Raw genomic sequence first — 111,865 nt, 5'->3', positions numbered from 1 at the left:
GGCGCAGACCGGGAGCGGCAAGACAGCCGCTTTCGTACTGCCCATGCTCAACCGCCTGATCGGGCCAGCCAAGGTACGGGTCGACATTCGTGCCGTGATCCTGCTGCCGACCCGTGAGTTGGCGCAGCAGACCCTCAAGGAAGTGGAGCGGTTCTCTCAATTCACCTTCATCAAGGCCGGGTTGATCACCGGCGGCGAAGATTTCAAGGTGCAGGCGGCAATGCTGCGCAAGGTGCCGGATATCCTGATCGGCACGCCAGGGCGCCTGCTGGAGCATCTCAACGCAGGCAATCTGGACCTCAAGGAAGTCGAGTTGCTGGTGCTCGACGAAGCCGACCGCATGCTGGACATGGGCTTCGCCGAAGACGTCGAACGCCTGGCCAACGAATGCGCCAACCGTCAGCAGACGCTGCTGTTCTCCGCCACTACGGGCGGTTCCGGCCTGCGCGAGATGATCACCAAGGTGCTCAAGGACCCGCAGCACTTGCAGGTCAACAACGTGAGCGAATTGGCCGAAGGCGTCCGCCAGCAGATCGTGACGGCAGACCACAACGTCCATAAAGAGCAGGTCCTGCACTGGTTGCTCGCCAACGAGACGTATCAGAAAGCGATCATCTTCACCAACACTCGCGCAATGGCCGACCGGATCTACGGGCGTCTGGTGGCGCTGAATTACAAGACCTTCGTGCTTCATGGCGAAAAGGATCAGAAAGACCGCAAGCTGGCCATCGATCGCCTGAAGCAAGGCGCAGTGAAGATTCTGGTCGCCACCGATGTGGCGGCTCGCGGGCTGGATGTCGAAGGCCTGGACATGGTCATCAACTTCGATATGCCGCGCACGGGTGACGATTACGTCCACCGTATTGGCCGTACCGGGCGCGCGGGCGCCGAGGGACTGGCGGTCTCGCTGATTACCCACGGCGACTGGAATCTGATGTCGAGCATCGAGCGCTATCTGAAACAGAAGTTCGAGCGCCGCACCATCAAAGAGGTCAAGGGCAGCTATACCGGTCCGAAGAAGGTCAAGGCGTCGGGCAAGGCCGTTGGGGCGAAGAAGAAAAAGACCGACGGCAAGGGCGACAAGAAAAAGGCCCTTGCCAAAGCGCCGACCAAACGCAAGACGGTGAACCGGCCAAAGGCCGAGTCACTGGTCAGTCAGGACGGCATGGCGCCGTTGAAGAAGCGCGTGATCCGGCCACCGGTCTCGGAGTAACGCTTAAGGGGGGGCAGCCTTGGGCGCGGGATGCCGTCTTAGTGGACGCCTCCCATTACGTTGATGCCATGCTTGGCTTGGGGCGCGCGCTGTTTCGCCCCTTCTACCGTGAGCGAATGCGTCCAGTGCGCGCAGGCCGGAGTAGGCATCGATCCCAGGTGTCTACCCCAGGTGTCTACCCGTCGGCTTTCTTCCCCGCTTCATCCATCTCCTTCAATCGCTGATCGATCAACTGGCACTTGTCCGGCACTTCCCTGGCCGAGGTCTCCAGTTGCATGTCCTTGATTTCCTGATTCAATTCCTTGGCCTTTTCCGGACTTTGCTGGGTCAGCCGGTGGACTTCCTGCGCCAGTTGCTCGCGTTTGGCTTGCGCCTCCTCAGGCGTGCAGGCCCAGGCAGACGCCACCGTCAGCAGGGTCATCGCGCCAGCGATACTTGTCAGGGTTTTCATGACGGCCTCCGTCATTGGCGGGCTTACTGGAGTGGAGAGGGCCGTGTCAGCAAAAGTTCACCCTGTGACCGTTGGGCGCTTCGCTGGAACGGCCCTGAGCGCGTTGGGTCGCAATGCTGGATACCTGACCCGCTGACCGGACGTCACGGGCAACCACCGTTAGGAGGTTCAGACATGGCTGACACGTACGATTGGGACCTGATCGAGCGCTTGCTGCATGAAGTGCAAAACAGCGCTGGCAAGCCTTTTGCGCCGCGCAAATACGCCGAGGAACACGCTGCTGCCAGAGCGGCTGCCGGTCAGGACACTGGCGACCTGGATGCGTTGAAAATGCAGGCAGCCGACCTCGAAGCGTTGCTGTTGAAGCGAGAGTTCATAGAATCACGGCCTGAAGAGGAGGGCGGCAATGGGGAAAACTTTGTCCTCACTCCCCGTGGATCGAGCCTGTTGGCGATGATCGACAGCAGTATTCCCGGCAATGCGCCCCCACGTCAGTTGCTCGATGAACAAGCTGATGCGCTGGACCCTGAAACCTTTGACCGAGTGTCTTCCAAGCCGCAGGCCGCCCCCGGCGCCATCTAAGGTCGGGCCAGCGATTCGAGCCCCCTGGCAGGTCCGCGAGGCTGCCAGGGGGGCTAGATAGAGCAATCCTTCACGATGCTTTCCTGCTCCCTTTCAGGCAGCCCAAGTCGTTGAAATCCCCTCGCACGTCCGCCATTTTTTCCACCAGCTTCTGCCGTTGTGCCGGTGAGCTCTGGGCCATCAAGTCCGTGATCAAGGCAATCGCCGCTTGCTCGGTATGGTCATAGGCTGCCCGGTACTCAGGCGTCCAGAAGGTCTCACGGTCCTGCAGCAGTTTCGCGATTTTCTGATCGAAGCCCGGGGCGTTGCGCTGTTTGACCGCCGCAACCAGCAGCGCCTGCCAGTGTGCACGGTTGTCGATCCAGATGCGGTTCTGTTCGCCCAGCGATGCGGACCACTGCATCACGCGATCTCGCTGCGCTGTGCTGAGTTTGCCGATCCAGGGGCTCAGGCGCTTCTCCATGCGCTGTGCGCGTTCGCCGATCTGTTGAGCCAAAGGCTGATCGACGTAGTCCGCCTCGTGCTTGCGCAAGTCCTTGGCGAAAGCCGCTTGCATCTCGGCCACTTGCTGGTCGTTGAGTTGACGCAGCAGGTCAACGGCCGTTGGGGTGATTTCGCGGGAGATGGTTGCGATCGCCTCGCGCGCTTCGGCGGTGCGGGCGCGAAGTTGCTCTTCGTTGACCTGCCCGGTCTGCACCATCGTCTGCAAGCGATCCAACCAGCTCAGGTAGCCAGGGATTTGCGTGGTGCAGTGCCAGTTCAGGTGCTCCTTGAGGCGCTCATCCAGCCAGTCCTTCTGGGTGGCATTCATGTCCAGATAGTCATTGAGCGACCAGGGGATGATGAAATCCAGATGCCGGTAAGTCAGACCTATCTGACTGCATCCTGTAACGAGGAACAGGCTCAGCCACAACGAAACCCAGGTCTTGAAAACGATGCGCATGACAGCTCCTTGCCGGTTCGTCTCCCAGCTATAGAGCCGGTCAGGCGCCACCGGTTCAGCCGATCAGAACAGCGAGCGCACCAGCTTCAGCGTTACGGTGCTTTCGCACTGACTGTTGTGGCCGCTGTACGCGCTGCAGTCGGCGCCGGTCAGGCTCGAGCCGCTGTACATCAGGTTCATGTCCATTCCCAGCCACGGACGGGAAATGTTGAACGACCAGTCGTTGTAGGTGCTGATCAGGCCACCGCCGTCGATGGCGGTCGGCGTATCGAGTTGATGATTGCCGTACTGCATGCGCAGGTCTACGCCCAGCAGTGGCAGCCCACCCAGATCGAGAAACAGCGTGCTGTCCTGGCGCCCTGCATCGGTGCTGAAGGCCGTGCCGATGCGGCTGTCGAAGATCCGGAAACCGGCATACAGCTCATGACTGTCGATCTGGCTGGTGTTGGGGTAGCTGTAGCGAATAACGCCCAATTCGTAACCCAGCGTCTTGTCGAATGGCTTTTTGAAGCCCAGGTAGGAGTCGACTTCCAACGTCGTGTCAGGCGCCAAACCGGCACTCGGCGACCATTGGCCGACATAGAAACCGCTGTCATGCGTCAGGTCCAGCCCACCGTGAAACTTTGAATCACCGGTGCTGGGTGTGACTAGGCCCTGGGCCATGGTGCGACTGGGTGTGGTTCCGACCTTGAGGCTGAAATCCCCAAGCTGCCGCTCCAAGACCTGAGCATGGGCCGTCTGTTGCGCAAGCAGTGTGCAAACGAGCGCGGCACCGGTCCAGTGCGGAAAATAGCGAGCATAAGCCATGCTTCACTCCTTTTCAGGTTCAGAGGAGTGGATCGAAGGTGTCGTATCGAAATGCCTGACGGCTCGATAAGAACCGCGAGCTAGAGCCTCGCAAGCATACCGTTGAACGGGCCGGGGTTTCGACCGTTGGTCGATTGGGTGCAGAAAAATTGAACTTCGCGATCAGGGGTTCGGTGCGATCAGCCCGTTGACCACCACCAATGCCTGCTGAAATGACGGGTAACCGCTTTTGGCGACATCAAGCTTGTCGTATTGCGCACGGTAGCCGCGGGCCTTTTCCTGGTCCACGGAACCGGCCCGCTGCGCCAGCAGCGCGATGGCCAATGGGTATTGATGATCGGCTGAATCCTGCAGCTTTTCATGGACCTTCGTGTCTTCGGCCTTGGAGCGGATGAGCAGGATGGCTTGGTAGAACTCGGCCTCACCGGTCTTGTCCTGACGCGCTGCGCGGTTCAGCAGCGCGCTGGCCAACTCATAATTGGCTTGGCGCCGTTCGTTGATGATCCATTTCGCTTGCAGCATATCGTTCTGATACAGCAGATAGTCACTGCGGCACTCGCTACCTGCGGCGGACACGTCGCAGCGATGGCTTGCGCAACCGCCTAGCCCGATAAAGAGCACGGCGCCGAAAAACATCCATTTGTTCATATCCGGTTTCCGCAAAGGCATTCGGTGATCAGGACTCGTACAGACTGTCGATTCGTTCGCGACGTCGCTGCGTCAGGCCACGAAACGCAGGCCATGAAAAGGCAGTAAAGCAGAGCTTTTGTGCTCGGCGAGAGCGAATCGTTCAACCGGATGCAGCAGGATCGGGGAATCGCCACCTCCGCAAGCCTTCGCCAAAGTCAGGTAGAATGCCGGCCACGCAATGAGGGTATCGGGATATGGCTTTAGTCGGGCGCTACAACAGCTTGCAAGTGGTGAAACATACGAACTTCGGGTTGTACCTGGACGGGGGGCAGGACGGCGAGATCCTGCTGCCGAATCGGTACATTCCCAAGGACGTGCCCAGCGCAGACGAAGACTGGTTGAACGTCTTCGTGTACCTGGACAGCGATGACAAGCTGATTGCCACCACGGAAAAGCCCAAGGTCCAGGTTGGCCAGTTCGCGAGCCTCAAGGTGGTGGAGGTCAACAGCATCGGTATCTTCCTCGATTGGGGGTTGTCCAAGGACTTGCTGCTGCCTTATTCGGAGGAAAAGCGCCCGCTCAAGGCCGGTGACTACTGTGTGGTGCATGTTTACCTGGATCGACACAGCCGCCGGATCACCGCCACGACGCGCCTGGATCGTTACCTGGACAAGACCCCGCCCCCTTACACCGTTGGCCAGGAGGTCGACTTGCTGGTGGCGGAAGAAACCGCGATGGGCTTCAAGGCAATCATCAACCACGCGCATTGGGGCCTGATCCACAAGAACGAAGTGTTCAAGTTCCTGCGGCCTGGCAAGCAGGAAAAGGGTTACATCAAGGAACTGCGCAGCGACGGCAAGATCAGCCTGAGCCTGCAGCCGGTGGGCGAGCAACTGGCCAGTGGGCTGAGCGAGCAGATTCTCGCCAAATTGCGCGAGCACAACGGTGTGCTGCCCGTGAGCGACAAGAGTGATCCGACGGTGATCAGCAACCTGTTCGGCGTCAGCAAAGGCAACTTCAAGAAGGCCATCGGCGGGTTGTACAAGCAGGGCCGGATCGTGATTCACGCTGACCGGATCGAATTGGCCTGAACCCCGACAGGCCTGCTCGACTGACCGCGCGACGCCGTCGGAGGAAGGGGGGCAAGTCGCTTCGGGCAGGCGCGGCTGGCTGACCAGAGCGCCTGTACCAGCCCGATCAACGCCTTTTGGCGATCACTTCTGGACGAACGCCGCGAAACTCAGGTGCGCGCCGTTCGGACGCATGTCCTTGAGGAAGGAATCCTTGTCAGCCGACAGCTCCAGGCTGACCGTCGACTTGCGCTTGCCTTCGTTGCGGATGACTACGTCGTCCATGTGCTCGCGCAAGAAGCGGGTCGTGACTTTCAGGTGAATCAACTCATCGGTGCTTGGGGTGTGCAGCAGGAGGTGCAGCCATTCGTATTGACCAATGGCCAGACGGCTGACAGGCAGGTCAAACCACCAGATGTTGCGTTTGGGGTCCAGCGTCGCGAAATGGGTGTTGTTGGTGCCCAGTACCGCGCCGCCCAGTTCCTCGTTGCGGCGCGCGATGGCCTGCTGCTTGTCGATTTTCATAGCGTTCCTGTGAATCCTGTTTTCATGAGCCTGACGCGAGCCTGAACGGGATCCGCAAGAGGTTCAGGCCAGTCTCGGCCGCGCATTCTCCGGGGTTGCCGGGAAAACATAAAGTCCCATCGACGAAACGCGGTATTTCGCCAGCGAAGACCGTTCGTAAAAATATTTGAAACTCAGCGAAACGGCGAGTGGTCCATCGAATGTCGAGGTTATGACACCTTATTTCTGATCTGGAGACATCCCATGAGCAGCACCACCGATAAAGTCAAAGGCATGGCCAACGAAGCGGTCGGTAACGTCAAGCAAGGCGTGGGCAAGGCGACCGATAACGACAAGCTGCGTGCAGAAGGCAAGGCCCAAGAGTTGAAAGGCGAAGCCCAGCAAGCGGTCGGCAAAACCAAGGATGCCGTGAAGAAAGGCGTCGACAAGGCCTGAGTGCGATCTGCCCGGGCCTGTTGAAGGCCGGGCGATGATCTGAACCGACGATGACGGCCATCCAGCGATGGCCGTCATCGCGTCTGGTACCCGCGAATGGATCGGCCGAAACAATTCAGCCGTGGTCAACGTGCTTAACTCACTGTAAAACCCGCCGTTGTGCGGGCGTACGGAATTTAGAAGCCTTTGCCCGCTCGTATAAATGAATGTGTTTCAGATATGTCTATGTCGCGAAAGGAGACGCCATGATATTCCCGGATTTGCGCCAGTTACGTCTGACGACGGTGCTGGTCAGAACGGTCAAAGAATTTCTCGACGATGAGATGTCGACCTACGCCTCGGCGCTGGCCTACCAGATGCTGTTCTCGCTGTTCCCGTTTTTACTGTTTCTGATCGCACTGATCGGTTTCCTCCACCTCCCCGATTTTTTCAGTTGGCTGCGCCTGCAATCCGAGCTCGTGTTGCCGCCGGTTGCGCTCGATCAAGTCAACCCGGTCATCGACCAGTTGCAGCAGTCCAAGGGCGGATTGCTGTCCATCGGTATCGTCATCGCATTGTGGAGCGCCTCGGCCGGTGTACGGCTGATGATGAGCGCCATGAATGCCGCCTACGACGTGGTTGAAGCCCGTCCGATCTGGAAACGACTCCCGCTCTCGGTGCTGTATACCGTCGGCTTTGCCGGCATGTTGCTGGCCGCTGCAGCGCTGATGGTCACGGGACCGGTGGTGATGAATTGGCTCGCTGCCCAGATTGGCATGGAGGACTTCATCGTCACCCTGTGGACCATTCTGCGCTGGCCGGTGATTATCCTGCTGCTGATGGTTTCGGTGGCAATGATGTATTACGTCATGCCTGACGTGCAGCAGGAATTCCGCTTCATCACCCCAGGCTCGGTATTGGCGGTGGTGGTCTGGATCCTCGCCTCGCTGGGCTTCGCGTACTACGTGAAGACTTTCGCCAACTATGACGCGATGTACGGCAGCATCGGGGCGATCATTGTCTTGCTGCTGTACTTCTACATTTCGGCATCGGTGCTGCTGTTGGGCGCTGAGATGAATGCGGTGATCGAGCACATGTCCGCCGAAGGCAAGGACAAAGGCGAGAAAACGCCCGACGACGGGGGCCAGGATGCCGAACCGGAGGTCGCCTACGAGAAGAAACACGTCTCCGGGCTGGGCCGAGACCACACCCGCGACCATGACGATTATCAGCAGCCGATGCAGGTGCTGAAAACCGACGAGTCCTGACCGATCCTGTGGCAGGATGCGCGATACCCGGCGCATCCGCCCCTTAGAAAGGTTCTTCCATGATCCGTGACATTCTGAAAATGGGCGACGCGCGCTTGCTGCGCATCGCGCCACCGGTCCCTGAATCGATGTTCGGCTCTCGAGAGCTGGACGCGTTGATCGAAGACATGTTCGAAACCATGCGCAGCGTTGGCGGCGTTGGCCTGGCCGCGCCGCAGATTGGTGTCGACCTGCAGCTGGTGATCTTCGGCTTCGAGCGCAGCGAACGCTACCCCGATGCCGAGGCGGTGCCTCAGACGATCCTGCTCAACCCTCTGATCACGCCGCTCGAGCCCACGCTGGAAGAGGGGTGGGAAGGCTGCCTGTCGGTGCCTGGCCTGCGCGGCGTGGTGGAGCGCTACGAGCACATCCGCTACGAAGGTTTCGATCCTTCGGGCAAGGCGATTCAACGGGTCGCGCGTGGCTTCCATGCGCGCGTCGTGCAGCACGAGTGTGACCATCTGATCGGCCGCCTCTACCCCTCGCGGGTCAAGGACTTTACCCGTTTCGGGTTCACCGAAGTGCTGTTCCCTGACATGGACCCAAACGCCGATGATTGACGCGTCTTCGGCCGTCAAACCCCGCAACCTGCCGTGAAGCGGCGCGATGATCCATCGCTATCCGCTCGCGGCCGAGCCGACTGACCGACGCGGGGCAGGCCTGACCAGGGCCAGTAGAGGCTTGGTCTGCCGATAACGGGCCAGGCGATCGGCGAGTTCCTGAGGCAAGTCCCAAGCCTGGGCAAAGCCCGACCGCCGATAGAGCCCCAACCGATCCGGCTCGCAGAACAGCCACACCTCACCCTCCAATCCGCCGAGTGCTGCTTCGATCAGGGCATGGGCGAGTCCCAGCCCTCGCCGGACGGGCGCCACGAACATGCCGGTGAGCCAGTGACCGGTTCCGACAGGCGTCAGGCACAGCGCGGCGACGATATCCGGGTCTCTGGCCACCCACATCTGTGCACCGGCCCGGGGCTTCATCCCCGACCGATGCGCCTTATAGAACTTTTCCAGCAGCGGGCGCTGAATCGCAGGGAGGGGTTGAAATAGCATTGCGCGGCGCTCGCGTTCAGATTTGGATGTTTGTTCTACCGTCATAACCAATCGGTCTACAAGATTCGACGCCGTAGCGCCACAAGAGGGGTATCAGCCTTTTTGCAGGAGCGGCCATGGCCCATTACCTCGACACCGCCCAGCGCGAAGACATCGCCCGTCTGCGCGAACGCTTCACCGGCCGCACGGAGTGGCCGACGTGGTTGCTGTTGCTGGGCGTCTACGCTGCATGGCCGACCCTGGTGCTCGTCAGCCCGAGTCTGGGCGTATGGCCGACCACGAGTTTGATGATCCTGCTGACGGTGTTGTGGATGTCGTTGCAGCATGAGTTGATTCACGGCCACCCGACGCGTTGGTCGTGGCTCAACAAATGCCTGGGTTATGCGCCGCTGGCGGTCTGGTATCCGTACACGCTGTATCGGGACACCCATATGCAGCACCATCGCGACGAACACCTGACCGTTCCAGGTATGGACCCGGAAAGCCGTTACCTGAGTCAGTTGCGCTGGGCACAGACCGCCGCGCCAATGCGTCTGCTGCGATGGCTCGACAAGACACCGCCGGGGCGCCTGGTGTTCGGAGTGCCGCTGGCGCTGGGCAGCCTGCTCATCGGGGAATCGAGGCGCTTGTGGCACGGTGAGCGTCAAGCCTGGGCGATGTGGGCGACTCACGGTTTTTTCCTGGTCTTGATGTTCGCTTTCATCGAGCACTACAGCGCCTTCTCCAGTGTGCATTACCTGCTGCTGGTGAGTGTGCCCGCGCTCGCGATCTCCATGGTGCGTTCCTATTACGAACACCGTCCGGCCGAGCATTCGCACCAGCGCACGGTGATCAACGAGGCATCGTGGCCGTGGCGCTGGCTGTTTCTCAACCTGAACCTGCATCTGGTGCACCACGACCTCCCTGGCCTGGCCTGGTATCACATCCCGATCGTGTACCGCGAGCGTCGCGCTCAGTGGGTGGCGCGCAGTGGTGGTTTTCTGGTGCCGGGGTATGGTGAACTGTTCCGGCGTCACAGCTTTTCCCCGATCGACAGCCCTCAACATCCCCACGTCTAGGATCTGCACATGGCTCAGGGTCTCGCCGAATTACGGATGTATGTCGCGCCCGAACGGGTTCAGACGGCCCAGCATCACTGGTTGAACCGGGTGTTGACGCTGTTGGCGGCAGAGCGCCTGGAGGCCGGGGACCTGACGCTCGATCAGGTCTGGCGCTCGCCGCAACTGCTGGTGGCGCAGACCTGCGGCTATCCGCTGATGACGCAATTGCGGGGTGAGGTGCGAGTCGTGGGGCGTCCGGTCTACGCGTTGCCCAACAGTTCGGCAGGTCGCCATTGCAGTTTGATCGTTGCGCGCGCCGACGATCCCCGGCGCGGGCTTGAAGCGTTTCGCGGCAGCCACGGGCTGCTCAATTCGGTGGACTCCAATTCCGGCATGAACCTTTTCCGTCACGCCCTGGCGCCATTGCAGCGAGACGGAACATTTTTCCGCCAGGTCTCCTTGACCGGTGGGCATCGCAACAGCCTGGCGGCGATCAAGGCGGGGCAGGGCGATCTGGCGGCCGTCGACAGCGTGACCTTCGACTATCTGGCGCGGGATCACAGCGAGGAAGTGGCGGGCATCAAGGTCATCGGGCGTACCGCGTTTGGGCCTTGCCTGCCTTACATCACGCGCCGGGGAGAGGATGGCGCAGCGATTCGGCGGGCCATGAACCAAGCGCTGCTGGACCTGCCGGACGTGGCACGCGTGCTCGCGATCACCGACATTTTGCCTGCCGATGAGGCGGAATATGAGGTGCTGCTGGATTATGAGCGTCAAGCAGCCGCCCAAGGCTTGCGCCACCTCTAGCACCGGGCGGACGGTCCATGTGAAGCGTTTTATGTATGCCTTTTCGATCTATAACCATCGCTTTTAAATATTATTAATGCATATGAGCCCTTGCTAGCATGGCCTGGCGCACACTTACTACGTGCTCAGGGAAGCGATATGTCAGGCGTCGATGGGCCTTATGCCAATTACGTGAGCGAACTCTTTCAACGCCATCACCGCTGGTTGTGCGAGCGCCTGCACCGGCAGGTGGAAAATGTTGAAGCCGCCGAGGACATTGCCTCTGAAACGTTCCTGCAACTGCTGACCTCGCCCAATGTGGTGGCGATCCGCGAACCGCGGGCACTGTTGACCACCACCGCTCAACGTTTGGTCTACCAGCGCTGGCGGCGACGCGGACTTGAACGCAAGCACCTCGACGCACTGGGCGATGAACACCCCTTATCGTTGGTTTCGCCCGAGCATCTGGCGGCGACCTGGCAGACGCTGGATCGTATCGATCAGCGTCTGAATCGCCTCCCGTCGAAGATCAGAACCACATTCCTGCTCTCACGCAGCGTCGGTTTGACCTACCCTGAAATCGCCACCCGGCTGGGTATTTCCCCTCGTTCGGTCAGCGATTACATGGAAACGGCTGAAACCTGTTGCCTCCGCGCGTGTCTGGAATGAAGCGTGTTCTGAACCGAACCTGTTCTGCCCCCTTTGAGCCACGAGAGATCTTCATGACATCGATAAAAAAACTGCTCGGCGGCTCGCTGCTGGCACTGACAGTACTGACGCAGCCCGCCCACAGCGCGGAACAGACGGCGCCCATTCATTTTGGTGACATCACCTGGGAAAGCGGCAGCCTGATCACGGAAATCCTGAGGACCATCGTCGAGAAAGGGTATGGCTACAAGACGGACAAACTGCCGGGCAGTACCGTCAGCCTCGAAGCGGCGCTGGCCAAGAATGACATTCAGGTGATCGGCGAAGAGTGGGCCGGTCGAAGCCCAGCGTGGGTCAAGGCGGAAGCCGAAGGGAAGGTCTACGGGCTGGGCGATATCGTCAAAGGCGCGACCGAGGGCTGGTGGGTGCCGGAGTTCGTGATCAAGGGTGACCCGGAGAAGGGCATCAAACCCTTGGCTCCGGACCTGAAATCGGTCGCCGATCTGCCCAAGTACAAAGACGTGTTCAAGGACCCTGAATCGCCGGACAAGGGACGATTCCTCAACAGCCCGACCGGTTGGACCTCGGAAATCGTCAACACCCAGAAGCTCAAGGCATACAAACTCAACGACAGCTACGTCAACTTCCGCACCGGTTCAGGCGCGGCGCTGGATGCGGAAATCGCTTCGTCGATCCGGCGCAACAAGCCCGTGCTGTTCTACTACTGGTCGCCCACGCCACTGTTGGGACGTTTCAAATTGATCAAGCTGCAAGAGCCACCCTTCAACGAAGCGGCGTGGAAGACCCTGGCCGACGCCAGCAACCCAAACCCGATCGGCTCAAGCTCCCTGGCCGCGCATCTGGCCATTGGCGTGTCGGAGCCGTTTCACAAGCAATACCCGGAGCTGGTCAGCTTCTTCGAAAAGGTTGACCTGCCCATCGACCTGCTCAATCAAACCCTGGGGGACATGAGCGAAAAACGCCTGGAGCCGGATGCGGTGGCCAAAACCTTCCTCAAACAACACCCGGAAGTCTGGAACGCGTGGGTGCCCGCGGACGTGGCCCACAAGGTCACCGCCGGGCTCTAGTCGTAGTGCCTCAGGCGCCGTGCGCCCCAGTCGGAGCGAGTGCTTTCACTCGCGCTGATTGGGGCGTCGTTGTTTGGCGGTCAACCTTGATCGATCCCCGCGGTCAGATTTCCGTATGCGACAGGATCGTGGCCAATCACGCCCTGTCCAGTCCGGTGAGCTGGCAAAGGAACGTTCACCTGCTAGTTTCACCCGGGCAGTCAGTGCGTTGATCACTGATAAGAAGTCGCCGGGGAGAGGACATGGGATATAGCAGATCGACTGCGTTGACGGCGCTGAATGGGGCGGTACTCAGCCTTTTGCTGTCGCTTCCGGTGTTGGCAGAAGGGGAGAAAACGGCATCATCGCCCGCTGTCCCCGCCAATGCGCTGGCCTTCGTGCAGGACCGGCACCTGGGCGAAAGCCTAGGCTGGTTGGGGTATCAGGTGGCCTCCCGCACTGTGACCTTCGCCACCATCGTCGAAACGGTCGGGCGGACCAAAGCGCAGGAAATCGTCCAGGACGAGCTGCAATACTTGCAGCCCCAGTATCAGCAGGAATGGGATCGAAATCTGGCCGCGTCCTACGCCGCCTCCTTCACCCCTGAAGAACTGACCGCGCTCGATATCGGTGATCCGCCGCCGGAGATCGCCAATAAATTCCGCACCAAACAGCGTGACGTCGGCATGGACATGAAGAACCGCTCCAGTGAACTGCTCAAGGTTTATGTCTCGACAGCACTGGACAACGCGCTGAAAAAAGCCAAGCCTTGACGGGTCCGGGCTGTCTGGACGAGGCGCTTTCGTTTTGATTCACAGGAAGGAGACACCATGGACCCATTCATGCAGGCCGCCATTGACGAGGCGCAAAAAGGGCTGGACGAGGGGGGCATTCCGATCGGTTCGGTGATCGTCCATGACGGCAGGATCATCGGCCGTGGCCACAACCGACGGGTTCAGGAGGGCAGTGCGATCAAGCACGGGGAAATGGACGCGCTGGAAAACGCCGGGCGTCAGCCTGCAAAAATCTATCGTGAAGCCACCCTCTACACCACCCTTTCGCCCTGTGCGATGTGCAGCGGCGCGATTCTGCTCTACGGCATCCGCAAGGTCATCGTCGGGGAAAACGAAACCTTCATGGGCGAGGAAGCGCTCCTGCGTGCACGTGGGGTACAGGTCGACGTGGTGCATGACGCGACCTGCGTTGCGCTGATGAAGCAATTCATCGCCGACAAGCCTGAGTTGTGGAATGAGGACATCGGTGAGTAGCCGACCCTGATCCCGACGCCGCGGGGTGGCGCGCCCGCCGCGAAACATTGGCCGTCTCCTCCGGGGGCGACGGCCATCCGCTAGGCCTTGACGCCAGTCACTGGCCATTGGCCCATTGCCCTGGGCCGCGCGTCAGTCAGTGATCCCGGCCGAGTGGCGACAAGCGGAGAGGCGTCGCGCTTGCCTGCGGCAATCAGTCCAGTCGCAACGTCGAGTTGAACTGGCTGATGGCATCCACCACATGCCTTGATCCCTGCTGGATCTCCAGGATGACTTCGCCAGCCTCATTGGCCAGCTCGACGCCGGTGCTGGTTCGACTGAGGCTCGATTGCATGCTGGAGACGGCACTCCTGGCCAGTTCATTGTTCTGCCGGACCACATCGACGATCTCGACCGTGGCCTTGCTGGTACGCGCGGCCAAACCTCGCACTTCGTCGGCCACCACGGCAAAGCCGCGGCCATGCACGCCAGCCCGCGCCGCTTCGATGGCAGCATTCAGCGCCAGCAGGTTGGTCTGATCGGCAATGCTGCGGATGGTCTGAACGATGGTCGCGATGATTTCCGACTGTCTGTTCACCGCATCGATACTGCGGGCGGCTTCGTTTAGGTCGCTGGAAATCTGTTCGATCACCTCGACGGTCTGCTGCACCACACTGGACCCCTTCTGCGCGCAGGCGTCGGTACGCACGGATGTGTCATGGGCCGTGATGGCGGCGTTGCGCTGGACCGTCACTTGTTCGGTGATGTCACTGGCGAACTTCACCACTTTATAAAGGCGCCCTTTGACGTCGAACAGCGGGTTATAGGTCGCTTCCAGGTACACGGTCTGGCCGAGTTTGTTGACCCGTGCAAACCGGTGAGCGTGATACTCGCCCCGGTTGAGCGAGGCCCAAAAGGCTTTGTACGCCGGGGATTCCACCTCTTCCCGTGGGCAGAACATGCTGTGGTGCTGGCCTACCACTTCTTCGAGCGAATAGTGCAGGGTGCGCAGGAAGTTTTCGTTGGCGGTGATCACTCGGCCGTCTGGGGAGAACTCGATCATCGCCATCGAGCGGCCGATTGCATCGATCATGCTCTGGTTTTCATGGCCCTTGTAGGCGCGGGCGGTGATGTCCGAGGCGACCTTGATCACGCTTTGCACCCCGCCGTCGCTGTCGAACACGGGCATGTAGCTCGCCTCCAGCCAGACCTCACGACCGGACTTATCCAGGCGCATGAACTCGCCACTCAATGGCTCGCCTCGGGCCAGATCGCGCCACAGCGCGCGGTAGGCATCGCTGTCGCAAAACGTCTTTTCACAGAAGATCCGATGATGCTTGCCCACCAGCTCACCGGGCTGATACCCCATGGTCCGACAGAAGTTTTCGTTAGCGTCGAGAATGATGCCGTCCGGGGTGAATTCGATCATGGCCATGGATTGGCTGATCGCTGCCAGCTTGGCCTTGGACTGGCACAGGGCGGCGGTGGATACCTGTAATTCGTATTCAACGGCTTTGCGGTGTGAATTGAACATCTGCCACCCTACCTCGCGTCCTTGGTCGATGAGTGCTGCCACGCGCGCAGGCCCTGATGCCAGGGCGCTTAAACGCGATCGTTGAGAGAATAGACAAGGGCAAGCGGGATGCAATCTGAATAGTGGCAATTTGGCAGATGCGAGGAATGGGCCGTCGGCCCGCCGTGATCAGGCGGGGCTGGCTGTTGATCGATATCCACGTAGGCCACGGCCAGGCGGTGTATTCGCTGGCTGAGCGTTGGGGGTGTTTATTGCTGTAGTTTCGCCGTGCCAAACAAATGAACCTGCCGCAATAACCCTTCCTCTGCGAGCAAACGCACGGGAGCGGTGCCGCCGGGCATGACCACCTCAACCAGGCCGGCGCTTACCCAGCCAACCCGCCACGCCGCGCATGCCACTGCGCTGGCGCTGGTGCCCGAGGACGCCGTGGGCCCTTCGCCGCGCTCGAACACGCGGGCCACGATGCGGTTCGCACCGACGTTCGCCGCCCATTGCAGGTTGATCCCGGCAGGGCAGGGCTCCCCGTCACCGAATTCACCTCGGGCAAAGGCAATGCGCGTCAGCGCCTCATTGAGGGGGGCGTTGTGCAGTGCTTCAAACGTCGGCAATGACCCGATGCCCACCACCAACGTGACGCAATGAGGATTGCCCACCCTGACGAACGCGCTGCTGTGCCAGTCGGGCTGAAGGCGTGCCAGGCGATCGACACGATGAACGACGGCATCGCCGAGCCGGGCCTCGCTGAGGCCCGATCCCACAGCGCCCACGGCAGCCGGGCCGAAATCTGGGGTGCCGATGTCCAGCCAGAAGCCTGGGACGCCTTCGACGGTGGCTGCGAACACGTCGATCGAGGACGGGTTGATTGCTCCGCCATGGTCGTGATGCACGTGCAGCGTGAACCCCTCGTCGTTCGCAAGTCGGCCCGAATCGGCCAGCGATTGGGAGAAGATGGTCAACCCGTTGCCGCTGCGCTCGGCCAGCGTGCCGTCGGTATTGACGATCAGTATGTCAAAGGGGGCGGCCTGCTGAAATGGCCCGACCAGCAGCCCGTCCGAGCGATGAGCCTTGCTGCCCTGTGGACGTTCGCCCGTCGGCCAGTCGCACACGGTGGCGACCGCGCGTGTTGTCCAGCATTGCCGAGAGAGCGCCGCTTGTGCCGCAGAGGCGGGTAGGTCGATGCCCATCGCGCGCAATGCATCGGGAGAAATCACGGCGTAAACGTTACCGCGTGCATCGTAGAAGGTGGCCATGGCGGGTCCGGCGTCGGTCACAAAAAACGCATTAAATCATGCGGGGCCCCCCGACGAATTCGCTTCCGTGACGCGCTCGCCGCTCACATCACCAATGTCAACCACGCTGACGCCAATAACGGCAACGCCATGACTTGATTGAAGCGTTTCATGCTGCGGGCCGAACGGCAGAATTTCGCGGCGCTGACACCCAGATACGCCCAGGCGCTCATGCAGGGGATGGCCACCAGAAAGAACACCAATGACAGCCATACGATCCGCCACAGGCGGTCGGCGTCGCTCCCCGCGAACACACTGACCACCGCCAGCGCCATCATCCAGGTCTTGGGGTTGACCAGTTGCAGGCTGGCGGCGCTCCACAGGCCCAGTCGCGGCCCTCGCGCTGCAGTGTCGGGGTCAACGGCTTCGGCCGGCGCGCTGAAGATCTGCCACGCCAGCCAGGTCAGCCAGGCGATGCCAACCCAGGTCATGACCCGTTGCACCTGGCGGTGGTGTGCCAGCAGGTCGCCGAGACCGGTGCCGACGATCAGTACCATCAGGGCAGCCCCGGCACAGCCCCCCAGCATGAGCGGCAACGTGCGCAGCAGGCCATGCCGTGAACTGTTGGTCAGCACCAGGATGTTGGTCGGACCTGGCGTGATGGAGGCGACGAAGGCGAACAGGACGAAGGGCAAAAAGGTTTCCATTGGGGCAACTCGGCAGCCAGTGATCTGAACCTGATCATCGCGACGAGAAGGGCATCAGTCTGGAAGATTTGAGCAACGCCTGCGGTAGTCGGCAGGGGTCATGCGATAGGCGCGCTGGAACCAGCGACCCAAATGACTCTGATCGGCGAAGCCCAGGGCCACTGCGACGTTGACCGGCAATTCGCCACGCGCCAGTAGGCGTCGGGCACGGGTCAAGCGCAGTTGAATCAGGTAGGCGTGCGGTGCCAGCCCGAAAGCGGCCTTGAAGGCACGGGTCAGGCGGAAGCGGTCGACGCCGGCCACCTTGGCCAGGTCGTCCAGGCCGATGTCCTGATGCAGATGGCTGTGCAGGTAATCCCGCGCGCGTTGGGCCACCAGCGGCAAGCGTGGGTCGGGGTTGATCAGCGTCTGCCAGCGCAGGTGGCTGGTCAGGCTCGACAGCAGATGGTCCAGCGCGGTCTGCCGCACGATACGCAGCTCCTGCGTGTGCATGGCTTCGAACGCGTGCGCGGTGGCGACGGCCAGCCGAGGATCATCGGCCAGCGTTTTGCCGAAGCTCAGTTGGGCATGGGCAGGCGCTTCGTCGAACTGGGCGCGCAATTCCCGATCCAGCCAGTGCGGGTCAATGTACAGGGTGCGATAGGTGAAGCCGCCCGCTTCCGGGGCATGGCCGTCGTGTATGTCCCCCGGCTCAAGCATGAACACCTTGCCGGGGGTGCTGTTGTATTGCTGGCGGCGACAGTTGAATTGCTGCACCCCCTGCTCGGTGATGCCCACCAGATAGGTGTCATGCCAGTGGGGGTCATAGGCATGGCCTTCGAAATGCGCGCGTATCGTCTCGATGCCGGACATCGCGTCCTGCTTGAGATCGATCCAGTTGCGTTCGGGCATAAGGGTCCTGGTCCGGCGGTAGGAGGTCAACGGGATGGCGAGCGTTCCACGCTGCCGCGTAAGGTGACGGTGAATAAGAAAGCCGCATCGCCCATCTCGGTGCCGCGAGCTTCAGGTGAATGTATCGCTAGGCTAACCGCAGGTCTGGAAGATTTGTGCAACTTCCGACGGTTAGCCTACTGACTATCCTTGTTACAAACTGAATCTTCCTACACGTTGCCCATCCGCCGCTCCAGGGCGAACCTACGTCCTCGATGGCTATCAAAGACCGCAGTCTTCACGCATTCCTGCTCAATCCCAATGAGGTCAACGATGAACAGCTTCTCGCGACACCTCGCGCTGGTCATTCTCGGCGGATTCCTGAGTCTTGGCGCGGTTCAGGCCGATGAACACGTGGCAGCCGACCCCATGCGTCTGGCCTCGGCCAGCTACCCCAACCGCAGCAGCCAACCTGACAACGGCGCCATTCGCCGGGCCAATCCGAACAGCCGCCAAGGCACCCAATCCATCTCGCCGAGCACCCGAGCGCCCAACCTCAGCCCGGCGCCGTCGCGCCCGCCGACCCTTGAAAATGGCGGCATCGGTAACGGCTACCCTTCCAGGCAAAACGCCCCGCGCCCTGCCGGTACTCCTCAACGCAGCGACCACTGACCTGACGTCGTGTGTCGACCGATCTCGCCTCATCCCAGCAAAAGGAATCGCCCATGTTGCGTAGCACATTGATCCGCCAGACCTTGATTGCCAGCCTGTGCGCCACTGCACTGCTTCATCTGCCGCTGCAGGCGGCGACCTACAAAAGCGAGGAGGGCACCTTGACGGTGGACGAGGTCGTGGGCGGTCTGCAGCACCCCTGGGCCGTGGCGTTTCTGCCTGACAACAAGGGCATGCTAGTGACCGAACGCACCGGCAGCCTGCGAGTGGTCAGCCCGGACGGCAAATTGTCTGCGCCTGTGTCAGGGGTGCCTGCCGTTTGGGTTCAGGGGCAAGGTGGCTTGCTCGACGTGGTGTTATCCCCGGATTTCGCCAAGGACCGAATGGTTTATCTGAGCTACGCCGAGGTCGCCGCCGACGGCAAGACCGGCGGCACGGCAGCCGGCCGTGGGCGGCTCTCGGACGATCTGACCCGACTGGAGGGTTTCACTCGCATCTTCCAGCAACAACCCAAGCTGTCGGTGGGCAACCATTTCGGTTCGCGGATGGTGTTCGACCGCGATGGCTACCTGTTCATCGCGCTGGGTGAAAACAACAACCGCCCAACGGCCCAGGATCTGGACAAGCTGCAAGGCAAGATCGTGCGTCTCTACCCCGATGGCTCCATCCCCCAGGACAATCCATTCGTCGGTCAGAAAAATGTGCGCCCCGAGATCTGGAGCTACGGCCACCGCAATCAGCAGGGCGCTGCGCTCAATCCATGGACGGGCACACTGTGGACGCACGAACATGGCCCGATGGGCGGCGATGAAGTCAATATCATCGAGCGCGGGGCCAACTACGGCTGGCCGATCTCCACGTTCGGAATCGACTATTCCGGCCAACCGATTCCCGAGTCCAAGGGCAAGATCGTCGAAGGGGTCAAGAATCCGTTCCACATCTGGGAGAAGTCACCCGGCATCAGTGGGATGGCGTTCTATGACTCGGATCGCTTCAAACAGTGGGATCACGACTTGTTCGTCGGGGCACTGGCGGCCCAGACCCTGATTCGCCTCGAACTCAAGGACGACAAAGTGGTGCACGAAGAACGTCTGCTCGGTGAATTGAATTCCCGTATTCGCGACGTGCGACAGGGTCCTGACGGCTATCTCTATGTGTTGACGGATGAAGACAGCGGCAAGCTGTTGAAGGTCGGGCTGGCACAGTAAGCCGAGGAGCCGCGGGGAGGGCGACGGATCGCCCGCCCCCCGCGGATGGCATCACAGGCTCGAATTCTTCGCGAACTGCTCCTTCAAGAAGGCTTTCATGTCCGCCCATGAACTCATGTCGGCGGTCTGGTTATAGCCAATGTCAGGCCCGCCATGATCCCCGTGGCTCAGCTTGTCGGCGTCCGGGTTGGTGAAGCCGTGCTTGGCGCCGTCGATGCCGACGAATTTGTAGTCGACCTTCGCGGCGTCCATTTCTTTTTTGAAATCGGCAACGTTCTGCGCGGTGACCATGGTGTCGCCATTGCCGTGTTCGACCAGGATTGGCGTTTTCGTCACCCCTTCCTTCGCTGGGGTTTTGGTGGCCAACGCGCCATGGAAACTGACCACCGCGGCCAGCGGCTCACCTCGGCGCGCGGCATCCAGCACGACGCCCCCTCCGAAACAGTAGCCGATGGCAGCGATTTTCTGCGGATTGGTCTGTGGCTGCTTTTTCAGTTGCTCGACCCCGGCATCTAAGCGTTTGGCCGAGGCGGCGGCGTCTGCGGTGGCCGCTTGCATGAACGCCATGGCGTCCTTGGGGTGCTCCGTGTTCTTGCCGTCGCCGTACATGTCGATGGCCATCGCGCTGTAACCCAGCACGGCCAGGTCTCGGGCGCGGCGCTTGGCATAATCATTCATGCCCCACCACTCGTGAACCACCACCACGCCCGGGCGCGGCCCCTTGATGGCGTCGTCGTAGGCGTAATAACCCACCAGGCGGGTCCCGTCGGCACTTTGGTAGTCGATGGTGCGGGTCTGGACTTCGGCCTGTGCCAGGCCGGCCAAGCAGGTGAGGGTAAGGGCGAGCAGATAACGCATGTTCATCTCCTTTGGTCGAGGGCGTGTTCGGCCTTGAGCCTAGACGATTGTGTCTAAAGGGGGCGCGACCCCACTTTGGCATGAAGGCCGCACGCAATGAACAGACGGCCCTTCCTTGGTCTGGACCCCTCTTGCACGACGATGTTCAGCCCAGGTTCAGAACGCGTTCAGGAGGGGTTCAGCGCTTGCTGCGTATGCTCGATCCCGTACCCAACAAGGCGCCTGGCGCCGGAGGACCTGCACATGGTGACGATCAACAAGTTTTTCCTGGCTCTGGCTTTTCTGGGGGGCAGCGCTGCCGCGCAGGCCGCTGAAGGCAATCCCGATGCGGTGCGCGTGGACCTGGCGCGCAACAGCAAAAAACTGTCGGGAATCATGATGGCCAACACGGTTAGACTCTCCGATGCCACGTCGGCGATGAGCGGTGCCTACGCGCCACAATCGTCTAGCCTCAGCCAGGGCCCCGACAACTATTTGCCCGTCTATCATCGGCTGTAAGCCATCATGGTCAAAGGGTCACCCACCGAGAGGTATGTCTGTGCCTGGGAGAGCGTCATGAAACTGCTGGTTGTCGAAGATGAAGCCCTGTTGCGCCATCACTTGCAGACCCGGCTGACCGAAAGCGGTCATGTGGTCGAAGCGGTGGGCAATGCCGATGAGGCGTTGTATCAGGTCGGCCAGTTCAATCACGATCTGGCGGTGATCGATCTGGGGTTGCCGGGCATCGGCGGGCTGGACCTGATTCGTCAACTGAGGGCGCAGAACAAAGGGTTTCCCATCCTTATTCTCACCGCTCGCGGCAATTGGCAGGACAAGGTCGAAGGGTTGGCGGCCGGCGCGGACGATTACGTGGTCAAACCCTTCCAGTTCGAAGAGCTGGAAGCCCGAATGAATGCGTTGTTGCGCCGCTCCAGTGGCTTTACCCAGTCCACCATCGTCGCCGGGCCGTTGACCTTGGACATCAACCGCAAACAGGCTTCGCTCGACGAGCAGCCGTTGGCGTTGACGGCCTATGAATACCGGATCCTGGAATACCTCATGCGTCACCATCAGCAAGTGGTGCCCAAGGAGCGCCTGATGGAGCAGTTGTACCCGGACGATGACGAGCGCGATCCGAACGTGATCGAGGTGCTCGTCGGTCGCCTGCGCCGCAAGCTGGAAGGCCCGAGCGGGTTCAAGCCCATCGATACCGTGCGCGGGTTGGGGTATCTGTTCACTGAGCGTTGTCGATGATTCGATCGCTTCGCGTCCGTTTGATGCTGGCCGCCGCGACACTGGCGGTCATTTTCATGTTGCTCATGCTGCCTGCGCTGCAGAGCGCATTCAGCCTGGCGCTAGAAAGCTCGATCGAAAAGCGCCTCGCTTCGGACGTGACCACCCTCATCTCGGCCGCCCGCGTGGAAGAAGACCGGCTGCTGATGCCCACACTGCTGCCCGGCGAGCAGTTCAGCCTGCCCGACAGCCGCTTGCTGGGTTACATCTACGACCGTGCGGGCAAACTGGTCTGGCGGTCACGGGCCACCGAAGACGAGAACATCAATTACCAGCCTCGCTATGATGGGCTCGGCACCGAGTTCGCCAAGATCCGCCAACCCACCGGCGAAGAGTTTTTCGTCTACGACGTGGAAATCAAGCTGCTGGGCGGGCGCAATGCGGCCTACAGCATCGTGGCCGTGCAGCCGGTGCGCGAGTATCAGGAAACCATCTCCGGCCTGCGCAAAAAACTCTATCTGGGCTTTGGCGGCGCGTTGTTGGTGCTGTTGATCCTGCTTTGGGGAGGGCTGACCTGGGGCCTGCGCTCATTGCGCGGCATGAGCCAGGAGCTCGACCAAGTGGAGGCGGGTTCCCGGGAAAGCCTCAGCGAACAACACCCCAGTGAACTGTTGCGTCTGACCGATTCACTCAACCGGCTGCTGCGCAGCGAGCGCGAGCAACGCACCCGTTACCGTGACTCGCTGGGCGATCTGGCCCACAGCCTGAAGACGCCGCTGGCGGTGCTGCAGGGCGTCAGTGAGAACTTCGCCAAACGCCCCGAGGACCTCGAACAGGCGCGCATCCTGCAATCCCAGATCGAACGCATGAGCCAGCAGATCGGCTACCAATTGCAGCGCGCCAGCTTGCGCAAAAGCGGGCTGGTGCGCCATCAGGTCGCCTTGAAGCCGGTGGTCGAGAGCCTGTGTAACACGCTGGAAAAGGTCTATCGCGACAAACGCGTCGGTGTCACGCTGGATCTGCCGGACGACTGTCAGGTGCAAATGGAGGAGGGTGCCTTGCTTGAAATGCTCGGCAACCTGCTGGAGAACGCCTACCGGCTGTGCCTCGGCGAGGTCCGGGTCAGTTGGCGTCCCTCGATCATGGGCAACGAGCTGTGCATCGAGGATGACGGCCCTGGTGTGCCCCAGGGTCAGAGAGCGCGGATTCTGGAGCGCGGCGAACGGCTGGATCGACATCATCCGGGGCAGGGCATCGGGCTGGCGGTGGTCAAGGACATCATCGAAAGCTACGGTGCGCAATTGACCCTGGAGGATTCGGTACTGGGCGGCGCAGCGTTCCGTGTGAGGTTTGCGATTTAAGTGCCCTCGGTTTGCCGGGCCTCCAGTCCCCTACAAGCGCCGTAGCGTTCTTTCTACTGCCACCCATGAGTTCTGGAATGGGCGGATACCCGCCACTGCACAGGCTTTTTCATCGTGAATGGGCGGAAAACCGCCACCAAGGATGGCACTTTTCCACGAGTGTTAACCAGACAGTCTATGCCGTACGGGGCCTGCAGCGATTTGTTGAATCATGGCACGGTGCTTGCGATACACAGCGCAGAGGTCTGCCCCGTGCAACTCGACAAAAACAAATCCCTCCTGGCAGGAGGGTTCGCACTTTAGGCTCCGGCGTATCAGGCACGATGCCGCCGAGGCTCTTGAGGACACTGCAATGACGACTCGTCAGCCTATCTACAAATCCCTGTATTTCCAGGTGATCGTTGCCATCATCATCGGCATCGCCATCGGTCACTGGTACCCCGATGCCGGTAAAGCGCTCAAACCCCTGGGCGACGGCTTCATCAAACTGATCAAAATGGTCATCGCCCCCATCATCTTCTGCACCGTGGTCAGCGGCATCGCTGGCATGCAGAGCATGAAATCCGTAGGCAAGACCGGCGGCTACGCCCTGCTGTACTTCGAAATCGTCTCCACCATCTCGCTGATCATCGGCCTGGTCGTGGTCAACGTCGTGCAGCCTGGCGCTGGCATGAACGTCGACGTGTCGACGCTCGACGCTTCGAAGATTGCAGCCTATGTGACTGCAGGTCAGGACCAGAGCGTGATCGGCTTCATCCTGAACGTCATCCCTAACACCATCGTCGGCGCCTTCGCCAACGGCGATATCCTGCAAGTGCTGATGTTCTCGGTGATCTTCGGCTTCGCGCTGCACCGTCTGGGCGCGTATGGCAAGCCGATTCTGGATTTCATCGACCGCTTCGCCCATGTCATGTTCAACATCATCAACATGATCATGAAACTCGCTCCCCTGGGTGCGCTGGGCGCAATGGCGTTCACCATCGGTGCGTACGGCGTAAGCACCCTGGTGCAACTGGGCCAGTTGATGCTCTGCTTCTACATCACCTGCCTCCTGTTCGTGCTGGTGGTGCTGGGCGGTATCGCTCGCGCTCACGGCTTCAGCATTCTGAAGCTGATCAAGTACATCCGCGAAGAGCTGCTGATCGTGCTCGGCACCTCGTCGTCCGAGTCGGCCTTGCCACGCATGCTGATCAAGATGGAACGTCTGGGCGCGAAGAAATCCGTAGTGGGTCTGGTGATCCCGACCGGTTACTCGTTCAACCTGGACGGCACTTCGATCTACCTGACCATGGCTGCCGTGTTCATCGCTCAAGCGACCAACACCCACATGGACATCACCCATCAGATCACGCTGCTGCTGGTGTTGCTGCTGTCTTCCAAAGGCGCTGCGGGCGTGACCGGTTCGGGCTTCATCGTTCTGGCGGCCACCCTGTCCGCTGTCGGCCACCTGCCGGTTGCCGGTCTGGCGCTGATTCTGGGTATCGACCGCTTCATGTCCGAGGCACGCGCGCTGACCAACCTGGTCGGTAACGCCGTTGCCACTCTGGTTGTCGCCAAGTGGGTCAAAGAGTTGGACGTGCCGCAGATGAATGCCGAACTGGCGTCTGGCGGACGTGCTATCGAAGAGAACCGTCCACATGACGACCTGGGCGTCGCCGAAGGCCAGCCACAGGTGAGCCGTTCGTAATCGCTTCGCGTCACGCTGAATTGAAAAAGCCCGCCCCGGCGCACTCCGGGGCGGGCTTTTTCGTGGGCTGAGGGCACGTACTGCTCTTGCGTCTGCCCGACGGGCGCCATCGGGCATTGCCGCCTGGGTGACCCGCATCTACGCTGTCCGCATCACCGATGCCCAGGGATGCCCGCGCATGCAAGGCCCGTTGTCTTCGCTCAAAGTGCTCGATTTCTCCACGCTCTTACCGGGCCCGTTCGCCTCGCTGCTGCTGGCCGACATGGGCGCACAGGTGCTGCGCATCGAGTCACCGACCCGGCCGGATTTGCTGCGCACGATGCCGCCCCACGATCAGGGGATATCGGCCAGCCATGCCTACCTCAATCGCAACAAACGCAGCCTGACGCTGGACCTCAAGCGCCCCGAAGCGGTGGACGTGGTAAAACGGCTCGTGGCCGATCACGACATTGTGCTGGAGCAGTTTCGGCCCGGCGTCATGGATCGCCTGGGCCTGGGTTACAGCGCACTCAAGGCGATCAACCCCCGGCTGATCTACGTCGCGATTACCGGCTACGGCCAGACCGGGCCCTACCGCGCTCGAGCCGGGCATGACATCAACTACCTGGCGTTGGCGGGGCTGGCGAGCCAGACCGGTCGTGAGGGCAGCGGACCGTTGCCGTTGAGCGTGCAAGTGGCGGATGTCGCCGGCGGTTCGTTGCATGGGGTCATCGGGCTATTGGCCGCGGTGGTGGCTCGCCAGCAGACCGGCCACGGCCAATTCGTGGACATCAGCATGACCGATTGCGCCTTCAGTCTGAATGGGCTGGCCGGCGCTGGTGCGCTGGCCGCCGGCCTTGAACCGGAGCCGGAAGGCCACTTTCTCAACGGTGGCAGCTATTACGACTATTACCGCAGCCGCGAGGGCCGGTGGTTTTCCGTGGGCAGCCTGGAGCCGGTGTTCATGAAGACACTGTGTGAGGCGCTGGGCCGGCCTGAGCTGGCCAAGCGTGGCCTTTCCCCCGAACGCAGCGATCAGCAGGCCCTCAAGGCAGAGTTGCAGATCGAATTCGAGCGGCGCAGCTTTGAAGAACTCGAAGCCCTGTTCGCTGGCGTCGACGCCTGTGTCGAACCGGTGTTGCGCTTCTCCGAAGCGGTTGACCACCCACAGTTGCAGGCTCGTCAGGTCGTCATGCCGGTGCCGCGCGGCGACGGCTCTTCGCAGTTGCAGATGGCCTGCCCGATCAAGTTCGAAGACGGCTTGCCCGAAGCCCGGCACATTGGCGTCGCTTTGGGCGCACACAATGATGAGGTACTGAAAACGCTCCAGTTCAGTGACGCCGAGATCGAAACGCTGCGCCGCACAGGGGTCCTTGGCTAAGCGTCGGGGCCGGTGGCGGGCATGTTCGTGAGCCTGCTCACGGACGGCGAGGCTCGAGCAACGCTTTGCCGCCTCATTCCACCCGCGTTTCGCCGCTGAATACAAGGATCTCCCGGCAGCGACGGCACAAATAGCGACGCCCCTTGCGCACCAAGCGGTGACGCTGCACCGAGAACGGAAAATCGCTTTCCGGGCATGGGCAGCGGTAGATGTAGCGGGTCACGCGGCGTCGTTTCACCTCGTAGTTATGGCAACGGTTGGGCGGCAGTTCGTACACCCCGCGCATGATCAGCTGCCATTCTTCGCCGTGGGGCTGGATGGTGTCGCCGAACAGTTGGTGGGCGACCAGATGCGCCACTTCATGGGCGACGGTCTGGCGCAGGAAGTCTTCGGTGTTTTCCCGGTACAGCTGAGGATTGAAGCGCAGCATATTTTCGTGCAGATGCGCGACACCGGCCTTCTGGCCGCGCAACTTGAGGCTGACCACCGGGCGTTTGAAAGGGCGTTTGAAAAATTCTTCAGCGAGTTGGTAGCAGGATTCGACGCGGGTGTTGAGTGGTTCGAGCATGCTTCATCGGTCTCCAGAAGAGACGAGTATGCCGCAAAGCACGCCTTGCCCGAAAACTGAAGCTGCCGAATGGTCGTGAAGGCACCGCACAACCCTGTGGGCGCGGGGCAAGCCACGCGTCCACAGCGTTTACAGTCGTCAGTTCGTGTACTCGGGGCCTACCCCAACCCCCCACAGCACCACGGTGAACGCCATGATTGCCACGAGCACCACCAGGCCCACCGCCAGAACCGAGCTTGAGAACATAAAGCCTTCGTCCGGATGGATGTTCATGAACACCGGCAGCCCAACGTACAGCAGGTACACGGTGTGGCAAACCGCCGCCATACCGACCATCATGCCCAGCCACATGTGAGGGTACAGCGCAGCCAGGCCGCCAAGGAACAATGGCGTCGCCGTGTAGGTGGCGAATGCCACACAGCGTGCCAGGCTGGGACTGGCATCGTAAGTGCGCGCCATCCAGTGGATGAACGCGCCCATTACGGCGACCCCGGCAAGCATCGCCAGGTAGGACATGATCGTCATCCAGACGGCGCTCTCGCTGGTCAGCATCACCGGCGCCCGACCGCCGATGACCCAGCCGACCTGCGTGGTGCCGATGTAAGCCGACACCGCCGGAATCGCGGCCATTATCAGCGTGTGGGTGAGGTACATGTGGCCGATGGTCTCATCTTCGCCACGTATCTGTTGCCATTCCTGATCGGGGTGGGTGAACAGCCCCAAAACGTGATGGATCATGCCTTGGACTCCTCCGCTGAAACCGTCGCGCCTGGCTGCCCGATGCGGTCAGGGCAAGGCCACGTGCTGCAAAGGGAGAGCGGCTGCGACCTCATTGCAAGTATAGGAAGCTGCATCTCGCGAAAAACGGGCGCTTTAGAGTAAATCGTGCCTTCAGCGTCGAGGGTAATAGCCAGAGATGATCATGAGGCAGTACGTAGCCACGCCCTGATGTATCCACGACCCACCGCGCGCCGGATCCCAGGTCTACAGGCACCGCTTGGCGAGACGATCAGCAGGCATTACCACCTGGAACGTTTATGCGTAAAATACCGCCCCTTTCCAGAGTCACAGCGAGCGAAACCAGCGCCATGGGCACCCTTTCAGTCAACCAGAACAAACTGCAGAAGCGTCTGCGTCGGCTTGCGGGCGAAGCGGTGGCCGATTTCAACATGATTGAAGAGGGCGACAAGGTGATGGTCTGCCTGTCCGGCGGCAAGGACAGCTACACGATGCTGGATGTGCTGATGCACTTGCAGAAGGTCGCGCCGATCAAGTTCGACATCGTCGCGGTGAACATGGATCAGAAACAGCCGGGTTTCCCGGAGCATGTGCTGCCTGCCTACCTTGAAGCGCTGGGGGTGGAATACCACATCGTCGAAAAAGACACTTACTCGGTGGTGAAGGAGCTGGTACCTGAAGGGAAGACCACCTGCTCACTGTGTTCGCGCCTGCGTCGTGGCACGCTGTACACCTTCGCGGACGAGATCGGGGCGACCAAAATGGCCCTGGGGCACCACCGTGATGACATCGTCGAGACCTTCTTCCTCAACATGTTCTTCAACGGCACGCTCAAGGCCATGCCACCCAAGCTGCGCGCCGACGATGGCCGCAACGTGGTGATCCGCCCGCTGGCGTATTGCGCCGAGAAGGACATCCAGGCGTACTCGGACATGAAGCAGTTCCCGATCATCCCGTGCAACCTCTGCGGGTCGCAGGAAAACCTGCAGCGTCAGGTGGTCAAGGAGATGCTCCAGGACTGGGATCGCAAGACCCCGGGCCGTTCGGAAATGATTTTCCGTAGCTTGCAGAACGTGGTGCCTTCGCAGTTGGCGGACCGTAATCTGTTCGACTTCGCCAGCCTGAAGATCGACGAGACGGCCGCTTCGCGGTTTGTCAATGTCGTGAATCTTTGAGGTTTGACGAGCGTTTCCTAGCTGCTAGCGTTCATGGCGTTGTGATTTGAGAGCGGGGCAGATCCGTTTGCGCGTAGGCCGGGAACTGGGGTTTCGCCCCTTGACGGGCGACTCCATTCTGGAGTGGCAGACGGAGGAAAACCGATTGCTATAGACCCGAGAATGCTCAACAGGGCAATAGTGTTAGCCATCAATCAACCTCAGCTCATCAACCGCGTTGCTCGACCGACGGCCGAGCTGCTCCGCGAACATGCCCGCTTTTGTTGAAAGCGGCCCTCCATTTAATAACCCGAAAATGCAGCGTGGCGGTTAGTCGGCGGTAAGTGAGGCCATATCAATGACAAACCGGTAACGCACGTCTCCCTGTTCCATTCGTTCGAAAGCGCGGTTGATATCCTGGATCTTGATCTGCTCGCAGTCTGGCACCACGCCCTGCTTGGCGCAAAAATTGAGCATCTCTTGTGTTTGCGCGATACCTCCCGAGGGAGATCCAGTGATGCGGCGACGTCCTGAGATTAGAGGAAGGGTGGTAAAACCTTCCATCTCTCCCAAATTGCCGACAATCACGAGCACTCCGGATACATCCAGCAGCCCAAGGTAAGGCGAGACGTCGTGTTTGACGGGGATGGTGTCGATGATGACGTCGAATGATGAGGCGGCCTTGGACATTGCGTCCTCAGAGGTGGAGAGCAGCACGTTGTCGGCGCCTAGCGAAAATGCTTCCTCGGCCTTTGCGGAGGTGCGGGTTATAACCGTAACTTGGGCACCGAGTGCCGCGGCGAAGCGCACGGCCAGATGGCCCAAACCGCCAATGCCAATGACGCCGACTCGGCTTCCTGGGCCTACGTTCCAAGTCCGCAGAGGGGAGTACACAGTAATGCCGGCGCATAGCAATGGGCCTGCTAACGCTGGGTCGAGGCCATCAGGCAATGCCAGCACAAATGTTTCCTTCACCACGATGTGCTTGGAGTATCCCCCATACGTTACTTCACCGGAAATTCGGTCACGTCCGTTATAAGTGACAATGGGGTATTCACGGCACATTTGCTCTTCGCCAAGATGGCATTGATCGCAGTGCGAGCAGCTGTCGACAATCGTCCCTACTGCGACTTGGTCGCCAACTGCATAGCGGCTGACTTTGCTTCCTACCTCGATCACCTTGCCGATGATTTCGTGACCGGGAATGCAGGGATAAACAGTCGGGTTAAATGCATTCCAGTCGTCGCGCGTTTGGTGGAGGTCTGAGTGGCAGACCCCGCAGTAAAGTATTTCGATCGCCACATCGTCTGGACGCAATTCGCGACGGTCAAAAGACAATTTAGCCATTGGACTTTTTGGATCGTGGGACGCATATCCGACAGTCTTCATCAGCGAGATCTCCTCAATCAATGGAGCCTCAACCTTATGCTGGGATCTCATCATGCGGTCAGCCCAATGCTTCCGCGTGGTTGCCTAATCCTCTGATCGCATTGAAGCTGATTTTTGGCGTAGCACGTGCTCCATGGCGCTTAGGCGACAGCGCCATGATGAAGGGAGGCTTGTGATTATTGGTTGTACGACCCGTACCTTCCAATATGCAACGTGCCAAGTGGCGCACACCCTCTGCGCTAGGCAGCTATGGGCCAATTCACCAGCTATCGCCATTTGGTAGGTACACAGGAGCGAGCTCGATACAGCGTCGGCAGTAGTGCTCGAAACACGGACTCGTCGTGAATTGATCATGAATGGGGCTTGCTCGAGACTTTGGGGGCTAGGGTTGTCTCAGGCTATTGCCATCAAGACAATCAGGCAATCTGAGGGTAGAAATAGGCTAACCCACTCGCTGACGGTGACCATACAGTCGTGACATCTATGCATGAAAAATTGAGGACGTTCGATGAGTCAAGACCGTCAAGTGACCCTAAGGGTGAAGATTTATCGGATGTAAATTCAGGGCAGTAGGTCGGTTGCGGGCCTCCGAAAGGCCGCGGCTGACCTAGCTTCAATGACAGGGCACAGCATGATTTTTGAACTGAACGCAGACGATGAAGCTCGGCGCGCTGAAACAGCGACGATTCGAGAGCATCTGGCAAAACGGATTGAGGAATATCTTGGTGACGACACTGAGCGGATGACGTCGCTACCAGGGTTGAGTTTCGCCAAGGTCAAGAAGCCCACGCCGCCTGGTTCGTACTTGTACGAGCCCTGCATCTCTATGATTATTCGAGGCCGTAAGCGAGTGAGGCTCGGCACAACTACCTACATCTACAACGAGTCAAGATTCCTGCTGACTGCTGTCAACCTTCCCACCGTGACTGAGGTGCTAGACGCTAGCCCAGATGCGCCATATGTGTCACTGCTGATGAGACTTGACCTTCAGACTGCCAGGCAAGTGATGGCCGACGTTGATTCAAACGGGATAGCGAGCGGGCCGGTAACCGGTGTCGCAATGGCAACCGGACCTGCAACGCTTGAGCTCTTTGACGCCGTGGACAGACTGATCAGCCTGACAGACAAGCCGCAAGATTTGGCCCATGTGGGGCCGTTGATCCAGCGTGAAATCATCTACCGCATCCTAGTAAGCTCAGCTGGACTTCGTTTCAGGGAAACAATCATTGCGGGAACACAAAGCCAGCGAACGGCAAAAGCGATCGTATGGCTACGGGACAATTACATGCATCCGTTTCGAATCGAAGACCTTGCTGCGATCGCGAACATGGGAGTCTCGACGCTTCATCATCATTTCCGTGCTATGACATCAATGAGCCCTCTTCAATATCAGAAGCATCTGCGCCTGCACGAAGCACGTAGGATCTTGCTGACCGAGGCTGTCGATGCTGCGACAGCTGCTATACGCGTAGGATATGAGAGCGCTACCCAGTTCAACCGCGAGTACAAGAGAAGCTTCGGTGCGCCCCCGATGCGCGACATCAGTCAGTGTCTTGCCATAGGTGAAAAAACTAACTGAGGCCGATGGGACACCAGGAATTCCGATGCAGCCAGTCATGTCAGGGCATTTCAGATGCTGTATGTCCTTGGTGCCAGAGATTTAGGCAATGACCAAGCAGGATAGGGCTAACGCTCTTACTCACTGTGATTCATAACTAAGCTCTACTCATTCAGAGAGGGCAACATCGTGGCAAACCGACTAGATGGCAAAGTGGCAATTATTACTGGTGCTGCGCGTGGCATTGGTGAAGGAATCGCCGAAAAGTTTGCAGGTGAAGGTGCAAGTGTCGTCATCGCAGATCTTCTTGAGCGCGAAGGTAAAGAGGTAGCAGAGCGGCTCCGGAAGCAAGGTGGCAAAGCAGTCTTTTTCAATTTGGACGTGAGCAGTGAGCAGGCATGGGCCGATGTAGTTGCCAACACGGTTGCAGAGTTTGGCGCACTGACGACCCTTGTCAATAATGCTGCGATTTTCAACGACGCTGGCTTGCTGAAAACGACTCTTGAGGATTGGAATAAGTTGATCGCTGTTAATCTTACCGGTCAGTTCCTCGGTATGAAGATTGCGATGCCCCAGCTATTGAAAACAGGAAATGGTGCGGTGGTGAACATCAGCTCGCTCTATGGCCTGATTGCTACGGAGGGTTACACAGCTTACCACGCATCGAAAGGAGGCTCGCGGATGCTGAGTAAAGCTACTGCCCTTGAATATGCAAAGCAGGGCGTAAGAATTAACACTATATTCCCGGGAGACACCGAAACCCCGGCAATGGATAACTTAACAGAAGAGCAGAACGCTGCAGTATTGGCAAAAGTGCCTATGGGCGTTGCTGGAAAACCAGCCGACATTGCGTACGGGGCCGTGTACCTCGCCTCAGACGAGGCCCGCTACTTGACTGGCTCAGAGCTTGTCATAGACGGCGGTTGGAGCCTTCCGTAATTCGAATAGATTTATGTGTTTCAGGGCGACACTGCTGGGAGCGCCCTTAAGTGTCTGATGACGGAGCTACAAAGATTCCATTTTTCAGCGGTTTTTACGAGATGTCCGAGTCGCCGGGCAGCATGTGATGATTTGGGATGGAGTTTATGATCTTTCTGGCAGATACTTTCTCAACCTCTCTGGCGACACTCAAATACTATGATAAGCAACACGCGCCCTGGTCTATAACCCTCACGCTAGTGTCCTTAACCAGCGATACGTTATGTGTCAGGGTCTGACGAAGCAATTTACTCCAGACAATTAGGCAATGATTGAACAGATTTGGGGTAATTAAGAAAGCACCCGGAATCGATAATTGGGAAGTACCGGGCAGTTGAGGGGAGGAATTTTGCCCAGCGTTATGGGGGATTTCAGGACAAACTATGTTGTCGGGATCTGCCCATCCCTCCGGCGCCGTTCCGTGGGCACGCCGCGGACGGCCATCCATGGCCGCGCGGCTTTCGCGGCTCCCGGCCGCTCAACCCACTCCACGCCACCTCCGCTCAGCCTGCACCCAAGTCGCGTTCGGCGGTGGCTGGCCTGTTTGTGTAGGAAGAGCAAGAGCAAAGAGCAAAGAGCAAAGAGCAAAGAGCAAAGTGTCGTTGGATTCAGGCATGGGTTGATCGGGTTTTTCCGATCACAACCCCACATCCGGCAGCACCGGCTTGCTCGCCAGCGCTGCCTTCATCAGCGCCTCCACATAAACCCGGTCACTGTCTGGCAGCGCCAGGCGCGGTGGACGGGTGAGGGCGCTGCCGCGCTGCATGATGGCCTCGCAGAGTTTGATGCACTGCACCAGATCCGGACGCGCATCCAGGTGCAACAGCGGCATGAACCACTCATAGAGCGCCATCGCCTCCGCAAACCGTCCTGCCTTGGCCAGCCGGAAAAGCGTTTCACCCTCTTTCGGGAAGGCGTTGGACATCCCCGAGACCCAGCCCACCGCCCCTACGGCCACGCTTTCGACCAATACGTCGTCCAGACCGGCGAACAACACGAAACGGTCGCCGACTTCATTGCGTACGTCGATGAAACGGTTGGTGTTGCCCGACGAATCCTTGAAGCAGACCACGTTGTCGCAGTCGGCCAAGGAGATCAGGATGTCTGGCGTGACGTCGTTCTTATAAATGGGCGGATTGTTGTAAACCATCATGGGCAGATCGCAGGCCGAGGCCACCGTCCGAAAATGCGCGGCGGTTTCGAAGGGTTTCGAGGAATACACCAGCGCAGGCATCAACATAATGCCGTCCGCCCCTGCTTTCTTGACCTCATTGGCCACGGCGCAGGCATGGGCGCTGGTGAATTCCGCGATGCCGGAAATCACCGGCACACGGCCTGCGGCTGCATCTTTGGCGGCTTCGACGAGGCTGATTTTCTCGGCCACGCTGAGCGAGGTGTTTTCGCCCACCGTGCCGCAGATAACCAACCCCGACACACCATCGCGTACCAGATTAGAGATGACCGTGTGCGTGGCTTCCACATCCACTGAAAAGTCTTCGCGAAACTGCGTGGTGACGGCCGGAAAAACGCCGCTCCAGGATACGGATTGATTCATGAGTGACTCCTGTTTGGATTAAATGTATTTCGTATACGTTCTGGTTTGGGCAAATGTCGCCCGGTGAAACGTGCTCCTTGTCGCAAGGCTGCTAGCCCTTGGTCCGCTGCGCAGCAGCGTGGACTCCGCCACCGCGATGCAGCAGGCGGGGCGCAGGTCGCGGGTCGCCGCTGCGCGCCCGATCGTGAGCCAGCCACCCTCCGACAGGCATGGCGTCGCCCTTCGGTTACAACTCCAACCCTACCGGCCAGGTATCCGTGAGCTTGTAGCCCTCAGGCCAAGGGTCGCTCGGATCGAGCATGTGCTGATGCGTACCGGTGATCCACGCACGCCCTGACAGGCTCGGCACGATGGCTGGCCGCCCCGCGACGTCCGTTATGCGCTCAATCTTGCAATGAAATTCCGAGCCGATGATCGAGCGGCCAATAAAGGGTTCGCCGACTTGCAGTTGGCCCTTGGCGTGAAGCACCGCCAGGCGCGCCGAACACCCGGTGCCACAGGGCGAGCGGTCGATCTTGCCGGGACGAATCACCACCGCATTGGCGGCATGAGCGATGCCACCGGCTCGGCTCACCGGCGCGGCGATCTGGCAGAAGGAAATGTGGTTCCAGTCCGGGTTGAGTGGATGGGTGAAGCCCAACTGTTCGTTGGCCGCCAGGGTTATCTTCAAGCCCGTTTCGACCAGATCCTTCGCTTCGTCGGCGGTCAGCGAGAAGCCCAGTGTCGTGGCGTCGACGATGGCAAAGCTGTCTCCGCCGTAGGCGGTGTCGACCTGAATCGACCCAAGGCCCGGCACTTCGATCCAGGCATCCAGGCGGTCGGCGAAGGAGGGGTGATTGTGCACTTCGACGCGCTCCACCTTGCCGTCGCGGCATTGGGCAATGGCCTCGATCAGGCCCCCCGGCGCTTCCAGGACCAGTCGGGTCTGCGGCTCGGTCATCGCCAGGATGCCGCTCTCGAGCAGCACGGTGGCGACGCACAGCGAGTTCGAGCCGGACATCGGCGGGACATCCGCCGGTTCCATGATGATCCAGCCCATCTGCGCCTGGGGATGTTTGGGCGGTACCAGCAGGTTGACGTGCCGGAACACCCCGCCGCGAGGCTCGTTGAGCATGAAATTGCGCAGGACATTGTCCTTCTCGATCCAGCGCGACTGCGCCCAAATCGTGTCGCCCGGCGGTGGTGCGACGCCACCGACGATCACGTCGCCGACCTCTCCCTCCGCGTGACAACTGACCACGTGAATCACTTTCGATGAGCGCATGCTTCAAAGCCCTCCTGTCAAAGATGTCGTTGGGGGAATACACAAACACTGAACATTCAAACGACACACCCCCGCATGAAACTGCCTGGCTTGCACGGCGCCCGGCTCCTTCAATTGATCGACTTCAGAAAATCCGCCGTCTCCGGCCGCTGCGGATGGCCGATCACCTGATCCGGTGTACCGATTTCATGCACCAGTCCGTTGCGGAAAAAGGCCACACGGTCGGACACGTCCCGGGCAAAGCGGATTTCGTGGGTCACCAGGATCATGGTCATGCCGTCTTCGGCGAGCATGCGCATGGTGTCCAGCACCTCGCCCACCAATTGCGGATCCAGGGCCGATGTCGCTTCGTCGAAGAGCATGTAATCGGGCGACATGGCCAGCGCCCGGGCAATGGCCATGCGCTGTTGCTGGCCGCCTGAAAGCTTGCCGGGAAACACTTTGAGCTTATCGCCCAGCCCTACATGGCGAAGCTGGCTGACCGCCAGCGCCTCGGCTTCCTCTTTGCTCCTGCCCAGCACGGTGCGCGGCGCCAGCATCACGTTCTCCAGCACCGTCAGGTGGGGAAACGCGTTCCATTGCTGAAACACGATGCCGATCTTCTGGCGCAGCTTGTTCAGATCGGTCCCCTTGGCGTGCACTTCGGTGCCGTCGACGCGGATGCTGCCGCTCTTGATCGACTCCAGACCGTTGATGCACATCAGCAAGGTCGATTTGCCCGAACCCGAGCCGCCGATGATCGACACCACTTCGCCTTTTTCCACTTGCAGGCTCACGCCTTTGATGACTTCCAGGGTGCCGAAGGATTTGTGAACGTTGTCGATCTCAATCATGTTCTTGCCACCTTGCTTCCAGCCGGGCGCCGAGCCGGGCAATCACCAGGCTCATGACGTAATAAATGAGACCCGCGATGCACAGCACCAGCAGGGGTTCTTGAATACGCGTGACGATGGTCTGCGACGCGCGCAGCAGTTCGACGATGCCGATCCACATCACCAGGGCGGTGTCTTTCATTACTGAGAGCAGCAGGTTGACCCAGCCGGGAAAGGCGACCCGGGTCGCCATGGGCATGACGATCCGGCGCAGGTCCTGCCAGTAACTCAAGCCGAGCGAGCGGCTGGCGCGGCGCAGGCTGAGCGGTACCGACAACACACCGCTGCGGACGATCTCGGTGCAGTACGCTGTGACGTAAAGGCCCAATACGATGCAGGCCACCGTGAAGGCACTCCAGTTGAGCCCGGCGATGCTTTTCAGCGCGTTGAATAGAACGAACTGGATCAGCAGGGGCACGCTGCGAAACACATCGAGCACCCAGGCCAACGCAATGGTGCTGCGTGGCAACAGCGCACGGGCCATGCCGCACACCACGCCGGCGAGGGTGCCGATGATCATCGACACGATCGTCAGCGCCAGGGTGACCCATGCCCCCTGAAGCATGAACTGCAAGTCGTTCCAGCTGAATGTGCTGTTGAACATGGCCACTCCTCAGTACCGGAACAGACGCCACGACAGCAGCCGCGCAACGGCCACGATCAGTTTGGCGATCAGGTAATAAAGCACGGCGGCAATGGCGAAGAACTCGAAGGTGCGGAACGTCTTGACGTTGTAGTCCTGGGTGACGCCCGTGAGGTCATTGTTCAAGCCGACGATGACCCCCATGGACGTCATCAGCACCGCCCAGACCATCTGGTTGGTCAACGGGTAGAACACCACGCGCAGCAGTTGTGGAATCACGACCAGCCGATACGCCTGCCAGGCGTTCATCCCCAGCGAGCGGGCGGCACGCAGTTGGGTGTCAGGCACGGCCTTGAGACCGCCTCGGAAGTTTTCCGCCAGGTAGCCCGCGTTATTCAGGGTGATCCCGGCGAGCAGAGCGACCCACGAGCTGACGTGCACGCCGAACGAGCCCAGGCCGAAGTAGAGGATGTACACCTGAAACAGCGACGGGGTATTGCGCGCAATGGAGATCCAGGCCGCCGCGAACCCGCGCAGCACAGGGTTGCTGCCTTGGCGCATGAAGACCAGAAACAGCGCGATGGTCACCCCGAGGATCATCGACAGCGCAGCCGTCTGGAAGGTCACCAGCGCGCCGTTGAGCATGTCAGGCAGCGCTTTGAATGCGGCACGCCAGTGAAAGGTGTAGTCAAACATGCGGCGTCGCCTCCGCGCGTTCGGCGCCCCGCAGCCATGGCGGCAGCTTCGCGCTGGCAAAGCCGGTGCAGGCGCTGTCGACGCATTCGGCCAGGCTGGCGAAATGCACGCGACGCCCCACGAGCCCCGGAGCGTAATGGGCGTATTTCCCCGAGTTGGTCATCAGGTTGCGTGCGGTCGGCGGAATGACCGGCTCGCCCAGCATGCACCAGCAGGTATCGGTCACGAACTGCACGCCGAAATCTTCCAGCGTCTCGACGTGCCCGGCCAACAGCGCCGCCTCCAACGTGGCGCGACCACAGGTGATGACCACCGTCACGTCATCGTGCTTGCGCCGTCCCTGGCAAAGATCGGCCAGGGTCGCGCATTCGCTCAGGGAAAAATGCGGATTGCCCAGCGTGACGGCATCGACTTCAGGGCTCTGCGCGCTGTTCAGCTCCCTCCAACTGTGCAGCAACGCCAGCGCGCTGATCACCAGCCTTTTTTCGGGAGAATGCCCCCCGAGGGCCAGTTCAGCGGTGGTTGCTTCCGGGGTGACACCGGCGATATGAAACATCGGGGCGGCGGACGTGGTCGCGAAGGCCGCACCGAAGGCCTTCAGGTCATCGAGCGTCGGCGCTTGGTTTTCCAGGCCGCAGACCACGGGGATGGCTGCGCCGCTGAGCAGCCCGACGTGGTAGCCGAGCAGCGGATAAAAACTATCGTCCAGCACACCGACCTCGGGCACATCGATGCGCAGGGTGGCCAGGCGTTGCTCGGTCAGGTGACAACCGACCTTTGGCGCCCGTCCCGTCAGGGCAATGCAGATGTCCAGGTAATCGGGGTATTTCAAGGTGCGCGCGCCGATCACGCTGTTGGCGTAGACCACCGCGTTGGACTCGGCCCAGACAATCTGCTCGCCCAGCTCTGGCGCGCTGTCCAGCAAATACGGCGCGCAGGTGAAACTGACCCGCGCGCCCATGTCCAGATAGGCATCGCCCAACTGACTGGCTGGCTCGCCCAAGGCCGGATCGACGCCGAGTGCCCGCCAGCGTCGCTTGTCCACGGAGATCGAATTGAGGGTGGTCGGGACCCGCACCCTGGCGTTCCAATCCACCAGTTGCCGGGCGAAGCGCAAGCTAGCCGGGCCGGTGTAGATGCAGCCGTCGATATGCGCCTGCGTGATGTCGAGCAACTGCGTGGCGCCTTGCAGTTCGGCCATGCGCAGGATGATGCCCATTGCCACTTGCGCAGCCTTGCCATACGCGCCATCCAGAAACGCCCGATCCATTTCGGTGAGGGTGATGGCAGGAGATGACGCGGTGTTCTGGACCCGTCGGGTTGGCGGCAGCGCCGGAGGCGGCGCATCGAACGCGGTCACCCGACTGTGCTCGATCCGCACGAAGCTGGCCTCGCGCAGCGCCGTGAAGCCTGCCTCGCCGAGGCTGACCACCGGGATCGATTGACCAAACATCTGCTCGGCCACCATGACGCCTAGCGTGAGTATGTCCTCGACGCGCTCGAACACCAGAGCGGCCGGGGCGTGCCCGTTGAGGATCAATTCCAGCAGCACGCTGCTGCCCGTGCACGACCCGCGCCCGCTGGGAATCGCCAGCACCTTGCCCGTGATGAACTGGCCGCTGAGGGGGTGGTGGCGGTCGATCACCTCACCGGTGAAGGGCTCGACGCCGCCCCAGAAGCTCAAGGCGACATCGGCATACAACAGCTCGCCCTGGGCGCTGCCTGAGACCAGACAACGCCCGTTCAAAGACACTTCAGACATCGTGGATTCCTGAATGAGAGCTTCATGCGTCACGCCGACAGGCGACATCGGCCCGGCTGATCGACGCCAGGGTTTAACGGGACTCAGTAATACACACCTGGCACCGTCAGGTTTGCGGGCTTGATGTCATCGCCCACCCACTTCTTCCACAATTCTTCGTAGCGGCCGGTGCGCACTTGCTGGTTGACGAACAGGTTCAGGTAATGGATCAAGCCGTACTCGTTGCGCTTGGCGGCCAGGGACACGTAATCGATGACGTAAGGCGCGTTACCGGCGACTTTCAGCCCCTTGTACTTGCCGGATTTGAGTGTCGCGGCCGCAACGGTGTTGGTCACGACCGTCGCATCGATATGGCCTTGCGCAACCGCCAGTATGGTGTCGTTCTGGGTCTGATAAGCGCGGAAGCTGCCGGTGCCCCAGGCCTTCTGGTCCTTCTCCAGGGCGATCGCCTCGTAAGTGCCACTGGTGTTGCCGACGTTTTTGCCTTTAAGGTCCTCGTATTTACCGATGCCGGTGTTGTCGCGGGTCAGCACGACCATCTGAAAGGCGAAGTAAGGGATCGTCATGGCTACCGTTTTGGCCCGCTCCAGGGTGTCGGAGGTGGAGGCGACGATGACATCGGCACGCCCGGAGACCAGGGCCGGAATCCGGTCAGGGAACGGTGTCTCCACCACTTCGGCGGTGACGCCCAGCACTTTCGCCAGGTCGTTGCAGTAATCGACGTCGAATCCGACCGGGTTGTTCTTGTCATCCCGCGAGCCCATCGGCGGAAAATCCAGTGTCACGGCGCAGCGGAGTTTGCCGGAGTCGATGATGTCATCGAGCTTGTCGGCCAAGGCTGCATTGATGAAGGACGAACTCATGACGGCGAGGAGGGCTACTGCAACAGCATGCTTTTTCATAGATGCCTCGGTGGATGCACGTAAGGAAACAGCCGGATAAGTGATTTCGTATACGATATTTTCTATGCATGGGGCGTGCCTCTTTGGCCCTCGTCGCAATTCAGTCGGAGGATCAGTGGGTTACGGGACGCGGGCGTCCGGCGGATCGGGTGGCGGTGTTACATAAGGGAGCAAAAAAGCAGGGCGATGCTCTATCGAGGCACGGCCCGGACGGTTCTGCTGATGAGGGCCGACGCCAGGGCGGGGGGGAGCAGCAGGCCTAGCCGTTACTGTTGGGACTCGCGGTATTGGCTCGGTGAAACGCCGGTCAGAGCCCGGAACTGGCGACTGAAGGCGCTGTGGTCCGTATAGCCGCAACGTAACGCCACCTCAGTGATCGAGAGGTGTTCACGCAGCAGCCGAGAGGCTTCACCCAAGCGCGCTTTGTGGATCATCTGCCGAGGGGTGAGCTGAAAAATTTTCTTGCAGTAGCGCTCCAGTTGCGCGACGGAAAGCCCGGCGATTGCCGTCAGTTCTTCCAGGGTGATCGGGCGGGCGAAATGCTCGCGAATGTAGCCATCGACTTCGGCCAGTTTCTGGTAGGCGGGGTGTGAGTGCAGGGTCTGCAAGTCGCGCGATATGCCCGCCAGGCCGATGATAGTGCCCCGGCTGTCGCGCAGGGCAATCTTGTGCGTCAAGCACCAGACAGGCCGGTTGCCGTAATAAAGGTGCAGTTCCAGTTGGTCGCTCAGTTGCCTGCCGTCAGCCAGGACGCGTCGGTCCTGGGCGGTGTACAGCGGCCCGAATCTGGCCGGGAATACGTCCTCTGCGGTGCGCCCGACCAGTTGGCGCTTCTCCTTGCAGCCGCAGCGTTGCACCAGCGTCTGATTGACCAGCGCGTACCGCGCCTGCGTGTCTTTGACGAAGAACACCACGCCGGGGATCGCGTCGAACAGCGGTGCAACCCGTTCCAGGCTGCTCAGCAACTGGTCGAGGCTGTCGAGGGGGGAAGTGGGAATCAAGTCGAGCATTTAGGCGCCGCAGGGCATCGAGAGACATCGCCGATGATGCCGGATTCTAGCCCCGCGCGTCTGCTCCGAATCAGCCGATACAGGAAGGCGCAGCGCTGGAACCGTCGGCGTCGTCGAGACACGCCAATGTCGCGATGCGCGCCGGGCTGAAGGGCGGCCGTGGGCATGGGGCTTCCCAGCCGAATAACGTCTGGGCAGCCGTGGCGCAGATTCGGCCTTGGCACGCGCCCATGCCGCAGCGGGTGTTCAGCTTAGCGCTCGTCCAGTCGCCGTGAGGCGCCAGGGCCAAGTAGGGCACGTCTTCGCAGCGACAGACCAGTGTGTCCGCCGCGGCCAGGTGTCTCACGGCTGGCGTGAGTGAAAATGCGCGGTTCAAGGTGTCGGCGAAGCGTTGCCAACGCTGACGCTGCGACCAGCAGGCCTGCGCTTCGTCCTTCTGGCCGCTGGCGACCAACCCTGCGATCCGCCCCTCGATCAGGGCCAGCTCACTGCCGCCGAAACCGGTGCATTCTCCTGCTGCGTACAGGCCTGCGACGCTGGTGGTCTGCCAGGCGTCCACCGCGACCGCCTGCTGTTCGATGCGACAGCCCAGGGCGGCAGCGATCTCAACGTTGGGCACCAGCCCGAAGCCGCAGGCCAGGCGGTCGCAGCGGATTTCCTGGACGCTGGTTCCCGCCTGGATTCGCACCGACTCAAGCCGGTCCGAGCCCACGGCGGCAATGACATAGGCGGACGTCCGGTAGCGGGTACTGCTCAGCGTCAAGGCTTGAGCCGCCTTGTTCGGCCATCGCCACAGACCTGCCGCGAATCGGCTGACCGCGCTCAGAGCCGCCTGTTCGGCGATGCGCACGACCACGGCGCCGTGCTGGCTGGCGGTGGCTGCCGTGGCCAACAATAACGGACCACTTCCCGCGATGACGACGCGCTCGCCCGCCACCGGCAAGCCACCCTTGATCAAGGCTTGCAGGCCGCCTGCGCCGGTGACGCCGGGCAGCGTCCAGCCCGGAAAGGGCAGCAGCCGCTCGCGGGCGCCGGTGCACAGGATCAACGCATCGTATTTCAACACCCAGCCACGTTCGGCGTTTTCCAGCAGCACCTGCCTGGGGCCCGTCAGCGCCACGACCCGGGTGCTACTGTGCACCTGAACATGGGGGTACCGAGCCAGCGCGGCGCGCATCGCAATGGCCTGCGCCGGTAGCCGCGCCTGCGAGCCGTCTCGCCATATCTGCCCGCCGGGCTGTGAGTTGTCGTCGAGGATCGCGATGCGCATGCCGCTGGGGGCCGCTGCCAGGGCTGCAGCCATTCCGGCGGGGCCGGCGCCGACGATCAGCAGGTCGACGCTGTCACTCATGAGCGTGTCTCCACCTGCATGCCCTCACGGCACAGCGTCTGGCAGGCCAACCGGCGCAGGCCGTCGATGTTGACACGGCATTCCTGACAGATGCCCATCCCGCACAGCGGCGCACGCCGCAGCCCGCTCACCGATGTACGGGCGCAACGGTCGCCACTGGACATCAAGGCGGCCGCCACCGTAGTGCCGGGGCTGAAACGAACCGGCTGACCATCGATATTCAGCTCAGGCATGGGCGGAGGCTCCAATGAAGCGTTGCGGCAAAAAGGCGTTCAGGTGCGCCTGAAGGGGTTCGGGCAGCGGCGCGCGCAGCAATTGCGCAGCCAGCAGACGGGCCGTCCCCGTGGCGGTGGTCACCCCCAGCCCTTCATGCCCCACGGCCAGCCACAGGCCGGGTTGCGCGGGATGTTCCCCGATCAGGGGCTGCCCGTCCGGGCTGGCAGCACGCAAGCCCGTCCAACTGCGGATGCCGTTCAGGGTTCCCAGGTCCGGCAGAAATTCCATGGCACGCCGCAGCATCCGGCCCAACATCGCGGCATCGATGGCCGCGTCATCTTGATCGAACTGCCGGGATGAGCCGACGAACAGTTGCCCGGTGGGACGCTGCTGGACGTTGAACGCCACCGACGGGCCCTTGCCTTGATGCGCGCTGGTGACATAGCCCAGTTCGACGAGGGTGTGGGTGATCCGGGCCGGGTAGCGGTCAGTGATCAACAGATGACCTTTTTTCGGTTCCAGTGGCAACTCAGGGCACAGCGTCCTGGCGTGGATGCCGTTGGCCAGCACCACGGCGTCGGCTTGCAGCCATTGGCCGTCCGCCAGCCGTACGCGAGGCCCCTGGACGTCCACCACCTCCGCCCGCTGCTGTCGCACCTGACGGGGCTGGCGTTGCAACAGCCAGCGCGCCGCATTCGGTGCGTAGAGTATCCCGTCGCCCGCGACCCTCAGCGCGCCCGCAAGTCCTGGACGCAGCGCGGGCTCAGCGTCCGCCACCTCGGCGCCGGTCAGCAACTCGCACGCCATGCCGTATTCGTTCAACGCCGCGTGTTTACGCTCGGCCTCGACCATTTCCTGATCGTTGCAGGCCAGCCATAACGTACCGTTGGTGCGCAGGGCGCAGTCATCGGGCATGTGCGGCGCCAGCTCGCGCCACAGCCCGACGGAGTAATTCCCCAAGGCCAGTTCGGCCGGGCTGTGGTCCAGCACTACCAGATGGCCCATCCCCGCCGCCGTCGCGGCCGGGCGCTGGCAATCGAGCACCAGCACGTTGACGCCGTGGCGAGCCAGTTCGTCCGCGCAAGCGGCCCCGATGATCCCGCCGCCGATCACGATCACGTCGGCCGCCTTGCCCTCGATCAAAGGCGAATGCCCCAGGCGAACGGGTCGGCATCGTCCAACAGCAAGGTCGCTTCAGCGCTGATGTAGGCTCGCCCGCGGATCGTAGGGACGATGCGGTCGCCCAACTGCCGTTCGCCATGTTGCCACTTGAAACTGCCCTCGAACTGGCTGCCGATGACGCTTGCCTGTTGCCAGACGGCGCCCGGCTCCAGCTTGCCGTCTGCGGCCAGGCAAGCCAGTTTGGCGCTGGTGCCGGTGCCGCAGGGTGAGCGGTCGTAGGCTTTGCCGGGGCACAGGACGAAGTTGCGGCTGTCAGCCTGATCGTCATCGGCGAACAGTTCGATGTGATCGATAATGCCGCCGTCTTCACCCCGAACGCCCTGGCTCTCCAGCGCCTGACGGACTTTCCAGGTGTAGTCGGTCAGTGCGTCGAGGTGATCGCTCGACACGCTCAGGCCATGGTCGGCAATGAGGAAGAACCAGTTGCCGCCCCAGGCAATGTCGCCGGTCACGCTGCCCACGCCCGGCACGTCAACGATGAAGCTCTTGCGATAGCGATAGGACGGGACGTTGTCGACGCTGACCGAACGGTCTTCATGCAGGGTCGCCTGGACGGTACCCACCGGAGTTTCGATGCGGTGGACCCCTGGTCCGATCCTGCCCAGATGTGCCAGTGACACCACCAGGCCGATCGTGCCGTGGCCGCACATGCCCAGATACCCCGAGTTATTGAAGAAGATCACCCCGGCACAGCACTGGGGATCGACAGGCTCGCACAACAGCGCACCCACCAGCACGTCGCTGCCGCGAGGCTCGAGGACCGTGGCCGCGCGCCAGTCGTCATAGGCATCGGCCAACAGCTGTCGCCGCTCCGCCATGCTGCCGTGGCCGAGGTCGGGAAAGCCATCCAGCACCAGACGAGTGGGTTCGCCGCCGGTGTGGGAGTCGAGGATCTGGATGCGTTTCATGTGCTACCCCCTGCCAGTGAGTTGCGCGAATCGCTGCGCGCCCCGGATACGGACAATGCGCTGGATCGGCGACAGTCGTTGACGACCGGCAACAGATTGGCGGGAACGGGATAACGGGTCTTGACCGATTTCGCCCTCGGCGATGACGAAATCGGCACAGTGCCCGAGCGGTCAGATTTCGCTGATCTCGGCGTGGGGCAGATGCGCATAGAGCGCTCGGCAGACGCCGATGATGTGATGTTCGATGAGTTCGGCGGCGGTCTCCACGTCACGATCGGCACAGGCCTTGAGGATTTCACGGTGCTCTTGGTCGGCGCGTTCCTTGCCCTCGTCAAAACTCATCTGCACCCGCAGATAGCGTTCCACCTTGTCGTGAATCGAGCGGATCATGTTCAGCAGAAACGGGCGCTGCGCGGCTTCGTAGAGGCACGTATGGAAAGCCCAGTTCAGCTCAGCCCAGCGGCCGATGTCGTCATCGCCGACGAACTCGTCACAGATGGCCCTGGCTCGGTCAAGCTGGGCCTGGGTCAAGCGCGGCACGGCCAAGCGAATCGCCTGGACCTCCAACAGCACCCGTACTTCGAAAATCTGCGCCAGCTCCGGCTCGGAAATGCGCGTGACCACCGCGCCCTTGTTGCGCTGGAATTGCACCAGGCCCTCGGCTTCCAGCCGTTTCAAGGCTTCGCGCACCGGAATCTTGCTTACATTGAACACGCGTGCAATGTCGTCCTGCCGAATGGGTTCGTCTTCGGCGAACTGGCCGGAAATGATCGACTCGCGGAGAAATTTGGCAATGACCTCGGACGCCGACGGGGCGACGCCGAGGTTGGGTGCGTCAGGGAGGAGAAAGGGCACGCGCAGGACTCGGGCTGTGGGCGGATGCCGGATATTGTATACGACCTCCAATTTGTTACGCGCCGTGCCAATGCGGTCGGGTGAAAAAAAGATCAGTGGTTGGTCGTGTAGGCCAGCATCATCGACAACTGGCAAAGCGGTCGGCCGCTTTCGGCGTGCCATTGGTTGAACGCTGCCTGCACCGCTGCCTGATCGCGCTGGCTGGTCGGCACCTTGTCGACGATGTTTTGCGCGTTGAGCGCGGCCACTACGTCGTCGCTGGGGATGAACGTGTCCTTGCCCACCATTCTCAGAAAGCGCGGTGCCGACAGCCCACCCAACTGATTGCCGTGCTTGGCCAGGTAGCGCCACAGGCCGACGATATCGGTCACTGGCCAATCGGCGATGAACTGGCCAAAGCTGCCGTGTGCCTGGGTGATATCGAGGATCATCTGGGCATTGCGCGGCACGCTTTTCAATTTGCCCAGATGGCGGATGATGCGTTCATCCTGCATGAGGCGCTCGATATGGTCCGCGCCCATCAGCGTGACCTTCTGCGGGTCGAAGCCGAAGAACACCTGCTCGAACGCCGGCCATTTGGCGTCGACGACGCTGTGCTTCAAGCCCGCGCGGAACACCCGCAGTGCCAGCGTCGACAAGTAACGGTCGTCGCTGAGCGCTTTGAGCTGTGTGGGGGTGGCGGGTTCAGGCAGGTGGGCGTCGAGCGCGGCGGCGGAGCCGAAACGGTTGAGGCAGTATTCATGGAGCCATTTGTAGTCTTGCATGCCCTCTCCAGGGAGAATCTTGATAGGGGTTTGAAGTGCGAGGTTGTACAGGCGCGCGCAAGCTCACGCCTGCCGTTCCGATCGTGTGCGCTGGTACTGAAACCGCCAGCGCGCATACAGCAGGGCGCTCACGAACACAGCCAGGCTCGCCAGCATTTCCAGCACGCCGAACAGGGCGCGGCCCGGGTCGAACGCGGCCAGTGCGCCCTTGATGAAATACAGGTTCACCACGAAACACATCCAGGCGTGCCCACGCGCGCTGGCGGTCAGCATGCCCGGTGCGAGCAGCAGCAAAGGCACCAGTTCGATCGACAGAATGACCCACGGCCGGGCGCCGTGAAGGTCGGCGAAACCCAGATAGTACAGGCACAGCAGCGCAATCAACGCAAAAAAACACAGCAAGGCAGCTGCCCGGCTCCAGCGCAGCCGGGGTTCCAACCATTCCAGTGGGGGCCGTCGCCCGGGCTTTTCAGCCACGCGATGGGGCCAACAACTGCGCGGTTTTCGCCAGACGCTGGCCGAGTGCACGACACAAGGTGGTCTCGTGCTGATCCAGCGGCCGTTTGCCGTCAGCACCGGCGTGATGGCTGGCCCCATAGGGCGTGCCGCCGCCACGGGTTTCGACCAGTGCCGCCTCGCTGTAGGGCAGGCCGGTGATCAGCATGCCGTGGTGCAACAGCGGCAGGAGCATGGACATCAAGGTGGTTTCCTGACCTCCGTGCAAACTGGCGGTGGAGGTGAATACGCTGGCGGGCTTGCCTACCAATGCGCCGGTCAGCCACAGGTTGCTGGTGCCGTCGAGAAAGTATTTCAACGGCGCGGCCATGTTGCCAAAACGGGTCGGGCTGCCCAGAGCCAGGCCTGAACAGTTCTTCAAGTCATCCAGGGTCGCGTACGGCGCACCGGTGTCAGGAATGCTTGGGGCCACCGCCTCACAGTCACTCGAAACCGCCGGGACCGTGCGCAGACGCGCTTCCATGCCCGCCATTTCCACGCCACGGGCGATCTGTCGGGCCATCTCGCCGGTCGAGCCGTTGCGGCTGTAGAACAACACCAGAATATAAGGCGCGCTCACGGCAGAATCTCCAGGATTCTTTCGGGCGGCCGGCCGATCACTGCCTTGTCACCGACGATCAGGATCGGGCGCTCGATCAGCTTGGGGTGGCTTACCATGGCCTCGATCAGTGCGGCCTCGTCGAGACCCGCATCGGCCAGGTTGAGCGTCTTGTACTCGTCTTCGCCGGTGCGCAGCAGATCGCGGGCAGCGATACCGAGCTTGCCGAGCAGATTCGACAGCTCGGCGGCGCTCGGTGGGGTTTCCAGGTAGCGGACGATGGTCGGAGCCAGCCCGCGCGCTTCGAGCAATTCCAGCGCGCCACGTGACTTGGAGCAGCGCGGGTTGTGATAAAGCGTCAGATCGGTCATTTGCAGGTCGCATCTTTCATGAGGTGGCGGCTATTCTACAGCGGTGACGGTAAAGGCCAAGCGAGCGCCTGCATCGGGTTTTCTTCGAAAGGAACATGCATCATGGCAAGGCGGTTGGCAGCAGCGGTAGTGCTTTTCGGCAGTATGTTGCTCAGTGGGTGCGGGGTGGATCTGGGCACCGACCAGAACGGTCAGAAGGTCGCCAGCGACCGGGTGGACAAACACTGGCTGGTCATCAACTACTGGGCGGAATGGTGCGGGCCCTGCCGAACGGAAATCCCCGAATTGAATGCGTTGGCCGAGCAGACGCAAGGGCAGAACGTCAGCGTGTTCGGGGTCAATTTCGATAACCTGCAGGGCGAAGACCTGAAAAGCGCTGCCAACGCGCTGGGCATCAAGTTCACCGTGTTGGCCCAGGACCCCGCCGAGCAATACGACCTGCCCAAGAGCGAAGCATTGCCCGTGACTTACATCATCGACGACAAGGGCAAGGTGCGTGAACAACTGATGGGGGAGCAGACCGCAGCAGGCGTGGCGCAGAAACTGGCTGAGCTCAAAGGCAAGGGTTGAGTCCCTCGCTCAGCCACGGCAGGTTGTCGGCAGGCGGATGATTCAGTCTTCTTCAAGCCACAACCGCAGCGGCAACCCCTCGGCGGGCCAGAGTTGCAGTTGCTGGACGTTCGACAGGTCCCAACGCTGCACGTGGCCCAGGGCGTCGAAGAATCGACGCTCCTGTTCCATCAGCGCCGGGGCGCAGAGCCTGCGGGTGCTGCCAACCGGGCCGAAGCTGATCGCATCACCCTCCAGCCGGTACGCCGCGAACCAGTGGTTGCAGCCACCACTGCCGTAGGCTCGGCCATCCTCGCCCAAGGTCATGGTCAAGTGACTGCTGTCGATCAAGGGGCGTTCGCCGATCCATTCCAGCACATACCCGTGGTCACGCCTGAGCGCCTCGCTGTCATGGGCACAACCGCTGAGCAGCGAGATGGCCAGGGTTACCAGCAGCCGTTTCATGCGGCGTCTTTTGCGCAGGCGGGGCACAGGTGCCGTTCCCCAGACGTCACCCAGCCCAGTTCGGCAATGCGTGCCGTGGCCGCGGGCTTCAGGGCTTTCTTGCCTTCCTTGCCGTCGACCATGAACTCGACGTCCTGCACTTTCCCGCAGCCGTTGCAGGTGACTTTCCATTGGTGGATCGCCAGTTCCGTGAAGGCCGGCCCATTGGCCACCGCCACCCATTGACCCGGCGGATTGATGAGGTGACGAACCTTTTCGACGTTCAGGCGCATGTACAGGTCCTTGCTGCCTTTGACCGTCACCAGCAAGACGTCATCGTGCTTGATCGAGCCGCCGTTGCCAGTGACTTGGTAACGTCCCACCGCCAGGCTGCGGCATTCGATCAGGGTATGTTGCGGGGTGAGCATGCTGTAACGAAAATCGTGTTCGGCCATGAGGGTCTCCAAATAGGCGCGCATGCTAACACTTTAGTGGGTGTTGTCTGGCTGCCGCAGGGCAGTCGCTCACACCAAATTCCGAGGTGTGCCCGCTGCCCATTGCCTGATGTTCTCCAGCGTCGTCTGGGCAATTGCGCCCAGCGCTTCGTGGGTCAGAAACGCCTGATGCGCCGTGATCACTACGTTGGGAAACGTGAGCAGCCGTGCGAGCACGTCGTCCTGCAGGGGCAAGTCCGAACGGTCTTCGAAGAACAACTGCGCCTCTTCCTCGTACACGTCCAGCCCCAGATAGCCCAGTTGCCCGGTTTTCAACGCATCCACCAATGCGGGGGTGTCCACCAGGGCACCGCGACCGGTGTTGATGAGCATTGCCCCGCGCGGCATTCGGGACAGTGAGTCGGCGTTGATCAGGTGGCGCGTGTCGTCGTTGAGCGGGCAATGCAGGCTGACAATCTGCGCCTGTGACAACACCTGCTCCAGCGGCAGATAGCGCCCGCCCAAGGCCAGGACGTCGGGATTCGGGTAGGGATCGTAGGCGAGTAATCGGCAGCCGAACCCGGCCATGATCCGGGCGAACGCCGCCCCGATCTGTCCGGTGCCCACCACGCCGACGGTCTTGCCCACCAAGTCGAACCCGGTCAGGCCATGCAACGTGAAGTCGCCATCGCGGGTGCGGTTGTAGGCGCGATGCAGGTGCCGATTGAGCGAAAGGATTAGCGCCACCGCGTGTTCGGCGACGGCATGGGGCGAGTATGCGGGGACCCGCACCACCGTCAGCCCCAGCCGCCGGGCGGCGGGCAGGTCGACATGGTTGAAACCTGCCGACCGCAGGGCGACCAGGCGTGTGCCGCCGGCCGCGAGACGCTCCAGCACCGGCGTGCTCAAGTCATCGTTGATGAATGCGCAAATCACCGGATAGCCGTCAGCCAGCGCGACCGTATCCAGCGTCAGCCGTGCAGGCTGAAAATTCAGCTCGATGCCACCGTCATTGGGCGTGGCGAGGAAGCTGTCGCGATCGTAGGCCTGGCTGCTATAGAGAAGGGTGCGCATGGGGGCTCCTCACGACTTGAATGCGGATCGATCCGTTGGAACGGGGGGCGCCACGCGCCTACCCAAGAACATGGCAGGGTTGGTTTCGATGGTATTGACCTACATCAAGCACTCACTCGCGCCTCGGTCTCGAGCCGGGTAATGGCTTTCTCCAGGTCGTCCAGTGCCTGACCGCTGTCCGGCGACGCTTGCTTGAGCAGGGTTTCGCTGCGCTGACAGGCTGCGCGAAGCTGTGGCACGCCGCAGTAACGGGTTGCGCCATGGAGGCGATGAACCCGCTCGATCAGCGCCACGTGGTCGTTTTCTTCACGGGCAGCCCTGATTGCCTGACGGTCAGTGTCCAGCGAGGCAAGCAGCATCGCCAGCATGTCTGCGGCAAGATCCGCCTTTCCGGCGGCCAGGCGCAAGCCTTCTTCATGATCGAGCACTTGCAGGTTGATGCCGCCGTGGCTGATCTCGTGGTGACGTTCGGGGGCTTGATTGCGCAAGGCCAGACCCGTCCACTTCAGCACCACCTGCGCCAGTTGTCGTTCGCTGATCGGCTTGGTCAGGTAATCGTCCATGCCGCTTTGCAAAAGGGCACGCTTTTCATTGGCCATGGCGTGGGCGGTGAGGGCAACGATCGGCAGCGACGTAATCTGCCGTTCGGTTTCCCAACTGCGAATCGCCTCGGTGGCCTGGCGGCCATCCATGCCGGGCATCTGGACGTCCATCAGCACCAGATCGAAGGGTTCTTCCTGCACGGCCTGAACCGCCGCATAGCCGCTGTCCACGGCCATCACCCTGGCGCCCATGTCTTCGAGCAGGGTCTGGACCAGCAACAGGTTGGCCGGGTTGTCGTCCACGCACAGGATCCGCGCAGGCCTGCTGGAAACCGGCTCGGGTGCTTCGTTGCGCAATTGCTTGGGGTTGATCAATTCGGACAACGCCCGGCGCAGCTTGCGGGTGCACGCCGGTTTGGCCTGCAATTGGGTATAGGCATCGGGCACCGAGGCCTGATACAGCGCCTGTTCGGTGGTCGGGCATAGTACCAGCACTTTGCAGTCGAGGTTTTCCAGGTCCCAGATCTGCTGACGCAAGCGCTCTGGCGGCAGTTCGTGCGCAGTGACGCCGAGCACAGCCATGTCGATGGCGTGCGGCGTCTGGTGCACCACCGTCACCCCGTTGATGAGGTTTTCCACGTTGTTGAAGACCATCGGCTGCAAGCCGCAGTCTTCCAGTTGGTGCTCCAATGCCTGACGCGCCAAGTCGTGGTGCTCGAGGACCGCGACGCGGCGACCCAGCAGCGGCGGGGCGGGCAGGTCTTCAATGTCATTGCGGGTTTTTGGCAATGTCAGGGTGATCCAGAATTCCGAGCCTTCGCCGGGCGTGCTTTCCACGCCGATTTCACCGCCCATCTGCTCGATCAGCCGCTTGGAGATCACCAACCCCAACCCGGTGCCGCCAGAATGGCGTGACAAGGAGTTGTCGGCCTGGCTGAACGCCTGGAACAGCGCGCGAACATCCTGACTGGACAGACCGATGCCGGTGTCCTGCACGCTGATGCGCAGTTGCACAGCGTCTTCATGTTCTTCCTCCAGCATCGCCCGAGCGACAATGGTGCCTTCGCGGGTGAACTTGATGGCATTGCTGACGAGGTTGGTCAGGATCTGTTTGAGCCGCAGCGGATCGCCCACCAGCGACAGGGGCGTGTCGCGGTACACCAGACTCACCAGCTCCAGTTGTTTGGCGTGGGCCGCCGGGGCGAGGATCGTCAGCGTGTCCTGCAACAGGTCCCGCAGGTTGAAGGGGATGGTGTCGAGCACCAGCTTGCCTGCTTCGATCTTCGAGAAGTCCAGAATCTCGTTGATGATGCTCAGCAGGCTGTCGGCCGACTTTTCGATGGTGCCTAAATAATCATGCTGACGCGGTGTGAGCTCGCTTTTCTGCAGCAGGTGGGTGAACCCCAGGATGCCGTTGAGCGGCGTGCGGATCTCGTGGCTCATGTTGGCCAGGAATTCCGACTTGATCCGGCTGGCCTCCAGGGCCTCCTTGCGCGCCAGGTCCAGTTCGATGTTCTGGATTTCGATGGTTTCCAGGTTCTGGCGCACGTCCTCGGTGGCCTGCTCGATGTTGTGCTGCAGCTCTTCCTGAGCGTTTTGCAGGGTCGCCGCCATGCGGTTGATCCCTGACCCGAGTTCGTCCAGCTCATGACTGCCCATCGGAGGCAGTCGTGCTTCGAGGTTGCCTTCTTTCAACTGGGCGACGACATGTTTGATCTGACTGATTGGCCCGTTGATGGTGCGGCTCATGCGCAGCGCGAGGATTGCGGTCAGGCCCAGCCCGGCGGCAATCAGCATCAGACTGGCGAACAGGCTGCGGTAACCGCGCAACAGGGTGCCGCTGTGGGACAGTTCCAGTTCGACCCAACCCAACAGCCGGTCGGCTTCTGCCGGGACCACATCACCGGTGAGATGACGATTGCGACCGAATACCGGCATGAGGTAACGCGTGGCGTCGTTCTCGGAGCGCTGCAACAGGTGGGTGCCGCTGCCGATCGGTGGCTGGTTGATCATGGTCGGCCCGGCGTGGGCGAGCACGTTGCGCTCGGCGTCCAGGAACGACACCGCGCGCACGTCCGCCTGTTCCAGCACCTGCCCGGCGATGCGGTCGAGCATCGGTTTGTCGGCACTGGCCAGCGCCGCCGCCGATAGCGGAGCCAGTTCGTTGGCGATCATCTCGCCGCGCTTGACCAACTGGGTCTGCAACTCGGAAAGCTGCATCCAGGTGAAATAGCCTCCCAGCAGCCCCGCCATCAGGCAGGTCGGCAGCAGAGTCAGGAGCAGCACGCGGCCTTTTATGCCCAGTCTGTTCAGCACATTGTGTTCTCCGGCACGCGCGGTCATCCGTCGTTGCATGGCAAGTCCTGCGCCAGCGTGCCCTGATGTTCGGCATACAGCCCTATGGTCGTCTGCGCAGTGTAGCCAGTTGCGCGCAAGGATTGGCGGCTAAATGGCGATCGGCGAAGCGTCCTACCGGCTTTGGCGATCAGTCACCATTGCTCGGCACAGGGCAATCTTGAATAATCACGGCCTTGAGAATCAATCGCAGACGCCAATGAATCCCGCCACCATTCACCGCCCCAGCATCCTCGCCATCGAGGACGATCCCGTGCTCGGCGCGTTCGTTCATGAGCAACTGGACCGCTGTGGCTTCCATGTCACTTGGTGTCGCAACGGCGTGGAAGGGCTCGAAAGGGCGCAGTCCCAGCCTTTCGACGTGGTATTGATGGACATTCTGCTGCCGGGCATGAACGGCCTCGACATCCTCGTGAACCTGCGCCGTCACCACACCGTGCCCATCATCCTGATGTCGGCCCTCGGCGCCGAAGCGGACCGCATCAGTGGCTTCCGCAACGGCGCCGATGATTACCTGCCCAAGCCTTTCAGCGTCGATGAACTGAGGGTTCGCATCGAGGCCATCCTGCGGCGCGTGGCGCTGGACCGCAGTGGCCACGCGCGCCTAGGCATGCCTCCTCCGGCCGACCTGCCGAAGCCTGGGGCGCTGGCCTTCGACGAAGGGGTGTGCGACGTGACGTTCGCGGGCAGGGCTGCGCAGTTGACCCCTACCGAGTACCGGCTGCTGGAGACCTTGTGGCGCAGCCCCGAGGAAGTGCTCAGTAAACCTTTCCTTTATCAGCATGTGCTGCAAAGGGGCTATTCGCAGCATGACCGTAGCCTGGACATGCACGTCAGTCAGATCCGCCGCAAGCTCAAGGCCGTCGGCTATGAAGAGGGCCACGTCCGCACGGTGTGGGGCAAGGGCTATGTGCTGACGACGGCAGTTGTCGATGGCTGAAGGCAATCCTGGCCTGCCTGGCAGGCATTCGCTGTTCTGGAAACTGGTGGTTCTGCTGGTGGGCTTCTGCCTGCTGATGATCTGGCTCAGTTGGTACTGGGGGCGTTACCTGGAAACGCAGAATGCCTATCTGTCTGCTGAATCCCGCAGCGTGCTCAACGGCTACGCTGCCGAGGCCGAGCAGGCGTGGAAGGTTGGGCGACAGCAGGGGGTCGATGTGTGGCTGCGCGAGGTCCGCCGCCATGAGAAGGGCTGGGTGGGCGTGATCGGGCGTGATCTGCAATCCCTGGGCAGCGTGCCGCTGGACGATGTTCAAATGCAGCGCCTGACCTTCATGCGGGGGGTGGACTGGCCGATGAGCAGGCGCCAGAAGTCCGCGCCCTGGCTGAAGATTCCGTTTCCCCAGCACCCGGCCGTCGGCAGCCTGGTCATCGAACTGCCCGAGCGCTTCACCCCCGGCCGCCACGCCTTGCTGTGGCAGATATTGACCAACGCCGTGATTCCGGCCTTGTTCACCCTGCTGTTGTGCGTCGGTTTGTACCGGCTGTTGATTCGCCCCCTCAATCAGTTGCGGGAACAGGCCAATGCCTGGCGCGCCGATCGCCTCTCCAGCCGGCTCTCGCCTCAGATGACTTCTCGACAGGACGAGCTGGGAGAGCTCAACCGGGCGTTCGACCACATGGCCGCGCGGCTGCAATCCACCGTGCAGATCCAGCAACAATTGCTGCGCGATCTTTCCCATGAGCTGCGCACACCGCTGAGCCGCTTGCGCGTGGCCTGCGACAGCGAGCAGAGCCTGCCGGAACTGCGCGAGCGCCTGAGCCGCGAGGTCGAAGGGATGCGGCGACTGGTGGACGACACCCTGCACCTGGCCTGGCTGGACGCCGAGCGGGAGAAACTGCCGGACGAGGACATTCAACTGCTGGCGCTGTGGGACATGCTGGTCGACGACGCCTGCTTCGAGAGCTTTTGGTCGCCCCGACAGTTGAGCTGCGACTTGGGCAGCGAATGCTGGGTCCGTGGGCATTTGAACACCCTGGCACAGGCGCTGGAAAACATTCTGCGCAACGCGATCCGACATTCGCCGCCCGGTGGACTGGTGCGGCTGGGTGGGCGTCGTGATGGCGCCGATTGGTTGATCTGGCTGGACGACCAGGGCGGCGGGGTGGATGACGGTGACCTGGAGCGGATCTTCGCACCGTTCATTCGTCTCGATGGCGCACGCCCTGGCGACGGCGGGTTCGGTCTGGGGCTGAGTATCGCCCGCAACTCCTTGCGGCTGCAGGGCGGCGACATGTGGGCGGAAAACACTCTGGAAGGTTTGCGTATCATCATGCGACTACCGGCCGCGGACAGGGAAACGGTCGAGTAAGTCGCCCGGCGGGCCGGTCTGCGCAGCAGGCCGGTTCATCGACGACCAAGGGATTGGAAGCATGTCGAGGGGCGCCTTATTCCATTTGGTCCTAGCGAACTCACTTTGCGTGATATGGGCTGGCCTCGATTGCCGGTATGATAGGCGACCCCCGCATGTCTGGACCGCGAACACGCCATGACCCTGCAGTATCAAACCATCGCCGACTGCGTCGGCAACACCCCGCTGGTGCGTCTGCAACGCATGGCCGGGAACACCAGCAATACCTTGCTGCTCAAGCTCGAAGGCAACAATCCGGCCGGTTCCGTGAAGGACCGCCCGGCGCTGTCGATGATTACCCGCGCCGAACTGCGCGGCCAGATCCATCAGGGCGATACCCTGATCGAAGCGACCTCCGGCAACACCGGCATTGCGCTGGCAATGGCTGCTGCCATCAAAGGCTATCGCATGATCCTGATCATGCCCGACAACTCCAGTGCCGAGCGCAAGGCTGCGATGACTGCTTACGGTGCCAAGCTGATTCTGGTCAGCAAGGAGGAAGGCATGGAGGGCGCCCGGGACTTGGCCGAACGCATGCAGGCCGAAGGCCGTGGCAAGGTTCTCGACCAGTTCGCCAACGGCGACAACCCGGAGGCGCATTACGTGGGAACCGGGCCGGAAATCTGGCGACAGACCGGTGGCACCATCACCCATTTCGTGAGTTCCATGGGGACCACCGGGACCATCATGGGCACCTCGCGTTACCTCAAGGAACAGAACCCGAACATCCAGATCGTCGGCCTTCAGCCTATGGACGGCTCGGCGATTCCCGGGATCCGCCGTTGGCCACAGGAATACCTGCCGAAAATCTATCAGGCTGACCGTGTCGACCGGATCATGGACATGGCCCAAAGCGAGGCCGAGGACGTGATGCGTCGGTTGGCCCGCGAAGAGGGTATTTTCTGTGGCGTGTCGTCGGGCGGTGCTGTGGCGGGCATGCTGCGTTTGTCTCGGGAAGTCGAGAACGCGGTCATGGTCGCGATCATTTGTGACCGAGGCGACCGATACCTGTCGACCGGCGTCTACGATGCGCCCAACTGATGGCCCGGCGTGATTCGGGCCTGCGTTTCCAGCCCAGTGGCGGCACACGGGCAACGCAGGTCCCTACCGGTAAAAAACAGCGCTTGAACATCGAGCGGCTGGCGAACGACGGCCGCGGTGTCGGCTTCGTCGACGGTCGCACCTGGTTCGTGTCCGGCAGTCTGGCGGGGGAGGACGTCGAAGCCAGGGTACTGGGCGCCCATGGCAAAGTCGTGGAAGCGCGCACCGAGCGAGTCTTTGAAACCAGCGCCTTGCGCCGCACGGCGGCTTGTCCGCACTTCGGCCACTGTGGCGGCTGTAGCCTCCAGCACATGCCCCATGACGAGCAGCTTGCCCTGAAACAGCGCATGCTGGCCGATCAGTTGATTCGGGTGTCGGGTATCGAACCTGAAGAGTGGGCTGCCCCTCTGACCGGTGATGAGTACGCCTACCGCCGTCGCGCGCGTGTCGCGGTCCGCTGGGATGCGAAAGCCAAGCGGCTGGATGTTGGATTCCGCGCCGCGTCCAGTCAGGACATCGTCGCCATCGACCAATGCCCGGTGCTGGTACAGGCCTTGCAGCCGATCATCACAGCGTTACCGGCCATGCTGAAAAGCTTGAGTAAGCCCCAGGCGCTGGGCCACGTGGAATTGTTCAGCGGGTCGGCCAATGCCGTGCTTGTGCGTCACACGGCTCCATTGGTCGACGCCGACCTGCACATTCTCGACGCTTTTTGCCAGGCCCATGCCGCGCAGCTCTGGTTGCACGGCGAGGGCGAGCCGCAGCCGGTGGATGCCGGTGCGCAACTGGGGTATACCCTTGAGCCGTGGAACCTGATGCTGGCGTATCGCCCTGGTGACTTCGTGCAAGTCAACGCGCAGGTCAATACTGCGATGATCCAGCAGGCGCTTTCGTGGCTTGCACCCCGTTCGGACGAACGAGTGCTGGACTTGTTCTGCGGGCTTGGTAACTTCGCTCTACCACTGGCACGGATCGCCCGCGAAGTGGTAGCGGTGGAGGGGGTCGATGCCATGGTGCGTCGGGCTGCCGATAACGCAGTCAGTAACGATTTGCATAATGTACGGTTTCATCAGGCGGATCTGTCGCAGCCGCTGGACAAGGCAACCTGGGCCGTGGAAGGTTTCTCAGCCGTGTTGCTCGATCCCCCGCGTGACGGGGCGTTCGAAGTGGTAAGCAGGCTACGCAAGCTCGGCGCCGAGCGGCTGGTTTACGTGTCCTGCAACCCGGCCACGCTGGCGCGCGACACGGTCGAACTGATCCGGCAGGGCTACCGATTAAAACGTGCCGGAATCCTCGATATGTTTCCACAGACAGCGCATGTCGAGGCGATGGCGTTATTTGAAGCGAGTAAGTGAGGCAAGCAGGGCTCGAGGAACTGAGCCAGCGTCTTACAAGGAGTCTCGTTTAATCCGACTGGCCCGCGTATGCCAGTCCTTGCAAGGCCCGCAAGGAGCATGCGCCGAGAAGGCCAGCGACTGATGGCGCATTTCATCGCGCCGTAGGGAAGGTAAGCAACATGGTACAGGTGAGAGCACACCAGCCGATAAACACCGACGGCAGTATCAACCTCGACGCATGGCTCGATCATGTGGTCAGCGTCGACCTCGCAGTGGACCGACAGGCGCTAAAGGAGGCCTGCGAGTTCGCGCGGTTGGCCGAGCAGCAGGACAACGCCGCCAAGAACCTCTGGGCAGAAGGCACGTCGAGCTTTCAGACGGGGCTGGAAATCGCGGAAATTCTGGCCGACCTCAAGCTCGATCAGGATTCGCTCATCGCGGCGGTGATCTACCGCGGCGTGCGTGAGAACAAGATTTCGCTGCCCGATGTCAGTCAGCGTTTCGGCCCGACGGTCACCAAACTGATCGATGGAGTGCTGCGCATGGCGGCGATCAGCGCCAGCCTCAGCCCGCGTCAGTCCCTGGTGCTGGGTAGCCAGGTGCAGGTCGAGAACCTGCGCAAGATGCTGGTGGCCATGGTCGACGACGTGCGCGTCGCTTTGATCAAGCTTGCCGAGCGGACCTGCGCCATCCGTGCGGTGAAAAACGCCAGCGACGAAAAGCGCAATCGTGTCGCTCGCGAAGTCTTCGACATCTACGCGCCCCTTGCCCATCGTCTCGGGATCGGTCACATCAAATGGGAACTGGAAGACCTGTCCTTCCGGTACCTCGAACCCGAACAGTACAAGCAGATCGCCAAGTTGCTCCACGAGCGTCGCCTCGATCGGGAGCGTTTCATTACCGACGTGATGTCTCAGCTGGAAAACGAGCTGCTGGCGACCGGTGTCAAGGCGGATATCAGCGGTCGGGCCAAACACATTTACTCGATCTGGCGCAAAATGCAGCGCAAAGGGCTGGAATTCAGCCAAATCTACGATGTGCGGGCAGTGCGGGTGCTGGTGCCGGAGATGCGCGACTGCTACACCGCGTTGGGTATCGTCCACACGCTGTGGCGGCACATTCCCAAGGAATTCGACGACTACATCGCCAACCCCAAGGAGAACGGCTACCGTTCGCTGCACACCGCAGTGATCGGCCCTGAAGGCAAGGTGCTGGAAGTGCAGATCCGCACCCACGCCATGCATGAGGAAGCCGAACTGGGGGTTTGTGCTCACTGGCGGTACAAGGGCACGGACGTCAAATCCAGTTCCAACCATTACGAAGAAAAGATCTCCTGGCTGCGTCAGGTGCTGGAATGGCACGAAGAACTGGGGGACATCGGGGGGCTGGCCGAGCAGCTGCGGGTCGACATCGAGCCGGACCGGGTCTACGTCTTTACCCCGGACGGGCATGCCATCGACCTGCCCAAGGGGGCGACGCCGCTGGACTTCGCCTATCGCGTGCACACCGAAATCGGCCACAACTGCCGGGGCGCCAAGATCAATGGCCGCATCGTGCCGCTGAACTACAGCCTGCAGACCGGTGAACAGGTCGAAATCATCACCAGCAAGCACGGTACGCCGAGCCGCGACTGGCTGAACTCGAACCTGGGGTACATCACCACCTCGCGGGCGAGGGCCAAGATCGTCCACTGGTTCAAGCTGCAGGCGCGCGACCAGAACGTGGCGGCGGGCAAGGTGCTGCTGGAGCGCGAGTTGCTTCGCCTGGCGTTGCCACAGGTGGACTTCGAACGGTTGGCGGAAAAGGCCAACATGAAAACCGCCGAAGACATGTTCGCCTCTCTGGGGGCGGGGGATCTACGCCTGGCGCAGTTGGTGAACCTGGCGCAACAGTTGGTCGAGCCAGAGCGGGGCAACGAGCAGTTGGAGCTGATCCCGCGCAAGGCCTCGGGTTACAAACCCGGCAAGCGCGGCGACATCCAGATCCAGGGCGTGGGCAATCTGATGACCCAGATGGCGGGCTGCTGCCAGCCGCTGCCGGGCGATGCCATCGTCGGTTACATCACTCAAGGGCGTGGCGTGAGCATTCACCGCCAGGACTGCGCGTCGGTGCTGCAACTGGCCGGACGCGAGCCGGAGCGCATCATCCAGGTCAGTTGGGGGCCGGTGCCGGTGCTCACCTATCCGGTGGATATCATCATTCGGGCGTACGACCGCTCGGGGCTGCTGCGTGACGTGTCTCAGGTGTTGCTCAACGAGCGCATCAACGTGCTGGCGGTCAATACCCGTTCGAACAAGGAAGACAACACCGCATTGATGTCGCTGACCATCGAGATTCCCGGGCTGGATGCGCTGGGACGCTTGCTGGGGCGCATCTCGCAGTTGCCGAACATCATCGAGACGCGGCGTAACCGTACGCCCTGACAGCAACGAGAGCGGCACACCACAGGCCTCAAGGCGTCCACAGACTGCCTGAAGGTTGTGGTGTGTCGCTTGCCGCTCTGATCCAAGGAAATCCATGTACAAGCTAGATGATCTGCTGCACCTCATGGCCCGCCTGCGCGATCCGCAATATGGCTGCCCATGGGATGTGAAGCAGCGTTACGCGACCATCGTCCCGCACACCCTCGAAGAGGCCTATGAAGTGGCCGACGCCATCGAGCGCGAGGATTACGATGACTTGCGAGGTGAGCTGGGCGACCTGTTGTTTCAGGTGGTGTATTACTGCCAGTTGGCTCGGGAAGAGGGCCGTTTCGCCTTCGATGGTGTGGTCGACGGCATTACCCGCAAGCTGATCCGTCGCCATCCCCATGTCTTTCCCACGGGCGATCTCTACGCCCCGCTGGAAACGCCGCGCTTGAGCGAGGATCAGGTCAAGCATCGCTGGGAGGAAATCAAGGCCGAAGAGCGAGCCGGGAAAGCGCATGTGCCGGAGCAGCTCTCCCTGCTCGACGATGTGCCGAATGTCCTGCCTGCGCTGTCGAGGGCCGCCAAATTGCAGAAGCGCGCGGCTCAGGTCGGCTTTGACTGGCCCGAAGCGCTGCCGGTGATCGACAAAGTGCGTGAGGAGCTCGACGAAGTACTTCAGGCCATGGCCGACAACGACAGCGAAGCCATCGAGGAGGAGGTGGGTGACCTGCTGTTCGTCGTGGTCAACCTGGCACGTCATCTCAAGGTCGATCCGGAACAGTCATTGCGCGCCGCCAACGGCAAATTCGAGCGGCGCTTTCGTTTTATCGAAACAGCCTTGCGCGAGGCGGGGCGTCCCATCGAAGATTGCAGTCTCGAAGAAATGGACGCGCTCTGGGGTCAAGCCAAGCGTCAGGAAAAGAACACGCCCGACTGCGGTTGAGTCGTCGGTTTAGCAAGAAGTCAGAGAGAGAACATCAATGGCGGGTATATCCCTTCGTGACCAACTGCTCAAAGCCGGTCTGGTCAATGAGAAGCAGGCCAAACAGGTCGCCAAGAGCAAGCAGAAAGAGCAGCGCCTCGTACACAAGGGTCAGGCAGTGGCGGATGACACTCATCAGCGCGCAGCCCAGGAAGCCATGGCTGAGAAAGCCAAGCGCGATCAGGAACTGAACCGTCAGCAGCAGGAAAAAGCCGAGCAGAAAGCCCGTGCCGCTCAGGTCAAGCAATTGATCGAGGCCACCCGGCTACCGAAGCTGACCACCGAGGATTACTTCAACTTTGCCGACGACAAGAAGGTCAAGCGTATTTCCGTCAACGCTCTGATGCGCAGCAAGCTCAGCAACGGCTCGCTGGCGATCGTGCACCACGGTGGCACCTATGAGGTCATCCCGCGTGAGGCGGCGTTGAAGGTTCAGGAGCGTGATCCTCGGCGTATCGTGCTGCTCAGCGAGACCACCGAAGAGCCGGATGCCGACGATCCGTACGCGGCTTACAAGATCCCCGACGATCTGATGTGGTAATCCGCTACCCCTGAATGACAAAACCCGCCAAGGCGGGTTTTGTTTTGCTGCGATTCCGTTATTGCATGCTTTCGGCCTTCTTGGCCTCTAGAGCCGCGAGTTCTGCGGCATAGCTCTGCGCGTCCGATTCTTGATGGAACATCCCAACCAGCTCACCCTGCTGTCGCACATCCCAGATCTGAATGCCGTCGGCAATGCTTTCGTGTGATTTGTGGGCTTCGTCGCGTTCAGTAACCGTTACCGTCATATCGAAAACTCCTGACTCTTTGATATCTGCGGCAGGACGTCGCAGTGACTTCTTTATAAATTTCCGTAGCTTGCTAAGTAAACGTTCGTTTTCTGTAAAGGTTTTTTGCGAAATTCGTAAGAGTGGGTAAATCGCTGTTTTGCAAGGTGCTGTGGCGATTTGTCGCACACGGAAGGCGGGATGAAGAATGTTTCATTTTTTGCTGGCCAGGACCACAGGCGAACCGCTACGAAGGCTTCAGCCCTTCGACCGCGGATTGGGCAGGTCCCGAGCGCGTTATTTCGAAGGGTCAGGGCACAAAAAACCCCGCCGTAGCGGGGTTCAGAGGCGTCTACAGGCGCTGCGATCAGCTGCCTTTCACCGACTTACCGTTCACGGTGCCGTCTTGCAGCATGATGTTGTATTCCTTACCGTCGGTCTCGACCTGTTGCAGGCGGACCAGCAGGTAGTCGTAGTTCTTGGCGAACCACATCACCGTAATACGCTTGGTCTGAGTCGGGTCGCGCACGCGCTCGACCTTGATGGCATCGACCGAACCCACCTTGGTGTCGACTTTTTCGGTGCCCAGGACGCGGAAATCATAGGTGTCCGTTTCGTCACCGTCGACCACTTGGTAGCTCATGGTCTTCTTGCCCGCGGCGACATCGTTCTGCAGCGCCAACTGGTACGTGGACTTGTCAAGAATCCCGGTATTCAGTGGGATCTTGATCGGGTCTTTGCGATCGGTGCCCGTGACGAACTTGGTGGACCAGTCGAACACCAGATCGACAGTCTTGCTCTTGCCCAGGCCGCCACGTTCGAAGTGGTAGGTCTGCGGCAACAGCGTGCCCTTGTCAGCCTTGAAGGTGCTGACTTCGGTCAGGCTGGCAATCATCATTGACGCCTGGAAGTTCAAGGTCCAGGTGCCGTCGGCGTTCTTTTCCAGGCTGCGGGTGGCGCTGCCGCCCCCTACAGGTAGTTGTTTGAAATCGGCGGTGTAGCTCGCGGAGAACGGTTGAGGGTCTGCCGCGTGAACCGTAGGAAGTGCGAGCAGAGCGAAAGCGAAGAGCAAAGCACGACGCATGGTATCTCCTGTCTTTGAATGGAAGGGCCGACTTAGACGGCCCGAATCACATGACCGCTTGGCCCCAGGGGCTGCCCGTCCAGTGAAGCACCCGATACGTCCAAGGCCAGGCGGCCCTCGGCGAACCAGCGGATGGCCAGCGGGTAAATCAGGTGTTCCTGGGTGTGAACCCGTTGCGCCAGCGTGGCAAGCGTGTCGTGCAACTGTACCGAAATAACAGCTTGTACGACCAGAGGCCCACCATCGAGTTCCTCGGTGACGAAGTGCACGCTGCACCCATGCTCGGTGTCGCCAGCCTCCAGCACCCGCTGGTGGGTGTGCAAGCCTTTGTAACGCGGAAGCAATGACGGATGTATGTTCAGCAGGCGTCCGTGGTAATGGCGCACGAAGCCCGGAGTGAGGATGCGCATGAAGCCAGCAAGGACCACCAGCTTCGGCGCAAACGAGTCGATCAGTTCGACCAGCGCGGTGTCGAAGGCCTCGCGACCCTCATAGGCGGTGTGCTCCAGAACGCGGGTCGCGATGCCTGCGTTTCGAGCCCGCTCCAGGCCGAAGGCATCGGCGCGGTTGGAAATCACCGCGCAGATGCGAGCCGGGCTCGAACTGTCCTGAAAGCTGTCGATCATCGCTTGCAGGTTACCGCCGGTGCCGGACAGCAGCACCACTACATCACAGGGTTGGGGCATGTCGGGCATCAATGCGCCTTGACGTTTTTCAGCTCGACCTGTGGAGCACCATCGGCCGCAACGCCGATCTGCCCGATCACCCATGGCTGCTCGCCCGCGTCACGCAGCGCGTTCAGCGACGCTTCGACGTGTTCCTGTGCAACGCAGATGACCATACCCACGCCGCAATTCAGGACGCGGTGCATTTCGTGCTCGTCGACGTTGCCTTTCTCTTGCAGCCAATCGAACACCGCAGGGCGGGTCCAGCTCGCCACGTCGATGACCGCCTGGGCGCCCTCGGGCAGCACGCGCGGGATGTTGTCCAGCAGACCGCCACCGGTGATGTGGGCCATGGCCTTCACGGCACCGGTATCCTTGATCAGCTTGAGCAACGGCTTGACGTAGATGCGAGTCGGCGCCATCAGCAGGTCGGTCAGAGGTTTGCCGTCCAGTTGAATGTTTTCGATGTCGGCACCCGCGACTTCGATGATCTTGCGAATCAGCGAATAGCCGTTGGAGTGTGGGCCGGACGATGGCAGCGCAATCAACGCGTCTCCGCTGGCGACTTTCGAGCCATCGATGATTTCGGCCTTTTCAACCACGCCGACACAGAAGCCGGCCAGGTCGTAGTCTTCGCCTTCGTACATGCCAGGCATTTCAGCGGTCTCACCGCCGACCAGCGAGCAACCCGCCAGTTCGCAGCCTGCACCGATGCCGGTCACGACCTGAGCCGCGGTGTCGACGTTCAGTTTGCCGGTGGCGTAGTAATCCAGGAAGAACAGAGGCTCGGCGCCGCACACCACCAGATCGTTCACGCACATGGCGACCAGATCGATGCCGATGCTGTCGTGCTTGTTGAGGTTCAGGGCCAGGCGCAGCTTGGTGCCGACGCCGTCGGTGCCGGACACCAGCACCGGTTGTTTGTAGCCGGCAGGAATTTCGCACAGCGCGCCGAACCCGCCCAGGCCGCCCATCACTTCCGGGCGCTTGGTGCGCTTGGCCACGCCCTTGATGCGTTCGACCAATGCTTCACCGGCGTCGATGTCTACACCGGCGTCTTTGTAGCTCAGGGAGGGTTGCTTGCTCATTATCCAGGCCTTTAGGGGGATTCGGGGTAACGACCGGGGTGGAGACGGCTCGTGGCTGTGTCATCGCCGGTCTGCGAAGGCGCGCGATTTTATCAGGGTTGGACTCCACCGGCCATCCTTGGCCCGACAGGCAGGGCCTCGATCAGAAAAAATAACGCGGTCGTTCAGGCTTCAGCCGTTCGTCGGCCGCGATAAAAGGTGTAAGTTCATCCCCAGAGTGAGCGATTCGGGCGGCGTTGCGGTCTGAGTCGAGCGAGTCATTTTTCACGCAGCTATTTATAGGCTGCACCTTTTGCTTCGTGGGAATTTTTATGCGCCTGAAGAACTGCCTGTTGATAGGTTGTCTGTCCCTCATCAGCCTCCCGGCCCTGGCCGAGACGGTGAACAATCTGTACCAGGTGCGTGAGCCGGTCAGCGGTCAGACCCCCGATGAAAAAGCCCGCGCCACCCAGGCTGCGCTGGAAACCCTGGTCATTCGTCTGACGGGGGATGCGAAGGCCGCCCAGGGCGCAGGTCTGGCCGATGTACGCAAGGATCCGCAGCAGATCATCAGCCAGTTCGGTTACGACGCCGGTCCCCCTGAGTCGCTGCAGGTGGATTTTGACCCGGCCAGCACCGACCGCGCCCTACGCCAGGCAGGGCTTGCCCTGTGGGGCTCCAACCGCCCGGTGATCATGGCCTGGTGGCTGAACGATGCAACCGATGGCGCGAACCTGGTGGGCGATGGTCAGGCGACTGCCGAACCTCTGCGCCGCGCGGCCCAGCACCGTGGCTTGCCGCTGCGTTTGCCGCTGGCTGATCTGGGCGAGCAGGGCATTGGCAATGCCAAGACCCTCGATGGCAACGACGTGACGCCGTTGAAACAGGCCTCCGAGCGTTACGGCTCCGATGCGATCCTTGCTGTTCATGCTCAGCAAAATGGGGAACAGTGGCAGGGCAAATGGCACCTGTGGCTGGGCGACAAGATGGAGCAAGGCAGCGCATCGGCTGCGTCCTCTGCCGACTTGGCGGATGCGGTGTTGCTGGCGGTGAGTCAGCGGCTGGCCCCCCGTTTCGTGGTCAAGCCAGGGACTTCGTCGGGCATGGCGCTGGAAGTGCAGGGTATGACGCTGGAGCGTTACGCCCAGTTGGGTCGCTTGCTGGAGCCCTTCGGCGGGCGTCTGAAGTCGGCGGAAGGCGACAAGGTCGTGTTCGATGTCAGCGGCAGCGCGGACCAACTGCGTTCGCAACTGGCGTTGGCCAAATTGCAGGAAGTCCCCGCGGGCGAGCTGAGCCCGACCCCCGTCGATGCAGGGCAAGTCCCTGCGGGCGGAGCCGCGCCGGTGCCCGTCCCGACCGCAGCGCAAACGCTGCATTTTCGTTGGTAAGTGAATGAGACGATGCACCATGAATGGATCGAGGGTCGGTAATGATTGATACGCGTCGTTGGTTCTGGCTGGGCGGGGTGGTCCTGCTGTGCCTGTTCGTCTGGCTGTTGCATGCCATTCTTTCGCCGTTTCTGGTGGCGCTGCTGTTGGCTTACATGGGCGACCCTCTGGCCGATCGGCTGGAAAAACTCAAGATGTCCCGGACATGGGCGGTGGTGACGGTTTTCGTCCTGTTCACACTGATCTTCATGGGCTTGCTGCTGGTGTTGGTGCCAATGCTCGCCAAGCAGCTCTACCGGCTCTACGAGCTGGCGCCGCAGATACTGGACTGGCTGCAACACACGGCATTGCCCTGGGTGCAGGCCAAGCTGGGACTGGCGGAAGGGTTCTGGAAGTTCGACAAGGTCAAGGCGGCGATTTCCGAGCACATGGGGCAGACCGGTGACATCGTCGGAATCGTCCTGGCCCAGGCCACCACATCGACGCTTGCGCTGATTGGCTGGTTGACCAACCTGGTGCTGATCCCGGTGGTCTGCTTCTACCTCTTGCGGGACTGGGATGTGATGATGGCCAAGGTTCGCAGCCTGCTGCCGCGTCATCGTGAGAAGAAGATCGTAGCCCTGGCTGACGAATGCCACGAAGTGCTAGGCGCGTTCATTCGCGGGCAGTTGCTGGTGATGGTCGCACTGGGGGTCATTTACGCGGCCGGCCTGATGCTGGTCGGTCTCGAGCTGGGCCTGCTGATCGGCGTGATCGCAGGGCTGGCCGCCATCGTGCCTTATATGGGGTTCGTGATCGGTATCGGGTCGGCGATCCTGGCGGGCTTCTTTCAGTTCGGCGGCGACCTGTATCCGATGCTGGGCATCGTGGCCGTGTTCATGGTGGGGCAGGCGCTCGAAGGCATGGTCCTCACACCGCTGCTGGTGGGCGACCGTATCGGTCTGCACCCTGTGGCGGTCATTTTCGCGATTCTGGCGGGCGGAGAGTTGTTCGGTTTCACCGGCATTCTCCTCGCGCTGCCTGTTGCCGCGGTGATCATGGTTCTGGTACGGCACGTACACGACCTGTACAAGGATTCGGACATCTACGGTGGCATGGAGGATCCTGAGCTATAAGGGACCGATGCTCGCTTGCAGTGAAATGAGAGGGCTAAAGGGCGGGGCGGGTCGATCACAAGCCTGTGGCAACGAGGCCGCATGCCGGACTCGACCTGCCCCCTTTCGTGATCTGACCGTGAACCGTAACAGCAGGCGCATTGGGTCACCTGTCATGGCGCCGAATCCGGCGTCTTGCCGGGAGCGGATGCAACTCGTTGATTTTGCAGGCCGACTGGCGGATTGTGCGGCTGGCCTCTCGGGTATAAACTTTGCACACTTTACACAGAGGCCCCTTGGCGGTTCGTCATCGAACCGGTCAGCCAGCATGAAACCAGTTCAGCTGCCCCTGAGTGTGCGTCTGCGTGATGACGCCACCTTCATCAATTACTACCCAGGCGCCAATGCCGCTGCACTCGGCTACGTCGAGCGCCTGTGCGAGGCCGATGCCGGGTGGACCGAGAGCCTCATCTATCTGTGGGGCAAGAACGGGGTAGGGCGCACACACCTGCTGCAGGCTGCCTGCCTGCGCTTCAAGCAATTGGGCGAACCGGCCGTCTACCTGCCGATGGCCGAGCTGCTGGAAGAGGGCGTCGAGCTGTTCGATCACCTTGAGCAGTACGAACTGGTCTGTCTTGACGATCTTCAGGTCGTGGCGGGCAAGCCCGAATGGGAGGAAGCCCTTTTCCACCTGTTCAATCGCCTGCGCGACAGTGGTCGACGCCTGCTGATCGCGGCGTCCTGTTCGCCACGGGAGCTGCCGGTCAAATTGGCAGACCTCAAATCGCGCCTGACGATGGCACTGGTCTTTCAAATGCGGCTGCTGTCCGACGAAGAGAAGCTTCGTGCGCTGCAATTGCGCGCGTCTCGCCGCGGTTTGCACCTGACGGATGAAGTCGGGCATTTCATTCTGACTCGAGGCAAGCGCAGCATGAGCGCGTTGTTCGATCTCCTCGAGCAACTCGATCAGGCCTCGCTGCAGGCTCAGCGGAAGCTGACCATCCCCTTCCTTAAAGAAACGCTCGGCTGGTGACGCTGCCAGAGGTGGACCCGGCGGTGGTGCAGCAGACGGTCGCCGCCCTGCGCCGCGCGGACCGCATCCTGATCATCACGGGCGCCGGGTTGTCGGCGGATTCGGGTCTGCCGACCTATCGTGGTGTTGGCGGCTTGTACAACGGCCAGACCGACGATGGGCTGCCGATCGAAAGGGCGCTTTCCGGGCCGATGCTGCGACGTGATCCTGCCCTGTGCTGGAAATACATTGCCCAATTAGGTAGCGCTTGCCTGGGTGGACAGCCCAATGCGGCGCATTTTGCGATCGCACAACTGCAGCGATATAAGCCGGAATGCTGGGTGCTGACTCAGAACGTTGACGGTTACCATCGGGCGGCGGGCAGCCCGCCCGAACGGTTGATCGAGATTCATGGGCAGATCGCACCGCTCTACTGTCAGTCCTGCGGCGCGCAGGACCCGGAGCTGAGCGCTCACTTGCAACGTGCGCTGCCGCCGTTGTGCGCGCATTGTGAGGGTGTCCTCAGACCGCCGGTCGTCTTGTTCGAGGAGATGTTGCCGGAGCTGGCATTGAATGTGCTGTATGCAGAGATGGCAAAAGGCTTTGACGCTGTACTCAGTGTTGGAACCACGGCCAGTTTCCCGTACATTCACGAGCCGCTGGTGCGAACGCGAATTACGGGAGGCTTTACCGCTGAGATCAACCCTTCGCCGACCGATCACTCCAGGCACATGGACGCTGTTATGAGGTGCCGAGCCTTAGATGTGATGGGGACACTGGCAAGTCACATTTGTTTCGATTGAATTTGCAAATGACGACGATTGAAGGCATAGTCTCGGCTTCTTTACACCTTAGCCACGGTCGTGCCCATGCTGAATCGCTTCGCACCCCTCGTGCCTCTCGCACTCGTGACCCTGCTGTTCGGCTGCGCGGCCCAGATGCCAGCATCGCAACAGCAGGCGCAGATTCCACCGTTCAAGGACTCTGCCACCGCTCAAACCGCCAACCGCGCTGGGTATTCGGCATCCGCCCTGGATGACGAAATCGCCACCGAAGACGAGCTGGCGCAGTTTGCCGACAACAAACCTTATCAATTGCCCCTGCTGGCCGACAGTATTCTGGAACGTGGCAAGTCGCTGATCGGCACCCGTTACCGGTTCGGCGGCACCTCGACCGCCTCCGGCTTCGATTGCAGCGGCTTCATCGGTTATCTGTTCCGTGAAGAAGCAGGCATGAGCCTGCCACGCTCTTCCCGCGAGATGATCAACATCGATGCCCCTCTGGTCAAACGCAACGACCTCAAGCCTGGTGATCTGCTGTTCTTCAGCACCGCTGGCCGTGGTCGTGTGAGCCACGCGGGTATCTACCTGGGTGATGACCAATTCATTCATTCCAGCAGCCGTCGCAGTGGCGGTGTACGCGTCGACAGCCTCGACGATGCGTACTGGGCTCGGACGTTCATCGAAGCCAAGCGTGCGTTGGCCATGGCACCTTCCCATGTGCCTGAAACGACGACTGCGATGACCTCGACTACAATCAAGCGCCAACATCGTAAATAACCGTTGTTACCGGGTTTGGCCCGGACTGTGAAACGTCGCGATACGGGTTTGGCAAGGCAAGACAGGCGAAAGGGCCGGGTTTGGATGTTCGGCCCCGGTTTTTTTGCTGTTTTACCGGGCTGGCACCGAACGCAGCCGATTCTGCGCAGTCTTGAATGAACCCGGCTCCCGGCAGAGCAAGCCGCATCCTATGAAGGTTGTTGTGTTTATGTCGTATACGGTTCGTCTGGCTGTAGCTTCTTTGGCGGTATTACTGGCAGCGTGCTCCAGCCATCCTCCGCCCTCTCCACCGAAGGTCGTTTCCCGGCCTGTGGTTTCCGCTCCCTCTCAATTTTCTTCGCCTGTCGCTGATGACGTCTTGTTGCGCGCCATTGGGCTGGTGGGGACACCGTACCGCTGGGGTGGCAACACGCCTGATTCCGGCTTCGATTGCAGCGGCCTGATTGGCTATGTCTACCGCGATGCCGCGGGGATCCTGTTGCCGAGGTCGACGCGCGAGATGATCAGCCTGCGGGGCCCAGACATCGATCGCAGCCAGCTACAAACAGGGGATCTGGTATTTTTCGCCACCAACGGCGGGTCGAACGTGAGCCACGCCGGTATCTATGTCGGTGAGGGGCGGTTCGTTCATGCGCCGGCCACCGGTGGCACGGTCAAGCTCGACAGCCTCGACAAGCCGTATTGGCAGAAGGCCTGGCTGAACGCCAAACGGGTGATCCAGCCTTCGAACCTGGCGCGCAGTAACTGACCTGCTCAAGTGCTCTGTGTCGGTTTGCTGTTGCGCCAGCAGCAGGCCGGCCTGGTGCCGACAGGGGATGCCCAAGCCAGCGGCTTTCAGCGACAGACGCACGACGCTTTGATTGACGCTCCGTAGTCAACCCTCTAACCTTCGCCGATTGTTTCAGGTGCCCGAGAACACGGGTGAAACAGGGAAGCCGGTGCGAACGCTCTGCGATCCATCCCGGCACTGCCTCCGCAACGGTAAATGAGCCAAGGCCCGCACAATGCCACTGTGTCCGAAGGACATGGGAAGGCGCGTGGTTTTTCATGAGTCCGGAGACCGGCCTGATCCATTCCACAGCATCACGGAGGGCGATGCTCTGCGCAGGCTCGATTCGTTTCGATGCCTGCCGTCAGTCATTGCGCGTGTTCTCCGTTTGCCACACCTGCCCTCAAGCGGAGAGCTGAGATGAGCGAATCCCCCGAACGTGACGAACGCCACCTGGCGCGCATGCAGCGCAAAAAGGCGGTGATGGACGAACGCATTGCCAGTGCGCCCAATGAGTGTGGCCTGGTACTGGTACTGACCGGTAACGGCAAAGGCAAGAGCAGCTCGGCGTTCGGCATGCTGGCGCGTGCCATGGGCCACGGGATGCAATGCGGGGTCGTGCAATTCATCAAGGGTCGCAACGCCACCGGGGAAGAGCTGTTCTTCCGCCGCTTTCCCGAACAAGTGCACTACCACGTCATGGGCGAAGGCTTCACCTGGGAAACGCAGGATCGCCAGCGTGATATCGCCGCTGCGCAGGCCGCCTGGGCGGTGAGCCAGACGCTGCTGCGGGACCCCGCGATCGGCCTGGTGATTCTCGACGAATTGAACATTGCCCTCAAACACGGCTACCTCGAACTGGACCAGGTACTCAGTGACGTGCAGGCCCGTCCGCCCATGCAGCACGTGATCATCACGGGCCGAGGTGCCAAGCAGGAGCTGATCGATCTGTCCGACACCGTGTCCGAGATCGGCGTGATGAAGCATGCCTTCCAGGCCGGAATCAAGGCGCAGAAGGGTATCGAGTGGTGACAGAGCCCCGTCAGTGCCCCGCTGTTCTGATCGCCGCACCCGCTTCTGGCCAGGGCAAGACCACCGTCACCGCAGCGCTCGCTCGCCTTCATCGCAACCAGGGCCGCGACGTGCGCGTGTTCAAGTGCGGGCCGGACTTTCTCGATCCGATGATTCTCGAACGCGCCAGCGGTCATCCCGTGTATCAACTGGACATGTGGATGGTGGGCGAAGCCGAGAGCCGCCGTTTGCTGTGGGAAGCTGCCGCCGAAGCGGATCTGATTCTGATCGAGGGCGTGATGGGGCTTTTTGACGGCACGCCCTCCAGTGCCGATCTGGCCAGGCGTTTCGGCGTGCCGGTGCTGGCGGTCATCGACGGCACGGCCATGGCTCAAACCTTCGGTGCACTGGCATTGGGGCTGGCGCGCTATCAACCGGACCTGCCATTCGCAGGCGTGCTGGCCAACCGCGTCGGCACGGTGCGTCATGCTCAGTTGCTCGAAGGCAGCCTGACCGAAGGGCTGCGCTGGTACGGGGCGCTGTCTCGCGAGACCGCGATTGAGCTGCCGAGTCGTCATCTCGGGCTGGTTCAAGCCAGCGAACTCAACGATCTGGACATGCGGCTGGATGCTGCTGCAGCAGCACTGGCCGAAACCTGTGATGCAACCCTGCCGCCCGCCGTCACTTTCGATGCCCCTGAGTTCGTCGCGGCAGCGCCGTTGTTGACGGGCGTGCGGATCGCCGTCGCCCGTGACGAGGCCTTTGCGTTCATTTACGGTGCCAGCCTCGATCTGCTGCGGGCAATGGGCGCCGAATTGTCGTTTTTCTCGCCGATCCATGATTCGCAGTTGCCGGAGGCCGACAGCCTGTACCTGCCTGGGGGCTACCCCGAACTGCACCATCTTGCATTGGGGCAGAACCGGCCGATGCTTCAGGCCATTCGTGCCCATCATGCTGCGGGCAAACCGTTGTTGGCCGAGTGCGGTGGCATGTTGTATCTGCTCAACGCACTGACCGACGTGCAAGGGCTGCGTGCCGAACTCGTCGGCTTGCTCGATGGCGAGGCGGTGATGCAAAAGCGTCTTGCAGCCTTGGCGCTGCAGTCGGTAGAGCTACCGGAAGGCGTATTGCGCGGGCACACCTATCACCACTCGCTGACCAGCACCGAGCAGGTGCCGATCGCCCGTGGCATCAGCCCCAATGGTGGGCGCGGCGCGGAAGCGGTGTACCGCGATGGACGGATGACCGCGTCGTACGTGCATTTCTATTTCCCTTCCAACCCACAGGCGATGGCGGCGCTGTTCTTGCCATGACGGTCCATCCACCACGCCCGCTTGAGGGCGCCATGACTGACCCGGCTTTCAGCGAGCAGGAGCGCGCGGCGGTCTACCGGGCCATCGCCGAGCGTCGCGACATGCGTCACTTCAGCGGCGGCGAGGTCGCGCCGGCGCTGTTGGCCCGCTTGCTTGAAGCGGCCCACCACGCGCCCAGTGTCGGCCTGATGCAGCCTTGGCGTTTTATCCGCATCAGTGATCGCGCGTTGCGTGGGCAGATTCAAGCACTCGTCGAAGAGGAACGGCTGCGCACGGCGGAAGCGCTGGGCGAACGTTCCGATGATTTCATGAAGCTCAAGGTCGAGGGCATCAACGACTGCGCCGAAGTGCTCGTCGCAGCCCTGATGGACGACCGCGAGAAGCACATTTTCGGCCGTCGTACCTTGCCGGAAATGGACATGGCTTCGCTGTCCTGCGCCATCCAGAACCTGTGGCTGGCGGCTCGCGCCGAAGGGCTGGGCATGGGCTGGGTATCGTTGTTTGACCCGGCGGCGCTGGCCGACCTGTTGCACATGCCGACCGGATCGAAACCGTTGGCCATTCTCTGTCTGGGGCCGGTCGAGGCGTTTTACCCGGCGCCTATGCTGGTATTGGAAGGCTGGGCGCAAGCGCGTCCGCTGCAGGAATTGGTTTTTGATAACACCTGGGGGGTGAAGTCATGAGCGTGGCCCTGTTGAGTGTCGCCGGGGTGGCACTGGACGCGTTGCTGGGCGAGCCGAAACGCAATCACCCGCTGGTTGCGTTTGGTCGATACGCCGAGCGCCTCGAGCAACGCTTCAATTCCGGCGGTCGTGGTTGGCGCAGCCACGGCGTCACCGCCTGGGTTCTAGCGGTTGTGCCATTCACCCTCTTGGCGACGCTGCTCAGCGCGCTGCCGTACGTTGGCTGGCTGGTCGAGGTGGCGGCATTGTACTGCGCCCTTGGCCTGCGTAGCCTCGGCGAACATGTCGAACCCGTGGCACAGGCGCTGCGAGGCGACGACATCGAAGCGGCCCGCCAACGCGTGGGTTACCTGGTCAGCCGTCAGACGTCAGAGTTGGACGCCACCGAAGTGGCCCGCGCAGCCACTGAGTCGGTATTGGAAAATGGCAGTGATGCGGTGTTCGCGGCGATCTTCTGGTTCGCGGTGCTCGGTGCGCCTGGGGTGGTCCTGTACCGGTTGAGCAATACCCTGGATGCCATGTGGGGCTATCGCAACGAGCGCTTCGAACGGTTTGGCTGGGCGGCGGCAAAAATCGACGACCTCCTCAACTACCTTCCCGCGCGCTTGGTGGCCCTGACTTACGCGTTGTTGGGCAAGACCCGTCTGGCGCTGCGCTGCTGGCGCGCTCAGGCGCCAAAATGGGACAGCCCCAATGCCGGTCCGGTGATGGCGGCGGGGGCCGGTGCATTGGGCGTCGAATTGGGAGGGGCTGCGATTTATCATGGCGAGCTGCATCAGCGGCCAACATTGGGCGAAGGCGCTGCCGCCGATGCGGATGCCATCGATCGTGGCTGGAGCCTGGTCCAACGTGGGGTCTGGTTGTGGTTACTGGTGCTGTGTCTGGGAGCTGAATTCTATGCTTGAGCACGGTGGGCGCTTGCGCGGCGCAGTCGCGAAGTACGGGATCGATCAAGCGGACTGGCTCGATCTGTCCAGTGGCATCTCCCCATGGTCATGGCCGATTCCGCCGATTCCGGCCGCGGCGTGGGCGCGTTTGCCGGAAACCGAGGACGGTCTGGAAGACGCGGCTCGCGCTTATTATGGCGCACCTGACGTGCTGCCCGTGGCCGGCTCCCAAGCCGCGATCCAGGCGCTGCCGCGTCTGCGTCAGGCAGGCAAGGTTGGCGTTCTCTCGCCGTGCTATGCCGAACACGCCGAGGCGTGGCGCAGCACCGGATTTCTGGTGCGTGAAGTGCTGGAGCACGAGGTCGACCGCTTCATCGACGTCCTTGACGTGCTGGTGGTGGTGAACCCCAACAACCCCACTGGCCTGAGCGTGCCCCCGGCGCGTCTGCTGGAGTGGCACGCGCGTCTGGCACAGCGCGGTGGGTGGCTGGTGGTCGACGAAGCCTTCATCGATAACACGCCGGGGCTGAGCCTGGCGGCAGAGACGCAGCGTCCGGGCTTGATCGTCCTACGTTCGTTCGGCAAGTTCTTCGGGCTGGCCGGTGTTCGTCTGGGGTTCGTGCTCGCCGAATCGCGCTTTCTCAAAACACTCGCCCGGCAGATCGGGCCCTGGTCGGTCAGTGGCCCTGCGAGGGTGCTGGGGCAGGCATGCCTTGAGGACCTCGACGGGCATCGTGTGCAGCGCGAGCGCACCGAGTTCGCTTCCCGACGGCTGGTGGCGCTGCTGACGCACTTTGGCTGGGCGCCTCAAGGGGGGTGCGCACTGTTCCAATGGCTGGTTACTGCACGGGCGACCGAGCTCTATGAGTTCTGTGCCCAGCGGGGCATTCTCTTGCGCATTTTCTTGAATGATGGCCCGCACAACAGCAGCCTGCGATTCGGTCTGCCGCGGGACGAGTCCGATTGGACACGCCTGGAACAAGCGCTGTGCGAATTTACCCAGGAGCGTGCATGACTATTTCCCGCACTGGGCGAACGTTGATGGTGCAAGGCACCACATCGGACGCTGGAAAGAGCACGCTGGTGACCGCGTTGTGCCGCTGGTTGACCCGTCAAGGCGTTCGGACCGTGCCCTTCAAGCCGCAAAACATGGCACTCAACAGTGCCGTCACCGCCGACGGCGGCGAAATCGGCCGCGCGCAAGCCGTCCAGGCCCAGGCCTGTGGCCTGGAACCTCACACCGACATGAACCCGGTGCTGCTCAAACCCAACAGCGACACTGGCGCGCAGGTGATCATCCACGGTCGCGCCGTCACCACCATGAACGCGGTGGCGTATCACGATTACAAGGTCATCGCGATGCAGGCGGTGCTCGCTTCACATCGGCGCTTGAGCGAAACCGGCGCGGTGGTGATGGTGGAAGGCGCCGGGTCGCCAGCGGAAATCAACCTGCGCGCAGGCGACATTGCCAACATGGGTTTCGCCGAAGCCGTCGATTGCCCGGTGTTGCTGGTGGCCGACATCAACCGCGGCGGTGTTTTCGCGCATTTGGTGGGCACGCTGGAATTGCTGTCGCCGAGCGAGCAGGCTCGGGTCAAGGGTTTCGTCATCAACCGTTTTCGAGGGGACATCGCCTTGCTGCAACCGGGCCTCGATTGGCTGGAAGCGCGCACCGGCAAACCGGTGGTAGGCGTGTTGCCTTATGTCATGGATTTGCATCTGGAGGCTGAGGATGGCCTCGATCGACGCCAGATCGACAAGGCCGAACGTGTGCTCAATGTCGTGGTGCCGGTCCTTCCGCGCATCAGCAACCACACTGATTTCGACCCGTTGCGCCTGCATCCGCAGGTGAACCTGCAGTTCGTTGGCCCCGGCCAGCCCATTCCCGCCGCCGACCTGATCATCCTGCCGGGCTCCAAGAGCGTGCGCAGCGACCTGACCTATCTGCGCCTTAACGGCTGGGACACCGCCATTCAACGCCACCTGCGTTATGGCGGCAAAGTATTGGGCATCTGCGGCGGGCTGCAAATGCTGGGTGAACACCTGCACGATCCGTTGGGGTTGGAGGGCCCGGCCGGATCGAGCCCCGGGCTGGGGTTGCTGGCCCTCAGTACCGTGCTGGAAAAGGAAAAGCAGCTATGCAACGTCAAGGGGCGTTTGCTCCTCGAGGGAGCGGACGTCGTGGGTTACGAGATTCACGCGGGCGTGACACAGGGGCCAGCGCTGGAGGCCCCCTTGGTGCAACTCAGCGATGGCCGCTGCGACGGCGCGATGAGTGCCGATGGCCAGGTGCTTGGAACCTATCTGCATGGGCTGTTCGAACACGCGGCGTCCAGCAGCGCCTTGTTACGTTGGGCGGGCCTGCAGGACGTGCAGCCGGTCGATTATCACGGCCTGCGCGAGCGTGACATCGAGCGCCTGGCGGATCTGGTGGACAAGCACCTGGATGGCACATTGCTGCGTGAACTCTGCGGTGTGGAGGCGGCATGGTGCAGGAGCTGATCCTCGGGGGTGCACGTTCCGGCAAGAGTCGACTGGCGGAAAAACTGGCCGTCGATAGCGGGCTTGACGTCGTGTACATCGCTACCAGCCAGCCGCTGGACGGTGAAATGAATGCACGAGTGGCGCTGCACCGTCAGCGCCGCCCCGCGAACTGGGGGCTGGTGGAGGAGCCGCTCGAACTGGCCCGCGTATTGAAGGAGAACGCTAGACCAGAGCGTTGCCTGCTGGTGGACTGCCTGACGCTGTGGCTCACCAACCTGCTGATGCTGGACGATCCGCAGCGACTGGCGCAGGAGCGCGACGCATTACTGAAGGGCCTGGCCGCGTTGCCGGGCCACATCATTTTCGTCAGCAACGAAACCGGGCTTGGCGTGGTGCCGCTTGGTGAGCTGACCCGTCGTTACGTCGATGAGGCCGGGTGGTTGCATCAGGCGCTGGCCGAACGTTGCCAGCGCGTGGTGTTCACTGTCGCAGGGCTGCCCATGACCTTGAAAGGATCCGCACTATGAGTAAAGCCTGGTGGCTCGTACCCGCTCCCCAACCCGATCAGGCCATTCGCGAGGAGGCGTTGGCCCGACAGCAGCAGTTGACCAAGCCCGCCGGGTCATTGGGCCAACTTGAAGTCCTCGCCGTGCAACTGGCCGCCATTCAGGGCAGGGCAAAGCCCAAGGTCGATCACGTATGGATCGGCATTTTTGCAGGGGACCACGGTGTGGTCGCAGAAGGCGTTTCGGCCTATCCGCAAGAAGTCACCGGGCAGATGCTGCATAACTTCATCACGGGCGGCGCCGCGATCAGCGTACTGGCCCGGCATCTGTCGGCGCAATTGGATGTCGTGGATCTGGGCACGGTTTCCAGCGTGAGTCTGCCGGGGGTACTGCACTTGAACCTGGGGCCTGGAACGGCCAATTTTGTCCAGCGCGAAGCGTTGACCCCTACCCAGTTGGAGAGCGCCCTGAGTGCCGGCCGTGACAGTGTGTTGCGGGCCAAGGCCGCCGGTGCCGAACTGTTCATCGGCGGCGAAATGGGCATCGGCAACACCACGTCCGCCAGCGCAGTGGCCTGCTCATTGCTGAACTGCCCGGCCTCGGCGCTGGTAGGCCCTGGTACCGGGCTCGACAGCGAAGGCGTGCTGCATAAGGCGCAGGTGATCGAGCGAGCGCTGCAGGTCCATGCCGCCGAAGCGGGCAACGCCTTGGGCAGCCTGCGTGCGCTCGGCGGGTTCGAAATCGCTGCGCTGGTCGGCGCTTACCTGGCCTGTGCACAGGAAGGCGTTGCAGCATTGGTGGACGGCTTCATTTGCTCGGTCGCGGCATTGGTGGCCGTGCGGTTGAATCCGACAGCTCGGCACGCCCTGGTTTTCGGTCATCGCGGCGCAGAGCCCGGGCATCGCCATGTGCTGGAGGCCTTGCAAGCCGAGCCGCTGCTGGAACTGGGCCTGCGATTGGGCGAGGGCAGTGGGGCCGCGCTGGCAGCGCCTCTATTGCGCATGGCGTGTGAGCTGCACAACGGCATGGCAACTTTCGCTGAGGCAGCCGTGGCGGATCGACCGGCATGACGCTGCACCTGGACCTGTTGCGTCATGGTGAGACCGAGCACGGTGGCGGGCTGCGGGGCAGTCTGGACGACGCACTGACACCGCTGGGTTGGCAGCAAATGCAGGATGCCGTGAGTGTGGGCCGCGATTGGGATCGGATCGTCAGCTCGCCGCTGCAACGCTGCGCGCGCTTCGCAGAGGACCTGGCCGCAAAACTCGGTGTGCCGTTGCATCTGGAGGCGGATGTAAAGGAGCTGCATTTCGGGGATTGGGAAGGGCTGAGCACGGCCCAGTTGATGGCCACCGACGCCGAAGGTCTTGGCCTTTTTTGGGAAAATCCTTACACCTTCACGCCGCCGAATGGCGAGCCGGTAAAAGCTTTTTCCGAACGTGTGACCGAAGCTATCCAACGGCTTTACGCGGCGCACCAGGGCGAACGGGTGCTGCTCATCTGTCATGGAGGTGTCATGCGCTTGCTGTTGGCGTTGGCCCGCGGCGTGCCGCGGGAGCAGTTATTGCAGGTGGTGGTGAGTCACGGCGAGCGCTTTTCTCTTCAGGTCGACGCTCAGGGCACACTGAAGGAGGTGTGAATGTTGCCGTTCTGGATCGCCCTGCAGTTTTTGAGCAGCCTGCCCATTCGCCTGCCTGGCATGCCGACGCCCCAGCAGTTGGGGCGCTCACTGTTGTTCTATCCCGCGGTGGGTGTCCTGTTCGGCCTGATATTGATGGGACTGAATCTGTTATTGACCGGGGCACCGCTGTTGCTGCATGCCGCCCTGCTGTTGTCCGCTTGGGTGCTGCTCAGTGGCGCATTGCACCTGGATGGCCTGGCGGACAGCGCCGATGCCTGGCTAGGCGGGTTCGGTGACCGTGAGCGAACCCTGGCGATCATGAAGGACCCGCGCAGCGGCCCGGTTGCAGTGGTGACGCTGGTGGTGGTGCTGCTGTTGAAGTTCACGGCGATCCTGGCGTTGATCGACGCGCATCGGTCGATAGGGTTGTTGCTCGCGCCGGTGCTTGGGCGGGCGGCGATGCTGGGGTTGTTCCTCAATACGCCTTATGTCCGTTCTGGAGGATTGGGGCAGGCGCTGGCGGATCATTTGCCACGTCCGCTCGGCGCCAAGGTCCTCATCGCCACCCTGGTCGGCTGCGTCGCGGTGGCGGGTGTCGCAGGGGGGTTGGCCGTCTTGGTCGCCACGGCCGGCTTTTTCGGATTGCGCCGGCTGATGATTCAGCGCCTGGGGGGCAGCACGGGGGACACAGCCGGTGCGCTGCTGGAGTTGCTGGAAGTCTTGGTGCTGGTCACCTTGGCGCTAAGCTGATCCATTGGACCGAGCCGCGCCAGGCGGGCCCAATGCGAAGCGCCCATGCTCATCTCCGCCCCGTCGATTGACACCCCTTCCGCCTTGGGCGTAGCTTCGCTGACGCCTTTTGTGGGCCTATACATCTAGTGAGTTGCCCTTGGTCTCGGGAGGACGGGAATGACATCGGTCTGGCGTGCCAGTGGCTGGGTTCTATTGGGCAGCGCGCTGATTCTGGCCCTGTCGCTGGGGACACGTCACGGTTTCGGGCTCTTTCTGCCACCGATGAGTGCGCAATTCGGCTGGGGGCGTGAAGTCTTCGCGTTCGCCATTGCCTTGCAGAACCTGATCTGGGGCCTTGCGCAACCGTTCACGGGCGCGCTGGCAGACCGCTTCGGCGCGGCGCGAGTGGTGTTCATCGGCGGCATTCTCTATGCCGTAGGGTTGGCACTGATGAGCATGGCCGATTCGCCCGCCTCATTGTCGCTGAGCGCCGGTTTGTTGATTGGCATCGGTTTGTCCGGCACGACTTTCTCGATCATCCTCGGCGTCGTCGGCCGTGCGCTGCCTCCCGAGAAGCGCAGCATGGGCATGGGGCTGGCCAGTGCAGCCGGCTCCTTTGGCCAGTTCGCCATGCTGCCTGGCACCCTCGGGCTGATTGGCTGGCTGGGCTGGTCCATGGCGCTGGTGGCGCTGGGCTTGCTGGTGGCTTTCATCCTGCCGCTGGTGGCCATGCTCAAGGACAAACCCGCCCCCGCCGCAGTGGGCGAGCAGACATTACGCGAAGCGCTGAAGGAGGCCTGCAGCCATACCGGCTTTTGGTTGCTGGCATTCGGCTTTTTCGTCTGCGGTTTTCAGGTGGTGTTCATCGGCGTTCACCTTCCCGCCTATCTGGTCGACCAACACCTGCCCGCCACGGTCGGTACCACCGTGCTGGCGCTGATCGGCCTGTTCAACGTCTTTGGCACCTACATCGCGGGGTGGCTGGGCGGGCGGATGTCCAAACCTCGTCTGCTGACCGGCCTCTATTTATTACGCGCGGTGGTGATCGTCCTGTTCCTGTGGGCGCCTTTGACGCAAACCACGGCCTACCTGTTCGGGATTGCCATGGGCCTGCTCTGGCTATCGACCGTCCCGCTGACCAATGGCACCGTGGCCACGTTGTTTGGGGTGCGCAATTTGTCGATGCTGGGCGGGATCGTCTTTCTTTTCCATCAACTGGGGGCCTTCCTCGGCGGTTGGCTGGGCGGGGTGGTGTATGACCACACAGGCAGTTACGACATCATCTGGCAGGTCTCGATAGCCCTTAGTCTGATCGCGGCCGCCCTCAACTGGCCCGTACGCGAGCGGCCAGTAGCGCGTCTGAGCGTTCAACCGGTGACGCTGTGACGCGGCTGATTCCCTGGCTGGCGGGCGTCATTCTGATTGCGACGCTGATGGCAGTGGCCTGGTGGGGGTGGCACCGCGTCGGCCTTGGGGCCTTGCAACTGGGCATGACCTGCTGAAGGCTGGCGTCTAGGCATTCGGGGGCGCAGAGAGTAGCGTGTGTCGCAGACGCCGAATGTCTACTTCGAAGGGATGCCTCCATGAACACTCGCTGGTCCTTACTGCCTATTCTGCTGTTGGCCATGAGCGGTGCCGTCGCCGCAGCGGATTGTCCTCCTTTATTGCAGGGCGAATTGCCCAAGCTGCGCGCCCGGCAAACGATCGACCTGTGCCAGCAATTCGCAGGCAAGCCGATGGTGGTGGTCAATACCGCAAGTTTTTGTGGCTTTGCGCCTCAATTCAAAGGCCTGGAAGCGTTGAACCAACGTTTCAAGGGGCAGGGGCTTGAGGTGCTGGGAGTGCCTTCGGACGACTTCAAGCAAGAGTCCAATGACACGGCAGAAACGGCCAAGGTCTGTTACGTCAATTACGGCGTGACCTTCACCATGACCGAGCCTCAGCCGGTTCGAGGTGCCGATGCCATTCCGCTGTTCAAGGCGCTGGCTGAACAGAGCGGCGCACCACGCTGGAATTTCTATAAATACGTGGTGGACCGCAAGGGCAACGTCGTCGCCAGTTTTTCCAGCACCACAGCGCCGGATGACCCCGAGCTGATTTCCGCCGTGGAAAAGGCCATCGCGTCCAAGCCTTGAGACACTCCTCGGGTCGCATGCCCTGAACGAAAAACCCCGCATCCATCGCTGGCTACGGGGTTTTCTGTATGGCGGACCGGTGTCGGCCGGTCCCGCCAACGTCATCAGAAGCGGTAGGTCAGGCCGAGGCCGAAACCGTTCGCGCTGTTGTCGTACTTGGACGAGTAGCGCTGGCCGAGGGCGTTGGTGCGGTTCACCTTGACGGTTTCCTCATCCAGGTAGGAGTAGGCCACGTCAATGGTGATGTCGTCGGTTGGGCTGTAACCAGCGCCGACGCTGAAGATGGTCCGGTCACCGGTCGGGATGCGTGGCGAGCGATCAGTGTTGTTGGTTGGCGACTGATCGAACGTCAGGCCCGTGCGCAGGACCCACTGTTTGTTCAAATGATAGGACGTGCCGATGGCATACGCCCAGGTGTCGTGCCAATTCTGTTCTTCGGTGATGGTCCCGACCAATGCCGGGGCCGCCACGCCGCCAGCGCGGGTCACGCCCGAGTTGCGGACGGTGATGTCTTGCAGGCGACTCCAGCGCGTCCAGGTAGCACCGGCGTAGACTTTCCAGGCATCGTCCAGCTTCTGAGTGATGGAGAAGTCAACCGACTCCGGCGTATCCAGGCTGAGTTTGGCATCGTAGCGACCGCTTCCCAGAATCTGGGGAGGAACGCCTGCACCGGTGCGGACTTCGGTATGGCCGTCGAGCTTGTAAGTCACTTTCGAGTGGTAGGTCAGGCCCAGGCTGGTGCTGTCGGTGGCTTGTACCAGAATACCCGCGTTGAAGCCGTAACCGACGTCGTCGCCCTTCACCTGGATGCGGCCATCCCCGGATGGACGACCTGTGGCAGGAAGCGTGAGGCCGCTTACATTGAGGGTCGACTCCAGTGCGCCGGAAATGCGGTTGATGGTCGGACCGAAACCGATCGAAACCTTGTCATTGAACGCGTAGCTGATCGTCGGCTGGAAGGTGACGACCTTCACGATGCTCTTGCTGCCGAAATTCTGGCCCTGGAAGCTGCTCTCGTAGTCGGTGATCAGACCATAAGGAGCGTAGACGCCCAGACCGAAGGCCCAATGATCGTCGACCGGGTTGACATAGAAACCCATGGGAACGGCAGTGAATGGAACCATGTCGCCTTTGTTGGTGCCGGCGCGGCTACCACTGGCGTCGCTGATGTCGGTCTTGGCATCGATCGCGGCCACGCCCACAGTCACTTGTTGGCGTTTGAGGCGCGACATGCCTGCCGGGTTGCCATACACAATGCTCGCATCGTCAACGGAGGAGGAACGCCCGGCGAAACCGGTGCCCATGCCGCTGATGCTTTGTTCGTTGAGGGCAAAACCGGATGCGAAGAGTTGAGTGGAGGCAAGGGTAACGGCAAGACTGAGGCTGGATTTGATCATTGTTTTTTTCATTGTTAGAACTCCTTGTTGATCACCGCGCGGAAATTACCAACATTTTCCACAACGCGCTATAGGCTGGATCACCCGAGTTAGAGCAGTTTTTGTAGGACAATCTTGCGAAAATTGCTGCCTTATTCAGCGAAACCGTCAAGTCACAAAATGGCCGCTTCGCCTTGAAGCACGGGGACTACAGAAGCCTGCCAAGCGGTCGCGAAATCCATCAGTCGGCCCTGGGGCTGAAATACCTCGCGCCAAATGCGTGCCATGCCGATGACGTCGTCGAGGTTGGGGAGTGAGAGGCGACTCGCTTCGACCATCATCCAGGCAATGGCAGTGGCGTAGCGCAGATTGACAGTCAGTTCCAGGTCCGGCCCGGTCAGGAAGGCGTGCTGGCTGGCCAGCCCTCTGACACGGCTGGCCAGATCGGGGTCTTTGGCCAGGTAGCTGTCCCACAATGAGTAGTGCAGCGTGTCGGAAATCCCGTACAGCCCATGGCCGCGTTGACTGTCGAGGGCGAAACCTAGCGCGGACTGGCTGGCGGCAACGGCCAGGAGGAAAGCTTCAGCCCGGGGATGGTGTCGATCCAGGTAGATCAGCGTAGGGCGGATCACGTATCGACGCAGTTCACTGGCAGCGATTCCCATAACACCCTCAGGAAGTGAATGAGCCGGTGGACCCTGACGCTTGGCAGCGGGATGGAATTCGGGTCCGCCGGAAGCGGCTAAGACCGCTTGAGTTGAAGCGTAGTCTCATATTTGCTGCGTAAAGGGCTGTTTTTAAAATATTTCCCCATGTGTCTCGGCGCCGATATTTCGCTCCGGAATTAACCCGAAGGTTTTTTCATAGCAAAAACAGGCACAAAAAAAGCCTCGCCGTTTGAGGGCGAGGCTTGATGAGGACTGATTTTGCCGACGAACGGTTACGCGGCCAGCGCTTGGCGCGTTCGCTCGATCACAGCCTGCAGCGGCACAGGGCTGGAATACTGGTCGGGGTACAAACGCTCGCTGTGGCGGGCGATGCCGTGCTCATTGACAAGCGTGAAGCTGAAGCAGCCTTTGCGGGCAGCCATGATCAGACAGTCCATGGGTGCGAAGGCATGGGTAAGGGTACGAATGGCTTCTTGAGCCTGGATTTGGGTAGTCATGTAAGGTGTTTCCTGAATCGACACGCTATATGAAGCGCGCCAGCTAAAATCGTTCCAGTAAACGCGGACCAATGCTCGATCGAGAGCCAGGGGCAGAGCGCAGAACCTGTCTGGAACAGGGCAGCCAGGGAAGCGCGGTTATCGATTGGCGCTGGGCTGACTGGTAGGTACTTCGGAGGGCAGGCGACACAACAGGAGCAAAGGTTCGGTGCTCCGGGTGAAGATCCTGATCAATTTGCAGGGTGGTTCGAGCAGGCCATGTGGGCTTCATCTCGTCTGCGGTAACGGGCAGATCGGGAAGGCATGACAGGTCAACCAACGAGGTGATCGGTTCCTGGAGGGCCTGAGCGTTAAGGGTTCAGGTCAAGGATATCGTCGATCAGAATTGATTTCAGCTTGGTACTAACGGCGCGGATGTTAACTGATCCAGTTGGAATTGGGAAGTGCCTTTTGCATAGCGCCGTTTAGGGCCGTAAATCCGTCACCTCGCTGGCAATGAATCGAGGTGCTTAGCGTTTGACGCCCTTGGCAAAAGATGGCCTTTGGCCTTTTTGCCCTCTATCAAGCACGTTTTGGCACTTTCCAAACGGCGCTTTATAGCGATTGGAAATTGACTTGTGCACATTAAAACCTTTAGCTGCCATCCCACTGTCACATTCGCGCGTAAGAGGTTGATTTCCGGTAACGAATTATTAAGTCAATGAAAATCTTCGCTTTTTTGGGTTGGTGAAAAAATCGTCAGTTTGAACGCAGGCCGCGTTCTGCCTGCGTTTGCGGGGGTTGGACGGTCGTTGTCCACTGAGTTATCCACAGGATCTGTGGATTGTCCCTGCCCCCTGCTCTAGGACGCGCCTTTGCGCGGGTGCTCAACGCGAATCCGCCCATTCATCGCCGATCGGCCTCTGACGTGGGCGCCGCTTCTGCGCATAATGCCGCCAGCACGATTGTGGAGTAGGGAAATGTTTATGGCTTTTGACCTCACCAGCCTCCTGCTGGGATTGGGGATAGCGGGGGTGCCGTTGCTGGCATTGGCGTGGCAGCTGCAACGTAAAGTTGCGCGGCGCGAAGCGGATTTGCTTCTGCTCGACGAGCGTCTGGTCAATGCCCAGATGGCGCAGGACGGCCTCGCGGCGCAGTTGGACGCGGGGCGCGACGAAATCAGCGACCTGAGTCAGGCCAATGCCGTCAAGCAGGCTGACCTCGCAGCCCTGCGTCGGGAAGTCGAGCTGCTTCGGCAGCAACAGGAGGCAGCGCGGCAGGCGCAGGGGGACTGGAACCAGGAGCGCGAAGATAAAGAGAACGAGCTGCGGCGCCTGAGCGCCCAATGCGCGTCGCTAGGTGCCGAACTTCGTGAGCAGCAGGAGAGCCACCAGCAGCGCTTGAGTGACCTGCAAAGCTCGCGCGATGAGTTGCGTGCTCAATTCGCAGAGTTGGCCGGGAAGATTTTTGATGAGCGCGAGCAGCGCTTTGCCGAGACCAGTCAACTGCAACTGGGGCAGTTGCTCAACCCGCTCAAGGAGCGCATCCAGTCGTTTGAAAAGCGTGTCGAGGAGAGCTACCAGCAAGAGGCGCGGGAACGTTTTTCGCTGGGCAAAGAGCTGGAGCGGCTACAACAGCTCAACCAGCGACTGAGCGATGAAGCCACCAACCTGACCCAAGCCCTGAAAGGGCAGAAGACCCAGGGCAATTGGGGCGAGCTGATCCTGGAGCGGGTGCTTGAACATGCCGGGCTGGAAAAAGGACGTGAATACCAGACGCAGGTCAATCTCAAGGGACCTGACGGCGAGCGCTTCCAGCCCGATGTCCTGATCATGCTGCCGGGAAACAAACAGGTGGTGGTGGACGCCAAGGTCAGCCTTACGGCGTACCAACAGTTCGTTTCAGCGCAGGACGAGGTGATTGCCCAAGCGGCGCTCAAGCAGCATGTGCAGTCGCTGCGGAACCATGTAAAGGGGCTGTCCGGCAAGGATTACAAGCGGCTCGACGGTTTGCACAGTCTGGACTTCGTATTGCTGTTCGTGCCTATCGAGGCAGCATTTTCGGCCGCGTTGCAAGCCGAGCCGAACATGTTTCAGGACGCTTTCGACCGCAACATCGTGATCGTCAGTCCGACCACTTTGCTGGCGACGCTTCGGGTCATCGACAGCCTGTGGAAACAGGAGCGTCAAAGCCAGAACGCCAGGGAGATCGCCGAACGCGCAGGATGGCTCTACGACAAGTTCGTGCTGTTCATTCAGGACCTGGACGAGGTAGGCAGTCGCTTGCAACAGCTGGAAAAGGCCTACGGCGCCGCACGCAACAAGTTGGTGGAGGGGCGGGGTAACCTGGTCAGCCGCAGCGAGCAGCTGAAGTTGCTGGGCGCTCGGGCCAGCAAGCATCTGCCAGCGGACCTGTTGGAGCGTGCCATGACCGATGAAGATGGGCTGGTGCAGTTGCCTGAATAGGTAGACCAGCGTCATGGAGCGCGGGGCCGAAAGAGCGCTGCGCTTCTGTTTGACGAGAAAATTGTATACAGGATTTCGACGGTCAACTGCTCCCTTAGCCTCCCTCGAATGCACCGTGATCAAGCATACCTGCACTGCGAGCGCGCATTGATCGGGCGTTGTCGCACCGTGATTCTCCGTTCGCCTCTTCACTCGCGCTTTGCAGCGTACCGTCTATTCCGCGTTTGGTTGCCCCAGGTATACGGTATGGCACGCATTCTGCGTGTCAACGCGTATACAACCCATGCTTGCTCCCGTACGCAGTGTGGTTAGCGGCATGCCTCGGGAGCCTGTTCATCCTTTCAGGGAGACCCGTGATGACCGAGCCAATGCCCAAGGGCTACAGCCCCCGCCTCTATAATCAGGACTTGGGGCCACTGCCGCAGAAGTGGACCTGGTACAACATTTTTGCATTCTGGATGAGCGATGTGCACAGCGTCGGCGGCTATGTCTTCGCCGCGAGCCTCTTTGCGCTGGGCCTGGCAAGTTGGCAGGTATTGATCGCATTGCTGGCCGGCATTTGCATCATCCAAGTCGTCGCCAATCTGCTGGCCAAACCCAGCCAGCAAGCCGCCGTGCCTTACCCGGTGGTCTGCCGCCTGGCGTTTGGCGTATTCGGTGCGAACATCCCGGCCGTCATTCGCGGCCTCATCGCCGTGGCCTGGTACGGTGTGCAAACCTATCTGGCCTCCAGCGCGCTGATCATCGTGGTTCTGCGATTCTTCCCGCAGATGTCGGTCTACGCCGAACCTCATTTCGCTGGCTTGTCCTACCTGGGCTGGTTCGGTTTCCTGGTGCTGTGGTTGGTACAGGCCGCCGTGTTCTGGACCGGGATGGATTCGATTCGTCGGTTCATCGACTGGGCCGGTCCTGTGGTATACGCCGTCATGTTTCTGCTGGCAGGCTGGATCGTCTGGAAGGCTGGTTGGGCGAACATCAGTTTCACTCTGTCAGAAAAATCGTTGAGCGGTTGGGAGGCGGTGTCCCAAGTGATCATGGCCACGGCTCTGGTGGTGTCGTACTTTTCCGGGCCCACGCTCAATTTCGGTGACTTCAGCCGCTATTGCCGCAGCATGGCTGAAGTGCGCCGTGGCAACTTCTGGGGCTTGCCGGTCAACTTCCTGGCTTTTTCGCTGGTGACGGTCGTGATCGTCTCCGGAACCCTGCCGGTGTTCGGCGAAATGCTGCATGACCCGATCGCGACAGTGGCGCGCATCGACAACGATGTGGCGGTATTGCTGGGGGCATTCGCGTTCGTCACGGCGACTATCGGCATCAACATCGTGGCCAATTTCGTTTCTCCGGCGTTCGATTTCGCCAACGTCGCACCAAGCAAGATCAGTTGGCGCGTGGGGGGCATGATTGCCGCCGTGGCCTCGATCTTCATCACGCCCTGGAACCTGTTCAACAACCCGCAGGTGATCCACTACACCCTCGATGTACTGGCCGCGTTCATCGGTCCGCTGTTCGGCATCCTGCTGGTGGACTATTACTTGATCAAGAAACAGCAGATCGATGTCGATGCCCTGTTCAACGATGGTCCTTCGGGACGGTACTGGTACAACGGCGGTGTCAATTACACGGCCGTCAAGGCGCTGATCCTCGCGACGTTGGCGGGCATTGCGATTACCTTCATCCCCGCTCTGCAACCGATGGCGAATTTCGCATGGTTTACAGGATGTTTCCCGGGCGGCGTGCTGTTTTTCCTCTTTGCGCGACGCAGTCAGGCCCACGAAGGGACCGCGCTAAGCCCAGTGGCCGCAGGCTAGAGCTGGACGACCAGTGGCACTGCCGCTGGTCGAGCGCCACTCAGGGTTTGCGGGATGGCGACGTTAAAACGTAAGGGGAGGGAAAATTTCCTGCCGCGACACTTCGTAGCAGGCGTAAAGTGTCATTGAGCACTATGATCTGCTTTATGCGGACCCGGGTTTTACGAACAGTCAGCTGCCAGCATTCCCTGAAGGGGGGCGTACACATGAACAGCAAATTGCAAGAGTGGCTTCACGATGTCGGCGTTGCACTGGGCCTGATCGAGCGCCCGAAACTGCAACCCATTCCCGTCAGGACCGACGATGACGAGCGCCGTCGCCCTCGCCGCTGAATCCTGATCTGGGGTCAATCATCACAGCGGCGCTATCGTCCGATAGCCCGCCCGTGCCTTCGCACGACGCATTGCGTGCGCCCTTCGCCGCAACCGCATCACTCACCCTGTACTGTCATCTGCGAAACGCTGTCCCGTGTGCCGTCACTACGGGCGTGTGCGGTCGCTCATCTGCACAAGAATGAGGTCAACCAAACCCTGCAGTGTCAGTTGGCGGTAAGGTGAATGCTCTGGCAGGTGGGCGATTTGCGATTTCACCTTGATCGGCATGACGATGCCGAAATCGGCCTGCAAGTGGCTGAAGAACTCCGCGAAGTCTTCTTCGTCCAGCTCCAGGTCGGCGAGCAAGGCATCGTCCTGGATCGGGTCTTTGTCGACCAGAATGATCCCGAGGGTGTCGAAGACGTGCTGCTGGATTTCGCGTCGGTCCATGGGAAGCCTCTGCATTGACGTGCCCAAAATTCCCCCGACTCCATGAACAGAGGCTGTCGCTGGACAGCCATGACCGCTATGCGCGATGAGTGTTCATCTATGCGGTGCGCTGTCATGGTTAAGGCTAGTTCAACTTCGCCGCCTCAGCGGAACACACGGCAGCGGACGAAGTGTTACCGCGAATGAAAAAGAGCGCCCGAAGGCGCTCTCTGTGAAGGGCAGCACAGGTGCGGTTCAGGCGGTGCGTGCAACCGCGACCTGCCGGGGCGATGCCAGGCTGACGACCACAAAACTCACCAAGCCTACGGCCAAGCTGTAGTAAATCGGCGTATTTGCGTCCAGACCGTCCTTGAGCATGAACACCAAGGCGGTGACGAAGCCCAGGCCCATGCTGGTGAGGGCCCCGGCAGTGGTCGCTCGCTTCCAGAAGATGGCGCCTATCAGCGGGACGAGCATCCCACCCACCAACAGGTTGTAGGCCAAGGTCAAGGCGCTGAGCACGTCATTGACCACCAGGGCGATACCCAACACCAGCAGGCCGGTCAGCGCGGTGAACAGTCGATTGATCGCCAGGCTCGATTGTCTGCCGCCACGCAATTTCGGCAGCAGGTCCTCGGTCAGGGTCGTGGATGCGGCCAGCAGCCCTGCGCTGGCGGTGGACATCATGGCGGCAAGCGCTGCAGCGATGACCAAGCCGCGAATCCCATCAGGCAACGACGCCTTGACGATCGCGGCAAACGCCGTATTGACGTTTTCCAGATCCGGCAGCAAGACGTGCGCGGCCATGCCGATCAGTGCGCAGGCCAGGCCATAGAGGATGCAATAGACACCGGCGACCGATCCCGCATACCGGGCGACTTTTTCGGTGCGTGCGGTGAACACGCGCTGCCAGATGTCCTGGCCGATCAGGATGCCGAAAAAGTAGATCAGGAAGTACGTGATGATGGTGTCCCAGCCGATGGTGGTCCACTGGAAGCTCGAAGCCGGCAGCCTGGCCACCAGATCGTCCCAGCCGCCCACGCGATAGAGGCAGATCGGCAACAGGATGAACATCAGTCCCACCGTCTTGATGATGAATTGCACGATGTCCGTCAGGGTCAGCGACCACATGCCACCGATGGTCGAGTACACCACGACCACGCCACCGCCCAAGACCACCGACACCCAGAAGGGCAGGTCGAACAGCACCTGCATGACGGTGCCGATCGCCAGGATCGAGGTGACCCCGATCATCAGCGCATAGGCAAGCATGATCACCGCGCTGGCTTGACGTGCCATGGGGTTGTAGCGCTTCTCGAGGATCTGAGTGACGGTATAGACCCGCAGCTTGAGCAGCGGTTTGGCGAGAAACAGGTTCAGCGCGATGATGCCGGCGCCCAACGCGGCGCAGAGCCAGAAGCCTGATAGGCCGTGGACATAACCCAAGCGCACGGTACCGACGGTGGACGCGCCGCCCAGGACGGTAGCGGCCATGGTGCCCATGTACAGGCTCGGGCCCAGGTTGCGCCCTGCGACGAGGTAGTCTTCATGGGTGCGGGCCTTGCGCATGCCGTACCAGCCCAGAATCAACATGCCGGCCGCGTAGATCAGCACGACGAAAATATCTAAAGCCATGGAGTGTCTCCAGTCATTGTTTTTATAGTGAAACGCGACTCATCCGGCTGGCATCACGCAGGCTACCAGCGCGGAAGGTCGTTGTGTGGTGAACGGTGTGCTATGGGCGTGTGCCTGCCGGGGATTGCACTCTGTCAGCCAACATGCCCGCTGCGGACTGACCCTTGTCGCGAACACGCTCAATCCCAGGGGCCAGTGATGTTAGCGAGCCGTTATTGAATCGGGCGCAAGCCAATCAGCGGTGAGCCACGCCTGGCAGCACACACAGCATTTCGTACAACAAGTTGGCGCCCAGCAGCGACGTGTTGCCGGTGGTGTCGTAAGGTGGCGAGACTTCCACCAGGTCGCAGCCGATCAAGTCCAGGCCCTGGCAGCCGCGGATGATTTCAATGGCTTGAATGGTGGTCAGGCCGCCGATCTCGGGGGTGCCCGTGCCCGGTGCCCACGCCGGGTCGATACCGTCAATGTCAAAGCTCAGGTAAACCGGGCCGCCCCCGACTTTCTCGCGGACTTCGGCCATCAGCGGCACCAGCGATTTGTGCCAGCACTCTTCGGCCTGCACGACGCGGAACCCTTGTTTGCGGCTCCAGTTGAAGTCCTCTGCCGTGTAGCCCTGGGCGCGCAAACCGATCTGCACCACGCGGTCGCAATCCAGCAGGCCTTCCTCCACCGCGCGGCGGAAGGTCGTGCCGTGGGCGATCTTCTCGCCGAACATGTGGTCGTTGACGTCCGCATGGGCGTCGATGTGAACCAGCCCGACCTTGCCGTGTTTCTTGTGCATGGCGCGCAGGATCGGCAGGGTGATGGTGTGGTCGCCGCCCAGTGTCAGAGGGATGATGCCGTGCTCGAGGTAGCCATCGTAGGCCTCTTCGATGATGCGCACCGCTTCGAGCATGTTGAAGGTGTTGATGGCGACGTCGCCGATGTCAGCGACCGAGAGGGAATCGAACGGGGCTGCTCCCGTGGCCATGTTGTACGGGCGGATCATCACCGACTCGGCACGGATTTCCCGAGGACCGAAACGGGTACCGGACCGCAACGACGTGCCGATGTCCAGAGGCACGCCGATGAAGGCAGCGTCCAGGCCAGCGGCCGTTTGCAGGTGGGGCAGACGCATCATGGTGGCGATGCCGGCGAAGCGCGGCATCTCGTTGCCGCCCAGTGGTTGGTGAAAAATCTTGTCCACGGGATTGCCTCATCGGTGGGTAATGGAACGTTATAGGTCTGAGGGGATTCTGCGAATCCGGCAGGCGGTGAACAATCGGTCAGGCAAAATACTTAGTTCAGAGATTTCTGAACTATCGTGAAATTCAGGTTAAGCTGCCGCCCGCAATGCTTGCTCGACCCCATGGAGCGGGGCCGTCGCGTCGTCAGCCGCGATCACTTCGAGGGCAAGGATCGCCACTCGGACGATTTGGCACACTCTGATTCTCGGTACTTCCATGGCCAGCGCACTACCCGACCTCAAATTGCTGCGTATTTTCACCTGTGTCGTGCGCCATCAAGGCTTTGCCAGCGCTCAGCAGGAATTGAACCTGTCCACCTCGGCCATCAGTACGTACATGAGTCAGTTGGAAGCGACGCTGGGCATCGTGCTGTGTCATCGCGGACGCGGTGGTTTCAGCCTGACCAGCAAAGGTGAGCTGTTTCATCAGGAGACGCTCCGCCTGCTGGGGGAACTGGAAGGGTTCGAACTGTACGCCGCCGCACTGAAGGGTGAGCTACGGGGAACGCTGAACCTGGGGGTTCTCGATTCGACCGTCAGCGACCGGGCACTGCCGTTTGCCGAAGTGATCGGCGCCTATAGCGAAGAGCACCCGGCGGTGCACCTGCACCTCTCGGTCATGAGCCCCTATGAGCTGCAATTGGGGGTGCTGGACAACCGCCTCGACCTGGCCATCGGTTCCTTTTCGACCCGGATGAACGGTCTGCTTTATCAACCGTTGTATCGCGAGCAGCACTGGTTGTACTGCAGTAATCGGCATCCGTTGTTCAATGAGCGGCGGATTCCGGAGCCGGTCATCACTCAGCAACGCATGGTCGGTCGCGGTTACTGGAGTCAGGCGGAGCTTGCGCGGCACGGGTTCAAGCACAGCGCGGCCACCGTGGAAAGTATGGAGGCGCAGTTGATTCTGGTGCTGTCCGGCGCCTACATCGGTTACCTGCCCGAACACTACGCGCAGTCCTGGGTGGATTCGGGGCACCTGCGCGTCTTGCTGCCCGCCACGTTCGGCTATCAGGCCCCGTTCTCAATGATCCTGCGGCGCGGACGCAGCCGTGAGCCGTTGATTCAGACGTTCCGCGATCTGCTCAAGGCTCAGCTCAACCCGCTCTGAGGAGACTTCAATCATGTCCCGCGCCCGCTGTGAACGCTGCCATCGCCCTGCTACGCACTGCCTCTGTCCATTGATTCCACGGCTGGACAGCCAAACCCGCGTGTTGATTCTGCAGCACCCCAGCGAAGTCAACCACGCCCTGAACACGGCCCGTTTCGCAGCCCTGGGCCTGACCAACGTGCAGTATGAAGTTGGGGAAGTGTTCGATCACCTCGACCAGTGGCTCAACGTGGCGGGTTATCAGGCCCGCCTGCTGTTTCCGGGGGAGGGTGCGGCGCCGCTGGAGGCAGGGGGTGGTGATGGCAGCCCCGTACTGTTGGTCGTGCCGGATGGCACTTGGCGCAAGGCGCGCAAACTCTTGCACCTCAATCCGTCGCTGGCCGCATTGCCGCGCGTCACCCTCGACAGCGCTCCGGCGTCACGCTATCGGCTGCGCAAGGCGCCGGGGCCTGACGCCTTGTCGACACTGGAAGCCATCGTCCACGCGCTGCACACGCTCGAACCTGAAAGGGCATTCGACGCGCTGTTGCGCCCGTTCGATGCGTTGATCGAAGGGCAGATCGAGGCGATGGGCGAGGACACGTTTCGCCGTAATCACGCCTGAGCGTCAGCCATTGAGAGAGGAGGGCGGGTCGAACGGCCTGCCCTTTTGGGCCTGCATCCGGCGAATGTAAGCGTCAGTTTCGCGTTCGGCGTCTTCCTTGGTGAAAAACGGCCCTTCCAGGGTATTTTCACGGGTGCTGAAGAAATACAGGCCATTGACGCGAGAGACGCGGTCAGTGCGAAAGTGCACGGCAGGGGTGGGGTCTTGCTCACGCTTGTTCAACATGGCCTGCTCCGGCATGGCGTTGAAGGGGCGATCAGGCCGGGTCGACCTGAACGGGCAGTGCGATGAGCAATCCACAGCGTGACACGGATCGCTCAGCTGGCTGATGGCTACTCTACTCCGTTTGTGCAGGCCTGCGTACTGGCCTGTGGTGGCCATGCGTCAACGCCTGCCCAGAGCCTCCGCCTGGTGAATCCACTGCTGGCGTTGTTCTTCCGACGACGTTCTGACCGGGGAAAATTCTGTCAGTCGAGTGGTCTTGATGCCGCAGAACTCGAGGATCGCGTGTTTGATCTGCCGGTGGGCGGGCGCTTTGAACACCCAACGGAAATAGCGTGAAGGCGTGTCCAGTGTGACCAGCATTTCCGCAGTCCGGCCTTTGAGCAATTCATTGCTGGGGTGATGACGCCCGTGGGCCTTGAATGCGAAACCGGGCATCAGCACCCGTTCGAAGAACCCGCTGAGCAGGCTGGGCAGCCCGCCCCACCATACCGGATAGACGAAAACCAGATGCTGGGCCCAGTGGATTTCTCGCTGGGCTTCGAGCAGGTCGTGCTCCAGCGTCTGGCTCGACGCATAGCCGTTGTGCAGCGTGGGGTCGAATTGCAGCTCCTCCAGTTTGAGCACGCGCACCACATGGCCCTGACTGCGCGCGCCCTGGGCGTAGGCGTCGCCCAGCGCGTGGCAGAGACTGATGGTCTTCGGCGAGCCAATGACCATCAGAATGCGTTTGCCATAGCCCTCCAGGGGAGTGGCACCGCTGATCGGGTCAGCCATTGCTGCCCGCCTCGAGCATTTTTTCCGGGCGTACCCAGGCGTCGAATTCGGCATCGGTCAAGAAGCCCAGTTGCAGGGCCGCTTCGCGCAACGTCAGCCCCTCGCTGTAAGCCTTCTTGGCAATCTGTGCCGATTTGTCATAGCCAATGTGCGGGTTCAGCGCGGTGACCAGCATCAGGCCACGTTCCAGGTGCTCGGCCATTTTTCCGGCGTCAGGCTCCAGGCCGGCGATGCAGTGTTCATTGAAGTTGCGGCAACCGTCGCCCAGCAGTCGAATCGATTGCAGCACGTTGTGAATGATCACCGGCTTGAACACGTTCAGTTGCAGATGGCCCTGGCTCGCCGCGAAGGCGATCGTGGCGTCGTTGCCCATGACTTGGCAGGCCAGCATTGACAGCGCTTCGCATTGGGTGGGGTTGACCTTGCCGGGCATGATCGAACTGCCCGGCTCATTGGCGGGCAGCTTGACCTCCGCCAGGCCAGCCCGTGGGCCGGAGCCCAACAGCCGCAAATCGTTGGCAATTTTCATCAAGGTCACGGCCAGGGTTTTCAGTGCCCCGGACAGTGCTGTCAGTGGCTCATGGCCGGCCAACGCGGCGAATTTGTTCGGTGCGGTCACGAACGGCAGGCCCGACAGCGCCGCCAGTTCGGCCGCGACGGCCTCGGCGAAACCGTGGGGCGCGTTCAGTCCCGTGCCCACTGCCGTGCCGCCCTGGGCCAGCTCGCAAACAGCCGGCAAGGCCGCACGAATGCTTTTTTCGGCGTAGTCCAGTTGTGCGACATAGGCCGACAGCTCCTGTCCGAAGGTGATAGGCGTGGCGTCCATCATGTGGGTGCGCCCGGTCTTTACCAGCTTCATATGGCGCGCCGACTGCTCGGCAATACCGGCGGACAGCTCGGCTATGGCGGGCAGCAACTGCTCTTTGACCGCTTGCGCCGCAGCGATGTGCATGGCGGTCGGGAAGCAATCGTTGGAGCTCTGCGAGCGGTTGACGTGGTCGTTGGGGTGCACCGGGGATTTGCCGCCACGGCCTTTCCCCGACAGTTCGTTGGCACGTCCAGCGATCACTTCATTGACGTTCATGTTGCTCTGCGTGCCGCTGCCGGTCTGCCACACCACCAGAGGGAACTGGTCGTCGAATTTGCCACCGAGCACTTCATTGGCAGACTGCTCGATCAGTCGCGCGATGTCGGCCGGCAGGTCACCGTTGCGGTCGTTGACCCGGGCGGCGGCCTTCTTGATCAGCGCCAGCGCATGCAGTACGGGCAGCGGCATGTGCTCCTGCCCGATGGCGAAGTTGATCAGAGAGCGTTGCGTTTGAGCCCCCCAGTAAGCGTCTTCGGGGACTTCGATCGGACCTATGCTGTCGGTTTCGGTACGGCTCACTGGAATCACTCCTTGGGGTCGAAATAGCGCAGTTTAGTACCCCGCAGGCCGGTTCGGTTCCCATCGGCGGCTGCGCGGTAGCACGGGTGTGCGAAAAAGCGGTTCATGCAGCGATGAACTGTAGTGGATCCGGCGATGGCACGACCGCTCGTAGCGGCGGGGGTTGAGCGCGGGGGGAAAAGGGGCGCAGAATGTCGGCCCTTGGGGTTCAGCCTCGCCTGCTAGATAAGGAAACTCGATGACCCGTCTTCGCGCTCTCTGTGCTGCGGTCGCTCTGGTATGTGCCAGCGGCCAGGCTTTTGCTGCCACCGCCAGCCATGAGGCCAGTGCCGTAGCGTTCCTCAAACTGGCTCACGCCGACCAGTTGGGTGCGCCTATCTACATGCAAGCGCAGCAAATGTTCGCTCAGCGCTTCGCCGAAACCAAAGCCCCGGATTCCAAGAAAGCCGTGCTGGAGAAATACCAGGCCCAGGCCAACGCTGCACTGGACAAGGCCATTGGCTGGGACAAGCTGCAGCCTGACATGGTCAAGCTGTACACCGACAACTTCACCGAGCAGGAGCTCAAGGACCTGGTTGCGTTCTATGAATCGCCACTGGGCAAGAAGGTCCAGGCCAAGATGCCGCAGATCAGCCAGCAGTCGTTCCAGCTGACTCAGGACAAACTGCAACCGGCAGTGCCTGTGGTCACCGGTCTGCTGGAGTCGATGACCAAGGAGCTGACCCCGGCAGCCGCCAAGGGCGCCCCGGCCAAGAAGCCATAAGCGAAACCTCACATGAGCATGCAACAGCGTATCGAATCGGCGTTGGCGGTCTTTCAGCCTGAGTACCTGCAGGTGCTCAACGAAAGCCATATGCACAGCCGTGGCACCGACACCCATTACAAGGCCGTGGTGGTCAGCGAACAGTTCGCTGGCCTCAATGCCGTCAAGCGCCACCAGAAGGTCTATGGCCTGCTGGGGGGGTTGATGGGTGAGTTTCATGCCCTGGCGCTGCACACCTATACCCCGCAAGAGTGGGCGAAGCTGGGCGCTGCGCCCGCTTCGCCGACCTGTGCCGGGGGGCATGACTGAGCCTCAGTCGCGCTGAGTCCTGTAGGAGCGTGCTTGCCCGCGAATGCTATCGTCTGTGTCGGACGGTTGACTGACACGACGCCATCGCGGGCAAGCACGCTCCTGCGGTGCGCTGCTCTCTCCTCTATTGATTTGCGTCAATCTCCCCATCGATCACCACCCTGTCTGCTCGTCGCCGATGTTTGATAGAATCCGCGCCGCGTTGCCCAATCAGCGCGCTTTCCATCGAATTTTCATCCGGTAGGCCCTTTGCGAGGGTCACCACCTGGAGATGCAACATGACTCAAACCGCACCCATCGTCGTCGCGGCGCTGTACAAATTCGTCACCTTGACTGACTACGTCGAGCTGCGTGAACCCCTGCTCAAGACCTTGGTTGACAACGGCGTCAAAGGCACCTTGCTGCTGGCTGAAGAAGGCATCAATGGCACAGTGTCCGGTACCCGCGAGGGCATTGATGGTCTGCTGGCCTGGTTGCGCAACGATCCGCGTCTGGTCGACGTCGACCACAAGGAATCTTACTGCGACGAGCAGCCGTTCTATCGCACCAAGGTGAAGCTGAAAAAAGAGATCGTCACGTTGGGCGTACCCGGCGTCGATCCGAACAAGGCCGTGGGCACCTACGTCGAACCGCGAGACTGGAACGCGCTGATCGCTGACCCTGAAGTCCTGCTGATCGACACCCGCAACGACTACGAAGTGTCCATCGGCACCTTCGAAGGCGCCATCGACCCGAAAACCACCACCTTCCGCGAGTTCCCGGACTACATCAAGGCGCACTTCGACCCGGCGAAGCACAAGAAGGTCGCGATGTTCTGCACGGGCGGCATTCGCTGTGAAAAGGCGTCGAGCTATATGCTCGGTGAGGGCTTCGAAGAGGTCTATCACCTCAAGGGCGGCATCCTCAAATACCTCGAGGAAGTCCCGCAGCAAGAAAGCGCCTGGCGCGGCGACTGCTTCGTGTTCGACAACCGCGTGACCGTGCGCCACGATCTGAGCGAGGGTGACTACGATCAATGCCACGCCTGCCGCACGCCGATCAGCGCCGAAGACCGTGCCAGCGAGCATTATTCGCCGGGCGTCAGTTGCCCGCACTGCTGGGATACGCTGAGCGAGAAGACCCGTCGCAGCGCCATCGACCGGCAGAAGCAGATCGAACTGGCCAAGGCACGCAATCAGCCGCACCCCATCGGTCGCAACTACCGCTTGCTGGATGCTCAAACGGAAGAAAAACAGACCCACGAGGCTTGAACCATGCCCGCTCGCCTGCTTTATGTGATGGACCCGATGTGTTCATGGTGCTGGGGCTTCGCGCCGGTCGCCGAAGCACTGGTCGAGCAGGCGGATGCGGCTGGCGTGCCGTTGCACCTGGTGCTGGGCGGTTTGCGCACCGGCAGTGGGGCAGCCCTGGAACCCACGACCAAACGCTACATCCTGGAACACTGGCGTGCCGTTCAGGAAACGACGGGTCAGTCGTTCAAATTCGAAGACGCTTTGCCTGACGGTTTTGTCTATGACACAGAACCGGCCTGCCGCGCCATCGTTGCTGCTCGCAGCCTGGCGCCGGACATCGCCTGGAAACTGGTCGGGCAAATCCAGCGGGCGTTCTACCTCCAGGGGCGGGACACTACCAAGGCCTCGGTGCTGGCCGAGCTGGCCGAACGGGCGGGGCTGCCGCGGATCGAGTTCGCCGCAGCGTTCGACAGTGCCGAGCAGCACGCCGCCACCGCGTCGGATTTCGCTTGGGTGCAAGACCTGGGCATTGCCGGTTTCCCGACCTTGCTGGCCGAGCGCGACGGCCAGTTGGCCTTGCTGACCAATGGCTACCAGCCTCTGGAAGCGTTGGCGCCGTTGCTCGGTCGGTGGCTGGAGCGCGCGGCCTGTGCGTGACGCTTCCGACATCGAGACTTCGGACAGAGCGGTCGTAGAGGGTGGCGCTGGGCGGGGCGATCGCCTTGACTGGGCGCAGATTCGCCGCCTGGCCCTGACCCACAAGAAAGCCCTATGGATCGCCAACGGCGTCGCGGTTCTGGCGGTGCTGTGCTCGGTGCCGATCCCTCTGCTGCTGCCGCTGTTGGTCGATGAAGTGCTGCTGGGCAAAGGTAATGGCGCCCTGTTGTTCATGAATCACTTTTTGCCGGAAAGCCTGCACAAGCCGGTGGGCTATATCGGCTTGATGCTGTTGACCACCTTGTGCCTGCGTTTGGGGGCGTTGCTGTTCAACGTCATTCAGGCCCGGCTGTTCGCGGGCCTGTCCAAAGACATTGTCTATCGGATTCGTGTCCGCCTGATCGAGCGGCTCAAACGGATTTCCCTGGGAGAATATGAAAGCCTGGGCAGCGGTACGGTGACAGCGCATCTGGTGACTGACCTGGACACGCTGGACAAATTCGTTGGCGAAACCCTGAGCAAGTTCCTCGTGGCGATGCTGACGCTGACGGGCACGGCGGCGATCCTGGTGTGGATGCACTGGCAACTGGCCCTGCTCATCCTGCTGTTCAACCCGTTGGTGATTTACGCCACCGTCAAGCTGGGCAAGCGCGTCAAACACCTCAAGAAGCTTGAGAATGACAGCACGTCGCGCTTCACCCAGGCGCTCACCGAAACCCTCGACGCCATTCAGGAGATCCGTGCCGGAAATCGGCAGGGCTATTTCCTGGGGCTGTTGGGCGGGCGCGCCAGGGAAGTCCGCGACTACGCGGTGTCTTCGCAATGGAAAAGCGATGCGTCAGGCCGGGCCAGTGGGCTGCTGTTCCAGTTCGGCATCGACATCTTTCGCGCAGCGGCGATGTTGACCGTCCTGTTCTCGGACCTCTCCATCGGCCACATGCTGGCTGTGTTCAGCTACCTGTGGTTCATGATCGGGCCGGTCGAGCAACTGCTGAACTTGCAATACGCCTTCTATGCGGCGGGCGGCGCACTGACGCGCATCAACGAGCTGTTGGCCCGCGCCGATGAGCCGCGATATGAAGCTCGCATCAACCCTTTTCTCGGTCGCAAGACGGTGGGCATCGATGTGCGAGGCCTGTGCTTCGGCTACCACGAAGAGCCGGTGCTCGACCACCTCGACCTCAGCATCACAGCAGGGGAGAAGGTCGCCATCGTCGGCGCCAGTGGCGGCGGCAAGAGCACGCTGGTCCAATTGCTGCTTGGCTTGTACAGCGCTCGGGCGGGCAGTATCCGCTTCGGCGGCGCGACCCTGGAAGAGATTGGCCTGGAAACGGTTCGCGAGCATGTCGCCGTGGTGCTGCAACACCCGGCGCTGTTCAACGACACCGTGCGTGCCAACCTGTCGATGGGACGCGAGCGCAGCGACGAGGCCTGCTGGCAAGCCTTGGAAATTGCTCAACTGGATGACACGATTCGGGCGCTGCCGCAAGGGTTGGACAGCGTGGTTGGCCGTTCCGGGGTGCGCCTCTCCGGCGGCCAGCGGCAGCGGCTGGCCATTGCGCGCATGGTGCTTGCCGATCCAAAAGTGGTGATCCTCGATGAGGCCACCTCGGCGCTGGATGCGGCCACCGAGTACAACCTGCATCAAGCGCTCAACCGCTTTCTCATGGGGCGCACGACATTGATCATCGCGCACCGTCTGTCCGCCGTGAAGCAAGCCGATCGGGTGTTGGTATTCGACGGCGGTCGAATTGCCGAAGACGGTGATCATCAACAGCTCATCGCCGAAGGCGGTCTCTACGCTCGCTTGTACGGTCACCTGCAACAGGTGTGATACAGCCTGTCGGTTTTTTTCAATCCTTCTCTCAAATGGCGTATCGCCAGTGGAACACGTCAATTCTTGGGCTATGCTTGAGCGCTGTATTCAATGAAAGTGTAAAAAGCGTCATATTTACGTCTCTATCCCCTTGAGTGGTGGCATCGGCTCATTCGGGTGGCGATTAGAGGCAAGCCGCTGCATCGTGGAAATTAGCCGAGTCCCGGGTTCTCAGGAGGTCGCCTGAGTCGGGGAAGTGAGTATCTGGCAGTGCTGATGAAAGGGACACCATGAAGCAAAAGCGGATTCTCGAGAAGCCCCGTCTTCTGGGCATCGTCTGGCCATTCATCGCAGTGGTGCTGTTACAGGCACTCCTGGGTTGCATCAGCCTGTACATGATGTCGGCTGTGCGCAGTTATGTGGGGGGAGAGAGCCTCTGGTCGAAGGGCCAAAAAGATGCCATTTATTATTTGAATCTCTACGCCAACAGTCGCGATGAGATCGATTACCTGAAATATCAGAAGGCCATTGCCATTCCTCAGGGCGGGCACGACCTGCGGGTGGCCATGGATCAGCCGGTTCCCGACATCGCGCGCGCCAATGCAGGCATTCTGCAGGGTGGTAACCATCCCGACGATGCCCGAGGCATCATTTGGCTCTACCTCAATTTCCGGCATTTCAGCTATTTGGAAAAAGCCATCGACCTGTGGAAGATCGGTGACAACTACCTCGTGGAGCTGGATGAAGTCGCTCGGCAAATGCACGGGCGCATCGTCGATGGCAGCGCCACCAATGCCGATGTGCTGGCTTGGCGACAGCGCATCAACGCGATCAATGAAGGTGTTACACCCGCGGCGATGGCCTTCAGCGATGCGCTGGGGGAAGGCTCACGCCTCATCTTGCGGATCCTGGTGGTGGTCAATCTCACCACTGCCGTGCTGCTGATCATTCTCGCGCTGTTGCGGACCCATAAATTGCTGGAGCAGCGTCATGCCTTCGCTGCGGCCTTGCAGGTCGAGAAGGAGCGGGCGCAGATCACCTTGGAATCCATTGGCGACGGGGTCATCACAACAGACGTCAATGGCGGCATCACCTACCTTAATCCTGCGGCTGAACTGCTGACCCATTGGAAAAGCGACCAGGCAACCGGGCTGCCCCTCGCTGCGTTGTTCAACCTGCTCGATGAAAACGACCAGAAAGACAGCTCCACGCTGATTGAGCACATTTTGAGTGGAAAACTGGCTGGCGGCAGCGAAAACTCCAAACTCATTCAGCGGCTGGATGGCAGCACGGTTTCCGTTGCCTTGGTGGGCTCTCCAATCCGCACCGACGGCAACGTCAGCGGGGCAGTGTTGGTGCTCCATGACATGACCCAGGAGCGGCAATACATCGCCAATCTGTCCTGGCAAGCGACCCACGATGCATTGACCGGGCTGGCCAACCGTCGTGAATTCGAATACCGGCTCGAACTGGCCTTGAACGGTTTGGCCCATCAGCCGGGGCACCATGCGGTGATGTTCCTTGACCTGGACCAGTTCAAGCTGGTCAACGACACCTGCGGCCACGCGGCGGGCGACGAATTACTCCGGCATATCTGTGCTTTGCTGCAGCAAGGCATCCGTGACGGGGACACCCTGGCCAGGCTGGGGGGCGACGAGTTCGGGATCCTGCTGGAGCATTGCGCGCCGGATGCGGCGGAGAAAATCGCTGAAGGTCTGCGACAGACCGTCGAAAGCCTGCACTTTGTGTGGAAGGGCCGACCGTTCATGACCACGGTCAGTATCGGTCTGGTTCATGTATCGAACTCACCCACCACCCTTGAGGCGTCCCTACGCGCGGCGGACATGGCCTGCTACATGGCCAAGGAAAAAGGTCGCAACCGCGTGCAGGTTTATCACGATGACGACTCGGAGCTGTCGACCCGCTTTGGCGAAATGGCGTGGATTCAGCGTCTTCATATGGCCCTAGAGGACAACCGCTTCTGTCTCTACTCTCAGGAAATCGCCTACCTGGGTAACCGTGGGGCGTTGGATAGTCACGCGGACAGCGGCCATGTCGAGATTTTGCTGCGGCTCAAGGATGAATCCGGCCGCCTGATCCTGCCGGACAGTTTCATTCCTGCCGCCGAGCGATACGGCATGATGACAACGCTGGATCGCTGGGTGGTGCAGAACGTGTTCAAGGTGATCGCCGACTGTTTGCAGGACAATCACCGGCAAGGGCCGATGGCGGTATGCGCCATCAACTTGTCCGGCTCCAGCATCGGCGATGACGCTTTTCTCGAATATTTGCGACAGCAGTTCCAGATTTACGCAATTCCTCCTGAACTTATCTGTTTCGAGATCACCGAAACCAGTGCGATCGCCAATTTGGGCAGCGCCATTCGGTTCATTAACGAGCTCAAAAGTCTGGGATGTCGGTTTTCCTTGGATGACTTCTGTGCAGGCATGTCGTCATTCGCTTACTTGAAACATTTGCCTGTGGATTTTCTCAAGATTGATGGCAGTTTCGTAAAAGACATGCTCGACGATCCGGTCAACCGGGCGATGGTGGAAGTGATTAACCATATCGGGCACGTGATGGGCAAACAGACGATCGCCGAGTTCGTCGAGAGCCCTCAGATAGAGCAGGCGTTATTGGAAATCGGGGTGGACTACGCTCAGGGGTATGTTATTGAGCGGCCGCAATTATTCACCTGTGAATGTCTGCACGCACGGCCCGCGAGGCAGACCCCCATGTTGTTCAGCGCACCTGGGACTTTTCGCTGAGCGACCCCATGCAACATAAAACTAGGAGCTACACAGTGATCGATATGTTCATTAGAACCGGTCCGCTGATGGATGCCAGCAGTTACCCCGCTTGGGCACAGCAATTGATCGAAGATTGCAGTGAAGCCAAGGCTCGCGTGGTAGGGCATGAACTTTATCAACGCATGCGAGATGGTCAGCTCAGTTCGAGGACCATGCGCCAATACCTGATTGGTGGTTGGCCTGTTGTCGAACAGTTTGCGGTCTATATGGCTCAGAACCTGACCAAAACCCGTTTCGCCCGGCATCCGGGAGAAGACATGGCGCGTCGCTGGTTGATGCGCAATATCAGGGTCGAGCTCAACCATGCCGATTACTGGGTAAATTGGAGCGCGGCCCACGGGGTCACCCTGCAAGACCTGCAAGCGCAACGGGTTCCGTCCGAGCTGCACGCACTCAATCACTGGTGCTGGCACAGTTGTTCGTCGGAGCCGCTGGTCGTTGCCATCGCAGCCACCAACTACGCCATCGAGGGCGCTACCGGTGAGTGGTCTGCTGTCGTATGTTCACAAGAAACCTACGCAGATTTGTTCCCGCCGGAGATCCGCAAGCGCGCCATGAAATGGCTGAAGATGCACGCGCAGTATGACGATTCGCACCCTTGGGAAGCCCTGGAGATCATTTGTACGTTGGTGGGCAACAACCCCAGCGAGCAATTGCAGGCCGACCTGAGAATGGCAATCTGCAAAAGTTATGAGTACATGTACTTGTTTCTGGAGCGCTGCATGGTTCTGGAACGCCCGCAGGAAGCGAGCGGGGCGTTGCGAGAGCGTCGTTTCGCGCGTGCCTGAACCCGCTTAACCTGCCATTTCAAGACGGTTCCGGCCCTGACGCTTGGCCGCATAAAGGGCGCTGTCGGCGCGACGCAACAGGCTGTCGGGAGACTCTCCCGGCAGCAGCGTCGAGCAACCCAGGCTGACGGTCAACTCGATCGGAGAACCCTCGACGGAAAGGGTAAGCTGCAGAGCCGCGTGACGCAGGCGTTCGCCGACCAGCGCAGCCGACTCACGACCGGTATTGGTCAGCACGATCAGAAATTCTTCTCCGCCAAACCTGAACACCTGATCGATATTGCGCAGACGATCCTTGATGGTGCGGGTGACAACTTTCAAAACCCCATCCCCCGTGGCATGGCCATAGGTGTCGTTGATGGTCTTGAAATGATCGATATCCAGCATTAACACCGACAGCGGTTGCTGCTGGCGGCGCGCAATTTCTATTTCCCGTGTCAGCGATTGCTCCATGGCAATGCGATTGCCTGCCCCGGTCAACGGGTCGCGCAGGGCGCTGAGGCTGGCATGGCGGTACAGCAAAGCGTTGCGAAGCGGGTACAGCAGGCTGCCCAGCAGGGACTCCAGTTGCGCCAGTTCCGGCTCGTTGAAGCGTCGGTCTCGTTGAAAGCCGAATTCTCCCAGAGGCTCGCCCTCGAAACTCATGCGGTAGCTGGCGCTATGCCGCCCGCGCTCGCCGAGCTCAAGGCGCAGATCGGTGTCCCCGTGCTGGTAAATCAGCGCGCCGAGCGGGATCAAGGGCTGAACACTGTCAAAGAACATCGAAAGGATCTTGTCCGCTTCCAGACTGCTCTGCAGTTGCAGGGCCAGTTTGCGTCGCAATTGCTCTTCATCCAGCGGTGGCTGCACGGTGCTGTTGACGCTGACCAGGCCCAGGCGCTGAAGCCGTGCGCTGTCGAAATCGATGGCGTTCGTCGGGGGTGGAAAACTCATGTTTTCGCTCCTGCACCTTTAATAGGGCTTGACGAGCACGGAGCGAAAGTCATGCCAGTTTGCCTGCTTTCGAAAGCGGTCATGTAGATCAATGGGTTAGCGTCATTCACAGTGGCAAGGAACATTTCCGGCGCCTTGGAGTTGACTAACGTAACCGGTCTGTGACCCAGCCACTACGGCGAAGCGACGGAAAACCGTCGAGCGGATGAAAGGTGCTGGCGCCCGGGCGGGACGCGCAGCAGATCATGTCTTTTTCTGCGCGTCGAACGCCTGGCCGTTGACGCCTTTGCTATCGGGGCCCATCAGGTACAGGTAGACCGGCATGATCGCTTCGGGGGGCGGGTTGTTCAGTGGGTTTTCCGCCGGGTACGCCTGGGCGCGCATTTCGGTGCGAGTGCCTCCGGGGTTGATGCTGTTGGCGCGAACCGAGGCCACGTCTTCCAGTTCATCGGCCAGGGTTTGCATCAACCCTTCGGTGGCGAATTTGGACACGCCATACGCGCCCCAATAAGCGCGACCCTTGCGTCCCACGCTGCTGGACGTGAAGACCACCGAAGCGTCTTGCGACAGTTTCAGCAGCGGTAACAACGCCGCGGTCAGCATGAACATCGCATTGACGTTGACGTGCATCACGCGCATGAAGTGCTCGCCGGATAACTGCTCGACCGGGGTCCGAGGGCCGATGATCGACGCGTTATGCAGCAGCCCGTCCAGGCGCCCGAATTGGGCTTCGATCATGGCGGCCAGTTCGTCGTACTGGTAAGACAGCGCGGTTTCCAGATTGAAGGGGATGACGACCGGCTGCGGGTGGCCGGCCGCTTCGATTTCGTCGTAGACGGTTGTCAGGTTCGATTCGGTCTTGCCCAGCAACAGCACGGTTGCGCCGTGGGCGGCGTACGTCCTGGCTGCTGCGGCACCGATCCCACGGCCTGCGCCGGTGACCAGAATGATGCGGTCCTTGAGCAGATCGGGGCGGGCGGAGTAGTTGAACATGGGAGGGTCCTTGAATGGATAGCCGGTGTGCCTCTGCCTCCTGCCCCTTCGGGCCGGAGGCAGATCAGGCTTCTCAGCAGCTACACAGTGCGTTGTCGAGCACGCGGCGCAGCTCCAGCGGATGGTCCACGACCACGTCTGCCCCCCAGTGATCGGGGTTGTCGTGGGGATGGATGTAGCCGTAGCGCACGGCGGCGGTCTTGGTCCCGGCGTCGCGGCCGGATTCGATATCGCGAAGGTCGTCACCGACGAACAGTACGCTGGCCGGGTCGAGATCGAGCATCTTGCACGCCAGTAACAGCGGCTCGGGGTCCGGCTTGCTCTTGGACACGTGGTCTGGACAGATCAAGACTGCCGAGCGTTGATCCAGGCCCAGCCGCTCCATGATCGGTTGAGCGAAGCGTACCGGTTTGTTGGTGACCACCCCCCAGATCAACCTGGCCTTTTCGAGATCGGCCAGCAACTCGGGCATCCCTTCGAACAGGGCTGTGTGCACCGCGCAGTCTTGCTGGTAACGCTCGAGGAATTCCAGGCGCAGCGCCTCGAATTCCGGTTCGTTGGGCGACATCGCGAAGGCGGCCGACACCATGGCCTTTGCCCCGCCGGAAATTTCGTCCCGAATCAACTTGTCCGCCACCGCCGGAAAACCTCGGTCCGCCAGCATCCCCTGACAGATCGCGATGAAGTCCGGCGCGGTGTCGAGCAGCGTGCCGTCCATGTCGAAAAGAACTGCTCTCAAACGCATGGATCAGCCCTCTCTCAGCGTCTGGATCATGTAGTTGACGTCGACGTCGGCGGCCAGTTTGTAGTGCTTGGTCAGCGGGTTGTAGGTCAGTCCGATGATGTCCTTGACGGTCAGGCCCGTGCTGCGGCTCCAGGCGCCCAACTCGGATGGGCGGATGAATTTCTTGAAGTCATGGGTGCCGCGCGGCAGCAGGTTCATGATGTACTCGGCGCCGATGATCGCGAACAGGTAAGCCTTCGGATTGCGGTTGATCGTGGAAAAAAACACCTGCCCGCCCGGCTTGACCATTTTGTGGCACGCACGGATGACCGAAGAAGGATCCGGTACGTGTTCGAGCATTTCGAGGCAGGTCACCACATCGAACTGCTCGGGCATTTCCTCGGCCAGGGCCTCGGCGGTGATCTGGCGGTACTCGACGTTCACGCCTGACTCCAATTGATGCAGCTGCGCGACGGCCAGCGGCGCTTCGCCCATGTCGATCCCGGTCACGGTCGCGCCCCGCAGGGCCATCGCCTCGCTCAGAATGCCGCCGCCGCAACCCACGTCGAGCACCTTCTTGCCCGCCAGGCTGACCCGTTCGTCGATCCAGTTCACCCGCAGCGGGTTGATGTCGTGCAACGGTTTGAATTCGCTGTTGCGGTCCCACCAGCGATGGGCCAGTGCTTCGAATTTGGCGATTTCGGCGTGGTCGACGTTGCTCATGTGTGATCCCTCTGAAACGTTTGATTCGGTGTCAGGCCACGGCCAGTGCCGTGACGTTGAAAATCGGTTCAGCCCTTGGCGGCAATCCGGTTGCCCCAGGCCTTGGCGGTGCGTATCAGCGCGGACTCGTCCATGCGGGTCAGCCGCTTGTCTTGCAGCAGCGCCTTGCCCGCGACCCAGACATGGGTGACGCAATCGCGGCCACTGGCATAGACCAGTTGGGAGACCGGATCGTAGATCGGTTGCTGCGCGAGCCCGGTAAGGTCAAAGGCGACCATGTCGGCAGCCTTGCCAAGCTCCAGTGAGCCAGTGTGGTCCTCGATGCCCAGTGCCCGAGCCCCGTTGAGCGTTGCCATGCGCAGTGCGCGATGGGCGTCCAGCGCAGTGGCCGAACCGGAAACCGCCTTGGCCAGCAGGGCGGCGGTACGGGTTTCGCCCAGCAGATCCAGATCATTGTTGCTGGCTGCGCCATCGGTGCCGATGGCGACATTGACCCCGGCCTGCCACAGCCGTTCGACCGGGCAGAATCCGCTGGCCAGCTTCATGTTCGATTCAGGGCAATGAATCACGCTGGTGTTGCTCTCGACGAGCATCGCCAGATCTTCGTCGCTGATCTGGGTCATGTGCACTGCCTGAAAGCGCGGCCCCAGCAGGCCCAGGCGCTTGAGGCGTGCCAGCGGGCGTTCGCCGCGCTGCTTGACGGCTTCGTTCACCTCGAACGCCGTTTCGTGCACGTGCATGTGGATCGCGGCATCCAGCTCGTCCGCGATGACCCGGATCTTCTCCAGGTTCTCATCGCTGACGGTGTAGGGCGCATGAGGCCCCATGGCGACTTTGATGCGGTCGTGGTGGGCCAGATCGTTGAACAGTTCGACGCCGATGTGCAGCGCTTCGTCGGCGTTCCGAGCACCTGGTATCGGAAAGTCGAGCACGGGCACGGTGATCTGTGCGCGAATGCCACTGTTGTGCACCCGGTCGCAGGCGACCTTTGGAAAGAAATACATGTCAGAAAAACAGGTGATGCCGCCTTTGAGCTGCTCGACGATGGCAATGTCGGTGCCGTCACGAACGAAGTCTTCGTCCACCCATTTGCCCTCGGCAGGCCAGATGTGATCCTGCAACCAGGTCATCAGTGGCAGGTCATCGGCAAGGCCGCGAAACAGCGTCATCGCCGCATGGCCATGGGCGTTGATCAGGCCCGGAGCGAGCAGCATGCCTGGCAGCTCACGAACCTCGACGGCGTTCTGACGCAAGGCTTCGGCCTTGGGGCCGATATAAGCGACGAGGCCATTGCGAATGCCGATTCCGTGCTGTTGCAGGACGACACCTGCGGGCTCGACCGGCACCAGCCAGTCCGGCAACAGGAGGAGGTCAAGCGGGGCGTCGGAACGAGGCATGGCGCGGGCTTCCAGTGGCGCAATACGCGGAGGGCGAAGTATACCCGAGCACCTTGACTCGCGGCTCGTTATAATCGGCGGCTTTTTTGGCCGCTGGCCATTTGATCCGAGGCGCCATGTGAAATGGTGCGAGCCAGGTGGCGCGCGAAAGCTGAGGTTCGGTGATCGCTTGAGGTACGAGCGGTCCGAACGCTCTGACTTTGGTAATTCTTTATGTGGGGTGTGCAATGCGCGATCGACTATTGGCTGCGGAGAAGGTGAAAGCCATCGATTGGCGGGACCGCGCGTTGTATCTGCTGGACCAGCGGGCCTTGCCCTTCGAGGAGACCTGGCTGCGCTACGACACGGCAGATGAGGTGGCCGCGGCCATTCAGGCGATGGTGGTGCGCGGTGCGCCCGCCATTGGTATCGCTGCGGCCTATGGTCTGGTGCTGGCGGTGGTGGACCGTATCGCGGCCGGCGGTGACTGGCAGATGGCACTGGAAGAGGATTTCGACAGGCTGGCCAATGCCTGGTCCCCGGCGGCCAACCTTTTCTGGGCGCTCAACCGCATGCGCGAGCGGCTTTACCGGATCAAGCCGCATGAGGACCCGGTCGCGGTGATGGAGGCCGAGGCGATGGCCATTCACGAAAGCGACCGCGAGGCCAACCTGACCATGGCGCAACTGGGCGCCGAGCTGATTCGCAAGCAGCAGGGCAACCTGCAGACCGTCCTCACTCACAGCAGCGCCGGTGCCCTCGCCACAGGCGGTTTCGGCACCGCGCTGGGGGTGATTCGTGCCGCTTATATAGAAGGCATGATCGAGCGAGTCTACGCCGGAGAGACCCGACCCTGGCTGAACGGTTCGCGATTGACGGCCTGGGAGCTGGCCAACGAGGGGATTCCGGTGACTGTCAGCGCCGACTCGGCTGCCGCGCACCTGATGAAGACCAAGGGCATCACCTGGGTCGTGGTCGGAGCCGATCACATCACGGCCAATGGTGACGTGGCCGGCAAGATCGGTACCTACCAACTGGCGGTCGCAGCGATGCACCATGGTGTGCGGTTCATGGTCGTGGCACCGAGTTCTACCATCGACCTGAACCTGGCCAGTGGCGAGGACATCTCTGTGCCAGAGCGGGCTGGCGCCGAACTCCTGTCCCTCGGCGGTCAGCGTCTTGGTGCGGAGGTTGACACCATCAATCCGGTCTTCGACGTGACGCCGGCCGACCTGATCGATGTCATCGTGACCGAAAAGGGCGTCGTCGAGCGACCCGATACGGCCAAAATCGCGCAGTTGATGTGCCGTAAACGCCTCCATTGAGCATTTCGGCACGGGCGCTACGGTGTGCCGGGCAATGGCGGGCGCGCCCTGTAGGCGCCTCTCAGGCCCCTGCTGGCGAAATGGCGCGTTTTCGACGTGCTCAAACGCTTCGTGCCTGACCACGGTTGTGGTAACATCCGGCGGTTTCCAAGGGGGCGCGTTGCGGCTCCCTTCACTGCGCAAATCCATGGCTTAACTCGCTGATTTGTCGTAAGTCGCTGCCAGGCAATTGTCGGCAGCGGCGAGCTTCGTTCATCCCGGAGGGGAGGGCGAGGTTTCACCAGAAAAAGGAATCAGGCTTCTCATGGGCGAACTGGCCAAAGAAATCCTCCCGGTCAATATCGAAGACGAGCTGAAGCAGTCCTACCTCGACTACGCGATGAGCGTCATCGTCGGACGTGCTCTGCCCGATGCG

General features: G+C 61.2%; 115 protein-coding genes and 1 riboswitch (2 of these 116 running past the window's edge). Of the genes, 62 read left to right on the top strand and 53 right to left on the bottom strand.

The window, feature by feature from the left end; translation table 11 throughout:
• Positions 1-1,213, top strand: the 3' portion of a protein-coding gene (locus DBP26_RS08050; protein ID WP_108240107.1) for a DEAD/DEAH box helicase. It extends 128 nt beyond the left edge of the window; only the last 1,213 of its 1,341 coding nucleotides appear in the window; its start codon lies beyond the left edge, outside the window; the stop codon is at positions 1,211-1,213.
• Positions 1,214-1,388: 175 nt separating this feature from the next.
• On the opposite strand, the gene DBP26_RS08045 is transcribed toward DBP26_RS08050, so the two are convergent.
• Positions 1,389-1,664, bottom strand: a complete 276-nt coding sequence (locus tag DBP26_RS08045; protein WP_108240088.1) for a hypothetical protein — start codon at positions 1,662-1,664, stop codon at positions 1,389-1,391.
• A 174-nt stretch (positions 1,665-1,838) separates the two neighbouring features.
• On the opposite strand from DBP26_RS08045, the gene DBP26_RS08040 reads away from it, so the two are divergent.
• Positions 1,839-2,246: a transcriptional regulator gene (locus DBP26_RS08040; protein ID WP_108240087.1), complete on the top strand. Its 408-nt coding sequence runs from the start codon at positions 1,839-1,841 to the stop codon at positions 2,244-2,246.
• Between the two features lie 70 nt (positions 2,247-2,316).
• Here the strand turns inward: DBP26_RS08040 and DBP26_RS08035 are convergent, their stop codons facing one another.
• From DBP26_RS08035 to DBP26_RS08025, 3 genes are all read right to left on the bottom strand, one after another.
• Complete coding sequence (locus DBP26_RS08035) at positions 2,317-3,189, bottom strand: DUF6279 family lipoprotein (protein ID WP_108240086.1); 873 nt, start codon at positions 3,187-3,189, stop codon at positions 2,317-2,319.
• Between the two features lie 63 nt (positions 3,190-3,252).
• Positions 3,253-3,996, bottom strand: coding sequence for a TorF family putative porin (locus DBP26_RS08030; protein ID WP_108240085.1), 744 nt, complete (start codon positions 3,994-3,996; stop codon positions 3,253-3,255).
• 162 nt (positions 3,997-4,158) lie between these two features.
• Positions 4,159-4,644, bottom strand: a complete 486-nt coding sequence (locus tag DBP26_RS08025) for a hypothetical protein (protein WP_108240084.1) — start codon at positions 4,642-4,644, stop codon at positions 4,159-4,161.
• A gap of 236 nt (positions 4,645-4,880) precedes the next feature.
• Here DBP26_RS08025 and DBP26_RS08020 point away from each other — a divergent pair, with 236 nt between their 5' ends.
• On the top strand, positions 4,881-5,717 hold the full coding sequence (locus DBP26_RS08020; RefSeq protein WP_108240083.1) for a S1-like domain-containing RNA-binding protein: 837 nt from the start codon (positions 4,881-4,883) through the stop codon (positions 5,715-5,717).
• Positions 5,718-5,840: 123 nt separating this feature from the next.
• Here the strand turns inward: DBP26_RS08020 and DBP26_RS08015 are convergent, their stop codons facing one another.
• Positions 5,841-6,221 (bottom strand): hypothetical protein, encoded by a 381-nt coding sequence (locus DBP26_RS08015; RefSeq protein WP_108240082.1) that lies wholly within the window; start codon positions 6,219-6,221, stop codon positions 5,841-5,843.
• A 243-nt stretch (positions 6,222-6,464) separates the two neighbouring features.
• Between DBP26_RS08015 and DBP26_RS08010 the strand changes: the two genes are divergently transcribed.
• The 3 genes from DBP26_RS08010 to def all read left to right on the top strand — a co-directional run bounded on the left by DBP26_RS08010 (position 6,465) and on the right by def (position 8,502).
• Positions 6,465-6,656: a CsbD family protein gene (locus DBP26_RS08010; protein ID WP_108240081.1), complete on the top strand. Its 192-nt coding sequence runs from the start codon at positions 6,465-6,467 to the stop codon at positions 6,654-6,656.
• 245 nt (positions 6,657-6,901) lie between these two features.
• Positions 6,902-7,903 carry a YihY/virulence factor BrkB family protein gene (locus tag DBP26_RS08005; RefSeq protein ID WP_108240080.1) on the top strand — a complete coding sequence of 334 codons (1,002 nt, stop codon included), beginning with the start codon at positions 6,902-6,904 and terminating at the stop codon, positions 7,901-7,903.
• A gap of 59 nt (positions 7,904-7,962) precedes the next feature.
• Positions 7,963-8,502: a peptide deformylase gene (gene def / locus DBP26_RS08000; protein ID WP_108240079.1), complete on the top strand. Its 540-nt coding sequence runs from the start codon at positions 7,963-7,965 to the stop codon at positions 8,500-8,502.
• 57 nt (positions 8,503-8,559) lie between these two features.
• Here the strand turns inward: def and DBP26_RS07995 are convergent, their stop codons facing one another.
• Positions 8,560-8,994, bottom strand: coding sequence for a GNAT family N-acetyltransferase (locus tag DBP26_RS07995; protein WP_108240078.1), 435 nt, complete (start codon positions 8,992-8,994; stop codon positions 8,560-8,562).
• Between the two features lie 116 nt (positions 8,995-9,110).
• Here DBP26_RS07995 and DBP26_RS07990 point away from each other — a divergent pair, with 116 nt between their 5' ends.
• The 6 genes from DBP26_RS07990 (at position 9,111) to DBP26_RS07965 (ending at position 13,803) form a co-directional block, all read left to right on the top strand.
• The gene (locus DBP26_RS07990; protein WP_108240077.1) at positions 9,111-10,052 is read left to right on the top strand and encodes a fatty acid desaturase; all 942 of its coding nucleotides are present in this window, start codon (positions 9,111-9,113) and stop codon (positions 10,050-10,052) included.
• Between the two features lie 9 nt (positions 10,053-10,061).
• Positions 10,062-10,841 carry a PhnD/SsuA/transferrin family substrate-binding protein gene (locus DBP26_RS07985; RefSeq protein ID WP_108240076.1) on the top strand — a complete coding sequence of 260 codons (780 nt, stop codon included), beginning with the start codon at positions 10,062-10,064 and terminating at the stop codon, positions 10,839-10,841.
• A gap of 138 nt (positions 10,842-10,979) precedes the next feature.
• Positions 10,980-11,489: a sigma factor-like helix-turn-helix DNA-binding protein gene (locus DBP26_RS07980; protein WP_108240075.1), complete on the top strand. Its 510-nt coding sequence runs from the start codon at positions 10,980-10,982 to the stop codon at positions 11,487-11,489.
• 53 nt (positions 11,490-11,542) lie between these two features.
• Complete coding sequence (locus DBP26_RS07975; RefSeq protein ID WP_108240074.1) at positions 11,543-12,556, top strand: ABC transporter substrate-binding protein; 1,014 nt, start codon at positions 11,543-11,545, stop codon at positions 12,554-12,556.
• Positions 12,557-12,798: 242 nt separating this feature from the next.
• Positions 12,799-13,308 (top strand): hypothetical protein, encoded by a 510-nt coding sequence (locus DBP26_RS07970; RefSeq protein WP_108240073.1) that lies wholly within the window; start codon positions 12,799-12,801, stop codon positions 13,306-13,308.
• A gap of 57 nt (positions 13,309-13,365) precedes the next feature.
• Positions 13,366-13,803 carry a nucleoside deaminase gene (locus DBP26_RS07965; protein WP_108240072.1) on the top strand — a complete coding sequence of 146 codons (438 nt, stop codon included), beginning with the start codon at positions 13,366-13,368 and terminating at the stop codon, positions 13,801-13,803.
• 193 nt (positions 13,804-13,996) lie between these two features.
• Here DBP26_RS07965 and DBP26_RS07960 read toward each other — a convergent pair whose 3' ends face one another.
• The 4 genes from DBP26_RS07960 to DBP26_RS07945 form a co-directional block, all read right to left on the bottom strand.
• Positions 13,997-15,316, bottom strand: coding sequence for a PAS domain-containing methyl-accepting chemotaxis protein (locus tag DBP26_RS07960; RefSeq protein ID WP_108240071.1), 1,320 nt, complete (start codon positions 15,314-15,316; stop codon positions 13,997-13,999).
• 248 nt (positions 15,317-15,564) lie between these two features.
• On the bottom strand, positions 15,565-16,566 hold the full coding sequence (locus DBP26_RS07955; RefSeq protein WP_108240070.1) for a diaminopimelate epimerase: 1,002 nt from the start codon (positions 16,564-16,566) through the stop codon (positions 15,565-15,567).
• A gap of 83 nt (positions 16,567-16,649) precedes the next feature.
• The gene (locus DBP26_RS07950) at positions 16,650-17,252 is read right to left on the bottom strand and encodes a LysE family translocator (protein WP_108240069.1); all 603 of its coding nucleotides are present in this window, start codon (positions 17,250-17,252) and stop codon (positions 16,650-16,652) included.
• 54 nt (positions 17,253-17,306) lie between these two features.
• Positions 17,307-18,143, bottom strand: a complete 837-nt coding sequence (locus DBP26_RS07945; protein ID WP_108240068.1) for an AraC family transcriptional regulator — start codon at positions 18,141-18,143, stop codon at positions 17,307-17,309.
• Positions 18,144-18,455: 312 nt separating this feature from the next.
• On the opposite strand from DBP26_RS07945, the gene DBP26_RS07940 reads away from it, so the two are divergent.
• Both DBP26_RS07940 and DBP26_RS07935 read left to right on the top strand, forming a co-directional pair.
• The gene (locus DBP26_RS07940; RefSeq protein WP_108240067.1) at positions 18,456-18,794 is read left to right on the top strand and encodes a hypothetical protein; all 339 of its coding nucleotides are present in this window, start codon (positions 18,456-18,458) and stop codon (positions 18,792-18,794) included.
• Between the two features lie 68 nt (positions 18,795-18,862).
• On the top strand, positions 18,863-20,002 hold the full coding sequence (locus DBP26_RS07935; RefSeq protein WP_108240106.1) for a PQQ-dependent sugar dehydrogenase: 1,140 nt from the start codon (positions 18,863-18,865) through the stop codon (positions 20,000-20,002).
• A 51-nt stretch (positions 20,003-20,053) separates the two neighbouring features.
• Here DBP26_RS07935 and DBP26_RS07930 read toward each other — a convergent pair whose 3' ends face one another.
• A complete protein-coding gene (locus tag DBP26_RS07930) occupies positions 20,054-20,860 on the bottom strand; it encodes a dienelactone hydrolase family protein (RefSeq protein ID WP_108240066.1) in 807 nt (268 codons plus the stop codon).
• A 243-nt stretch (positions 20,861-21,103) separates the two neighbouring features.
• Between DBP26_RS07930 and DBP26_RS07925 the strand changes: the two genes are divergently transcribed.
• From DBP26_RS07925 to DBP26_RS07905, 5 genes are all read left to right on the top strand, one after another.
• A complete protein-coding gene (locus tag DBP26_RS07925) occupies positions 21,104-21,358 on the top strand; it encodes a hypothetical protein (protein ID WP_108240065.1) in 255 nt (84 codons plus the stop codon).
• Between the two features lie 57 nt (positions 21,359-21,415).
• Positions 21,416-22,093, top strand: coding sequence for a response regulator transcription factor (locus tag DBP26_RS07920; RefSeq protein ID WP_108240064.1), 678 nt, complete (start codon positions 21,416-21,418; stop codon positions 22,091-22,093).
• Complete coding sequence (locus DBP26_RS07915; RefSeq protein WP_108240063.1) at positions 22,090-23,433, top strand: ATP-binding protein; 1,344 nt, start codon at positions 22,090-22,092, stop codon at positions 23,431-23,433. Before DBP26_RS07920 ends, DBP26_RS07915 begins: the two co-directional genes overlap by 4 nt.
• 352 nt (positions 23,434-23,785) lie before the next feature.
• On the top strand, positions 23,786-25,120 hold the full coding sequence (locus DBP26_RS07910; protein WP_108240062.1) for a dicarboxylate/amino acid:cation symporter: 1,335 nt from the start codon (positions 23,786-23,788) through the stop codon (positions 25,118-25,120).
• A gap of 178 nt (positions 25,121-25,298) precedes the next feature.
• The gene (locus tag DBP26_RS07905; protein WP_108240061.1) at positions 25,299-26,480 is read left to right on the top strand and encodes a CaiB/BaiF CoA-transferase family protein; all 1,182 of its coding nucleotides are present in this window, start codon (positions 25,299-25,301) and stop codon (positions 26,478-26,480) included.
• A gap of 73 nt (positions 26,481-26,553) precedes the next feature.
• Here the strand turns inward: DBP26_RS07905 and DBP26_RS07900 are convergent, their stop codons facing one another.
• Both DBP26_RS07900 and DBP26_RS07895 read right to left on the bottom strand, forming a co-directional pair.
• The gene (locus DBP26_RS07900; RefSeq protein ID WP_108240060.1) at positions 26,554-27,048 is read right to left on the bottom strand and encodes a SprT family zinc-dependent metalloprotease; all 495 of its coding nucleotides are present in this window, start codon (positions 27,046-27,048) and stop codon (positions 26,554-26,556) included.
• A 138-nt stretch (positions 27,049-27,186) separates the two neighbouring features.
• Positions 27,187-27,786 (bottom strand): Yip1 family protein, encoded by a 600-nt coding sequence (locus DBP26_RS07895; RefSeq protein ID WP_108240059.1) that lies wholly within the window; start codon positions 27,784-27,786, stop codon positions 27,187-27,189.
• A gap of 350 nt (positions 27,787-28,136) precedes the next feature.
• On the opposite strand from DBP26_RS07895, the gene ttcA reads away from it, so the two are divergent.
• A complete protein-coding gene (gene ttcA / locus DBP26_RS07890; protein ID WP_108240058.1) occupies positions 28,137-28,961 on the top strand; it encodes a tRNA 2-thiocytidine(32) synthetase TtcA in 825 nt (274 codons plus the stop codon).
• 309 nt (positions 28,962-29,270) lie between these two features.
• Here the strand turns inward: ttcA and DBP26_RS07885 are convergent, their stop codons facing one another.
• The gene (locus tag DBP26_RS07885) at positions 29,271-30,329 is read right to left on the bottom strand and encodes an NAD(P)-dependent alcohol dehydrogenase (RefSeq protein ID WP_108240105.1); all 1,059 of its coding nucleotides are present in this window, start codon (positions 30,327-30,329) and stop codon (positions 29,271-29,273) included.
• A 631-nt stretch (positions 30,330-30,960) separates the two neighbouring features.
• Here DBP26_RS07885 and DBP26_RS07880 point away from each other — a divergent pair.
• Together DBP26_RS07880 and DBP26_RS07875 are read left to right on the top strand one after the other, a co-directional pair.
• Positions 30,961-31,908, top strand: coding sequence for an AraC family transcriptional regulator (locus tag DBP26_RS07880; protein WP_218565132.1), 948 nt, complete (start codon positions 30,961-30,963; stop codon positions 31,906-31,908).
• A 168-nt stretch (positions 31,909-32,076) separates the two neighbouring features.
• Positions 32,077-32,826, top strand: coding sequence for a glucose 1-dehydrogenase (locus DBP26_RS07875; RefSeq protein WP_108240056.1), 750 nt, complete (start codon positions 32,077-32,079; stop codon positions 32,824-32,826).
• A 676-nt stretch (positions 32,827-33,502) separates the two neighbouring features.
• On the opposite strand, the gene DBP26_RS07865 is transcribed toward DBP26_RS07875, so the two are convergent.
• From DBP26_RS07865 to arsC, 17 genes are all read right to left on the bottom strand, one after another.
• Positions 33,503-34,420, bottom strand: a complete 918-nt coding sequence (locus DBP26_RS07865) for a dihydrodipicolinate synthase family protein (protein ID WP_108240055.1) — start codon at positions 34,418-34,420, stop codon at positions 33,503-33,505.
• 226 nt (positions 34,421-34,646) lie between these two features.
• Positions 34,647-35,684, bottom strand: a complete 1,038-nt coding sequence (locus DBP26_RS07860; protein ID WP_108240054.1) for a proline racemase family protein — start codon at positions 35,682-35,684, stop codon at positions 34,647-34,649.
• 110 nt (positions 35,685-35,794) lie between these two features.
• A complete protein-coding gene (locus DBP26_RS07855) occupies positions 35,795-36,517 on the bottom strand; it encodes an amino acid ABC transporter ATP-binding protein (RefSeq protein ID WP_108240053.1) in 723 nt (240 codons plus the stop codon).
• On the bottom strand, positions 36,510-37,160 hold the full coding sequence (locus tag DBP26_RS07850) for an amino acid ABC transporter permease (protein ID WP_108240052.1): 651 nt from the start codon (positions 37,158-37,160) through the stop codon (positions 36,510-36,512). The genes DBP26_RS07855 and DBP26_RS07850 overlap by 8 nt, the downstream gene beginning before the upstream one ends.
• Positions 37,161-37,169: 9 nt before the next feature.
• On the bottom strand, positions 37,170-37,835 hold the full coding sequence (locus DBP26_RS07845) for an amino acid ABC transporter permease (RefSeq protein ID WP_108240051.1): 666 nt from the start codon (positions 37,833-37,835) through the stop codon (positions 37,170-37,172).
• Positions 37,828-39,597 (bottom strand): aconitase X, encoded by a 1,770-nt coding sequence (locus tag DBP26_RS07840; protein WP_108240050.1) that lies wholly within the window; start codon positions 39,595-39,597, stop codon positions 37,828-37,830. The genes DBP26_RS07845 and DBP26_RS07840 overlap by 8 nt, the downstream gene beginning before the upstream one ends.
• 83 nt (positions 39,598-39,680) lie before the next feature.
• Positions 39,681-40,460 carry a transporter substrate-binding domain-containing protein gene (locus DBP26_RS07835; protein ID WP_256602005.1) on the bottom strand — a complete coding sequence of 260 codons (780 nt, stop codon included), beginning with the start codon at positions 40,458-40,460 and terminating at the stop codon, positions 39,681-39,683.
• A gap of 305 nt (positions 40,461-40,765) precedes the next feature.
• On the bottom strand, positions 40,766-41,509 hold the full coding sequence (locus tag DBP26_RS07830; RefSeq protein WP_108240048.1) for an AraC family transcriptional regulator: 744 nt from the start codon (positions 41,507-41,509) through the stop codon (positions 40,766-40,768).
• A gap of 70 nt (positions 41,510-41,579) precedes the next feature.
• Positions 41,580-42,860 (bottom strand): FAD/NAD(P)-binding oxidoreductase, encoded by a 1,281-nt coding sequence (locus DBP26_RS07825; protein ID WP_108576220.1) that lies wholly within the window; start codon positions 42,858-42,860, stop codon positions 41,580-41,582.
• A complete protein-coding gene (locus tag DBP26_RS07820) occupies positions 42,857-43,093 on the bottom strand; it encodes a (2Fe-2S)-binding protein (protein ID WP_108237302.1) in 237 nt (78 codons plus the stop codon). Before DBP26_RS07820 ends, DBP26_RS07825 begins: the two co-directional genes overlap by 4 nt.
• Positions 43,086-44,219, bottom strand: coding sequence for an FAD-binding oxidoreductase (locus DBP26_RS07815; RefSeq protein ID WP_108237301.1), 1,134 nt, complete (start codon positions 44,217-44,219; stop codon positions 43,086-43,088). Before DBP26_RS07815 ends, DBP26_RS07820 begins: the two co-directional genes overlap by 8 nt.
• The gene (locus DBP26_RS07810; RefSeq protein ID WP_108237300.1) at positions 44,216-45,166 is read right to left on the bottom strand and encodes a 4-hydroxyproline epimerase; all 951 of its coding nucleotides are present in this window, start codon (positions 45,164-45,166) and stop codon (positions 44,216-44,218) included. Before DBP26_RS07810 ends, DBP26_RS07815 begins: the two co-directional genes overlap by 4 nt.
• A gap of 171 nt (positions 45,167-45,337) precedes the next feature.
• Positions 45,338-46,021 carry a GntR family transcriptional regulator gene (locus DBP26_RS07805; RefSeq protein ID WP_256602001.1) on the bottom strand — a complete coding sequence of 228 codons (684 nt, stop codon included), beginning with the start codon at positions 46,019-46,021 and terminating at the stop codon, positions 45,338-45,340.
• Between the two features lie 92 nt (positions 46,022-46,113).
• Positions 46,114-46,785, bottom strand: coding sequence for a DNA-3-methyladenine glycosylase I (locus tag DBP26_RS07800; RefSeq protein WP_108237298.1), 672 nt, complete (start codon positions 46,783-46,785; stop codon positions 46,114-46,116).
• 63 nt (positions 46,786-46,848) lie between these two features.
• Positions 46,849-47,262 carry a DUF2069 domain-containing protein gene (locus DBP26_RS07795; protein ID WP_108237297.1) on the bottom strand — a complete coding sequence of 138 codons (414 nt, stop codon included), beginning with the start codon at positions 47,260-47,262 and terminating at the stop codon, positions 46,849-46,851.
• The gene (gene wrbA, locus DBP26_RS07790) at positions 47,255-47,860 is read right to left on the bottom strand and encodes an NAD(P)H:quinone oxidoreductase (protein ID WP_108237296.1); all 606 of its coding nucleotides are present in this window, start codon (positions 47,858-47,860) and stop codon (positions 47,255-47,257) included. The genes DBP26_RS07795 and wrbA overlap by 8 nt, the downstream gene beginning before the upstream one ends.
• On the bottom strand, positions 47,857-48,210 hold the full coding sequence (gene arsC, locus DBP26_RS07785) for an arsenate reductase (glutaredoxin) (RefSeq protein WP_108237295.1): 354 nt from the start codon (positions 48,208-48,210) through the stop codon (positions 47,857-47,859). The genes wrbA and arsC overlap by 4 nt, the downstream gene beginning before the upstream one ends.
• Before the next feature lie 102 nt (positions 48,211-48,312).
• Here arsC and DBP26_RS07780 point away from each other — a divergent pair, with 102 nt between their 5' ends.
• Positions 48,313-48,780: a TlpA disulfide reductase family protein gene (locus tag DBP26_RS07780; RefSeq protein WP_108237294.1), complete on the top strand. Its 468-nt coding sequence runs from the start codon at positions 48,313-48,315 to the stop codon at positions 48,778-48,780.
• Positions 48,781-48,822: 42 nt separating this feature from the next.
• On the opposite strand, the gene DBP26_RS07775 is transcribed toward DBP26_RS07780, so the two are convergent.
• From DBP26_RS07775 to DBP26_RS07760, 4 genes are all read right to left on the bottom strand, one after another.
• The gene (locus DBP26_RS07775) at positions 48,823-49,224 is read right to left on the bottom strand and encodes an META domain-containing protein (protein WP_108237293.1); all 402 of its coding nucleotides are present in this window, start codon (positions 49,222-49,224) and stop codon (positions 48,823-48,825) included.
• On the bottom strand, positions 49,221-49,658 hold the full coding sequence (locus tag DBP26_RS07770; protein WP_108237330.1) for a hypothetical protein: 438 nt from the start codon (positions 49,656-49,658) through the stop codon (positions 49,221-49,223). The genes DBP26_RS07775 and DBP26_RS07770 overlap by 4 nt, the downstream gene beginning before the upstream one ends.
• Before the next feature lie 69 nt (positions 49,659-49,727).
• The gene (locus DBP26_RS07765) at positions 49,728-50,711 is read right to left on the bottom strand and encodes a 2-hydroxyacid dehydrogenase (protein ID WP_108237292.1); all 984 of its coding nucleotides are present in this window, start codon (positions 50,709-50,711) and stop codon (positions 49,728-49,730) included.
• Between the two features lie 104 nt (positions 50,712-50,815).
• Positions 50,816-53,569: a response regulator gene (locus tag DBP26_RS07760; RefSeq protein WP_108237329.1), complete on the bottom strand. Its 2,754-nt coding sequence runs from the start codon at positions 53,567-53,569 to the stop codon at positions 50,816-50,818.
• A gap of 238 nt (positions 53,570-53,807) precedes the next feature.
• On the opposite strand from DBP26_RS07760, the gene DBP26_RS07755 reads away from it, so the two are divergent.
• The 7 genes from DBP26_RS07755 (at position 53,808) to DBP26_RS07725 (ending at position 62,268) form a co-directional block, all read left to right on the top strand.
• Positions 53,808-54,548, top strand: coding sequence for a response regulator transcription factor (locus DBP26_RS07755; protein WP_108237328.1), 741 nt, complete (start codon positions 53,808-53,810; stop codon positions 54,546-54,548).
• Entirely contained in the window at positions 54,541-55,920 is a 1,380-nt protein-coding gene (locus DBP26_RS07750; protein ID WP_108237291.1) for a histidine kinase sensor domain-containing protein, read from the top strand. The genes DBP26_RS07755 and DBP26_RS07750 overlap by 8 nt, the downstream gene beginning before the upstream one ends.
• A 177-nt stretch (positions 55,921-56,097) precedes the next feature.
• On the top strand, positions 56,098-57,000 hold the full coding sequence (gene cysM, locus DBP26_RS07745; protein WP_108237290.1) for a cysteine synthase CysM: 903 nt from the start codon (positions 56,098-56,100) through the stop codon (positions 56,998-57,000).
• On the top strand, positions 57,000-58,355 hold the full coding sequence (rlmD, locus tag DBP26_RS07740; RefSeq protein WP_108237289.1) for a 23S rRNA (uracil(1939)-C(5))-methyltransferase RlmD: 1,356 nt from the start codon (positions 57,000-57,002) through the stop codon (positions 58,353-58,355). Before cysM ends, rlmD begins: the two co-directional genes overlap by 1 nt.
• 161 nt (positions 58,356-58,516) lie before the next feature.
• Entirely contained in the window at positions 58,517-60,760 is a 2,244-nt protein-coding gene (gene relA / locus DBP26_RS07735; protein WP_108237288.1) for a GTP diphosphokinase, read from the top strand.
• A 94-nt stretch (positions 60,761-60,854) separates the two neighbouring features.
• Positions 60,855-61,688 (top strand): nucleoside triphosphate pyrophosphohydrolase, encoded by an 834-nt coding sequence (gene mazG, locus DBP26_RS07730; protein WP_108237287.1) that lies wholly within the window; start codon positions 60,855-60,857, stop codon positions 61,686-61,688.
• 37 nt (positions 61,689-61,725) lie between these two features.
• Positions 61,726-62,268, top strand: a complete 543-nt coding sequence (locus DBP26_RS07725; protein ID WP_108237286.1) for a DUF2058 domain-containing protein — start codon at positions 61,726-61,728, stop codon at positions 62,266-62,268.
• A 58-nt stretch (positions 62,269-62,326) separates the two neighbouring features.
• Here the strand turns inward: DBP26_RS07725 and DBP26_RS07720 are convergent, their stop codons facing one another.
• The 4 genes from DBP26_RS07720 to purM all read right to left on the bottom strand — a co-directional run bounded on the left by DBP26_RS07720 (position 62,327) and on the right by purM (position 65,331).
• Positions 62,327-62,515: a hypothetical protein gene (locus tag DBP26_RS07720; RefSeq protein WP_108237285.1), complete on the bottom strand. Its 189-nt coding sequence runs from the start codon at positions 62,513-62,515 to the stop codon at positions 62,327-62,329.
• A 346-nt stretch (positions 62,516-62,861) separates the two neighbouring features.
• The gene (locus DBP26_RS07715; RefSeq protein ID WP_108237284.1) at positions 62,862-63,578 is read right to left on the bottom strand and encodes a DUF3108 domain-containing protein; all 717 of its coding nucleotides are present in this window, start codon (positions 63,576-63,578) and stop codon (positions 62,862-62,864) included.
• A gap of 32 nt (positions 63,579-63,610) precedes the next feature.
• The gene (purN, locus tag DBP26_RS07710; protein WP_108237327.1) at positions 63,611-64,264 is read right to left on the bottom strand and encodes a phosphoribosylglycinamide formyltransferase; all 654 of its coding nucleotides are present in this window, start codon (positions 64,262-64,264) and stop codon (positions 63,611-63,613) included.
• A gap of 8 nt (positions 64,265-64,272) precedes the next feature.
• Entirely contained in the window at positions 64,273-65,331 is a 1,059-nt protein-coding gene (purM, locus tag DBP26_RS07705; RefSeq protein WP_108237283.1) for a phosphoribosylformylglycinamidine cyclo-ligase, read from the bottom strand.
• Between the two features lie 311 nt (positions 65,332-65,642).
• On the opposite strand from purM, the gene DBP26_RS07700 reads away from it, so the two are divergent.
• The 18 genes from DBP26_RS07700 to DBP26_RS07615 all read left to right on the top strand — a co-directional run bounded on the left by DBP26_RS07700 (position 65,643) and on the right by DBP26_RS07615 (position 82,504).
• Positions 65,643-66,698, top strand: a complete 1,056-nt coding sequence (locus DBP26_RS07700) for a DUF2066 domain-containing protein (RefSeq protein ID WP_108237282.1) — start codon at positions 65,643-65,645, stop codon at positions 66,696-66,698.
• A 41-nt stretch (positions 66,699-66,739) separates the two neighbouring features.
• Complete coding sequence (locus DBP26_RS07695) at positions 66,740-67,813, top strand: AI-2E family transporter (protein WP_108237281.1); 1,074 nt, start codon at positions 66,740-66,742, stop codon at positions 67,811-67,813.
• Between the two features lie 307 nt (positions 67,814-68,120).
• Positions 68,121-68,825, top strand: coding sequence for a DnaA regulatory inactivator Hda (hda, locus tag DBP26_RS07690; RefSeq protein ID WP_108237280.1), 705 nt, complete (start codon positions 68,121-68,123; stop codon positions 68,823-68,825).
• A 2-nt stretch (positions 68,826-68,827) separates the two neighbouring features.
• The gene (locus DBP26_RS07685) at positions 68,828-69,607 is read left to right on the top strand and encodes an NAD-dependent protein deacylase (RefSeq protein WP_256601705.1); all 780 of its coding nucleotides are present in this window, start codon (positions 68,828-68,830) and stop codon (positions 69,605-69,607) included.
• 66 nt (positions 69,608-69,673) lie between these two features.
• A complete protein-coding gene (locus DBP26_RS07680) occupies positions 69,674-70,363 on the top strand; it encodes an NlpC/P60 family protein (protein ID WP_108237279.1) in 690 nt (229 codons plus the stop codon).
• A 208-nt stretch (positions 70,364-70,571) separates the two neighbouring features.
• Positions 70,572-71,111, top strand: coding sequence for a C40 family peptidase (locus DBP26_RS07675; RefSeq protein WP_108237325.1), 540 nt, complete (start codon positions 70,572-70,574; stop codon positions 71,109-71,111).
• Between the two features lie 138 nt (positions 71,112-71,249).
• Positions 71,250-71,447: riboswitch (cobalamin riboswitch) on the top strand.
• A gap of 105 nt (positions 71,448-71,552) precedes the next feature.
• The gene (gene cobO, locus DBP26_RS07670; RefSeq protein ID WP_108237278.1) at positions 71,553-72,164 is read left to right on the top strand and encodes a cob(I)yrinic acid a,c-diamide adenosyltransferase; all 612 of its coding nucleotides are present in this window, start codon (positions 71,553-71,555) and stop codon (positions 72,162-72,164) included.
• Positions 72,161-73,456: a cobyrinate a,c-diamide synthase gene (locus tag DBP26_RS07665; protein ID WP_108237324.1), complete on the top strand. Its 1,296-nt coding sequence runs from the start codon at positions 72,161-72,163 to the stop codon at positions 73,454-73,456. The genes cobO and DBP26_RS07665 overlap by 4 nt, the downstream gene beginning before the upstream one ends.
• Before the next feature lie 32 nt (positions 73,457-73,488).
• Positions 73,489-74,139 (top strand): 5,6-dimethylbenzimidazole synthase, encoded by a 651-nt coding sequence (gene bluB / locus DBP26_RS07660; protein WP_108237277.1) that lies wholly within the window; start codon positions 73,489-73,491, stop codon positions 74,137-74,139.
• Positions 74,136-75,044: an adenosylcobinamide-phosphate synthase CbiB gene (cbiB, locus tag DBP26_RS07655; protein ID WP_108237276.1), complete on the top strand. Its 909-nt coding sequence runs from the start codon at positions 74,136-74,138 to the stop codon at positions 75,042-75,044. Before bluB ends, cbiB begins: the two co-directional genes overlap by 4 nt.
• A complete protein-coding gene (gene cobD, locus DBP26_RS07650; protein WP_108237275.1) occupies positions 75,037-76,041 on the top strand; it encodes a threonine-phosphate decarboxylase CobD in 1,005 nt (334 codons plus the stop codon). Before cbiB ends, cobD begins: the two co-directional genes overlap by 8 nt.
• A gap of 2 nt (positions 76,042-76,043) precedes the next feature.
• A complete protein-coding gene (locus tag DBP26_RS07645) occupies positions 76,044-77,528 on the top strand; it encodes a cobyric acid synthase (protein WP_177411028.1) in 1,485 nt (494 codons plus the stop codon).
• Positions 77,516-78,037, top strand: coding sequence for a bifunctional adenosylcobinamide kinase/adenosylcobinamide-phosphate guanylyltransferase (gene cobU, locus DBP26_RS07640; protein ID WP_108237323.1), 522 nt, complete (start codon positions 77,516-77,518; stop codon positions 78,035-78,037). Before DBP26_RS07645 ends, cobU begins: the two co-directional genes overlap by 13 nt.
• On the top strand, positions 78,034-79,086 hold the full coding sequence (gene cobT / locus DBP26_RS07635; protein ID WP_108237273.1) for a nicotinate-nucleotide--dimethylbenzimidazole phosphoribosyltransferase: 1,053 nt from the start codon (positions 78,034-78,036) through the stop codon (positions 79,084-79,086). Before cobU ends, cobT begins: the two co-directional genes overlap by 4 nt.
• Positions 79,083-79,655: an alpha-ribazole phosphatase family protein gene (cobC, locus tag DBP26_RS07630; RefSeq protein ID WP_108237272.1), complete on the top strand. Its 573-nt coding sequence runs from the start codon at positions 79,083-79,085 to the stop codon at positions 79,653-79,655. The genes cobT and cobC overlap by 4 nt, the downstream gene beginning before the upstream one ends.
• The gene (locus tag DBP26_RS07625) at positions 79,656-80,387 is read left to right on the top strand and encodes an adenosylcobinamide-GDP ribazoletransferase (protein ID WP_108237271.1); all 732 of its coding nucleotides are present in this window, start codon (positions 79,656-79,658) and stop codon (positions 80,385-80,387) included. It abuts the gene before it with no gap.
• A gap of 159 nt (positions 80,388-80,546) precedes the next feature.
• Positions 80,547-81,755 (top strand): MFS transporter, encoded by a 1,209-nt coding sequence (locus DBP26_RS07620; RefSeq protein ID WP_108237270.1) that lies wholly within the window; start codon positions 80,547-80,549, stop codon positions 81,753-81,755.
• Positions 81,756-81,952: 197 nt separating this feature from the next.
• On the top strand, positions 81,953-82,504 hold the full coding sequence (locus DBP26_RS07615) for a redoxin domain-containing protein (RefSeq protein WP_108237269.1): 552 nt from the start codon (positions 81,953-81,955) through the stop codon (positions 82,502-82,504).
• A 104-nt stretch (positions 82,505-82,608) separates the two neighbouring features.
• Here DBP26_RS07615 and DBP26_RS07610 read toward each other — a convergent pair whose 3' ends face one another.
• The 3 genes from DBP26_RS07610 to DBP26_RS07600 form a co-directional block, all read right to left on the bottom strand.
• Positions 82,609-83,913 carry an outer membrane protein transport protein gene (locus DBP26_RS07610; protein WP_108237268.1) on the bottom strand — a complete coding sequence of 435 codons (1,305 nt, stop codon included), beginning with the start codon at positions 83,911-83,913 and terminating at the stop codon, positions 82,609-82,611.
• A 140-nt stretch (positions 83,914-84,053) separates the two neighbouring features.
• Complete coding sequence (locus DBP26_RS07605) at positions 84,054-84,545, bottom strand: hypothetical protein (RefSeq protein WP_108237267.1); 492 nt, start codon at positions 84,543-84,545, stop codon at positions 84,054-84,056.
• Positions 84,546-84,820: 275 nt separating this feature from the next.
• Positions 84,821-85,045: a hypothetical protein gene (locus tag DBP26_RS07600; protein WP_108237266.1), complete on the bottom strand. Its 225-nt coding sequence runs from the start codon at positions 85,043-85,045 to the stop codon at positions 84,821-84,823.
• Between the two features lie 1,079 nt (positions 85,046-86,124).
• Between DBP26_RS07600 and rmuC the strand changes: the two genes are divergently transcribed.
• The 3 genes from rmuC (at position 86,125) to DBP26_RS27245 (ending at position 89,629) form a co-directional block, all read left to right on the top strand.
• Positions 86,125-87,489, top strand: coding sequence for a DNA recombination protein RmuC (gene rmuC, locus DBP26_RS07595; protein ID WP_177411027.1), 1,365 nt, complete (start codon positions 86,125-86,127; stop codon positions 87,487-87,489).
• Between the two features lie 356 nt (positions 87,490-87,845).
• Entirely contained in the window at positions 87,846-89,297 is a 1,452-nt protein-coding gene (locus DBP26_RS07590; RefSeq protein ID WP_108237264.1) for an NCS1 family nucleobase:cation symporter-1, read from the top strand.
• A gap of 206 nt (positions 89,298-89,503) precedes the next feature.
• Positions 89,504-89,629: a PA1414 family protein gene (locus tag DBP26_RS27245; RefSeq protein ID WP_256601618.1), complete on the top strand. Its 126-nt coding sequence runs from the start codon at positions 89,504-89,506 to the stop codon at positions 89,627-89,629.
• A gap of 147 nt (positions 89,630-89,776) precedes the next feature.
• On the opposite strand, the gene DBP26_RS07585 is transcribed toward DBP26_RS27245, so the two are convergent.
• The 3 genes from DBP26_RS07585 to speB form a co-directional block, all read right to left on the bottom strand.
• Positions 89,777-90,061: a hypothetical protein gene (locus DBP26_RS07585; protein WP_108237263.1), complete on the bottom strand. Its 285-nt coding sequence runs from the start codon at positions 90,059-90,061 to the stop codon at positions 89,777-89,779.
• A gap of 234 nt (positions 90,062-90,295) precedes the next feature.
• Positions 90,296-91,675: a sodium:solute symporter gene (locus DBP26_RS07580; RefSeq protein WP_108237262.1), complete on the bottom strand. Its 1,380-nt coding sequence runs from the start codon at positions 91,673-91,675 to the stop codon at positions 90,296-90,298.
• A 235-nt stretch (positions 91,676-91,910) separates the two neighbouring features.
• A complete protein-coding gene (gene speB, locus DBP26_RS07575; RefSeq protein WP_108237261.1) occupies positions 91,911-92,861 on the bottom strand; it encodes an agmatinase in 951 nt (316 codons plus the stop codon).
• 256 nt (positions 92,862-93,117) lie between these two features.
• On the opposite strand from speB, the gene DBP26_RS07570 reads away from it, so the two are divergent.
• Both DBP26_RS07570 and DBP26_RS07565 read left to right on the top strand, forming a co-directional pair.
• On the top strand, positions 93,118-94,011 hold the full coding sequence (locus tag DBP26_RS07570) for a LysR family transcriptional regulator (protein WP_108237260.1): 894 nt from the start codon (positions 93,118-93,120) through the stop codon (positions 94,009-94,011).
• A gap of 13 nt (positions 94,012-94,024) precedes the next feature.
• Positions 94,025-94,615: a DTW domain-containing protein gene (locus DBP26_RS07565; protein WP_108237259.1), complete on the top strand. Its 591-nt coding sequence runs from the start codon at positions 94,025-94,027 to the stop codon at positions 94,613-94,615.
• Between the two features lie 3 nt (positions 94,616-94,618).
• On the opposite strand, the gene DBP26_RS07560 is transcribed toward DBP26_RS07565, so the two are convergent.
• The 3 genes from DBP26_RS07560 to DBP26_RS07550 all read right to left on the bottom strand — a co-directional run bounded on the left by DBP26_RS07560 (position 94,619) and on the right by DBP26_RS07550 (position 97,001).
• Positions 94,619-94,840, bottom strand: coding sequence for a DUF6316 family protein (locus tag DBP26_RS07560; RefSeq protein ID WP_108237258.1), 222 nt, complete (start codon positions 94,838-94,840; stop codon positions 94,619-94,621).
• A 159-nt stretch (positions 94,841-94,999) separates the two neighbouring features.
• On the bottom strand, positions 95,000-95,614 hold the full coding sequence (locus tag DBP26_RS07555) for an NAD(P)H-dependent oxidoreductase (protein ID WP_108237257.1): 615 nt from the start codon (positions 95,612-95,614) through the stop codon (positions 95,000-95,002).
• Positions 95,607-97,001, bottom strand: coding sequence for a class II fumarate hydratase (locus DBP26_RS07550; protein WP_108237256.1), 1,395 nt, complete (start codon positions 96,999-97,001; stop codon positions 95,607-95,609). Before DBP26_RS07550 ends, DBP26_RS07555 begins: the two co-directional genes overlap by 8 nt.
• A gap of 238 nt (positions 97,002-97,239) precedes the next feature.
• Here DBP26_RS07550 and DBP26_RS07545 point away from each other — a divergent pair, with 238 nt between their 5' ends.
• The 7 genes from DBP26_RS07545 (at position 97,240) to DBP26_RS07515 (ending at position 105,376) form a co-directional block, all read left to right on the top strand.
• The gene (locus DBP26_RS07545; protein ID WP_108237255.1) at positions 97,240-97,764 is read left to right on the top strand and encodes a DUF2059 domain-containing protein; all 525 of its coding nucleotides are present in this window, start codon (positions 97,240-97,242) and stop codon (positions 97,762-97,764) included.
• Between the two features lie 12 nt (positions 97,765-97,776).
• Positions 97,777-98,073, top strand: coding sequence for a BolA family protein (locus DBP26_RS07540; protein ID WP_108237254.1), 297 nt, complete (start codon positions 97,777-97,779; stop codon positions 98,071-98,073).
• Between the two features lie 278 nt (positions 98,074-98,351).
• Positions 98,352-99,323, top strand: a complete 972-nt coding sequence (locus tag DBP26_RS07535) for a rhodanese-related sulfurtransferase (protein WP_108237253.1) — start codon at positions 98,352-98,354, stop codon at positions 99,321-99,323.
• Positions 99,324-99,359: 36 nt separating this feature from the next.
• Complete coding sequence (locus DBP26_RS07530) at positions 99,360-99,962, top strand: DsbA family protein (protein ID WP_177411026.1); 603 nt, start codon at positions 99,360-99,362, stop codon at positions 99,960-99,962.
• 10 nt (positions 99,963-99,972) lie between these two features.
• Positions 99,973-101,796, top strand: a complete 1,824-nt coding sequence (locus DBP26_RS07525; protein ID WP_256601707.1) for an ABC transporter ATP-binding protein — start codon at positions 99,973-99,975, stop codon at positions 101,794-101,796.
• 272 nt (positions 101,797-102,068) lie between these two features.
• Entirely contained in the window at positions 102,069-104,546 is a 2,478-nt protein-coding gene (locus DBP26_RS07520; RefSeq protein ID WP_108237250.1) for an EAL domain-containing protein, read from the top strand.
• Positions 104,547-104,581: 35 nt separating this feature from the next.
• Positions 104,582-105,376, top strand: coding sequence for an iron-containing redox enzyme family protein (locus DBP26_RS07515; protein ID WP_108237249.1), 795 nt, complete (start codon positions 104,582-104,584; stop codon positions 105,374-105,376).
• 6 nt (positions 105,377-105,382) lie between these two features.
• Here DBP26_RS07515 and DBP26_RS07510 read toward each other — a convergent pair whose 3' ends face one another.
• The 5 genes from DBP26_RS07510 to DBP26_RS07490 all read right to left on the bottom strand — a co-directional run bounded on the left by DBP26_RS07510 (position 105,383) and on the right by DBP26_RS07490 (position 110,146).
• Positions 105,383-106,309, bottom strand: coding sequence for a GGDEF domain-containing protein (locus DBP26_RS07510; protein ID WP_108237248.1), 927 nt, complete (start codon positions 106,307-106,309; stop codon positions 105,383-105,385).
• Positions 106,310-106,552: 243 nt separating this feature from the next.
• Positions 106,553-107,302: a YciK family oxidoreductase gene (locus DBP26_RS07505; protein WP_108237247.1), complete on the bottom strand. Its 750-nt coding sequence runs from the start codon at positions 107,300-107,302 to the stop codon at positions 106,553-106,555.
• Positions 107,303-107,375: 73 nt separating this feature from the next.
• Positions 107,376-108,047, bottom strand: a complete 672-nt coding sequence (gene mupP, locus DBP26_RS07500) for an N-acetylmuramic acid 6-phosphate phosphatase MupP (protein WP_108237246.1) — start codon at positions 108,045-108,047, stop codon at positions 107,376-107,378.
• A gap of 3 nt (positions 108,048-108,050) precedes the next feature.
• Positions 108,051-108,749: a bifunctional 2-polyprenyl-6-hydroxyphenol methylase/3-demethylubiquinol 3-O-methyltransferase UbiG gene (ubiG, locus tag DBP26_RS07495; RefSeq protein ID WP_108237245.1), complete on the bottom strand. Its 699-nt coding sequence runs from the start codon at positions 108,747-108,749 to the stop codon at positions 108,051-108,053.
• Positions 108,750-108,817: 68 nt separating this feature from the next.
• Entirely contained in the window at positions 108,818-110,146 is a 1,329-nt protein-coding gene (locus tag DBP26_RS07490) for a TRZ/ATZ family hydrolase (RefSeq protein WP_108237244.1), read from the bottom strand.
• A gap of 227 nt (positions 110,147-110,373) precedes the next feature.
• On the opposite strand from DBP26_RS07490, the gene mtnA reads away from it, so the two are divergent.
• Together mtnA and gyrA are read left to right on the top strand one after the other, a co-directional pair.
• Positions 110,374-111,450, top strand: coding sequence for an S-methyl-5-thioribose-1-phosphate isomerase (gene mtnA, locus DBP26_RS07485; protein ID WP_108237243.1), 1,077 nt, complete (start codon positions 110,374-110,376; stop codon positions 111,448-111,450).
• Between the two features lie 304 nt (positions 111,451-111,754).
• A protein-coding gene (gyrA, locus tag DBP26_RS07480; protein ID WP_108237242.1) for a DNA gyrase subunit A crosses the window boundary here: on the top strand, positions 111,755-111,865 show its start. The gene runs 2,685 nt beyond the window's last position; 111 of the gene's 2,796 nt are visible here — the first part of the coding sequence; its start codon is at positions 111,755-111,757; its stop codon lies off the right edge, out of view.

Source organism: Pseudomonas sp. RIT409 (assembly GCF_003052515.2).
In the GTDB taxonomy this organism is placed as follows: Bacteria; Pseudomonadota; Gammaproteobacteria; order Pseudomonadales; family Pseudomonadaceae; genus Aquipseudomonas.
The sequence above is the reverse complement of the archived record's forward strand: the minus strand, read 5'-3'. Positions and strand labels throughout refer to the sequence as shown.

Excerpts from the sequence above, each read along its gene's own strand:
- DBP26_RS07510 (WP_108237248.1), bottom strand. The coding sequence starts at position 106,309 with ATGAGTTTTCCACCCCCGACGAACGCCATCGATTTCGACAGCGCACGG.
- DBP26_RS07560 (WP_108237258.1), bottom strand. The coding sequence starts at position 94,840 with ATGTTGAACAAGCGTGAGCAAGACCCCACCCCTGCCGTGCACTTTCGC.
- DBP26_RS07700 (WP_108237282.1), top strand. The coding sequence starts at position 65,643 with ATGCGCCTGAAGAACTGCCTGTTGATAGGTTGTCTGTCCCTCATCAGC.
- DBP26_RS07810 (WP_108237300.1), bottom strand. The coding sequence starts at position 45,166 with ATGAAACGCATCCAGATCCTCGACTCCCACACCGGCGGCGAACCCACT.
- DBP26_RS08040 (WP_108240087.1), top strand. The coding sequence starts at position 1,839 with ATGGCTGACACGTACGATTGGGACCTGATCGAGCGCTTGCTGCATGAA.
- DBP26_RS07555 (WP_108237257.1), bottom strand. The coding sequence starts at position 95,614 with ATGGCTGACCCGATCAGCGGTGCCACTCCCCTGGAGGGCTATGGCAAA.
- DBP26_RS07715 (WP_108237284.1), bottom strand. The coding sequence starts at position 63,578 with ATGCGTCGTGCTTTGCTCTTCGCTTTCGCTCTGCTCGCACTTCCTACG.
- arsC (WP_108237295.1), bottom strand. The coding sequence starts at position 48,210 with ATGACCGATCTGACGCTTTATCACAACCCGCGCTGCTCCAAGTCACGT.
- DBP26_RS07570 (WP_108237260.1), top strand. The coding sequence starts at position 93,118 with ATGGCCAGCGCACTACCCGACCTCAAATTGCTGCGTATTTTCACCTGT.
- DBP26_RS07775 (WP_108237293.1), bottom strand. The coding sequence starts at position 49,224 with ATGAAACGGCTGCTGGTAACCCTGGCCATCTCGCTGCTCAGCGGTTGT.
- DBP26_RS07780 (WP_108237294.1), top strand. The coding sequence starts at position 48,313 with ATGGCAAGGCGGTTGGCAGCAGCGGTAGTGCTTTTCGGCAGTATGTTG.
- mtnA (WP_108237243.1), top strand. The coding sequence starts at position 110,374 with ATGCGCGATCGACTATTGGCTGCGGAGAAGGTGAAAGCCATCGATTGG.
- DBP26_RS07985 (WP_108240076.1), top strand. The coding sequence starts at position 10,062 with ATGGCTCAGGGTCTCGCCGAATTACGGATGTATGTCGCGCCCGAACGG.
- DBP26_RS07615 (WP_108237269.1), top strand. The coding sequence starts at position 81,953 with ATGAACACTCGCTGGTCCTTACTGCCTATTCTGCTGTTGGCCATGAGC.
- DBP26_RS07725 (WP_108237286.1), top strand. The coding sequence starts at position 61,726 with ATGGCGGGTATATCCCTTCGTGACCAACTGCTCAAAGCCGGTCTGGTC.
- DBP26_RS07545 (WP_108237255.1), top strand. The coding sequence starts at position 97,240 with ATGACCCGTCTTCGCGCTCTCTGTGCTGCGGTCGCTCTGGTATGTGCC.
- DBP26_RS07680 (WP_108237279.1), top strand. The coding sequence starts at position 69,674 with ATGCTGAATCGCTTCGCACCCCTCGTGCCTCTCGCACTCGTGACCCTG.
- cobD (WP_108237275.1), top strand. The coding sequence starts at position 75,037 with ATGCTTGAGCACGGTGGGCGCTTGCGCGGCGCAGTCGCGAAGTACGGG.
- DBP26_RS07605 (WP_108237267.1), bottom strand. The coding sequence starts at position 84,545 with ATGGGAATCGCTGCCAGTGAACTGCGTCGATACGTGATCCGCCCTACG.
- DBP26_RS07720 (WP_108237285.1), bottom strand. The coding sequence starts at position 62,515 with ATGACGGTAACGGTTACTGAACGCGACGAAGCCCACAAATCACACGAA.
- DBP26_RS07535 (WP_108237253.1), top strand. The coding sequence starts at position 98,352 with ATGACTCAAACCGCACCCATCGTCGTCGCGGCGCTGTACAAATTCGTC.
- DBP26_RS07610 (WP_108237268.1), bottom strand. The coding sequence starts at position 83,913 with ATGAAAAAAACAATGATCAAATCCAGCCTCAGTCTTGCCGTTACCCTT.
- DBP26_RS07955 (WP_108240070.1), bottom strand. The coding sequence starts at position 16,566 with ATGGCCACCTTCTACGATGCACGCGGTAACGTTTACGCCGTGATTTCT.
- DBP26_RS07895 (WP_108240059.1), bottom strand. The coding sequence starts at position 27,786 with ATGATCCATCACGTTTTGGGGCTGTTCACCCACCCCGATCAGGAATGG.
- DBP26_RS08015 (WP_108240082.1), bottom strand. The coding sequence starts at position 6,221 with ATGAAAATCGACAAGCAGCAGGCCATCGCGCGCCGCAACGAGGAACTG.
- DBP26_RS07930 (WP_108240066.1), bottom strand. The coding sequence starts at position 20,860 with ATGCGTTATCTGCTCGCCCTTACCCTCACCTGCTTGGCCGGCCTGGCA.
- bluB (WP_108237277.1), top strand. The coding sequence starts at position 73,489 with ATGACTGACCCGGCTTTCAGCGAGCAGGAGCGCGCGGCGGTCTACCGG.
- hda (WP_108237280.1), top strand. The coding sequence starts at position 68,121 with ATGAAACCAGTTCAGCTGCCCCTGAGTGTGCGTCTGCGTGATGACGCC.
- DBP26_RS07520 (WP_108237250.1), top strand. The coding sequence starts at position 102,069 with ATGAAGCAAAAGCGGATTCTCGAGAAGCCCCGTCTTCTGGGCATCGTC.
- DBP26_RS07965 (WP_108240072.1), top strand. The coding sequence starts at position 13,366 with ATGGACCCATTCATGCAGGCCGCCATTGACGAGGCGCAAAAAGGGCTG.
- rlmD (WP_108237289.1), top strand. The coding sequence starts at position 57,000 with ATGGCCCGGCGTGATTCGGGCCTGCGTTTCCAGCCCAGTGGCGGCACA.
- DBP26_RS07910 (WP_108240062.1), top strand. The coding sequence starts at position 23,786 with ATGACGACTCGTCAGCCTATCTACAAATCCCTGTATTTCCAGGTGATC.
- DBP26_RS07620 (WP_108237270.1), top strand. The coding sequence starts at position 80,547 with ATGACATCGGTCTGGCGTGCCAGTGGCTGGGTTCTATTGGGCAGCGCG.
- DBP26_RS07900 (WP_108240060.1), bottom strand. The coding sequence starts at position 27,048 with ATGCTCGAACCACTCAACACCCGCGTCGAATCCTGCTACCAACTCGCT.
- DBP26_RS07830 (WP_108240048.1), bottom strand. The coding sequence starts at position 41,509 with ATGCTCGACTTGATTCCCACTTCCCCCCTCGACAGCCTCGACCAGTTG.
- DBP26_RS08010 (WP_108240081.1), top strand. The coding sequence starts at position 6,465 with ATGAGCAGCACCACCGATAAAGTCAAAGGCATGGCCAACGAAGCGGTC.
- def (WP_108240079.1), top strand. The coding sequence starts at position 7,963 with ATGATCCGTGACATTCTGAAAATGGGCGACGCGCGCTTGCTGCGCATC.
- DBP26_RS07925 (WP_108240065.1), top strand. The coding sequence starts at position 21,104 with ATGGTGACGATCAACAAGTTTTTCCTGGCTCTGGCTTTTCTGGGGGGC.
- DBP26_RS07860 (WP_108240054.1), bottom strand. The coding sequence starts at position 35,684 with ATGCGCTCATCGAAAGTGATTCACGTGGTCAGTTGTCACGCGGAGGGA.
- DBP26_RS07995 (WP_108240078.1), bottom strand. The coding sequence starts at position 8,994 with ATGCTATTTCAACCCCTCCCTGCGATTCAGCGCCCGCTGCTGGAAAAG.
- DBP26_RS07940 (WP_108240067.1), top strand. The coding sequence starts at position 18,456 with ATGAACAGCTTCTCGCGACACCTCGCGCTGGTCATTCTCGGCGGATTC.
- DBP26_RS07945 (WP_108240068.1), bottom strand. The coding sequence starts at position 18,143 with ATGCCCGAACGCAACTGGATCGATCTCAAGCAGGACGCGATGTCCGGC.
- DBP26_RS07915 (WP_108240063.1), top strand. The coding sequence starts at position 22,090 with ATGATTCGATCGCTTCGCGTCCGTTTGATGCTGGCCGCCGCGACACTG.
- DBP26_RS08035 (WP_108240086.1), bottom strand. The coding sequence starts at position 3,189 with ATGCGCATCGTTTTCAAGACCTGGGTTTCGTTGTGGCTGAGCCTGTTC.
- cobT (WP_108237273.1), top strand. The coding sequence starts at position 78,034 with ATGAGTAAAGCCTGGTGGCTCGTACCCGCTCCCCAACCCGATCAGGCC.
- purN (WP_108237327.1), bottom strand. The coding sequence starts at position 64,264 with ATGCCCCAACCCTGTGATGTAGTGGTGCTGCTGTCCGGCACCGGCGGT.
- DBP26_RS08045 (WP_108240088.1), bottom strand. The coding sequence starts at position 1,664 with ATGAAAACCCTGACAAGTATCGCTGGCGCGATGACCCTGCTGACGGTG.
- DBP26_RS07835 (WP_256602005.1), bottom strand. The coding sequence starts at position 40,460 with ATGAGTTCGTCCTTCATCAATGCAGCCTTGGCCGACAAGCTCGATGAC.
- DBP26_RS08030 (WP_108240085.1), bottom strand. The coding sequence starts at position 3,996 with ATGGCTTATGCTCGCTATTTTCCGCACTGGACCGGTGCCGCGCTCGTT.
- DBP26_RS07505 (WP_108237247.1), bottom strand. The coding sequence starts at position 107,302 with ATGTTCAACTACTCCGCCCGCCCCGATCTGCTCAAGGACCGCATCATT.
- DBP26_RS07855 (WP_108240053.1), bottom strand. The coding sequence starts at position 36,517 with ATGATTGAGATCGACAACGTTCACAAATCCTTCGGCACCCTGGAAGTC.
- DBP26_RS08020 (WP_108240083.1), top strand. The coding sequence starts at position 4,881 with ATGGCTTTAGTCGGGCGCTACAACAGCTTGCAAGTGGTGAAACATACG.
- ttcA (WP_108240058.1), top strand. The coding sequence starts at position 28,137 with ATGGGCACCCTTTCAGTCAACCAGAACAAACTGCAGAAGCGTCTGCGT.
- DBP26_RS07975 (WP_108240074.1), top strand. The coding sequence starts at position 11,543 with ATGACATCGATAAAAAAACTGCTCGGCGGCTCGCTGCTGGCACTGACA.
- DBP26_RS07590 (WP_108237264.1), top strand. The coding sequence starts at position 87,846 with ATGACCGAGCCAATGCCCAAGGGCTACAGCCCCCGCCTCTATAATCAG.
- DBP26_RS07920 (WP_108240064.1), top strand. The coding sequence starts at position 21,416 with ATGAAACTGCTGGTTGTCGAAGATGAAGCCCTGTTGCGCCATCACTTG.
- cbiB (WP_108237276.1), top strand. The coding sequence starts at position 74,136 with ATGAGCGTGGCCCTGTTGAGTGTCGCCGGGGTGGCACTGGACGCGTTG.
- DBP26_RS07675 (WP_108237325.1), top strand. The coding sequence starts at position 70,572 with ATGTCGTATACGGTTCGTCTGGCTGTAGCTTCTTTGGCGGTATTACTG.
- DBP26_RS07565 (WP_108237259.1), top strand. The coding sequence starts at position 94,025 with ATGTCCCGCGCCCGCTGTGAACGCTGCCATCGCCCTGCTACGCACTGC.
- DBP26_RS07950 (WP_108240069.1), bottom strand. The coding sequence starts at position 17,252 with ATGGAAACCTTTTTGCCCTTCGTCCTGTTCGCCTTCGTCGCCTCCATC.
- purM (WP_108237283.1), bottom strand. The coding sequence starts at position 65,331 with ATGAGCAAGCAACCCTCCCTGAGCTACAAAGACGCCGGTGTAGACATC.
- mupP (WP_108237246.1), bottom strand. The coding sequence starts at position 108,047 with ATGCGTTTGAGAGCAGTTCTTTTCGACATGGACGGCACGCTGCTCGAC.
- DBP26_RS07905 (WP_108240061.1), top strand. The coding sequence starts at position 25,299 with ATGCAAGGCCCGTTGTCTTCGCTCAAAGTGCTCGATTTCTCCACGCTC.
- DBP26_RS07530 (WP_177411026.1), top strand. The coding sequence starts at position 99,360 with ATGTGTTCATGGTGCTGGGGCTTCGCGCCGGTCGCCGAAGCACTGGTC.
- DBP26_RS07765 (WP_108237292.1), bottom strand. The coding sequence starts at position 50,711 with ATGCGCACCCTTCTCTATAGCAGCCAGGCCTACGATCGCGACAGCTTC.
- DBP26_RS07600 (WP_108237266.1), bottom strand. The coding sequence starts at position 85,045 with ATGACTACCCAAATCCAGGCTCAAGAAGCCATTCGTACCCTTACCCAT.
- cobO (WP_108237278.1), top strand. The coding sequence starts at position 71,553 with ATGAGCGAATCCCCCGAACGTGACGAACGCCACCTGGCGCGCATGCAG.
- DBP26_RS07840 (WP_108240050.1), bottom strand. The coding sequence starts at position 39,597 with ATGTCTGAAGTGTCTTTGAACGGGCGTTGTCTGGTCTCAGGCAGCGCC.
- DBP26_RS07960 (WP_108240071.1), bottom strand. The coding sequence starts at position 15,316 with ATGTTCAATTCACACCGCAAAGCCGTTGAATACGAATTACAGGTATCC.
- cobC (WP_108237272.1), top strand. The coding sequence starts at position 79,083 with ATGACGCTGCACCTGGACCTGTTGCGTCATGGTGAGACCGAGCACGGT.
- DBP26_RS08005 (WP_108240080.1), top strand. The coding sequence starts at position 6,902 with ATGATATTCCCGGATTTGCGCCAGTTACGTCTGACGACGGTGCTGGTC.
- DBP26_RS07980 (WP_108240075.1), top strand. The coding sequence starts at position 10,980 with ATGTCAGGCGTCGATGGGCCTTATGCCAATTACGTGAGCGAACTCTTT.
- DBP26_RS07880 (WP_218565132.1), top strand. The coding sequence starts at position 30,961 with ATGATTTTTGAACTGAACGCAGACGATGAAGCTCGGCGCGCTGAAACA.
- DBP26_RS08025 (WP_108240084.1), bottom strand. The coding sequence starts at position 4,644 with ATGAACAAATGGATGTTTTTCGGCGCCGTGCTCTTTATCGGGCTAGGC.
- DBP26_RS07755 (WP_108237328.1), top strand. The coding sequence starts at position 53,808 with ATGAATCCCGCCACCATTCACCGCCCCAGCATCCTCGCCATCGAGGAC.
- DBP26_RS07750 (WP_108237291.1), top strand. The coding sequence starts at position 54,541 with ATGGCTGAAGGCAATCCTGGCCTGCCTGGCAGGCATTCGCTGTTCTGG.
- DBP26_RS07770 (WP_108237330.1), bottom strand. The coding sequence starts at position 49,658 with ATGGCCGAACACGATTTTCGTTACAGCATGCTCACCCCGCAACATACC.
- DBP26_RS07540 (WP_108237254.1), top strand. The coding sequence starts at position 97,777 with ATGAGCATGCAACAGCGTATCGAATCGGCGTTGGCGGTCTTTCAGCCT.
- DBP26_RS27245 (WP_256601618.1), top strand. The coding sequence starts at position 89,504 with ATGAACAGCAAATTGCAAGAGTGGCTTCACGATGTCGGCGTTGCACTG.
- DBP26_RS07580 (WP_108237262.1), bottom strand. The coding sequence starts at position 91,675 with ATGGCTTTAGATATTTTCGTCGTGCTGATCTACGCGGCCGGCATGTTG.
- DBP26_RS07490 (WP_108237244.1), bottom strand. The coding sequence starts at position 110,146 with ATGCCTCGTTCCGACGCCCCGCTTGACCTCCTCCTGTTGCCGGACTGG.
- DBP26_RS07885 (WP_108240105.1), bottom strand. The coding sequence starts at position 30,329 with ATGAAGACTGTCGGATATGCGTCCCACGATCCAAAAAGTCCAATGGCT.
- DBP26_RS07820 (WP_108237302.1), bottom strand. The coding sequence starts at position 43,093 with ATGCCTGAGCTGAATATCGATGGTCAGCCGGTTCGTTTCAGCCCCGGC.
- DBP26_RS07585 (WP_108237263.1), bottom strand. The coding sequence starts at position 90,061 with ATGGACCGACGCGAAATCCAGCAGCACGTCTTCGACACCCTCGGGATC.
- relA (WP_108237288.1), top strand. The coding sequence starts at position 58,517 with ATGGTACAGGTGAGAGCACACCAGCCGATAAACACCGACGGCAGTATC.
- cysM (WP_108237290.1), top strand. The coding sequence starts at position 56,098 with ATGACCCTGCAGTATCAAACCATCGCCGACTGCGTCGGCAACACCCCG.
- DBP26_RS07865 (WP_108240055.1), bottom strand. The coding sequence starts at position 34,420 with ATGAATCAATCCGTATCCTGGAGCGGCGTTTTTCCGGCCGTCACCACG.
- DBP26_RS07990 (WP_108240077.1), top strand. The coding sequence starts at position 9,111 with ATGGCCCATTACCTCGACACCGCCCAGCGCGAAGACATCGCCCGTCTG.
- DBP26_RS07800 (WP_108237298.1), bottom strand. The coding sequence starts at position 46,785 with ATGCAAGACTACAAATGGCTCCATGAATACTGCCTCAACCGTTTCGGC.
- DBP26_RS07845 (WP_108240051.1), bottom strand. The coding sequence starts at position 37,835 with ATGTTTGACTACACCTTTCACTGGCGTGCCGCATTCAAAGCGCTGCCT.
- DBP26_RS07850 (WP_108240052.1), bottom strand. The coding sequence starts at position 37,160 with ATGTTCAACAGCACATTCAGCTGGAACGACTTGCAGTTCATGCTTCAG.
- DBP26_RS07970 (WP_108240073.1), top strand. The coding sequence starts at position 12,799 with ATGGGATATAGCAGATCGACTGCGTTGACGGCGCTGAATGGGGCGGTA.
- mazG (WP_108237287.1), top strand. The coding sequence starts at position 60,855 with ATGTACAAGCTAGATGATCTGCTGCACCTCATGGCCCGCCTGCGCGAT.
- DBP26_RS07625 (WP_108237271.1), top strand. The coding sequence starts at position 79,656 with ATGTTGCCGTTCTGGATCGCCCTGCAGTTTTTGAGCAGCCTGCCCATT.
- DBP26_RS07695 (WP_108237281.1), top strand. The coding sequence starts at position 66,740 with ATGATTGATACGCGTCGTTGGTTCTGGCTGGGCGGGGTGGTCCTGCTG.
- ubiG (WP_108237245.1), bottom strand. The coding sequence starts at position 108,749 with ATGAGCAACGTCGACCACGCCGAAATCGCCAAATTCGAAGCACTGGCC.
- DBP26_RS07825 (WP_108576220.1), bottom strand. The coding sequence starts at position 42,860 with ATGAGTGACAGCGTCGACCTGCTGATCGTCGGCGCCGGCCCCGCCGGA.